This window comes from Bradyrhizobium sp. LA6.1 (assembly GCF_040547805.1).
GTDB classification, from domain to species: Bacteria; Pseudomonadota; Alphaproteobacteria; order Rhizobiales; family Xanthobacteraceae; genus Bradyrhizobium; species Bradyrhizobium barranii.
Genome location: NZ_JBEPQK010000009.1, coordinates 109,477 through 218,886 on the forward strand (window position 1 = coordinate 109,477; position 109,410 = coordinate 218,886).

The following is a 109,410-nucleotide window of genomic DNA, read 5'->3' on the forward strand; positions in this document are numbered from 1 at the left end:
GGCAAGCTGGACGAGACGCTGCGCCTGCCGATGGTTCCGGTCACCGAGCCGACGCGCGTTGCCGTGCGCAGCGCGATGGTTCATGCTGGGCTGATCAACTGATTTAGCCAACCGGGGAGCCGTTCATGAGCGTCGACGAGAAGGGCAGGAAGATGCTCACGGAGTTCCGCGAGTTCGCCATGAAAGGCAACGTCGTCGACCTCGCCGTCGGCGTCATCATCGGTGCGGCCTTCGGCGCCATCGTCACGTCGCTGGTCGGTGACGTCATCATGCCGATCATCGGCGCCGCGACCGGCGGCCTCGACTTCTCGAACTACTTCGCCCCCTTGTCGAAGGCGGTGACCGCCACCAACTTAGCGGATGCGAAAAAGCAAGGTGCAGTACTTGCTTACGGCAGCTTCCTGACGCTGACGATCAACTTCATCATCGTTGCCTTCGTGTTGTTCCTGGTGATCCGCGCCATGAACACGCTGAAGCGCAAGGAAGAGGCCGCACCCGCCGCTCCGCTGAAGCCGTCGGCCGAGGTCGAACTGCTGACCGAGATCCGCGATCTCCTCAAGAAGTCTTGACGCGCGCGCTTCATCCAAACTGTTAGCGTCCTCGCGCATCTCGATCAGGTTTGTCTCCCATGGCCGATAAGAACGAACGTCCTATCAAGGTCATGGCGGAAAATCGCAAGGCCCGCTTCAACTATGCGATCGAAGATACGATCGAGGCGGGCATTGCGCTCACCGGCACCGAGGTCAAGTCGATCCGCAACGGCAAGAGCACGATCGCGGAGTCCTACGCCGATTCCAAGGACGGCGAGATTTGGCTGATCAACGCCACCATTCCCGAATATCTCCAGGGCAACCGCTTCAATCACGAGCCCAAGCGGCCGCGAAAGCTGCTTCTGCATCGCAAGCAGATCAACAAGCTGATGGGCGCGGTCGACCGCGAAGGCATGACGCTGATCCCGCTCAAGCTCTATTTCAACGAGCGCGGGCGGGCCAAGCTGCAGCTTGCGGTTGCAAAGGGTAAGAAGCTGCACGACAAGCGCGAGTCCGAGAAGAAGCGCGACTGGAGCCGGGAGAAGGGCCGGCTGTTGCGGGCGAGGGGATAGCGGCAAGAGGTTGGCGGATGACTCAGAAGAACCTGCTCGATGTCGATTGGAGCCAGATTCCCGCACCCGCCGACGACGGCGGCGCCGCGCATCTCAAGGGCCTGACCTTGCCTCCGGTCAGCCTGCTCGCGACCGACGATACGTCGGTGAATCTGTCAGCGCTCTCCGGCCGGACCGTGGTGTTCGCCTATCCGCGCACCGGCGAGCCCGGCAAGATCGGGCTGGTCGACGATTGGGACATGATCCCGGGCGCGCGCGGTTGCACGCCGCAGACTTGCGCGTTTCGTGATCTGTTTGCCGAGCTGAAAGCCGCCGGCGCCGCCCAGGTGTACGGCCTCTCGACCCAAAGCAACGCGTACCAGACCGAGATGGCATCGCGGCTGCACCTGCCGTTCCCCGTGCTGTCGGACGAGAAGCTGGCGCTGACGCGCGCCCTCAATCTGCCGACCATGGAGGTCGCTGGCCTGACCTTGATCAAGCGGCTTGCGCTGATCATCGACGACGCCAAAATCACGCATGTGTTCTATCCGGTGTTTCCGCCCGACCGGAACGCCGGCGATGTCCTGGACTGGCTGAAGGCCAATCCAGCCGAGCCCTAGTCCAGGTCGGCCTTCACCTTCGCGAACACGCTGCGGAACATGTCCGTCGTCAGCACGCCGGTGTTCGTGTTGTAGCGCGAGCAATGATAGCTGTCGTAGAGCCTGAATGCGCCGGCCTGGTGCACGGCGCCGTGGCCGAAGGGAGCTTGCGAGGCCTTCAGGTTCAGCGGTTTGAGCACCGTGTCGTGCGCAATGCGTCCGAGCGCGACGATGGCGCGCAGCTTCGGCATCGACGCGAGGGTAGCCCCGAGGAACTGGCGGCAGGTGTTGATCTCGACCGGCAGCGGCTTGTTCTGCGGCGGAACGCAATGCACGGCATTGGCGATCCGGCAGTCGACCAGCTTCAGGCCGTCGTCGGGCCGCGCCTGATAGGTGCCCTTGGCGAAGCCGTATTCGAGCAGCGTGGCGTAGAGCAGGTCGCCGGCATAGTCGCCGGTGAAGGGGCGGCCGGTGCGGTTGGCGCCCTGCATGCCTGGTGCAAGGCCAACGATCAGCAGGCGCGCCTTGATGTCGCCGAAGGGGGGGACCGGCGCGTTGTGCCACAACGGCTCGCGCGCGCGGTTCGCCTCGCGAAAGGCGACCAGGCGCGGACAAAGCGGACAGTCACGGTCGGGAACGAGGGTGAGAGGCTGGCGGCTTGACCGGGCCGCCTCACTCCTCGAAGTCGTCATCGCCCCTCGGCGCCATCGTGGTCGCGCGCTGGAGGAACTGGGGGGCGTGATGGCGTCCCTCGCCACGCTCGCCGCGGTCACGCGGGGCGGGGCGTTCGGACGGGTCGCGGCCGAGCTTGGATTGCAGCTCGACGAGGTCGGTGAAGACGTCGGCCTGGCGGCGCAGCTCGTCGGCGATCATCGGCGGCTGGCTCGCGATGGTGGAGATCACGGTGACCCGGACGCCGCGGCGCTGGACGGCTTCGACCAGGGAGCGGAAGTCGCCGTCACCCGAGAACAGCACCATCTGGTCGATGTGCTCGGCGAGCTCCATGGCGTCCACGGCGAGCTCGATGTCCATGTTGCCCTTGACCTTGCGGCGGCCGGAGGCGTCGATGAACTCCTTGGTCGCCTTGGTGACGACCGTGTAGCCGTTGTAGTCGAGCCAGTCGATCAGCGGGCGGATCGAGGAGTACTCCTGATCCTCGATGATCGCGGTGTAGTAGAACGCCCGCAACAGCGTCCCGCGGCTCTGAAACTCCTTCAGCAGGCGCTTGTAGTCGATGTCGAAGCCGAGAGTTTTCGCCGTCGCGTAGAGATTGGCCCCATCGATGAAGAGCGCGATCTTGTTAGTGGCAGAAGGTGACATTCAGTTTGCTCGCGTAGCGTTCGTGATTGATCGTTTATTGTTGGCGCGGCGACAGCAAGCCGCGCAGGTCTATGGTGCCGCCGAAGCCCGTCGAAACCGCAAATCCGGAGAAGTCGTGGCAATCAAGGTATAGTTATGGCGGACCTGCATACGCCCGGTGCCACCCTCAATAGCAGCCCGGCAAACCACCCATCCCAGCCCCAATGTGGGGGTAGCAGAGCCGTTTGGCGAGGCCAAATCACAAATTGGCCTTGCGAAATCGCCCTGTCCCCTATAACTAGCCCCAATCATCCACATATTTCGTCCCACCCACAACGGAGCGACAGTCCATGGCTCGCGTCACCGTAGAAGATTGTATCGACAAGGTCGACAACCGGTTTGACCTGGTCCTGCTGGCCGCCCACCGGGCCCGCATGATTTCGTCCGGTTCACAACTAACGGTTGACCGCGATAACGACAAGAACCCCGTTGTGTCTTTACGCGAAATTGCGGACGAAACCATCTCGCCGGAGGACCTCCGCGAGGAGCTGGTCCACTCGCTCCAGAAATTCGTCGAGGTCGACGAGCCCGAGCCCGATACGGTCCCGCTGATCGGTTCCGCCGGTGCCAGTGTCGATGCCGACGATACCGAAGTTGCCGTTGAGCGCATGACCGAAGAGGAGCTCCTGAAGGGCCTCGAGGGCCTCGCGCCGCCGGAAGAACAGCCCGAGGAGGACGAGTAATCGTCCCGTCGCAGTCGTCGATTTCTTGTGATCTTATCAGAGGCCCGAACCCGTGTTCGGGCCTTTGCTTTTGTTGGCGTTTTCGTGGTTACCATAGCGTTGCCGCATCGCGTTGCTTGCCTGTCACCGAATTGATCGGACGCACGCGCGATCGGGGCTAAGATGTATGCAACGGGCGGCTCATGGTCCGTTTGAAGGCAGGATGGCATGGTGTATCGGCGCCGGAGACAAACGCAGATGCTGGCCGCAACCGAATCGGTTGCCGTGGCCCCGACTGCGCCGGTGGGGCGCCCGGCCAAGCCTCGCGCGCGCATGATGCGTCAATATGACCTCGTCGAGCGCGTCAGGTCCTACAATCCCAATACCAACGAAGACCTGCTGAACCGCGCCTATGTCTACGCCATGAAGGCACACGGCTCGCAGACCCGTGCCTCGGGCGATCCGTATTTCTCGCACCCGCTCGAAGTGGCGGCGATTCTCACCGATCTGAAGCTCGACGATGCCACCATCGTGGCTGCCCTGCTGCACGACACGATCGAGGACACCGAGGCGACGCGTGCCGAGATCGACCAGATCTTCGGGCCCGAGATCGGCGCGCTGGTCGAGGGGCTGACCAAGCTGAAGCGGCTGGAGCTGGTGTCGCGCGAGGCCAAGCAGGCCGAGAACCTGCGCAAATTGTTGCTGGCCATTGCCGACGATGTCCGCGTTCTGCTGGTCAAGCTCGCCGACCGCCTGCACAACATGCGTACGCTGGACTTCGTGCCGCCGGAGTCGCGACGGCGCATCGCCGAGGAGACGCTCGACATCTATGCGCCGCTGGCTGGGCGCATGGGCATGCAGGAAATGCGCGAGGAGCTGGAGGATTTGTCCTTCCGCACCCTCGATCCGGAAGCCTATTCGGTGGTGATGCAGCGGCTCGACGCGCTCGCCGAGCGCAACCGCAACCTGATCGGCGAAATCGAGGACCAGCTCTCCAACAATCTGCGCCACCGGGGGCTGGGCGCGCGGGTCTATGGCCGCCGCAAGAAGCCGTTCTCGATCTGGACCAAGATGGAACGCAAGTCGGTCGGCTTCGAGCAATTGTCCGACATCTTCGGCTTCCGCCTCGTCGTCAACGACATCGAGGCCTGCTATCGCGCGCTCGGCATCGTCCACACCAACTGGCCGGTCGTGCCCGGGCGTTTCAAGGACTACATCTCGACGCCGAAGCAGAACGACTACCGCTCGATCCACACCACCGTGATCGGCCCCGGCAACCAGCGCGTCGAGCTGCAGATCCGTACCGAGGCGATGGACCAGATCGCCGAGCGCGGCATCGCCGCACACGTGTTCTACAAGGAAGACGTGGGCTCGCCGACCGAGTTTCTCAAGCGCGAGTCCAATGCGTTCGCCTGGTTGCGCCACACCATCGGCATCCTCTCGGAGAGCGCCAACCCCGAGGAATTCCTCGAGCACACCAAGCTCGAGCTGTTCCACGACCAGGTGTTCTGCTTCACCCCGAAGGGCAAGCTGATCGCGCTGCCGCGCCATGCCAATGTGATCGACTTCGCCTATGCCGTGCACACCGACGTCGGCAACAGCGCCGTCGGCTGCAAGATCAACGGCCAGTTCGCGCCGCTGTCCTCGGAGCTCCAGAACGGCGACGAGGTCGAGGTGCTGACCTCGGAGGCGCAGGCGGCGCCGCCCTCGGCCTGGGAAACGCTCGCGGTCACCGGCAAGGCGCGCGCCGCGATCCGCCGCGCCACCAGGACCGCGGTGCGCGACCAATATGTCGGTCTCGGTCGGCGCATCGTCGAGCGCCTGTTCGAGCGCGCCAAGATCGAATACGCCGACGACAAGCTCAAGGGCGCGCTGCCGCGGCTGGCGCGCACCTCGATCGAGGACGTCATGGCGGCGGTCGGCCGCGGCGAGATCAAGGCCTCCCACGTCGCGCGTGCGATGTATCCCGACTACAAGGAGGAGCGCATCGCGCGCTACGGCGTCAAGAAGGGGCTCGCCGCCAAGCTCAGGGAGAAGTCGTCGGAGCCGCCGCGCAGCCCGGTCGCGATCCCGATCCGCGGCATCAATTCCGACCTGCCGGTGAAGTTCGCGCCGAACGGCGGCGCCGTGCCCGGGGACCGCATCGTCGGCATCGTCACGCCGGGCGAGGGGATCACGATCTACCCGATCCAGGCGCCGGCCCTGAAGGATTTCGAGGAGGAGCCGGAGCGCTGGCTCGACGTGCGCTGGGACATCGAGGATTCCGCGCCGCAGCGCTTCCCGGCCCGCATCAAGGTCGAGAACGTCAACGAGCCCGGCGCGCTGGCACAGATCGCGACCGTGATCGCCGAGCACGACGGCAACATCGACAACATCAGCATGCAGCGCCGCTCGCCCGATTTCACGGAGACGACGATCGACCTCGAGGTCTACGATCTCAAGCATCTGAGCGCGATCCTCGCCCAGCTGCGCGCCAAGGCGGTCGTGGCCCGTGTCGAACGTGTTAATGGATAGACGCCTCTCGCATGCGTCCATCTCCCTGATTTCGTGAGTCCTGAAATGTCCGCTTCTCCGCTCCGCCTCGGCGTCAATATCGACCACGTCGCAACCGTGCGTAACGCGCGCGGCGGCCGCCATCCCGATCCGATGCGTGCCGCGCTGCTGGCGATCGAGGCCGGCGCCGACGGCATCACCGCTCACTTGCGCGAGGATCGCCGCCACATCCGCGACGAGGACATGGCGCGGCTGAAGGCCGGGATCTCCAAGCCGCTCAATTTCGAGATGGCGGCGACCGACGACATGATGCGGATCTCGCTTGCGACCAAGCCGCACGCGGTGTGCCTCGTGCCGGAGCGCCGCCAGGAGGTGACGACCGAAGGCGGCCTCGACGTGGTCGGCCAGCACAACGCGCTCGCGCCCTACATCGCGCGCCTGAACGATGCGGGCATCCGGGTCTCGCTGTTCATCGCCGCGGACTCTGCGCAGATCGAGATGGCGGCGCGGCTGAAGGCGCCCGTGATCGAGATCCACACCGGCGCCTGGTGCGACGCCGTCGTCGACGGTCATACCGACAAGGCCGAGGCGGAGTGGAAGCGGATCGTGGCGGGGGTGAAGCTGGCGAAGCAAGCCGGGCTCGAAATCCATGCCGGCCACGGGCTCGACTACGCGACGGCGGAGACGATTGCGGCGCTACCGGAGATCATGGAGCTGAACATCGGCTACTACATGATCGGCGAAGCGCTGTTCGTCGGCCTCGCCGAGACGGTGCGCAACATGCGCTCGGCGATGGACCGCGGCCGGAGCCGGGCATGATCATCGGCATCGGCTCCGACCTGATCGACATCACCCGTGTCGGCAAGGTGATCGAGCGCCATGGCGAACGTTTCCTCGACCGCATCTTCACCGCGGCCGAGCGGGCCAAGGCGGAGCGGCGCGCCAAGAGCGAGAAGATGGTGGTCGCAACCTACGCCAAGCGCTTCGCCGCCAAGGAGGCCTGCTCGAAGGCGCTAGGTACCGGCATCCGGAACGGTGTCTGGTGGCGCGACATGGGGGTGGTCAACCTGCCGGGAGGGCGGCCGACCATGCAGTTGACGGGCGGGGCGCTGGCCCGGCTCCAGGCCCTGACGCCCGAGGGGTTCGAGGCGAAAATCGACCTGTCGATCACCGACGACTGGCCGCTGGCGCAGGCCTTCGTCATCATTTCCGCCGTGCCGCTGGCCAAGCCCTGACCGTCGGCGGGCTGTTTTTATAATTCTCATTAAGAATCAATGTCTTATTCAGTTTTGATGCGATCCTTGATTGCGTGGCCCCTGACAACCGTCTAAAAGTCCGCGGACGCAAATCAGCCTGGGCGAATTCGGCTTTACGCCGGAATTGGCCCTCATTATCAGAATCAGGACAATCTCCTTGGGCCGCGAAGCGATGGGCTGTTCGCGGAAGGAGGGCGCTCTGTGACCGCCGGCCGGAATTGAGAGAGCAATGAGCGTGACTTCGGGAACGAAAACTGAAAGCGGCGTCGGCGAAACGATCCGCGTCGTGATCCATGCTCTCCTGATCGCGCTCGTGATCCGCACGTTCCTGTTCCAGCCGTTCAACATCCCGTCCGGTTCGATGAAGGCGACGCTGCTGGTCGGCGACTATCTGTTCGTCTCGAAATATTCCTACGGTTATAGCCACTACTCGATCCCGTTCTCGCCGCCGCTGTTCTCGGGGCGGATCTGGGGCTCGGACCCGAACCGCGGCGACATCGTCGTGTTCCGCCTGCCGAAGGACGACTCCACCGATTACATCAAGCGCGTCATCGGCCTTCCCGGCGACCGCATCCAGATGAAGGATGGGCTGCTCTACATCAACGACACTCCGGTCGAGCGGCAGCGCATGAGCGAATTTGTCGGCGAGGATCCCTGCGGCTCCGAAGGCGGGGGCATCTCGCGGGTGAAGCGCTGGAAGGAAACGCTGCCGAACGGCGTATCCTACGAGACGTTGGACTGCGCCGACAACGGCTACATGGACAACACCAACGTCTACAACGTGCCGCCGGGCCATTTCTTCATGATGGGCGACAACCGTGACAACTCCACCGACAGCCGTTTCCTCGGCCAGGTCGGCTACGTGCCGCAGGAGAATTTGATCGGCCGCGCCCAGATGATCTTCTTCTCCATCGCCGAAGGCGAGCATGCCTGGATGTTCTGGCGCTGGCCTTGGGCGGTGCGCTGGAACCGTTTCTTCAAAATCGTCCGATGAAAGACGAAGCCAAGGACATCCCGATCCAATCGACCGAGCCCGCGGCGGGCGCCGACGGCGAAGCGGCGACCAAGACGCTTGCGACCAAGACACCTGAAACCAAGACATCTGAAACCAAGACGCCTGTAAAGAAGAAGCGGGTGCGCAGCAGCAAGGCCAAGGCCTCGGATGCGAACGCGGCGCTCGAGGCGCGCATCGGCCACAGCTTTGCCGATCCGAATCTGCTGATGCAGGCGATCACGCATGTCTCGGCGCTGAAGTCGGGGCGCAAGCGCGGCGACAGCTATCAGCGGCTGGAATTCCTGGGCGACCATGTGCTGGGGCTCGTCGTCTCCGACATGCTCTATCACGCCTTCCCGAATGCTGACGAGGGCGAGCTGTCCAAGCGACTTGCCGAACTGGTGCGCAAGGAGAGCTGCGCCGACGTTGCCAAGTCGCTCGGTCTGCTCGACGACGTCAAGCTCGGTTCGGTCGGGCCGAGCGCCGATGCCCGCCTGCGCAAGAGCGTGCTCGGCGACATCTGCGAGGCCGTGATCGGCGCCGTCTTCCTCGACGGTGGCTACGCGGCGGCGGCGGAATTCGTCAGGCGCAACTGGACCGAACGCATGCACAAGCCGCGGCGTCCCCTGCGCGATCCCAAGACCGTGCTGCAGGAATGGGCGCAGGGGAAGGGGCTGCCGACGCCTGTCTACCGCGAGGTCGAGCGCACCGGCCCGCATCACGATCCGCAGTTCCGCGTCGCGGTGGATCTGCCGGGATTGGCGTCGGCCGAAGGCATCGGTGGCAGCAAGCGTGCAGCGGAGAAGGTGGCGGCCTCAGTGATGATCGAACGTGAAGGTGTTGGCGGCGGCAATGACGGCTGAAGCAAGCGGCGAGGCGCCCACTGCTACGCGCTGCGGATTCGTTGCGCTGATCGGCGCGCCGAATGTCGGAAAATCCACTCTGGTCAACGCGCTGGTCGGGGCCAAGGTCACGATCGTCTCGCGCAAGGTGCAGACCACGCGTGCGCTGATCCGCGGCATCGTCATCGAGAACAACGCGCAGATCATCCTGGTCGACACGCCCGGCATCTTCCTGCCCAAGCGCAGGCTCGACCGCGCCATGGTCTCGACGGCCTGGAGCGGGGCGCATGACGCCGACCTCGTCTGCGTGCTGCTCGACGCCAAGACCGGCATTGATGAAGAGGCCGAGGCGATCCTCACCAAGGCCGCGAGCGTCAATCACGACAAGATCCTGGTCATCAACAAGGTCGATCTGGTCCAGCGCGAGAAGCTGCTGGCGCTGGCGCAGGCCGCCAACGAGCGCATGGCCTTTGCAAAGACCTTCATGATCGCGGCGATCTCGGGCGACGGCGTCGACGACCTCAGGCATACGCTGGCCGAAATCGTGCCGCCGGGCCCGTTCCTCTACCCCGAAGACCAGATGTCGGACGCGCCGATGCGGCAGCTTGCGGCCGAGATCACGCGCGAGAAGATCTATCGCAAGCTGCACCAGGAATTGCCCTACCAATCCACGGTCGAGACCGACAAGTGGGAGGAGCGCAAGGACAAGTCGGTGCGCATCGAGCAGACGATCTTCGTCGAGCGCGAGAGCCAGCGCAAGATCGTGCTGGGCGCAGGCGGCGCCACCATCAAGTCGATCGGCGCGGACTCGCGCAAGGAGATCGGCGAGATCCTGGGCGTGCCGGTGCACCTGTTCCTGTTCGTCAAGGTGCGCGAAAACTGGGGCGACGATCCCGATCGCTATCGCGAGATGGGCCTGGAATTTCCCAAAGAATAACCAAGAAAAGATCGGTCACCGATGAGCGTACCCAGCAACGTCCGGCGCTTCGAAGCGCTGCTCTATGCGTCATTGATGCTGGATGCCCTGTCGGTCGCGGTGCAGGACCGCACGCCCAATGCCGAGATGACCGAGCAGATGATCATGATGGCGACCATGCTCGCCGGCGGCATGATCCTGCTGCTGGTCTATTTCGTCTGGTTGGCTGCGCGTTGGCGCAAGAACTGGCCGCGCTGGGTGCTGGCGGCGGCCCTCGTGCTGTCCGTGATCTCGCTCGGCCAGATCATCGGCGAGAAGGGCCTGGAGCTCGACAGCGTCATCGAGATCGTCTCCTGCGTGCTGACCGCGATGGGGCTGTATTTCTCGTTCAGCGGCGACGCCCAGGGCTGGTTCAACGCCTAACGTCTTGCGCGATGCCGTAGGGTGGGCAAAGGCGCGCCCTTGCGCGCCGTGCCCACCATAATCGCGCTGCGGATCAAATTGGTGGGCACGCTTCGCTTTGCCCGTCCTACACTCACCTGAAATGCGATAAGCTCCGTTCCATGGAATGGACCGACGAAGGCATCGTGCTGGGCGTGCGGCGGCATGGCGAGAGCAGCGCCATCGTCGAGCTGCTGACGCGTGCGCACGGCCGGCATCTCGGCCTCGTGCGCGGTGGCGCCGGTTCGCGGATGCGGCCGCTCTTGCAGCCCGGCAACAGCGTCGGTGTGGTGTGGCGGGCGCGGCTCGACGAGCATCTCGGCACCTATGCGATTGAGGGCCTCAAGCTGCGCGCGGCGACGCTGCTGGGATCCTCCCACGGCGTCTATGGCGTCACCCATCTCGCCTCGATTGCGCGGCTGCTGCCGGAGCGCGATCCGCACGAAGACATCTTTGCGATGCTCGAACACTCGCTCGATGATTTCGACGATATCGGCAGTGCCGCTGTGCACCTCATCCATTTCGAGCTGGCGATGCTCGCCGAGCTCGGCTTCGGGCTCGCGCTGGAAAACTGCGCGGTGACCGGCGAGACCACGGACCTGATCTATGTTTCGCCGAAATCCGGCGGCGCGGTGTCGCGCGGGGCCGGCGAACCGTGGCGCGACCGGCTGTTGCGCCTGCCGCCGTTCCTGCGTCGTGGCGAGGCCGCGAGCGACCTCACCGACCAGGATCTCCAGGACGGCTTCCGGCTCACCGGCCTGTTCCTGCTGCGCCATGTGCTGGAGCCCCGCGGCCAGGGCCATTCCGACGCGCGCGCCGGCTTCATCAATGCGCTGACGCGGCAGCAGGCGAAGGCGGCTATTCCGGCGCCATGACCTGAGGGCGCCTCTGCCTTGCCCGCGGGCATGATGTTTCCCGGGAACGAAATCCCCCTGGCTGAATTGGCCCTCGCAGGGTTCCACAACGGGGACAGCCAAAAATGTTGATCAAGGGATTCGCCGTGTCGGCGGCGTTGCTTGCGTTCGCGCCTGACGCCGTGGCTGGCGAGCCGCAACCGGGTGTCTTTCGCCGGGCATCCTGCACCGTGATCCGGTATTACGTGGCGAAATATTCCGCTGCGGCCGCAGAGAGTTGGGCGCGGTCCAAGGGGGCAACGGAGGCCGAAATCGAGGTCGCCCGGCGTTGCCTGACGAATGCGCCGGTCACCGCGCAAGCCAAGACCCAGCAGCCAGTGACCGCCGGCTGGGCAGGGCAATAGCCGCCCACAGGGAACCAATCGATCCTTGCCCGATTCGCTTCCACGGTTTAACCGGGCGGCATGGGAAAACGATTGATTCCGCCGGAGGAACCGGCCGAAATTCACGAGGTGCCGCTGCGTGAGGCGCTGGAAGAGCGCTATCTCGCCTATGCGCTCTCCACCATAATGCACCGTGCGCTGCCGGATGCGCGCGACGGTCTGAAGCCGGTGCACCGGCGCATCCTCTACGGCATGCGCCTGCTCCGGCTCGACCCCGGCACGGCGTTCAAGAAATCCGCCAAGATCGTCGGCGACGTGATGGGCTCGTTCCATCCGCATGGCGACCAGGCGATCTACGACGCCATGGTGCGCCTCGCGCAGGATTTCTCCTCGCGCTATCCGCTGGTCGACGGCCAGGGCAATTTCGGCAATATCGACGGCGATAACCCGGCCGCCTACCGTTACACCGAAGCGCGCATGACCGACGTGGCGCGGCTTCTGCTCGAGGGCATCGACGAGGACGGCGTCGAGTTCCGGCCCAACTACGACGGCCAGTCGAAAGAGCCGGTCGTGCTGCCCGGCGGCTTTCCGAACCTGCTTGCCAACGGCGCGCAAGGCATCGCGGTCGGCATGGCGACCTCGATCCCGCCGCACAACGCGGCCGAGCTCTGCGACGCCGCGCTGCACCTGATCGAGAAGCCCGACGCGAAATCCAAGGCGTTGCTGAAGTGGGTGAAGGGCCCGGATTTCCCGACCGGCGGCATCTGCGTCGATTCCAAGCAGGCGATCGCTGAGGCCTATGCGACCGGTCGCGGCTCGTTCCGTGTTCGCGCTCGATGGGAGCAGGAAGAGGGTACGCGCGGCACCTGGGTCGTCGTCGTCACCGAGATCCCCTTCCTGGTGCAGAAGTCGCGCCTGATCGAGAAGGTCGCCGAGCTGCTGGACCAGAAGAAGCTGCCGCTGGTCGGCGACATCAGGGACGAGTCGGCCGAAGACGTCCGCATCGTGATCGAGCCGAAGTCGAAGAACGTCGATCCCGCCCTGATGATGGAATCGTTGTTCCGGCTGACCGAGCTCGAAAACAAGATTCCGCTGAACCTCAACGTGCTGATCAAGGGCCGCATCCCCAAGGTCGTGGGGCTCGCGGAGTGCTTGCGCGAATGGCTCGACCATCTGCGCGACGTCCTGATCCGCCGGACCAACTTCCGCAAGACGCAGATCGAGCACCGGCTCGAAGTTCTGGGCGGTTTGTTGATCGCGTACTTGAACCTCGATGAGGTGATCAGGATCATCCGCACCGTGGACGAGCCGAAGCCGGCGCTGATCAAGGCGTTCAAGCTTACCGAGGTGCAGGCCGAGGCCATCCTCAACATGCGCCTGCGCAGCTTGCGCAAGCTCGAGGAAATGGAGATCCGCACCGAGGACAAGAACCTCCGCGCCGAGCTCAAGGGCATCAACGCGGTGCTCGCCTCGGAGCCGGAGCAGTGGAAGAAGGTCGGCGAGCAGGTCGGCAAGGTCCGCGACATGTTTGGACCGAAGACGCCGCTCGGCAAGCGCCGCACCACCTTTGCGGATGCGCCCGAGCACGACCTCGCCGCAATGGAAGAAGCCCTCGTCGAGCGCGAGCCGGTGACGGTCGTGGTCTCCGACAAGGGCTGGATCCGCACCATGAAGGGCCATGTCGAGGATCTCTCGGGGCTGGCCTTCAAGCAGGACGACAAGCTCGGCTTTGCCTTCTTCGCGGAGACGACCTCGAAGCTGCTGCTGTTCGCCACCAACGGCAAATTCTACTCGCTCGATGTCGCAAAGCTTCCGGGCGGTCGCGGCCACGGCGAGCCGATCCGTCTGTTCATCGACCTCGAGCAGGAGGCGGCCCCCGTCGCGCTGTTCGTCAACAAGGGCGGACGCAAATTCCTGATCGCGAGCCACGAGGGCCAGGGCTTCGTCGTCAACGAGGACGATTGCGTCGGCACGACCAAGAAGGGCAAGCAAGTCCTCAACGTCGACATGCCGAACGAGGCGCGCACGGTCACCGAGGTGATCGGCGACACAGTCGCGGTCATCGGCGAGAACCGCAAGATGCTAATCTTCCCGCTCGACCAGGTGCCGGAGATGGCCCGCGGTCGCGGCGTGCGGCTGCAGAAGTACAAGGACGGCGGCCTCTCGGACATCGCCGTGTTCGAGGCCAAGGCGGGCCTGACCTGGAAGGACTCCGCTGGCCGCGAATTCTCCGCGACCATGAAGGAGCTCGCGGAGTGGCAAGGCACCCGCGCGGATGCCGGCCGCCTGCCGCCGAAGGGTTTCCCGAAGTCGAACAAGTTCGGCAAGGTGATCGGGTAAGCAGGCTCGTGTCCCGGACGCGCTGCAGCGTGAAACGCTGCTGCGCAGAGCCGGGACCCACAACACGAGTGTCATGCCCCGGCTTGACATCCAGTACGCCGCGGCTTCTCGGTTTCATCACGCCCGTCTCTGGAATACTGGATCGCCCGCCCCTGTGCGCAATTGCGCACTAGGCGGGCGATGACAGCGAGTGTGGCGCAAACGCGTGGCAGATAGGCGTGAGCGCATAAGTGCCTGCGTCGATCGGGCACGAACATTGCTTTTTCTTTGCCTGCAAATGAACTCTCAAGAAGAAGCAAAAGGCACAATGTTCAAACTGAAGGCTTTCATCCCCGCGCTGTTCGGCCTCGCGCTGGTCGCGGCGCCTGCGCATGCGGCGGGCAATCTCGTTGCGGTGCTCGAGGCGGAGATCGTCACGCTCGATCCGCATTTTTCCACGGCCTACATTTCGCGCACGTTTGGCTACATGGTGTTCGACACGCTCTTTGCGAAAGACTCGAAGGGCGACATCAAGCCGCAGATGGTGCAGGACTGGAAAGTCTCATCCGACGGATTGACCTATACGTTTGCGCTGCGCGACGGCCTGAAATGGCATGACGGCCAGCCGGTCACGGCGGCCGATTGCGTGGCGTCGCTGCGCCGCTGGGGCACCCGCAGCGCGCTCGGCCGTCGCATCTTCGCGATCACGGCCTCGCTCGAGCCGACGGATGCGAAAACCTTCGTGCTGACGCTGAAGGAGCCGTCCGGCCTCGTCATCGATGCGCTCGGCAATCCCGTCAGCCCCGTCGCCTTCATGATGCCCGAGCGCATCGCGAAAACACCCGGCGACCAGCGCATCACCGAGATCATCGGCTCCGGCCCGTTCGTCTACAGCAAGGGCGATCACCGCACCGGCGATCGCATGATCCTGAAGAAATTCGCCGACTATGTGCCGCGCCCCGAGCCCGCCGATTTCCTCGCCGGCGGCAAGCGCGTCGGCATCGACACGCTCGAGATCCGCGTCATCCCTGATGGTGCGACCGCCGCGTCCGCGCTGCAGGCGGGGGAGGTCGACTTCATGCAATATGCGCCGTTCGATCTGTTGCCGCAGCTGGAAAAGAATTCCCGCGTCAAGCTGGTCAATTTCACCGGCGGCAACATGTTCGCCGGCGCCTATCGTCTCAACGCCGCATCGAAGCCGTTTGATGATCCGGAAATTCGCCGCGTGCTGTGGAAGCTGGTCGACCAGCGCGAGGTGCTGGATGCGCTCGGGCTCGATGCCAAATACGCGGCTCCTTGCGCAACGTTCTTCACCTGCGGCACCACCTATGAGAGCAAGGCGGGCACGGAAGCGGCCGCGAAGACGTCGATTGAAGCCGCGAAAGCCGCGTTGAAGGCGACCAAATATGCCGGCGAGCCCGTGGTCGTCATGGAAGCCAACGACCTCGAAGCCCCGCGCGTTTCGGCGCAGGTGCTGGCCGAGCGGCTGAAGCAGGCCGGGTTCAACGTCGATCTCCAGGTGATGGACTGGGCGAGCGTGCTGGCGCGCCGCGCCAAGAAGGAGGGCTGGAGCGTCTATGGCGTCCACGCCGGCGGTTTTGACCTGGGCTCGCCGCTGACCAACGTCATGGTCGCCTTCAATTGCGCCGACTTTACCGGCTGGCAATGCGATGCGCGCATCACGCCGCTGATGGAAGCGTTCGCCAAGGCGCCCGCCGAGGAGGACCGCAAGAAGATCGCCGGCGAGATTCAGAGCGTCATGTACGATCAGGCGCCCGCGATCCCGTGGGGCCAGTTCGCGCAGCCGGCGGCCTATCGCGCCACGCTGCGTGGTCTGATACCGTCCGCCATCCCGGTGTTCTGGAACGTTGAGAAGTAACGCGATGTACGATGTCATTGTTGTCGGCGGCGGCTCCGCCGGCGCCGCTGTTGCGGCACGGCTTTCCGAGGATCCCGCACGGCGTGTCCTGCTGCTCGAGGCGGGGCTGGACTGGCGCGCCGACGAGGCGCCCTGGGAGGTGATGACGCCAAATCCGATCCCGATCATCCACAAGCGCGAGTACCAGGAGAAATGGCAATGGCCTGATCTGCTGACGCGCCGGGTGGCCGGGCAGGAGGCGCGCTTCTACTGGCGCGGCAAGGGGCTTGGCGGCTCATCGATGATGAACGGCCAGATCGCCATCCGCGGCGTCGCTGACGCGTTCGACGAATGGGCAGCCAATGGCTGCACCGGCTGGTCGGCCAAGGACGTGATGCCGCTGTTCTCGATGATCGAGGATGATTTGGAATTTGGTGACGCCCCGGGCCATGGAAGCGGCGGACCGCTGCCGGTCTATCGCGCTCCGCCCGAGAAGTGGGGCCCGATCGACCGCGGCCTCCGCGATGCGGCGCTGGCGAGCGGCTATCCCTGGTGCGCCGACCTCAACGGTCCTGATGGCGAGGGCGTCGCCTGCTATCCCATCAACAGCCGCGACAGCCGCCGCATCACGACCAACGAGGGCTATCTCGAGCCGGCGCGCGGCCGTGCCAATCTCGAGATTCGCGGGCACGCGCTGGTCGATCGCGTGCTGATCAGCGACGGCCGGGCGACCGGCCTTCGTGTTCACTTCGAAGGGCAGGGCACCCACGAGATCAGCGCGCGCCAGATCGTGCTCTGCGCCGGCGCCATCCACAGTCCGGCGATCCTGCTGCGTTCGGGCATCGGACCGGCGGATGAGCTGAAGGCGATGGGGATTGCGGTCGAGCGCGATCTGCCGGTCGGCCGCCACTTCTTCGACCACCCGCTGTTTCGCGCCACGATCCAGCTCCACGAAAACCTGCGGCCGACCGATCCGGACACCCGCCACACCAATTGCTGCGTGACCTATTCCTCCGGCCTCGCCGATGGCGGCAAGCGCGACATGATCCTGATCGCGTTCAATCACCGCGGCATCGGCGTGCCCGGGGCGATCGGCGCCGGCCTGTTCAACGCCTATTCGCGCGGCACGCTCAAGCTGGCTTCGACCGACCCCGCGATCGATCCCATCGTCGAAGAGAACATGCTCGCCGATCCCCGCGACATGCTGCGGATGAAGGATGCGGTGAAGCGCCTCGCCGTGATCACCTCCCAGCCGGCGCTTTCAGGTATTGCCGACTGGATCAGGCTGACCGACACCGATCTGACGCTGCCGCAAGCTGCGGCCTTGCCGGATCACGAGCTCGATGCGCTGCTGCGCCGTGAGACCGGAGACATCCAGCATGCCGCCGGCAGTTGCCGCATGAGCGGCGTTAACGACGCTGACGGTGTGGTCAACCCTGATGGCACGGTGAAAGGCATAAGCGGCCTGCGCGTGGCCGACGCCTCGATCATGCCGTCCGACTGCCGCGCCAACACCCACTTCACGACGGTGGTGATCGGCGAGGCGATTGCGCGGATGATGATGCGTTAGCGCTAGAAGTGATAGTTCACGCCTGCCGTCACGGCGTGAATGCGATCCTTCAGGCTGAAGATGTTGACGGTCGTGCCGGCCCCATTGCTCAGCAACGCGCTGTGGTCGCCGAAGTCGTAATAGTCGTACTCGAAAACCGCGGACCAATGCGGCGCGAACGCCCAGTCGACGCCGGTGCCGGCGGTCCAGCCGGTTCGGGTGCTGGCTCCGCTGGGATTGACGGGGACGCCACCAGCGGGCGTGAAGGCATCGTCAAGCTTTTCACGCGTCCAGGCGCCGCCGCCCCGGACGAACACCAGCCAGCGATCAGCGAACGCGTAGCCGAGCCGCGCGGTGGCCGAGGCCAGGAAGTCGTTGCTCATCGTGAACTGGCTGGGGACGACGACGCCGGTCACGAGGTTTCTGACGGTGCCGGCGTGCGAGTTGCGGAGGCTGCTCCAGGCCGCACGGCCTTCGGCACCCACGACCCATCTGGTCGCAAATTGATAGTCGCAGCCGACCTGTCCGCCCCCAACGAAGCCTGTTGAACTGAAGGAGACAGAGTTTCCAAGCGAGTTGGTGGTCCGGTCGTCGCTGACGACACCGCCGACGTGTGCGCCGACATAGCAACCGGTCCAGGTGAAGGGGATAGGCGCGAGGGAAGGTGCCTTCACCGCCAGATCAGCCGCCAAGGCCGCGCTGGAAAATCCCACTGCCAAAAGCCCGCCCACCCAAGCGACCGCGAAACGCCCCATGTCAGTCCCCATTCCCGCCTGCGACAACTTGGCACATGTCTGCCAGAAATGCCGCTGCTCGGGAAAGTGCAATTCGCATGATGTGCACAATTTGGGGTAGAGCCGTGGCGCAAATGTCACGCTCGGATCCGATGCACGCGGCGAGCATGACGGCTCGTTGACGTCGATGCTGATTTTACCTGGTGCCATCGAAGGTGAACCACTTCACAGCGGTCACAGCGGGGTCGTGCTAGCATTCGACAGTGCTGGCTGACCCAGCACCATGGCCGGAGTTCGGCTCAAATTACGCCATGCCCGATAAGCGCTGGCGGTTCGCATTTTCAGACGCTGTTCCCGCAATGAAGGGAGGTCTGGCAATGAGCGACACTCCAAAACCCGTGCCCGCCGACGAGTCGGCTCAGGCGGACCTTGCAGATTCTGAAGCTCCGGCGCCCGCATCCGGATTCGCCAAACGGCTGGAATCGTTCTTCGAGGTGATTCCATTTCTTGGCGGCGTTTTCATCGTGGTCCTCAGCGTGGAGCCGCTCCGCAATTTCATCTGGGACTCACGCCAGGTGATCATCCCGATCGTGGTGTTCGCCGCTGTCGTCATCCCTACGATCTTGCTGATGCCGATCGGGCAGCGATGGCTGAGAGAGAGCAAGGCGTCCACACGTGCGGGGCTCTTCATATTCTTCATGCTGGTGCTGGTGTCGATCGTGGCCATTGTTGCCTCGCTCGGCAAATTCTACCAGTACACGGTGCTGCGCGGCGTGTTCCTGGCCGTGGTGTGCCTGCTGCCCGGCGCAATGTGGTATCTCTTCGTCGGAACGCGCAAGGCGAGCCTGCTGAACGAATACCTGGTCAATCTCGATCGTCTGGGGCTGTTGCGCCAGGTGCGGAACGAGGATGCGGCGATCCGGGGACGTCGCGTTCAGGGGTATCTTCAGAAGTTCGAAGCCATCTATGGCGAGCTTGCGCCGAACGTCTATGCGGATGTGCTGAGCGGCCGTCTCGGCAAATATTCAAGGGCGGATACCGGCGGCGTGACGACACTCTCGACTGCGACGGTCCCGGTCTTGCTCGCCACGGTGCTGATTTCGCTCGGCTGGTTTGTCACGCTGCCGCCGTATCAGGCCGACGTTGTCTTCACCGTGAGTCCGGGCGTGCAGGCGCTGACGCCGTCGGGCACGCCGGTCCAGCTCGCGTTCCTCGGCGCCTATTTCTTCTCGCTCCAGATGCTGTTTCGCCGCTACGTCCTGGAGGATCTCGGTGGCAGCGCCTATGTCGCGGTGTCGCTGCGCATCATTCTGGCCGTCATCGGGATCTGGACCTTCACGGCTGTGTCTAGCGCGAACGACCATCTGCTTCTGCTCGCCGGCTTCGTCTTCGGCGTATTCCCGCGCGTGCTCTGGCAAGTCGTGGAGCAGATGTTCAAGAAGGCGGCGGGCCTCATCTTGCCGAGCATGGTCTCGCAATTGCCGATCAGCGATCTCGATGGTCTCACCGTCTGGCACGAGGTCAGGCTCGAGGAGGAGGACATCGAGAACGTCCCGAATATGGCGACTGCCGACATCGTCGAGCTCCTGCTCAACACGCGCCTTCCGCCGGAGCGGATCATCGACTGGACCGACCAGGCCATCCTCTACACGCAGCTTGGGCCGCAGCCCAAGCCGAAGGAAGGAGGCAGCGCGCGCGAAAAGCTACGCACGCACGGTATCCGCACGGCGAGCTCGCTGCTGTGGGCTTCGTGGCAGGCGCGACTCCAGGGAAGGTCCGAGGAGTTCGATCGGATTTTGCAGGGGGCCGATGGCGCCAGCGCGATGCCGGCGCTGGAGGACTCGCTCCGCACCAATTCGAATCTCGATCTGATCGAGCAGTGGCGCGGCACCTGCGATGCCGCGCAGCGTCCCTCGGCGCAGCCGGGCGCGGAGCAACCGTCGCGCCTGCTCGAGCCGCGCGACGGAGAGTTCGACCTCGGTCGTGCGGCTGCCGCGGCCTAGATCAGGCCCACCAGCCTTAGCACCACGCCCGCGGCGCAGCTGCCGGCGAGCACGGTGAGCATGCCGAGCTTGAAGCGGAAGATCGCGGTCGCGGCCGCGATCGACAGCAGCAGCGCCGGGACGTCAACGCTCGTCAGCCCCGGCCTGTCGAAGGCGAACGGGAACGCGTGCACCGGTACGGTCTCGCGGAACAGCGTGTGCAGCGCGAACCAGATCGAGAGGTTAAGGATCACGCCGACGACGGCGGCGGTGATCGCGCTGAGTGCACCGGCGAGGCCCGTGTTGCCGCGCAGGCGCTCGATGTAGGGGGCGCCGACGAAGATCCAGAGGAAGCAGGGCGTGAACGTGACCCAGGTCGCAAGCAATCCGCCGAGCGTCGCTGCAAGCATCGGCGACAGGCCGCTTGGATCGCGATAGGCGGCCATGAAGCCGACGAACTGAAGCACCATGATCAGCGGACCCGGCGTGGTCTCGGCCATGCCGAGACCGTCGAGCATCTCGTGCGGCTTCAGCCAGTGATAATGCTCGACCGCCTGCTGAGCCACATACGCCAGGACCGCATAAGCGCCGCCGAACGTGACCAGCGCCATCTTCGAGAAGAACAGCGCGATCTGGCTGAACACGCTGGCTTGACCAAGGATCAAAAGCAGCGCGATCACCGGCACCAGCCAGAGCGCGAGCCATAGCGCACCGACGCGGATCGCGCGCGCGGTGTTGGGGCGCACATGCTCGGGAACGGCTTCGCCGAGCATGCTGTCGATCACGGCGGTGCTGCCGCCGGGGCCGTGAGCCGCCGGGGCAAACTCCGGACGGCCGGCCCGCGCGCCGGCATATCCGATCACGCCGGCGGCGATGATGATGATCGGGAAGGGGACCGCGAAGAAGAAGATCGCGACGAAGGCGATTGCGGCGAGCGCAATCATGATGCGGTTCTTCAGCGCGCGCTTGCCGACGCGCACCACGGCTTCGAGGACGATGGTCAGCACGGCCGCCTTCAGCCCGAAGAACAGCGCCTCGACGAAGCTGACATTGCCGAAAGCCGCGTAGATGTAGCTGAGGCCCATGATGGCGATGATGCCGGGAAGGATGAAGAGCCCGCCCGCCATCAGCCCGCCGGCGGTGCGATGCATCAGCCAGCCGACATAGGTGGCAAGCTGCTGCGCCTCCGGTCCCGGCAAGAGCATGCAGTAGTTCAGCGCATGCAGGAATCGGCCTTCGGAGATCCAGTTCTTCTCCTCGACCAGGATGCGATGCATGACCGCGATCTGGCCCGCGGGGCCGCCAAAGCTCAGGCAGGCGACGCGGAGCCAGACTCGGAAGGCTTCACTGAAGCTGATGCCGTGACCGGCATCAGCTCCCGTTGGATTGGCGCGGGTGTCCATCACGCCTTCACCTTGTTGGTCGGCCAGTTGTGGGTCTCGGCCGTCGCGTCGCGGCACCAGCGGTAGAAGGCGTCGTAGAGCGTCATGCCGGCTTCGAGCTGTTCAAGATCGTCGTCGTACATCCGCGACAGCCCGAGCGAGGCCGCGAGCAGGCCGGGGGCTTCCGGCGCGAGGTCGGGCCGCGCAGTGTCGGCGCCACGGACCAGCGTGGCGAGCCGCAGCAGGGGCGGTGTTGCGATCCCGAACTCCTCGATCATCACGTCGAAGGTGCAGAGCTCGCCGCGGTGACTCCAGAACACGTTCTCGATGTCGAACGGCGCCGCGTTGAAACGCTCGCCCACGGCGACCACTTCAGAGGGCGCGACGAACAGGAACACCGCGTTGGGATCGACGAAGCGGCGGATCAACCAGGGGCAGGCGATGCGATCGACCTTCGGCCGGGCCCGCGTCACCCAGACGGTGCGTCCCTTCGCGTCGCGTGGCGGCAGCTTGCGGGTGTCGAGCAGCGGCAGCTTTGCCGCCTTCCAGCCCTCGAACCCCCCCTCCAACGTCTCGGCCGCCACGCCGAGCTGGCGAAGCCAGGCCGCCGTGCCCTGCGCGAGCTTTTCGCCCCGGAAGCACGAGACGATCGCGGAACGGCCCGCGAAGTCGCCGCCCCAGTCCGGAACATTCTCGTGGCTGAGCCTGATCGAACCGGGAATCAGCCGCCGGTCGGCGGCGAAATCCTCGTCCGTGCGCACGTCGATCAGGACAGGGGCGTTCGCCGTGCCGATCAGCCGTGCCAATTTGTCAGATGATATCGTTGTGTAGGAAGACATGATGCGCCCTCGTAGAAACAAACGGGACGCGATACTTGGGCTTGTCGCCTCGTGGGGAGATCGCTCAGTCCCCATGAGCGTCATTACAACGAAACCGCCCCGGGCTGTCAATCGGCTCGTTGACTTGATTTTGCCCGGACATTCCGCAGGTCTATATTGCGGGTCAACGGACCGGACCTTTCGGAGACTTTTCGATGCATTCCCATTCGATCGAACAATGGACCCATGACCACGCCTTCCTCGGCGAGAAGCACGACGAGAACGAGCGGCGCACCTGGCTCGTGGTCGTCCTGACCCTGGTCATGATGGTCGGCGAGATCGTTGCCGGCTCGCTGTTCGGCTCGATGGCGCTTTTGGCCGACGGCTGGCACATGGGCACGCATGCGGCCGCGCTTGGCATTGCAGCCTTTGCCTACCGCTTCGCGCGCCGGCACCTGGGGAATGCGCATTTCACCTTCGGCACGGGCAAGTTCGGCGATCTCGCCGCCTTCTCCAGCGCGATCATCCTGGGCCTGATCGCGGTCGAGATCGCCTATGAGAGCGTGCTGCGGCTGTTCACGCCGGTGCCGATCGTCTATGGCGAGGCCATCGCGGTCGCCGCCCTCGGCCTCTGCGTCAACCTCGCCAGCGCGTGGCTGCTGCGCGACAGCCATGATCACCATCATCACGGCCATGACCACGGCCATGGGCATGCGCATGATGATCACGACGATCACGGTCATCACCACCATCATCACGACAACAATCTTCGTGCGGCCTATGTCCACGTCATGGCCGATGCCGCGACCTCGGTGCTGGCGATCGCAGCGCTGGTGGTCGCGATGTATTCGGGATGGGTCTGGGCCGATCCGGCCGTCGGCCTGATCGGCAGCGCCGTGATCGCGAGCTGGGCGTTCGGCCTGGTCAAGTCATCAGGCGCGGTGCTGCTCGACGTGCGCGCCGACGAGAAGCTCGAACGCACCATCCGCGCGCGGATGGAAGTCGGCGAGGACCGCGTCACCGACTTGCATCTCTGGCAGGTCGGCCCCGGCCATTGCGCCGTGCTGGTCTCGGTGGTGTCGGACAAGCCGAAGCAGCCGGCCGTCTATAAGAAGCGGCTCGCCGGGCTGAAGGGCCTGAGCCACGTCACGGTCGAGGTCGAGACCTGCCCGCATTGATGTGATCTGCCGAAACGGAATTCGGCGGCGCGGCCGGGGTTGATCCTCGGTCGCAGCCGTAAGCGGCTCTGCAAGAGGGACCAAGGATGATGCCTAGGATGAAGTTTGCTCTCGCCGTCGCCGCGCTGGCTCTGTCCGGCCACGCGGCCGTTGCGCAGTCCGAGAAATCGGGCGTCGAAAAGCTCTACGTCCTCAATTGCGGGGAGGGCACCGCCGGGGACATCTCGCGCTGGACGCCCGGCCTGAACGAGGGCAAGTCGATGGACTTCGTCGACAGCTGCTATCTCATCAAGCACAGCAGCAAGGGCTGGTTCCTGTGGGACACCGGCATCGCCGATGCCGTCGCCGCCATGCCGAATGGCCTTGTCCCCGCCGATCCCAAGGCCGTCACCTGGCGCCGGCCGAAGACGTTGGCCGCCCAGCTCGAACAGCTCGGCCTCAAGCCGGATGACGTCAAGGCGATGGCGGTGTCGCATACGCATCCTGATCACACCGGCAATGTCGAGCTGTTCCCGCAGGCCACGCTCTACGTGCAGAAGGCCGAATATGACTGGCCCGGCGCCAACAACGAACCGCGCTTCAAGCCCTCGCATCCGGTCGAGTTGCTCGCAGGTGACAAGGACGTGTTCGGCGACGGCAGCGTGACCATCCTGTCGACGCCCGGCCACACGCCGGGACACCAGTCGCTGCTGGTGAAACTGCCGAAAACCGGCGCGGTGGTGCTGTCGGGCGACGCCGTCCACTTCAGGGACAATTGGGACAACCGCCGCGTCCCCAGCATGAACGCCAACAAGGACCAGAGCGCAGCGTCGATGCAGAAGATCGCCGACACGCTGACCAAGGAGAAGGCGCAGCTCTGGATCAACCACGACAAGGCCCAGCGCGACAGTCAGAAGATGGCGCCTGAGTTTTACGACTAGCGTTTGCGCCGAGGCTGCTGCCATGACGCTGGCAGCAGCAGCGTGCTACGGCCCGAGAAAGCTCCGCGACAGGAGATGATCGTGGGAGAGTGGGCCGGGGTTGCGATCGCGCTGGCGTCCAGCAGCCTCGGCGGCACCGCCGCGGCGATCACCCGCTATCTCGTCGTCGGCGCCGATCCGGTTCTGCTGGCGATCCTGCGCTGGGGGATCGGCTTTCTCTGCCTGTTGCCTTGCGCGCTGCTGCTTGGTGTGCGCTGGCCGCAGCGGCCCGACTGGCCGGCGGTGGCGCTGCTCGGCATCTGCTTCTTCGGCCTGTTCTTCATTCTCTACAATATCGCGGTGTCCTACACGACCGCCGCGCGCGCCAGTCTCGCGCTGGCGACGCTGCCGCTCCACACCATGGTGGTCGGTGCGATCCTCGGCGTCGAGCGTCTGACGGCGCGCAAGATTATCGGCGTCGGCATCGCCGTGCTCGGTGTGGCAGCCGCGCTGGCAGCGGGGCTCGCCCAGAGCCCGCCCGGCGCCTGGCGCGGCGAGTTGATCATGACCGGTGCCGTGTTCTGCATGGCGTTCTACAACGTGCTGTCGCGCCCGCTGATGCAGCGCTCCAGCGCATTGGGTTTTCTCACCGTCGGCATGGGCGCGGGTGCTGCTGTGCTGGTGCTGGCGGGGTTCGTGAAGGGCAGCTTTGCGGCGCTCGATCACTTCACGACGGGGCAGTGGATTGCCGGCATCTATCTCGGCATCGGCGGCGGCGCGCTCGCCTTCATCCTCTGGGTGATGGCGCTGGCGCGGGCGACGCCGACCCGCGTTGCCAATACCATGACGGTCAATCCGATTGCCGCGACCTTGCTTGCGGCGCTGCTCGTGGGCGAGCCGATTACGGCAAACCTTCTGATCGGGCTAGTTGCTGTGTTCGCCGGCATCTGGATCGCGACCAGCCAGGCGAAGCCGGCCTAGTTGCGCGGTGCCGTGACCGGCGGCGGGCTGGCGTCCGGTGTCTTCTTCGGCTTGAGCGTGCCGGCGTAGAACGAGAGCAGCCAGACCAGGATGATGGCGAGGAGATAGACGCCCCAGGCCTGTGGCGGCGTGGTTGCCCAGCGCAGCAGGCCTTTGAAGGTGCGGGGCGGGCTGTTGTCTTCGCTCATGGCCCGCTTGTGCGCGAAAGGGGCTGCGCGGTCAATCCGGGCGCCGTTCGGCGCGGATCAGGAACAGCGCGGCCAGCGCCGAGAGGCTGAGCGCGGAGGAGACGATCAGCACCTTGGCGCCCATGACGTCGATGAGCAGGCCGAAGGCCAGCGGCGCCACCGCCTGCGCCATCCGTGCCGGCGCGCCGATGATGCCGAGGCGGTAGCCGAAATCTTTCGGCCCGAAGATCGACAGCGGCAGCGTGCCGCGCGCGATCGTGAGAATGCCGTTGCCCGAGCCGTGGAGCAGTGCAAACGCGCTTGCGGCGGGGGCGCCGAAGATGGCGAGGATTGCGGCGCCGAGCGGGTGGGTGACGCAGGCAAGGCGCGTCGACCACAGCGGATGGAAGCGGCTCAGGAAGCCCGCTTCGAGAATGCGCGCGGCCACCTGTGCCGGGCCGATCAGCGCGCCGGCCGCGATGGCCTCGACATGTGTCGCACCTGTGGCCTCCAGCAGGCGCGGGAAATGGACGGCCATTGCGCCGGTGACGGTCCAGACCGCCGCGAACACGAAGGCGAGCAGCACCATGGTGCGGTCGAGCGGCAAATGCGGCTTCTCGGCCGTCGCCGCGGCCTGCCTGGCGCCCTTGATCGCCGGCAGCATGAAGAAGTTCAGGGGCAGGCCGATCAGGATGTTGGCGGCCGCCCAGGCGAAACAGGTCTCGCGCCAGCCGATATGGGACAGGCCCCAGGCGGTGAGGGGCCAGCCGACGGTGGAGGCGAAGCCTGCCATCAGCGTGATGCCGGTGATAGGCCTGCGCGCCTCGGTGCCGTAGATGCGGCTGAGCGCGGCGAAGGCGGCATCGTACAGCCCCATCGCCATGCCGATGCCGAGCACGAGCCAGGCGAACGCCATCACCGCCAATGAGTGCGAGAGGCCGAGCAGGACGAGACCGGCGGCCATCGTCAGGTTCGAGACCGACAGCACCTGCCGGCCTCCGAACAGATCGATCTGCCGCCCGATGCGCGGGCCGAGCATCGCCGAGATCACCAGTGAGGCCGAGAACGCGCCAAAGATCCAGTTGGAGGAGACGCCGAGGTCGCGCGCCATGGGATCGGCGAGCAGCGCCGGCAGGTAGTAGCTGGAAGCCCAAGCCAGGGTCTGCGTGGTGCCGAGCGCCAGGATGATCGGAAGCTGGCGCTGGCTCATCTCGGTGCGATTCTGGTCTCGGTGTGCGGCGGTGTCATCGGTTGCATTTGCGGCCCGCGGCGAGAGTGCGTCAACAGCGTCCGCGACATATTCGATCTGCTGCGGACGGGAGCCTTGGTTGCGCACGGTTCGGTTCGCGCGTGGCCTTTCGCTCGTCACGAATGCACGCCATAATGGCGCATGCAATTGACCTCGCGCCTCGCGCTGATGAACTGGCTGACCGGCCAAGGGCTGACGGGCCTGCCCGAGAACGAGCTGCTCCGCGGCTTCTGCGAGCGCTGCCGCGCCGAAGGGCTGGAACTCTCGCGCGGGCTCGTCGTGATCGACACGCTGCATCCGATCTATGAGGGCCGCGGCTTCCGCTGGAGCGACCGTCCCAGCAACGAGAGCGACGCGTTCGAATACGGCTCGACCGCCGAAGGCGACGCGGCCAGGAGCTGGCGCCGCTCGGTGTTCTTCCACATGCTCGAGCACGGCAACGACGAGATGGTGATTGATCTCGCCGATGCGCCCTCAATGGATTTCTCGCAGATCGGCGAGCTCGCGGAAAAAGGCCACAAGCACTATCTCGCCTTCGTGCATCGCTTCGGCGAGAACGGCGCGCTCGGCCTGATGGATTGCCTCTATTCCTGCTGGACCACGCGCCGCGATAGCGGCTTCTCCGAACCCGAGCTCGAAGCTCTGCGCGATCTCGTGCCGGTGCTGGGGCTCGCGATCAAGTCGGCGCAGCAGGTCGACATTGCGCGAACCCTCGGCCGCGTCTATCTCGGCCGCGATGCCTCCGCGCAGGTGCTGGGCGGGCGCATCACGCGCGGCGTCACCGAGCGCATCAATGCCGTGCTGTGGTATTCGGATTTGCGCGGCTCGACCGGAATCAGCGAGAGCATCGGCCCCGACGAGATCATCCCGTTCCTCAACGACTATGCCCAGGCCGTGATCGACGCGATCCACGATGCCGGCGGCGACGTGCTGAAGCTGATCGGCGATGGCGTGCTCGCGATGTTCTGGGGGGAGGACATGTCGGACGCGCGGCGCGCTGCGCTGCGCGCCGAGCATCTGTTCCGCAAGAACGTCGCTGCGCTGAACAAGCGGCGGGAGGCCGATGGCCGTCCCACAACGTCGGCCTATATCGGCCTGCATGTCGGCGAGGTCTTTTACGGCAATATCGGCAGCGCGGATCGGCTCGACTTCACCGTCGTCGGCCCCACCGTCAACGAGGTCAGCCGCATCGCCTCGATGAGCCGTTCGGTCGACCGCGAGCTGCTGGCCTCGGCCGAGTTCTACAAGGGCCTGGACGCCACCGGCCGCCGCTACCTCGTCTCCACCGGCCGCTACGCGCTGCGCGGCATCGGACGCGCGCAGGACCTCTACACGCTCGATCCCGAGGTCGATACGAGCGAGCCGGTGACCGGGAGCTACGAGCGGTATCTGGCGAACTAGCGGCGGATCGCAGGGGCCGAGACATTGGGCGTCTTCGTTCGATCCTTGGCGGGCCATTGTTCGGAAAGCGGCGGCATCGAAGTCTCCTTGCCGGTCATGCGCTCAACGGCGACGGCGTAGACGGTGATGATGTCGAGCCGCGGGAAGAACCCCTTCGGTCGCGTCGTATCCGGCTTGCCGTATTTGGCCATCAACGTTTCGCAGAACCGCTGCTTGATGCCCGTGTCGCCCACGACCCTGATGCGGCCGAACAGGCATATGCTTCGATAGGCGAGACCGGAATCGCATTCGAACCGGCCATAGTCGAAGACACCTTCGTGCTCATCGATCTCGATGCAGACGCGGGGATCTCGCTCGATGTTTGAGCGCAGATGTCCTCGGGCGGCTGTCGTGTGGAGATACACCTCACCGTCGAGCCAGAGATAGAGGAGCGGGATACAGTAGGGAAAGCCGTCCTCGCTGACTGTCGCAAGATGGCCGGCATATCCGCGTGCCAGCATCTCCAGGATCCGCTCCTGCGACATGGCGCGGTCCTCGCGACGGATTTGCGGTGAACTCATGGTGCAAGGCGCTCCGCGCCGCGATCCGAATGAGCGGACATTTCAGGTTTCCTTGTTATCCGAAACAGGATAGAAAAATAGTGGTCTTGAGCAAAGGTCCACTTGGACCTATTGCGGCATACCACTTCTCGACGTGCGGCTCACCCTGTCGGACGAGGACCCGTGAAGAGCAGGCAGAGCTGGGCAGAACTCTATTCCTTCAGCGTCGACCGTACGGCGGAGGCGCCGGTATTCCGCCAAATCTACCTCGAGCTACGATCGGCAATTCTGTCCGGAGCGCTTCGTCCGGCGGCCAAGTTGCCCTCGACGCGCGACCTTGCGGCGCAGCTCGGCGTCTCGCGTACCGCAGTTGTTTCGGCTTTCGAGCAGCTGCTGGCCGAAGGTTATGCCTTCGGCAGGAAGGGGGCGGGGACTTACGTTGCGTCCGATCTGCCTGAACCGTTTGCCGCGGCTCACGGCCGCAAGACGCGGGCGGCACCGGCCGCGGCAGGCGCGGCCTCCTTTCACGGCCTCGGCGATTTCGTCGATGTGACGACGCAGAATGACGAGCGTCCCTTCAACCTGGGTCGCACGCTGTTGGATGCACGTAGCGCCGAATTGTGGCGCAAACTCACGGCGCGCACGCTGCGATCGTTTGAGCGACATCATCTCGGCTATGGCGATCCGCGTGGCTTGCTGGAACTGCGCAAGTCGGTTTGCGACTATCTTCGGGCCGCACGCGGCGTGCGCTGCGAGGTCGACCAGATCGTGATCACCGCCGGCACGCAGCAAGCCGTGGACATCGTCGCACGTGTCATGCCCGGGCCGGACAAGGAGGTCTGGATCGAAGACCCCGGCTATACCCTGACCCGTCTTACGCTCGCTGCGTCGGGCGCGAAGGTTTGCGCCATCCCGGTTGACCAGCACGGCGTCAACGTCACGGAAGGGATCCGCCGCGCCCCGAAGGCGCGCGCAGTTTTCATAACGGCCTCCCATCAGTTTCCGACAGGCGTTCCCCTGTCGATGGCGCGCCGCCTCGAACTTCTCGCCTGGGCCCGCGAGTCCGGCGCCTGGATCATCGAGGACGATTACGCCAGCGAATTCCGCTACGGCGGCCGTCCCCTCGCTTCGCTTCAGGGCCTGGATGAGGCCGGCCGTGTCATTTACGTCGGAACTCTCAACAAGGCGCTCTTCCCCGGACTGCGGCTTGGCTACGCCGTGCTACCACACCCGCTGGTGCGGAATTTCGTTGCCGCGCGCTATCTGATCGACCGTCAACCGTCGAGCCTCTGCCAGTCCGTTGCTGCGGCCTTCATGGAAGAGGGGCATTTCGCAGCCCACATCCGCAGAATGCGGGAAGTGTACCGCCGCCAGCGCGATACCCTCGTTGCGGCACTGAGGCGGCGCCTGGGCGACCATTTGTCGGTCGAGCCGCCGGACCAGGGCATGCACCTGGTTGCCTACACGCGACGGGGACTTTCCGACGTGAAGATCGAGCGGGCCGCTCGCGACCACGGCGTCACCGTTCGCGCGATGAGCCGCCACTATATCGAGGCGCCGGCGCAGTCGGCGCTGATGCTTGGCTTTAGCGGCTACCCGCAGCAGACCATTGCGCCGGCGGTTGCCCGACTGGCGCGGGCCATCGCCGCTGGTTGCGTACCGGACTAGCACCGCGCCGGCACTTCGTCCCCTACCATGGCCGGCTGCCGGTCCAGCGTCACTGCAGGCGACAGCCAGATCACCAGCGCCTGCACGCCGAACACGGCGGCTGCGAGATAGAGGCAGGTCTCCGCGCTCCAGAGGCCGCCGACGATCGCGCCCAGCGCCGAGCCGAGCGGGCGGGCGCCGTAGCTCATGATGTTGATGGCGGAGACGCGTCCGAGCAGGCGCGGCGGCGTCACGGACTGGCGCAGGGTCGTGGTCGAAATCACCCACAGGATCGGCCCGACGCCGAGCAGGAAGAAGCTCAAGGCCGCGAGCCAGGGCGAGGGGACCAGCACCGTCAGCGCCATCACCACCGCGGCGACGAAACCCGTGACCGGGCCAAGGCCGACCACCGTGCCGAAGGCGATGCGCTTCATCACGCGCGTGGCGAACAGTGCGCCGATCACCATGCCGACGCCGTACATCGTCAGCACGGTGCCGACGCCTGCGGCGGTCAGGCCGAGATGGCGTACCGCATAGGGCACGAACACGGCGATCTGGAGGAACCAGCCGGTGTTGAAGATGAACTGAGTGATGAACACCGGCCGCAGCAGCGGATGGTGGAACACGAAGGCCGCGCCCTCGCGGATGTCCTGGAACGGATGGCGCCGCGGCGAGGGCGTCCGGGTGGGCTCGTAGATCCCGGAGAGCAGCACGACGGCGATGGCCGAGAGCGCCGCGGCGAAGCCGAAGGCCGGGCTCGCGCCCCACCAGCCAACCAGCGCGCCGCCGAGCGCAGGCCCGCTTGCAAAGGCGATGGTGCGGGCGAGCTCGATGCGGGCATTTGCCGACGGCAACAGCTCCGCGCTCACCAGCGAGGGCACCAGGGCCGGCGCCGCCACGCTGTAGACGACCGTGCCGCATACGGCGGCAAAGCCGAGCAGAGCGAGCAGCGGCAAATTGAGGGCGCCAAGTGTGAGCAGCAGCACGATGGCCGCCAGCGCGACCGCGCGCAGCGCTTCGGCACCCGCCATCAGCGAGCGGCGGGAGATGCGGTCGGCGAGCAGGCCGGCCGGAATGGCGAACAGGACAAAGGGCAGGGTGAGGGCGGTCTGGAGCAGGCCGGTCTGGCCTTCCGCAACACCCAGCGTGAGCACGGCGACGATGGGGGCCGCGGCCAGTGCGATCTGCTCGGCCGATTGCGCCGCCAAGTTGGACCAGGCGAGGCGGTTGAAGGTGTCGGGGAGGCGAAGCGGGTTTGACATGGCGCATTTCCTGCAAAGTCGCGTTGCCGCCAGTATCCGCCCCCGAGGACGGCCAAACCCACCCGCTTCCCGACAGGGCGGCGAATAACCGCCGCGCCGGGAACTCATGCGGCTAGATGCAGTTGCAAATGAGTTGCAATAAGCTTCGACTTCGGTATTCTTCTGCTATGGATGCCCGCTCACCCGATTTGACCCAAGATGCCGCCGGCTGGCGCACTGATGCGCCTGCTACCAAGAGCCTCGCCGAGGTGAACGCCACGATCGCCGTCCCCACGGCGGGGGTGTGGTGGCGGCGGTTGCTTGCCTTTGTCGGGCCCGGCTACCTAGTCTCGGTCGGCTACATGGACCCCGGCAACTGGGCGACCGACCTCGCCGGAGGGTCGAAGTTCGGCTACACGCTACTTTCGGTCATCCTGCTCTCGAATTTGATGGCGATCCTGCTCCAGTCGCTGGCGGCTCGGCTCGGCATCGTCACCGACCGCGACCTCGCGCAGGCCTGCCGCGCGACCTATTCGCCGGCGGTGAACTTCCTGCTCTGGCTCGCCTGCGAGGCGGCGATCATCGCCTGCGATCTCGCCGAGGTCATCGGCACAGCGATCGCGCTCAAACTGCTGTTCGGCATTCCGCTGATCGGCGGCGCGCTGCTGGCTGCGCTCGATGCGTTCCTGCTGCTGCTCCTGATGAACCGCGGCTTTCGCTTCCTCGAAGCGTTCGTCATCGCGATGCTTGTCGTGATCGCGGTCTGCTTCCTGGTCCAGATCGTGGCCGCGGCGCCGCCGGTGGCGGAAGTCCTGCACGGCTTCATGCCGAAGACCGAGATCTTCACAAATCCGGAAATGCTCTACATCGCGATCGGCATCATCGGCGCGACCGTGATGCCGCATAATCTCTATCTGCACTCCTCGATCGTGCAGACGCGCGCCTATGAGCGCAACGACACCGGCCGGCGCGAGGCGATCAAATGGGCGACGACGGATTCGACCATCGCCCTGATGCTGGCACTGTTCATCAATGCAGCGATCCTTGTCGTGGCAGCCGCGACCTTCCACAAGAGCGGCCATTCCGACGTCGCCGAGATCGGCCAGGCCTTCGAGTTGTTGTCGCCGCTGCTCGGCCTCGGTATCGCCTCGACGCTGTTTGCGATTGCGCTGCTCGCCTCGGGCCTGAACTCGACGGTGACGGCGACGCTTGCCGGCCAGATCGTGATGGAGGGGTTTCTCGACCTGCGTTTGCCGAGCTGGGCGCGGCGCTTGCTGACGCGCGGCATCGCCATCGTGCCGGTGATCGTCGTCACCGCGATCTATGGCGAGCGCGGCACGGCCGATCTGCTGGTGTTCAGCCAGGTCGTGCTGTCGATGCAGCTGCCCTTTGCGGTGATCCCGCTGGTCCGTTTCGTCTCCGACCGCCGCAAGATGGGGAAGTTCGCGATACCCACGTCAGTCGCCGCGCTCGCGTGGATCGTCGCGGGCGTGATCGTGGTTCTGAACGTGAAGCTGCTGGTGGATACGCTGTTCGGGTGAGTGTTCGCCCAACACACCGCCGTCGTCGCCCGGCTTGACCGGGCGACCCAGTATTCCAGAGACGGTTGTGATTGAGCCGAGAAGCCGCGGCGTACTGGATGCCCCGGTCAAGCCGGGGCATGACAGCGAGCTAATCCTGCGGCTCTGACGTCGCGTCACCTTGCGCATCGATGCGCAGCCAGCCTGACGGCGCGAGGCGCTGCTGCGGCAGGAAGCGGGCCTTGTAGTCCATCTTCTTGGAGCCTTCGATCCAGTAGCCGAGGTAGACGTAGGGCAGGCCCTGACGTCGCGCCCGTGCGATATGGTCGAGGATCATGAAGGTCCCCATCGACCGGCTGACCTGGCTCGGCTCGAAGAACGAATAGACCATCGACAGGCCGTCGCTGAGCACATCGGTCAGCGCCACCGCGATCAGCTCCTCACCGCGGCCGGTGATGCCGCTGTCGGGGCCGCGCTTGCGGTACTCGATGATGCGGGTCTCGACATGGCTGTCCTCGACCATCATGGCGTAGTCGAGCACGGTCATGTCGGCCATGCCGCCATGGCGGTGGCGGGAGTCGAGATAGGCGCGGAACACCGAATATTGCTCGGAGGTCGGCACCGCACTGCGCTGCTCGCCGATGATGTCGGCGTTGCGCGCGATGACTTTCCGGAAGTTGCGGGAGGGGCGGAACTCGTTGGCGACCACCCGGACCGAGACGCAGGCGCGGCACTGGTCACAGGCCGGCCGGTAGGCGATCGACTGGCTGCGGCGGAACCCGCCATGGGTCAGGAGGTCGTTGAGGTCACCTGCGCGCTCCCCCACGAGGTGCGTAAACACCTTGCGCTCATGCCGGCCCGGCAGATACGGGCAGGGAGAGGGCGCCGTGAGGTAAAATTGGGGGGTGTCGCGCGAGTGCTGGGTCAAGGGACGTCGTGGGCCTCCAAAGTGGGCATTAACATCGCGCTACGAAGGCCCCCGGTCAATCGGTCTACTCGGCAGATCAGATCAGTCAGTTTAGTCGGTCCTGGTTGATAGGTTCTTGATCATCAGGCTCTCAGTAGGTCCTTGCGGCCTGCGGGACGGGCGCGCGGACGGAATTGTTGATCACGACCGTTCCCAGCACGACATCATGCAGCAGGCGCCGGCGGCCGTTGAATAGCCCAACCAGCACCACGAAAGGTGTCAGGAACGAGACCGTCACCCAGAACAGCACGGCATGGGTGGCGCCGAGCACGAAATAGCCGGGCGCGCCGTACCAGGTGCGCAACTCCAGATCCATCAAGCGCATGCCGATCGTCGCGGACGACGGACCGCCGATGCAGGCACCATAATAGACGATGGCCCAAACAACGGAGGCCGGCCAGGCCAGCCAGAACAGCGCCCAGCCGATGCCGAGCGTGACGATGCCAAACAGCGCGATGAAGATGTAGCCGAGGATCACGGGAACGGAGATCACGACCATGTCGATCAGGAACGCGAACGCCCGCCGCGTTGCCACGCCACGGAACAATTCCGGGTGCAGATAGGGATCGAAGGCGTGCGGTTGCATGGCGCCGTCATTGCGCCAGGCATTGCCCGAGTCCGAATACGACATAGTCCGTTCTCCCAAGGGAAACTCCCGTGGCAGGACATGGGAACAAGTCATCCCCGTGCCAAGGGCGTGCGGGCGTCAACAAGCCGAAATATTCCGGCAATTCGGGGGCGGGGCTGTTACCGCTGTCGTTCAGGGAGGGCGTCGTAGGGTAGGCAAAGGCGCGTTGGCGCCGTGCCCACCATCGTTCCGCGATCGCTAGCTGGCATGGTGGGCACGCTTCGCCTTCGCTCTTCGAGCTACGGCGGACAAGCCGCTTGGCCCATCCCGCGATACCTTACGTTTGGCTCCGCAGCTTCTCCGCCACCTTCGGCGCAAAATAGCTGAGCACGCCGTCGGCGCCGGCGCGCTTGAACGCCAACAGGCTCTCCATCATCGCGCGCTCGCCGTCGAGCCAGCCATTGTTGGCGGCCGCTGCGATCATCGCGTATTCGCCGGAGACCTGGTAGGCGAAGGTCGGCATCGCAAAGGTGTCCTTCACGCGCCGGACCACGTCGAGATAGGGCATGCCGGGCTTCACCATCACCATGTCGGCGCCCTCGGAGATGTCGAGATCGACCTCGCGCAGCGCCTCGTCGGTGTTGGCGCTGTCCATCTGGTAGGTGCGCTTGTCGCCGGTCAGCGTCTTGGCCGAACCGATGGCGTCGCGGAACGGGCCGTAGAAGGCGGAGGCGTACTTTGCCGCATAGGCCATGATCTGCACGTCGAGCAGGCCAGAGCGGTCCAGCCCCTCGCGGATCGCGGCGACGCGGCCGTCCATCATGTCGGACGGCGCGATGATGTCGCAGCCGGCTTCGGCCTGAACCAGCGCCTGACGCACGAGCACCGCGACCGTCTCGTCGTTCAAAATCTTGCCGTCGGAGATCAGGCCGTCATGGCCGTGGCTGGTGAAGGGATCGAGCGCGACGTCGCAGAGGATGCCGATGTCGGGAAACTCCTTCTTGATCGCGCGCACCGCCTGGCAGACCAGGTTGTTCGGATTGGTCGCCTCGGAGCCTTCCTCGTCGCGCAGGGACGGGTCGGTGTAGGGAAACAGCGCGAGGCAGGGGATGGTGAGCTTCATGGCGCGCTCGGCCTCGCGCACGGCCTGGTCGACGCTGAGGCGGTCGACGCCCGGCATCGAGGCGATCTGCTCGCGCTTGTTGTCGCCGTCGATCAGGAACAGCGGCCAGATCAAGTCGTCGGTGGTGAGCACGTTCTCGCGCACCATGCGCCGGGCCCATTCGGCTTTGCGGTTGCGGCGCGGGCGGACGGTCAGATCGAGGGCAGGGGAGGCACTGGCGCCATCCCGGCGCGAAACCTCGCGCAATTCGATCGGACGTCCGTATTTGATCGCCATCATTCTTCCTCCGGCTGGAATTATTCTTATACCAGCTCGCATGGTTCCCGCCACCGCGGCTTGACCTGCCGCAAGGCAAAATTGAAGTCACTCGGGCAGCCGATTGATTTTGCGGGGCGAAGCAGCCAGAAGGGGACCATGTCCGAAATCTCCACCCGCGATGCGGCCCGCGACGGCGCCAGTGCCAGGGACGCCGCCAGAGACAACGCCAGAGACAACGCGATGTCGGTGGCGGCGATCTCGTCGGAGCGCCCCGAGTCCGACGACAATGTCTGGACGCGCCGGCTCGTGCTGTTCCTGCGCGTGATGGCGCTGCTGTCGATTCTGAAGGGCCTCTATCACTGGGCCCAGGTCACCGGCTTCGTCGGCGGCGAGGACGAGGCGTTCGAGAACCAGTCGATGGCCTGGCAGGCCGCCACTGTCTATTTCGCTGTGATCGAGCTCGTTGCCGCGGTCGGCCTCTGGCTTGCGACGCCCTGGGGCGCGGTGGTCTGGCTGACGACCGTGGTGTCGATGGCGGTGATCGAACTGATGTTCCCGGGCATCTACGGCGGCAGCCTGATCGTCGTCGGTGTCGAAGCCTTCATGCTCGCCGCCTATCTCGCGCTCGCCTGGATGGCCGCGCGCGAGCGGCCGCCGTAGCGCGCTTACGATTTCAACGCACACTCACACTCTCTCGTGCCCCGGACGCAGCGCAGCACGCAGTGTTGCGCTGCTGAGCCGGGGCCCAGCTCTCCACGATCTCGGTTGCGGCTTCTGGGTCCCGGCTCTTCGCTCCGCTTCGCTGCGCTTGTCCGGGACACGAGAGCGGCATTTCCGAAGTCGTGGCTTGGTTGACCGATGGTTGCCTAAAATTCGAGGTAACTTTTCATTGACTCCGTGCATTCCGCCACAGCTCTTACGCGCCCGTTTCGAAACGGGGCGGCCCTGTACTGGAATGCGACAGAGGTGGCGGACGGAGGGTGAACAGGACCTTGCGAGGGTCAACAGACGGTTGCGAAAAGCCCTTGTGACACAGGCTTAATCCGCAATTCACTGTCTTAAATTCATGATCTCTTTATTCTCTTATTTAAGCCGATCTTCAAACGCCCCCCTTAAGTTGCACCTATCAGACGGAGCACAAGTTTCGTCGAATGAGTGTCGATAAAAACGACAACAGGGGAAGTGTCATGATGAAAGCCGTCGCAACTGCGGCAGATACCGCAGAGCGCGTCTCCGGCCAGCAGGGTTCGGTGCAGTCGCTCTATCTGGAAGCTTTGACTCTGGTGGAGCGGCTGCATCGCCGGCTCCTCGACGTCATCAAGGATGAATTCGATCGCCGCGGCCGTGCGGACATCAACTCGGTCCAGGCGCTCCTGCTCTACAACATCGGCGACAAGGAGCTGACCGCGGGCGAGCTGCGCACGCGCGGTTACTATCTCGGCTCCAACGTCTCCTACAATCTGAAGAAGCTCGTCGAGCTCGGCTTCCTCGATCATCAGCGCTCGCGCGTCGATCGCCGCTCGGTGCGCATCCGCCTGACCCCGCAGGGCCAGGAAGTCCGCCGCATCGTCGACTCCCTCTACCAGAAGCACGTCAAGACGGTGGAGCAGGTCGGCGGTATCTCGGGCGAGGAGTTCTCGACCCTCAACAAGTCGCTGCACCGCCTCGAGCGGTTCTGGACCGACCAGATCCTGTATCGTCTCTGAGTTCTTTGCGACGGGACTTGGCCAAGCCGGCCCATAACAAGACCGGCAAGCCTCCCGAACGTGCCTGACCTCCCCAAGCGCGCCGGCCCGGCTTTGCCCGGACCGGTGCGTTTTGTCGTTTCGCGACTGCGAAATAATGACCCGGCCGGGCGGAACCAGTTCCCCGCACCGCAGTTGTTACTGCGGATCGGAGGATGCGATGCTGGTCGAGCGCGGGCTTCAGGCAATGAACGTCGAACTCGTGAGCGACGCCTATGCCATCGCAGCGAATTACCTCCGCCGCTCCGGCGCGATTCCCGACACGCTGGTCACCAACGAAAGCCTGCTCGAGATCATCATCAAGCTGCTCCAGCACGGCGAGCTCAACAAGATCAGGCTCGCCAACAAGGCGATCGCCCGCTTCGAGACGCAATCCGGGGCCCGCGCGGTTGCCTGATCAAAACTCCCAAAATTCGACAGAACCAGAGGGTGACATGGAAGCTGCCATCGACCGCATCATGCAGACCTATGACCTGCTCGCGAACCGCACGTCCGCGGCGAGCGCGGAGGCGCGGGCCAAGGTCACGAACTATCTCAATACGTTGATGGAAGCCGGCGAGAAGGACACCCACAGGTTGACGGTGTGCGGACTGACCTATCTGCGCCAGCTCGACGGCAGCGTCGATCCCGTGAAGGCGGGGTATACCGGGCTGTAGGGGGGCAGGTCCGGCCCGCACGGATTTTAAGGTCCAAATCGGACCCTTTAGGACTGATCGGGGCGGACGGTTCAAGCAGCCGTCCTCTTGCCCGGATCCTTCAATCCCCACCATATCTTGCATAAATATCAGGCCTGACCCGCAAATACTTGGCCGGGGGCGGGTGATGTGGTAGATCGCGCTCGCCGCTTCCGATCGCCACACCAGACCGCCCGTAGCCCGCCAAAAGGCTGCGGCGGTGGAGATATTCGCAAGATGACCTCAGCCAGAACCGCCTCCGCGCCCGACTCGTTTTTCACCGCCTCGCTCGACCAGGCCGACCCGGAAATCGCCGCCGCCATCAAGGGCGAGCTCGGCCGGCAGCGCCATGAGGTCGAGCTGATCGCCTCCGAGAACATCGTCAGCCGTGCTGTGCTGGAAGCGCAGGGTTCGGTGATGACCAACAAGTACGCGGAGGGTTATCCGGGCGCGCGCTACTATGGCGGTTGTGAGTGGGTCGACGTCGCCGAGAACCTCGCGATCGATCGCGCCAAGAAGCTGTTCGGCGCCAACTTCGCCAACGTGCAGCCGAACTCCGGCAGCCAGATGAACCAGGCGGTGTTCCTGGCGCTGCTGCAGCCCGGCGACACCTTCATGGGCCTCGACCTCGCGGCCGGCGGCCATCTCACCCACGGCTCGCCCGTCAACATGAGCGGCAAGTGGTTCAAGGCTGCGCACTACACCGTGCGCCGCGAGGACCAGATCATCGACATGGACGCGGTCGCCAAGCAGGCCGAAGAGGTCAAGCCCAAGCTGATCGTCGCCGGCGGCTCGGCCTATTCGCGTGCCTGGGACTTCAAGCGTTTCCGCGAGATCGCGGACAGCGTCGGCGCGTACCTCCTGGTCGACATGGCGCACTTCGCCGGTCTGGTCGCCGGCGGCGTGCATGCCTCGCCCGTGCCGTATGCCCACGTCACCACCACCACTACGCACAAGTCGCTGCGCGGTCCGCGCGGCGGCCTGATTCTCTCGAACGACGAGGCGCTCGCCAAGAAGCTCAACTCGGCGATCTTCCCGGGCCTGCAGGGTGGGCCCCTGATGCATGTGATCGCGGCGAAGGCGGTCGCCTTCTGCGAGGCGCTGCGTCCGGACTTCAAGATCTATGCAAGGAACGTCGTCGAGAACGCCAAGGCACTGGCCGAGGCGATGAAGAGCCACGGGTTCGATATTGTCTCCGGCGGCACCGATAACCATCTGATGCTGGTCGACCTCAGGCCGAAGGGCCTGAAGGGCAACGTCTCGGAGAAGGCGCTGGTCCGCGCCGCCATCACCTGCAACAAGAACGGCATTCCGTTCGACCCCGAAAAGCCCTTCGTCACCTCGGGCCTGCGTCTCGGCACCCCGGCGGCGACGACCCGCGGCTTCGGCGTCGCCGAATTCCAGCAGGTCGGCGGCATGATCGCCGAGGTCCTGAACGCGATCGCGCAGTCCGACGACGGCAAGGCGCCGCTGGTCGAAGCCGCGATCAAGGAGCGGGTCAAGGCGCTCACCGATCGGTTCCCTATCTATCAGTAAGGTCTAGGGTAAACGGATGCGCTGCCCGAACTGCAACAGTCTCGATACGCAGGTAAAGGACTCGCGTCCGACTGAGGATTCTTCTGTGATCCGCAGGCGGCGCGTGTGTGTCGCCTGCAATTTCCGCTTCACCACTTTCGAGCGCGTGCAGCTGCGCGAGCTCACGGTGATCAAGCGCAACGGCCGCCGCGTGCCGTTCGACCGCGACAAGCTGATGCGCTCGGTGTCGATCTCCTTGCGCAAGCGGCAGGTCGAGCCGGAGCGGGTCGAGAAGATGGTCTCCACCATCGTCCGCGAGCTCGAGACCGGCGGCGAGGCCGAAATCTCCTCCGAGGTGATCGGCGAGACCGTGATGGAGCATCTGCGCACGCTCGACGACGTCGCCTATGTCCGCTTCGCCTCCGTCTACCGCAATTTCCGCGAGGCCAAGGATTTCGCCGACGTGCTCGGCGAGCTCTCCGGTGAGGAGGAAGCGCGGCTCGCCGCGATCCGCAAATGATCTTCCGGATCCTGGAGGATCAGTTCGCGCAGAAGGCCCGCGAGTCCAAGGACGCCGATCGCCGCTTCATGCAGCTGGCGCTGGCGCTGGGCAAGCGCGGGCAGGGGCGCACCTGGCCCAATCCTGCCGTGGGCGCTGTCATCGTCAAAGACGGGGTCATCATCGGCCGCGGCTGGACGCAGCCAGGCGGGCGACCGCATGGCGAGCCCGAAGCGCTGCGCCGGGCCGGCGAGGCCGCGCGAGGCGCCGCGCTCTATGTCACGCTGGAGCCGTGCTCGCATTTCGGCAAGTCGCCGCCTTGCGCAGACGCGGTGATTGCCGCCGGCATCACGCGGGTGGTCGCGGCGATCGAGGATCCCAATCCGGAAGTCGCGGGCCAGGGTCATGCGCGCTTGCGCGCCGCCGGCATCACGGTGGATGTGGGTCTGTGTGCGGCAGAGGCCGCGTTCGACCACGCCGGGCATTTCCGCCGCATCCGTAACAAGCGCCCTCATGTGATCCTGAAGCTCGCGGTCTCGCCTGACGGCAAGATCGGTGGGGCTGGCGGCAAGCCCCTTGCGATCACGGGCGAGGCCGTGCGTAATCGCGTACATCTGCTCCGCGCACAGAGCGACGCCATCCTGGTCGGCATCGGCACGGTGCTGGCGGATGATCCGCAGCTCAACTGTCGCCTGCCGGGCATGGAAGCGCGTTCTCCCATACGCGTCGTGCTCGACCAGAATCTGCGCATTTCGGCCGCGAGCCAGCTTGGTCGTTCCGCGCGGGAGACGCCACTCTGGGTGATCGGCTCCGAGCTTGCGGAAGCCGCCGCTGCCACGCGGCTCGGAGCGGCCGGCGCTCAGATCATCCGCGTACCGCCGGGAAACGCTTCCGGGCTTGATCTTTCGGCCGTGTTGCATGTGCTGGCGGAGAAAGGCATCACGCGGCTGATGGTCGAGGGCGGCAGCCGCGTTGCGGCGTCCTTCGTCGCGGCTGACCTCGCCGACGAGATCTGGCTGTTCCGCGGAGCGGAAGAGGTCGGCCCAGGCGGCGTCGATGCGCTCGATGCATTGCCCCTGTCGAAAATCACGCAGTCGCAGGCCTATAAGGTTCATGCTAGCGAGACATTCGGCAAGGATACTCTCACCATCTACGAGCGCTCGTAATGTTCACTGGCATTGTCACCGATATCGGCGAGATCGTCGGCTTCACGCCAACAGCGCAGGGCCAGTTGCACAGGCTGCGCATCGCTTGCCGCTACGATCAGACCACCATCGCCGACGGCGCCTCGATCGCCTGCAACGGCGTCTGCCTGACGGTGGTTGCTTCCGGCGTCGAAGGCGGCAGAACCTGGTTCGACGTCGATGCCGCCGCCGAGACGCTGGCGCTGACAACTGCAAAGCACTGGAAGGTCGGCACGAGGCTCAATCTCGAGCGCGCGCTCAAGATCGGCGACGAGCTCGGCGGCCATATCGTCGCCGGCCATGCCGACGGTGTCGCTACCCTCGTCAGTCGCGAGGACCTGCCCGACATGGCGCGGTTCGAGCTCTCGACCACGCGGGAGCTCGCGCGCTTCATCGCCACCAAGGGCTCGATCACGCTCGACGGCGTGTCCCTGACGGTCAATACGGTGAGAGACGTGACCTTTTCGGTGCTGATCATCCCGCATACGCTGACGGTCACGACGATCGGCGGCTGGAAAGCGGGCGCCGAGGTCAATATCGAGGTCGATCTGATGGCCCGCTATGCAGCGCGGCTGACAGAAATGAAGTGACGGCGGAGCCGTTATTCCGGGATGGTCCGAAGGACCAGACCACAGGTGCGCAATTGCGCACCGGGGAATCTCGAGATTCCGGGCTCGATGCTTCGCATCGCCCCGGAATGACAGTGTCTTTGAACTTGGCTTACATGCGTCCGGCGACTACATAGCGCCGACCTCTGTAGAACGGATTTAGACGATGGCAGACGCGCGACGCGCACCCCTGAAGGACCAGACCGACATTTCCGGCGCACGCGCGCTGATTGTCGAGGCGCGGTTCTATGACGATCTCCAGGATGCGCTTCTGGACGGCGCGGTGACCGAGCTGAAGGCAGCCGGTCTGACGCATGACGTCATCACGGTTCCCGGCGCACTGGAAATCCCGGCGGCGGTCGCCATCGCGATCGATGCCGCGGCGGCGAACGGCAAGCCCTATGACGCGGTGATCGCGCTCGGCTGCGTGATCCGTGGCGACACCATCCATTTCGAGATCGTCTCGCAGGAATCCTCGCGCGCGCTGATGGATCTTGCGGTTTCGCGAAAGCTGCCGCTGGGCAACGGCATCCTCACTGTCAACACCGAGGCGCAGGCCTGGGCGCGGGCGCGCGCCAGCGAGCTCAACAAGGGCGGCGATGCCGCGCGCGCCGCGCTTGCGATGCTGCGCATCAAGCGCCGGCTGGCGCGGGCTTGATCATGGCCGATCACAGCAAAAAGCCGCCGGCTGGCACCGAGAAGAAAGCGAACCGGCGCGGTGCGGCGCGGCTCGCGGCCGTGCAGGCGCTGTATCAGATGGACATCGCCGGCGCCGGCATCAACGACATCTTTGCCGAATTCGAGAGCCACTGGCTCGGCAACGAGGTCGAGGGCGATACTTACCTGCCGGCGGAAGCGGCCTTCTTTCGCGACGTGGTCTCCGGCGTCGTGCGCGACCAGAAGATGCTCGATCCCCTGATCGACGAGGCGCTGTCGAAGGGCTGGCCGCTGAAGCGGATCGAGGCCATCCTGCGCGCGGTGCTGCGGGCAGGGGCCTATGAGCTCCAGCATCGCAAGGACGTGCCGGGCCGCGTCGTCGTGTCAGAATATGTCGACGTTGCGAATGCATTCGTCGACCGCGAGGAGACCGGCATGGTCAACGCCGTGCTCGACCAGATCGGCCGCCAGTTCCGCGGCGACGAGTTCGGGCGGGGGTAGTTATCCACGAGGGCGGTGAAGAGATGCGATGCGGCTGCCCCATACTCCGCCGTCATCACCCGCGAAGGCGGGTGATCCAGTACACCGCGGCGGTCGTAATTCGTCGCTGCCGTCTCGGCGTACTGGATCGCCCAGTCAAGCCGGGCGATGACAGCATTGGGTGTGGCTAAGGCCGATGGCAGACTCTCAAAACCCCTCCGCCGAAGACTCCCTGATCGCGCGTTATTTCAAGCCGCTGGCGACTGACCCCGGTGCGTTCGGGCTGGTCGATGATGCCGCGGTGTTGTCCCCGTCCGGCGACGACATCGTGGTCACCACCGATGCCGTCGTCGAAGGCGTGCATTATCTTGCAACCGATCCGCCCGACACCATCGCGCGCAAGGCGCTGCGGGTGAACCTGTCCGATCTCGCCGCCAAGGGCGCGGCGCCCGCCGGCTTCGTGTTGACGCTGGCGCTGCGCAGCAAGGAGGATGGCTGGCTCAGGCCGTTCGCGGACGCGCTCGGCGAGGACGCCAAGACCTTTGCGTGCCCACTGCTTGGCGGCGACACGGTGTCGACGCCGGGGCCGCAGATGATCTCGATCACCGCCTTCGGCCGCGTGCCGAAGGGACGGATGGTCGGCCGTACCGGCGCGCGGCCGGGCGACCGCATCCTGGTGACGGGAACGATCGGCGACGCCGCGCTCGGCCTCGATGTGCTCACAGGCGGCGCCGCGGCCGGGGCGCTCGCGTCCGAACCGCAAGCGAAGGAGATGCTGGTCTCACGCTATCGCGTGCCGCAGCCGCGCAATGTGCTGGCGCAGGCCGTGCGCGACCACGCGACGGCCGCGATGGATGTCTCCGACGGACTCGCCGGCGATCTGGCGAAACTCTGTGCAGCGTCGGGCGTCTCGGCCACGGTTGACGTCGCGAACGTGCCGCTCTCGGCTGCTGCGGCCGGCCTGATCGCGCGCAACGCTATTTGCGTTGAGACGCTGCTTGCCGGCGGCGACGATTACGAGGTGCTGTGCACGGTGCCGCCGACGCAAAGTGAGGCGCTGATTGCCGCAGGGCAGGCGGCGGGCGTGGCCGTCACGGCGATCGGCACGATCGTCGCGGGCCGCGAACGGCCGCGCTTTTTGGACGGGCAAGGCCAGGAACTGACCTTGAGGCGCCTGTCTTACAGCCACTTCTGAATTCAAGTCCGCCCCGAACCCTGATCTGTCCTGGCTTTTCCCGGTCGCGGGTTGGCGCAATCCTGGCGACAGCAAGCGGCTGTATCAGCGCCATAGCTACCAAAGCAGCCAATGGACATGATTCGATGACGGCGGCCGTTTCGAGTTTAAGCGAGGCGCGGACTGTTTCCGGGAAGGAGTGCGGAAGCTGCACGCTCTGCTGCAAGGTTTACAACGTGGTCGAGCTCGGCAAGGCCGCCGGCAAGTGGTGCTCGCATTGCAAGCCCGGCCGAGGCTGCACGATCCACGACAAACTGCCGAGCGAGTGCGCGGCGTTCAATTGTCTCTGGAAAACCGAGCCGACGATGTCCATGCAATGGAAGCCCGATCAGTCGAAGATGGTGCTCACTTTGCACCCCGAGACCAACAACATCCAGGTCGTGGTCGATCCCGGCCTGCCATCGGCCTGGACGCGGCAGCCTTATCACGGCCAGTTGCGCTTGTTGTCGAAGAGCAACATGCCGAAAGGCCATCTCGTGGTAGTGTTCGTCAATGAGCTGGCGACGCTCATCCTGCCCGACCAGGATGTGCAGCTCGGCAGCCTCACACGCGAGCAGGTCGTTTCGGTGACGCACGAGGTCGGCCCGAATGGCGGCGTCTACGAGGTCAAGATCTTCAACCGGCGTACAACAGCCGACGGGCAGACCCTGGAAATGGCGTCAGCCTCTCGCCATCCCGTGAGGGCGATGGCCTAGGCGTGGCCCAGGCCAAGCCTCGCCCGGTTCTGAGGTCGCCTCCCGGTGCTGCGCCAGGCCGGCGGCCAAGCGCTCGGGATTAGGTCTAAATACTTGCCGAGATCGGCTTTTTCGGCCTCATCCGGCGTTGCACCCTCAATTTGATTTTGGCAAGCTTGTGACCGACCAGGGCCACACCTTCGTGCAAGGGGCGGCCCTGTTCAAATAAGGGCGCCCACCGCATGACGGAAAAACAAAAGGCGCCGGGGGTACGTACATCAAGGATCTGAGGCAAAAATCACATGACAGCATTATGGTTGATAGTGCTCTGCGGAGTGCTTTCCATCGTCTACGCGATCTGGGCGACGTCTTCGGTGTTGAGTGCGGATGCGGGGTCACCGCGCATGCAGGAAATTGCAGGCGCAGTCGCTGAAGGCGCACAGGCGTATCTGCGGCGCCAGTATACGACGATCGGTATTGTCGGCGTCGTCATCTTCGTCCTGCTTGTCTATTTCCTTGGTCTCTACGTCGGCATCGGCTTCTTGATCGGCGCCGTCCTGTCGGGGGCGGCCGGCTTCATCGGCATGAACGTCTCGGTTCGCGCCAATGTGCGCACCGCCCAGGCAGCGACCACGTCGCTTGCCGGCGGCCTCGAGCTCGCCTTCAAGGCAGGCGCCATCACGGGCATGCTGGTGGCGGGTCTCGCGCTGCTCGGCGTGACCCTCTATTTCGGCTTCCTGGTGCACTCGCTGAAACTCGCGCCCGATAGCCGTCTCGTGGTCGACGCCCTGGTGGCGCTCGGCTTCGGTGCCTCGCTGATCTCGATCTTCGCCCGTCTCGGCGGCGGCATCTTCACCAAGGGTGCGGACGTCGGCGGCGACCTCGTCGGCAAGGTCGAGGCCGGCATCCCCGAGGACGATCCGCGCAACCCGGCCACCATTGCCGACAATGTCGGTGACAACGTGGGCGACTGCGCCGGCATGGCTGCCGACCTGTTCGAGACCTATGCGGTGACTGCGGTCGCCACCATGGTGCTCGCGGCGATCTTCTTCGCCAAGACGCCGATCCTCATGAACATGATGACGCTGCCGCTCGCCATCGGCGGCATCTGCATCATCACCTCGATCATCGGCACCTTCTTCGTGAAGCTCGGGCCGAGCCAGTCGATCATGGGCGCGCTCTACAAGGGCCTGATCGCAACCGGCATCCTGTCGCTGATCGGCATCGCCGGCGTGATCTACTATCTGATCGGCTTCGGCAAGCTCGACGGCGTCGACTACACCGGCATGTCGCTGTTCCAATGCGGCATCGTCGGCCTCGTCGTCACCGCGCTGATCATCTGGATCACCGAATACTACACCGGCACCGACTATCGGCCGGTGAAGTCGATCGCCCAGGCGTCGGTGACCGGTCACGGCACCAACGTGATCCAGGGTCTCGCCGTCTCGATGGAAGCGACCGCGCTGCCCGCGATCGTCATCATCGCCGGCATCCTGGTCACCTACAGCCTGGCGGGCCTGTTCGGCATCGCGATCGCGACGGCCACCATGCTGGCGCTGGCCGGCATGGTCGTCGCCCTCGACGCCTTCGGCCCGGTCACCGACAACGCCGGCGGCATCGCCGAGATGGCGGGCCTGCCGAAGGAGGTGCGCAAGTCGACCGACGCGCTCGATGCGGTCGGCAACACCACCAAGGCGGTGACGAAGGGCTACGCGATCGGTTCCGCCGGTCTCGGTGCCCTCGTGCTGTTCGCGGCCTACAACCAGGACCTCAAGTTCTTCGTTGCGGACTCCGCGCACCATCCGTACTTCGCCGGCGTCAATCCGGACTTCTCGCTCAACAACCCCTACGTGGTTGTGGGCCTGCTGTTCGGCGGCCTCTTGCCATATCTGTTCGGCGCGATGGGCATGACTGCGGTCGGTCGCGCGGCAAGCGCGATCGTCGAGGAGGTGCGCCGGCAGTTCCGCGAAAAGCCGGGCATCATGCAGGGCACCGACAAGCCGGATTACGGCAAGGCGGTCGACCTGCTGACCAAGGCGGCGATCAAGGAGATGATCATCCCCTCGCTGCTGCCGGTGCTGTCGCCGATCTTCGTCTACTTCGTGATCTATGCGATCGCGGGTGGCGGCCCGGCCGGCAAGTCGGCTGCGTTCTCCGCGGTGGGCGCGATGTTGCTCGGCGTGATCGTGACGGGCCTGTTCGTCGCGATCTCCATGACCTCGGGCGGCGGCGCCTGGGACAACGCCAAGAAGTACATCGAGGACGGTCACTTCGGCGGCAAGGGCTCTGATGCCCACAAGTCCGCAGTGACCGGCGACACCGTCGGCGATCCCTACAAGGACACGGCCGGCCCCGCGGTGAACCCGATGATCAAGATCACCAACATCGTGGCCTTGCTGCTGCTGGCGATCCTCGCGCACTGAGCGGCGCAACGACACAAGACAAAACCCCGCGGCGCGAGCCGCGGGGTTTTTGTTTTGGTGGGCCGGAGCCTCTCAACGCGTCATTCCGATAGCGGCCTCACCCTCGCTGTCATCGCCCGCGAAGGCGGGCGATCCAGTATTCCAGAGACAGCGGCGTAATGCGGAGAAGCCGCGGCGTACTGGATTCCCCGCCTTCGCGGGGAATGACAGCAGTAGGTGCGGCCGTTATCCCCCCGCGCCAACGGCTCGTGTGAACGCCTACTGCACGTCCATCTGCAGGCCTTCCTTCTGGATGATGCCGGCGAACTTCTTCGTCTCGGCGTCCACGAAGTCGGCGAACTGCTGCGGCGTGCCGTAGTCGGCGCGGGCGCCCATGGCGGAGATGTTCTTCTTGATGTCGTCGCGCTCCAGCATCGCCTTGACCTGAAGATTGAGCGCTTCCAGCACGGCGGGCTGCACACCCTTCGGCAGGAACACCGAGAACCACGACGACACGTCGAAATTGGCCAGCTCCGGCGCGCTCTCGCGCATGGTCGGCAGGTTCGGCGCGAGGTCGCTGCGGTCGGTCGTGGTGACGCAGAGGCCGGTGAGGGTGCCGTTCTGCACCTGCGGCAGGCTCGGATAGAGATTGTCGAACAGGATCTGGATGTCGCCGGCCAGCGCGGCCTGGAGCGCGGGGCCCGCGCCGCGGAACGGGATGTGCGTCATCTTCAGTCCGGTGAGCTGGAGGAACCAGGCGCCGGTGAGGTGAGGGCTCTGTCCGACGCCGGACGAGGCGTAGCTGAGCTTGTCCGGGTTGGTCTTCAGATATGCGATCAGCTCGGCGACCGACTTGATGCCGGTCTTCGGATGCGCCGAGACGATGTTCGGGATCCGGATCATGTTGGAGACCGGCTGGAGCTGGTCCGGCTTGTAGGTGAGGTTCTTGAAGATGCTGTAGGCGATCGCGTTCGGCCCGGGGTTGCCGATCAGGATGGTGTGGCCGTCAGGCTTGGCGCGGACGGCCTCGGCCGTGCCGATCGTACCGCCGCCGCCTGAGCGGTTCTCCACGACCGCCGACTGGCCCCAAGCGGTCTGCAGATGCGCGGCCAGCAGCCGGCCCATGACGTCGGTCGAGCCGCCGGCCGCAGCCGGCACGATGATGCGGACGTTTTCGGTGGGCTTCCAGTCCGCCAGGCTCGATCGCGGCAGGATCGCTGCGGCCGAGAGGCCGGCAGCACCGGCGAGCACGCGACGGCGGGACAACAAAGTCTTGGGCACGAATCCACTCCCTGCTTCTTGTTTTGCAGGGAGCGTATGGAACCGGGCGCGCAACGGCAAGCCGCACGCGACGGCAAGTGCCGCGCGGAGGGCGGCACGACGCCGCAGGCTGAAGACTCAGTTAAAGCTGAGCAGCTTGAACAGCGGCGTGAGGTAGTTCATCTCCTGACCCGACGTCGCCGTGGTCCGGCTGATGAAGTCGAAGATCTTGCCGTCCTGAAGGCCGTAATTCGCCAGCCGGCGCACGCGCCGATTCTTGTCGAAATAGACCGCGATGACGCGCTGGTCGACCACCTTCTGGTTCATGAAGGCGACCATCCGCTCCGAGCGCTGCGAGATGTAGTAAAACACCTCGCCGTCGAGGGTTGCGACCGTGGAGGGGGTGCCCATCACGATCAGCACCTGGTCCTGGCTCGCGCCGATCGGAATCTGCTCCAGCGCGCCGGGCGGCAGGATGTAACCCTTCTGGAACTGCTCGCCGGTGCAGCCGGCAAGGGCGGCGCCGACCAGGGCGACGGCCGCGAGCATGCGCAAACCGCGCCAGCGTGCATGAAGGCCGCGCGGCTTGTTGGCGCGCAGGCTGGTCTGGTTCGTTATCGTCATCGTGGAACTGATTCCGTCCCCTTGCGTCGCGCGAGGCGCTGAAGTACCGGGCGGAGACTGCAATTGCAACACGCGCACGCCCGCTTGCGGAACCCACAATGGTTTGGCCGTTCAATCACTTCAGGAAACCCCGGCAAGCCCCGCGCGGCACCATTGAAGCCATCTATGGCATGATCGTGACGCAGGCGCGAGAACCCATATTTTACCGCGACTTGGGCGTGCCCGATACGGTTAATGGGCGTTTCGACCTGTTGCTGCTGCATCTCTGGCTGCTGCTGCGACGCCTGCGCACGGTCCAGAGCGTCAACCAAGGCGCCAACCAGGGCCAAGGCGCCACGGAGCTGTCGCAGGCGCTGTTCGACCGTTTCTGCGAGGACATGGACGACAATCTGCGCGAGATGGGGATCGGCGACCAGACCGTGCCGAAGCGGATGCGGGCCTTTGGCGAGGCGTTTTACGGCCGCGTCCAGGCCTATGACCAGGCCATCGAAGGCGGCGGCGAGGCGCTGGCAGCTGCCATCTGCAAGAATATCCTGAATGGGACCGGCATGGACCAGGCCCGGCGGCTCGCGGCCTACGCCCGGGCCGCCGAGGCCGATCTCAGCCGGACAGACGAGGCCACGCTGCTGTGCGCATCCTTCAAGTATCCCCCAGCGCTCACTGAGGACATCACGCGATGAGCCGACCGAACGCCGAATCCCGACCCGATCCCTGGCGGTCCCCCGTCATCGTCGCGCAGATCCCCGACACCGGCCTGCACCGCAAGCTCGAGGCTTCTGTCGCCGAGCTGCAGGCCATCGCCGAGGTCGGCGGCTTGCGGGAGGTGCTCTCCGCCCAGGCTGCTTTCGAGGTCGTCCCCAAGAGCGGCGGCCGGATCCAGGTTACGGGGCACGTCCGCGCCCGGATCGGCCAGACCTGCGTCGTCACCCTCGATCCGATCGAGAGCGAGATCGAGGAAGACGTCGACCTGGTGTTTGCCCCGGAAGCCGAGGTTCGGAAGATGGCCGACCTGATCGAGGAGGGGCAGGACGATGCGGAGCCGCCGGAGGTGATCGATCCGCCGGAGGCAATCGTGAACGGCATCATCGATCTCGGCCGGATTGCCACCGATGCCCTGTTCCTGGCGGTCGATCCCTATCCGCGCAAGCCGGGCGTCAAGTTCGAGGCCGAGGTCACCGCGCTGGACCCTGAGGACCATCCGTTCGCGGCGCTGAAGGCGCTCCAGGACAAGAAGAAGGGCAAATAGCTGGGCATTCCCTGTGAGGATCGCTTTGCGGGGCGCGTGAGCCGCCTGTCCGGATGCTTTGAAAGGAGCTTATATCTGTTTGATTTCAATGCGCTTATTCTGAATTTTCGCCGCCGCCCGCGGGTCGCCCCGAATGCAAAAGGCTGGGGGCAAGAGGTTGTTTCGGGATAACAAAACGCTATTGTCGCGCCCCGGTCCGGGCGCCGCGTGGCGCCTGACCGGTCGCCATGTCCATGGCGGACCCATTTTGCGGCACCGCTCGTTCAAGACCGCACCAGACCAGGTTTCCAGGACTTTTATGCCAAGCAAGGTTCGCATCGCGCTTGACGCCATGGGGGGCGACGTCGGCGCCGCCGTGGTCATTCCAGGCGCCGCCATCTCGCTTCACAGGCATCGCGAGATCGAATTCCTGCTGGTCGGGGACCGCGCCAAGATCGAGCCCGAGCTCGAGAAGCATCCCGCCCTCAAGGCCGCTTCGAAGATCATCCATACCGACGTCGCCGTCGCCATGCACGATAAGCCGAGCCAGGCGCTGCGGCGCGGCCGCAAGACCTCCTCGATGTGGCTCGCCATCGACGCGGTGAAGAAGGGCGAGGCGGATGTCGTGATCTCCGCCGGGAATACCGGCGCGCTGATGGCGATGTCGCGCTTCCACCTGCGCACGCTGCCGGGCATCGACCGCCCGGCGATTGCCGGGGTATGGCCGACCAAGCGCGGCGAATCGGTCGTGCTCGACCTCGGTGCCGCCATCGGTGGCGACGCACACCATCTGGTGTCGCTCGCCGTCATGGGCGCCGCGATGGCGAGCGTCCTGTTCGACAAGCCCCGGCCCACGGTCGGCCTGCTCAATATCGGGACCGAGGAGATCAAGGGGCACGAGGAGATCCGCGAGGCCGGGGACAGGCTGCGTGCGGTGAACCTGCCGGAGCTCGATTATCTCGGCTTCGTCGAGGGGGATGGTATCGGCAAAGGGCTGGCCGACGTCATCGTCACCGAAGGCTTCAGCGGCAATATCGCGCTCAAGGCCGCCGAGGGAACCGCACGGCAGATGGCGGAATTACTCCGCAACGAGATGCAGCGGAGCTGGCTGTCCAAGCTCGGCTACCTCTTGGCGCGCAGCGCCTTCAAGGCCCTGCGGGACAAGATGGACCCGAACAAGTCCAACGGTGGCGTGTTCCTTGGATTGAACGGGATCGTGGTCAAGAGCCATGGTGGAATCAGCTCCGAAGGCTTTGCCTATGCGATCGATGTTGGCTATGAGATGGCTCACTACGATCTCCTGAACAAGATCAATCAGATGCTCAACCGCGAGGGTGGTGCACTTAGTTCCGTGCAGACCGCGCCGGAGGATGTTTCGTGACTCAAATTCGTTCGGTCGTGCTGGGCTGCGGCTCTTATTTGCCGGAGCAGGTGGTGACCAACGCCCAGCTGGCGGCGCGCATCGACACGTCCGACGAATGGATCGTGCAGCGCACCGGCATTCGCGAGCGGCATATCGCGGCCGAGGGCGAGTTCACCTCGCATCTGGCGATCAAGGCGGCGCAGGCTGCGCTGAGCGACGCCGGCGTGGACGCGCAGTCGATCGAGCTGATCGTGCTGGCGACCTCGACGCCTGACAACACCTTCCCCGCCACCGCGGTCGCGGTGCAGCACGCGCTCGGCATCAACCATGGCGCGGCGTTCGATCTCCAGGCGGTATGCTCGGGCTTCGTGTTCGCGCTCGCCACCGCCGACAATTTCCTGCGCACCGGCGCCTTCAAGCGCGCGCTGGTGATCGGCGCCGAGACCTTCTCGCGCATCCTCGACTGGAACGATCGCGGCACCTGCGTGCTGTTCGGCGACGGTGCCGGCGCGGTGGTGCTGGAGGCACAGGAGCAGCCGGGCAATGCCGCGACCGACCGCGGAATCGTGACCACTCACCTGCGCTCCGACGGCCGCCACAAGGCAAAGCTGTTCGTCGACGGCGGTCCGTCCTCGACCCAGACCGTCGGCCATCTGCGCATGGAGGGCCGCGAGGTCTTCAAGCACGCGGTCGGCATGATCACCGACGTGATCGTCGACGCCTTCCAGACTACCGGGCTCAATGCCGACAGCATCGACTGGTTCGTGCCGCACCAGGCCAACAAGCGAATCATCGACGCCTCCGCCCACAAGCTCCACATCGCGCCGGAGAAGGTGGTGCTGACGGTGGACCGCCACGGCAACACCTCGGCGGCCTCGATCCCGCTGGCGCTGTCGGTGGCGCGCAAGGACGGCCGCATCAAGCGCGGCGACATGGTTCTGCTGGAGGCGATGGGCGGCGGGTTCACCTGGGGCTCCGCGCTGGTGCGCTGGTAGCGCCACATTCGATAAAATTTTGCCGGAATTAGCCGCGATTATCGATGCGCCTGCATTGATGAGCGCTGTTGACCGGCGTATCGTAACCTCATAATTTCAGACAACAATTGTTCGCCGTGATGTGGGGCAGGGCGATGACCGACCAAAGCAAAACCGTAACGCGTGTTGATCTCTGCGAGGCCGTCTACCAGAAGGTGGGCCTGTCGCGCACGGAATCGTCCGCCTTCGTGGAACTCGTCCTGAAGGAGATCACCGACTGCTTGGAGAAGGGCGAGACGGTGAAATTGTCCTCTTTCGGCTCCTTCATGGTCCGCAAGAAGGGTCAGCGTATCGGCCGTAATCCGAAGACCGGCACCGAGGTGCCGATCTCGCCGCGCCGCGTAATGGTGTTCAAGCCGTCGGCGATCCTGAAGCAGCGGATCAACACCCAGCATCGCGGCAATGGCGACGCCAGCAAGGCTCAACCCGAGGCGTAACCGCCTGCGCGAAGGATTAGGCATTTGGACAAGGCGCCGGATGCGTTCCGAACCATCAGCGAAGTAGCGCAGGAACTCGACATTCCGCAGCACGTGCTGCGGTTCTGGGAGACCCGATTCTCCCAGATCAAGCCGATGAAGCGCAGCGGCGGCCGCCGCTACTACCGCCCCGACGACGTCGATCTGCTCAAGGGCATCCGCCGCCTGCTCTACGGGGAGGGTTACACCATCCGCGGGGTGCAGCGGATCCTCAAGGAGCACGGCGTCAAGTCGGTGCAGGGCCTCGCCGACGGCGCGGCCGCGGTCTCGTTCGGGGCCATCGAGGATGCCATCGGCGCCAGTCTGATGGAGCCCGACGACGACGACGAGGCGCCCATCAAGGGCGTCACGGATGCCGATGAAGACGACTACCAGGGCGACGAGGAGGAAGGCATCGACTTCCGCTTCACGGAGGTCGACGACGAGGATATCCTCACCACCTTCCGCAAGGGCGGCACTCCCGCCGCACCTGCCGGCCCCAGCGCGCTGGACCGGGAGCGGCTCGGACGGGTGCTCGCTGACCTCGTCGCGTGCCGGGAGATGCTGGATCAGGCGCTGAAGGACGGCTAGGGCGCTTTTCGCGAGCTTTGCCGGCAGTTCCGGGGCTGTGGGCACGGACGCCAAAATGCTGCGACCTCGCCTTGCGCAAAGCGGCGATCCTAGCTAATGGAACGACGTTCGGAGCGTGGCGCAGCCCGGTTAGCGCACTAGTCTGGGAGACTAGGGGTCGGAGGTTCAAATCCTCTCGCTCCGACCATTTTTTCAAACACTTTCAATGTCGCTTGGGGGCGGTCGGTTTACAGCGGACCGCCCGTTTACAACTCTGTTCTTGTGACGTTCGTATCTTCAATCGGTGGTGGGTCGGTTTGATTGTGCCGCGATTTTCGCCCTTGATAGTCGGGACGCGAGGAGCATATTCCCCTGATGACGCAGAACATCGTTGAAGGCCTAATCAAGATAGTTACCAATCTTCAGATTCAGACGATCGCGCAAAAGGAGATTTTGCGTCATCTGATCATAAAGATGGCAAAACAGTCAGATGACGCGAAAGCTTGGGCTTTCGATCTCCATGAGGAGATCAGCACAGCGCGCGGTGTAGCGCTGTTAGCGGCCCCGGCGTCTAAAGATCACAATGATATGGCAAGGGCCGTAAGTGCCGAGGTTGAGAAGCTGTTTAACGAGATTGATCTCGACTCATAATGAGCATCGGCCCCACGCCCTAGGGACCCGAATCAGCCTGCCAAGCACATCATCGGTATCGCCACCGAGGCCCGTCAACTGGCGGCCAAGCGGCAATCGATCGGCGCAACAATCAAAACTAACCCACCACCCTTCAGTCTTCGACCGTCCACGCCCAATTTGCTGCCGTAGGCCTTCCTATCTCCCATGGTCGTCCAATTGAATTCTTTCCACATCAGTTCGTTTTCTGATCCGCCGTACTTCGAACTATTGCTCAAACGGGCGTAAGCCTCCGCAGTCAGCCACGTGGGGTAGTCTTTTCGACATTCGGTGAGCTTGGCCGCGTGGTTTGCTGCTCGTCCGATCCACACTAGGTCGTTCCCTCCGCGCACTCCTATTCGGGCCTTTCGCACCTCGCTGGTGTCGATTCCGACGACCTGACCTACAGTGTAGGAACTATTGGGGTACTGCGCCTTCATGGCGGGATTGACGATATTTTTGACCGCCCAGTTTATCTGCAAGCCGCACTTGGCAGCGTCCGTTCTTTGATTGTCACCGATGAATACGGCCATGATCCTGTCGCCATCGTACGATGTGATTTCGCCCCCACGCTTGCGGACGATCCGCGCCGCGCAAGCTAGGTAGGATTTGTAGATTTCTCCCGCGAATGACCAAGGGTAATTTTGTACAAGGTCGGTTGATCCAGTAAGGTCAGCGTAGAGAATGGTCGCGCGTTCGAAGTGCCTGGCTTCGTTCGAGAGCAACAAATCCTCAGGGTCCGGCACTACATGTCCGTTGGATTCTTCCCACGAGTCGGCGAAGGTTTCCTTCACCTCAGCTTCCAAATCAGAGCGTAGCCCCATTGTTCACCGGCTGTTTGCAGCCTGATTCAGCCACGACTTTGGCAATCTCAAGCGCCGCTCGTTCAAACGAGTCGTCGTGATACTTGATAGGCACTACGCCCAGCAGATCTGTTGGTAGCTTCAATTTTGTCCTCGCTGGTTGGACCATAAGTGCGCGCCTGCGGCCCAGTGAGACCCAGCTCCAAAATGAGGTTATCGCGCGGAGCGGCGGAAACGGTGCCGCGGCTCGTTACTTCATCATCCGGCGAAAGCAAAAGGATCGCGAAATCTGCGCGAAGCAGCTCGAGCTCGAGCGCTTCAATGTTAGTGAGGCCTGGAACGAAAATGCCTTCAGCCCAGATGTTGACGTCGTCGGAGATGTCAAAAAGCGCTGCCTTGAGCGTCTCCGCCAGAGCGAGACTTTCGCTTGTTGATGCGACGAATATGCGCGGCATCATAGTGCGTTGGGTGACTTTTTCCACTCTCTGACGCAGCCGGTCGGAAAGCTCTCTCGCCAATGCGCGCCAAACGGCAGATAGGCATCGGCGATGGCGGAGAAATCGGACTCGGAGACTTTAGCGACGAGTGTCAGCTCGTTTGCTTTGACGGTGCTGGATCGCCGAGCAGCGGGATCGATCGCTGACATCTCGCCGACGTGCGAACCGGCCTTCCGCACGGTGTCGCTTCGACCATTGGGACTGATCGTCACCGATCCGGACAGGATGAAAAAGACGTCAGTGTCGACTTGATTTTGCTCGATGATGATCTCATCGGCCATGTAGCCTTTGACCTCCGCGACCAGTGCCAGCTTCTCCGCGAGATCGGGCTTCCCGTCGGCAATAGATTGCCGGCGGAGTAGGTCGGCAAGACGTCGCAAGCCCTCCCTGCCAGCAAATCGTTCAGCCAACTGTTGCAGTGCGGTGCTTGTAGCCATCTGGTCCGATCGATGAGATAGGCGGTCAATATAGCATTTCAACCTTCCGTTGCCTCCTGATCGATCTAGGTGTCCACCGGTTTGGAGGGCCGCGTACCGCCGGCCATTCGGTCCCTGTGGTCCTCCAGCTTCGCGATCGCTTTAGCGGCCAACACGCCGCGGCGCGCAAGGTAAAGGTCGATCACCTTTTGCGCCTTGTCGACCGTCCAGGTCAGCGCCTCCGCAATCTCCGGCGCCGTTGCGCCGGCCTCGGCGAGCAGAGTCGCGGCTGTCCCGCGGTTGTCGTGAAAATTTAGGTTGCCGGTCTTGACGAAGTCGGTGTTCGCGCCGATTGCGTCAGCATTGATCGCGTCGACCTTGTCGCAATCCTCGCGCCAATGCTCGTTGAAGTAACGCTTGGTGTAAGCCTTGCCGGTCGGCGTCAACATCACCAACGCGCCGGCCTTGGTTTCCTTGGCCGGGCAGGATTGGACGCCCCTGACGGCAAAGCTGCCCGGCTGGGCGTTGCCGGTGCTGCTGGTGTCGGTGAATGTCATCTTCGAGTGGTTGCGCAAGGTCACCGACAATCCGCCGCAAGTGATCGTGCAGAAGGACGAGCAGGGTGCGCCGATGGTGGTTGCGATCGAGCCGGCGGCGAAGGCCTGACCGATGGGCATCTTCTCCTGGATCGCAGGTCCGGGCGGGTGGATCGGCGATGCCATCAAGACGGCTCTGACCGGCCCGCTGGTCGACGGCGTTGTCAACGGTTACAAGGCCAAGCTCGCCGGCGGCAACACGTCGGAGAAGCTCGCCGCCGATCTTGCCGCGCGCGAGCTCAACGTCGAGATCCGCGAGCGCGAACTCGCGGTGCAGCAGAACATCGCTGACGAGGGCCGGTGGTGGACCGCGGCTCCGCGCGCGATCGCGTGCTGGTCGTTCGCGATCTTCATCGCGAAATGCGTCGTCTGGGACAAGGTGCTTGGCCTCGGCACCACGGACCCGCTCGCCGGCGACCTGTCGATTTGGGCCGGGTGGCTGATGGCGCTCTGGTTTGGCGGGCGCTCGGCCGAGAAGATTGCCCGCATCCTGAAGCGGTGAGGGCCATGCGCCTGCTCAACTACTACCTGGAAGGCCGCCGCTTCGAGTGGCTCATCACCATCGCCATGTTGTGGCTGGCGGTAGCGGCTTTCGTCTCGCCGCAGATCCTGCGGGCCTCGGCCTTCCAGTGGGTCACGCTGGTGATGACGCCCTGGTTCACGGCATCGTGCCTGTTCGCGATCGGCTGGGCGCGCCTGGTTGGGCTGCTGCTTAACGGTCACTAGGTGAGGGGGCGTCGCGTCGGGCCGATGATCCGCGCCGTGACGGCCGCGGCGTGCGCGGTGATGTGGGTGCAGTTCGACCTGGCGCTGATCCAGATGTCCTTTAGCCAGGGGTTCATGTCGCCCGGAGTGCCCTTCTGGTCGATGTTCGTATTGGGCGAGCTCGACGTGGCTTACCGGGTGGTGGCGAATGGAAGAAATCGTTAAGGCGCTCCTTGTCGCGCTGGGTCCGTCGCCTTTGGCCCTCGGCATCTTCATTGGGCTTGCCGTCGCGGGCCTCGGCTTCTGGGCGATCCGCAAGGGATTGCAGGATCAGAAGCGCAGCGGCGAGGGCGAAGGCTCTCGCGCGGTGCGCATCGAGCACACCGACGAGGAGAAGCGGTGGCAGTGGGAGGCCTACAAGCAGCTCGGCCATCTCGAAAAAAACAGCTTCCAGATGGTGAAGCACAACGAGGACTCCGTGGAGCTTCTTCGCGAGATCCTGAAGAGCATCAATCGGTTCGCCGACGGCCGCTGGAACAGCCGGCAATAGGAGAGTTTCCAAAATGCTGAAAGGACTGATGCTGCTCGCCATTGTGGCGAGCGGGCTTGCGATCGGCTGCCTCGACGGACGTCTCGACCGGCGAGCCGGCGTCGAGGACTCGAGCTGCATCAGCGGCAAGCCGTCGGTGGCGCTGGGAATGTGGTGCGCGTGCCCATTCGCTGTGGCGCTGCTGTTTCTGGTGCTCGGTTGAAGCGGCTCATGATCGCGGCCGCCGCCGGGGTCGCATTGTCGGCCGCGCCGGCGCATGCCGCCGATCCCTACGCCTGTTTCGGCGGCGCGCGTTACGTCGCCATGGGCGCTGGCTTCCAGTGCGCGGATCTGCCGGCGTTCTGCGCCGGCGCGCGGGCTCTGCTGGCCGAGGCCGCCGGCGATGAGGCCGCGGCCGAGAAGCTTGCGCGAACCCGCGGCCATGGCCGGCTGTCGATCGCGCTCGCGCATCGCTTCTGTCGGGAGAGGGGCTGATGACGTGTGGTGAGTCGCTCCGTGGCGCTTTCGCAGCGCGGGTTCCCGCTGGTGGGTTCTTCATGCCAACGAGTCCGCGGCCGGTAACCCGGCGCAATCTGCAGTCCAAACTCCAGCCGGCTCACAAGGTCGGCGCGATTTTTTGAGCGGGCGTCGGGCTTGAGTTTTCAGGCGACGATATCAGCAGCGTGTGTGGTCCTTCTCGGATCGCTGACTTCGGCTTGTCTGAGCACTGATCAGGCCACGTCCAAGCCGGCGGCCAATTCGGCTGCCCCTTGGGCTCGTGATCTGAATGACCCCCCACCATGTCGACCGGCCGTGAGGGACGCAAATCCTCGATAGGGGTACATATTTGACAGGCGCTCTGCTTCATCCGCGGTTCGACCAAACCCATTCCCGTGATGTCACGAGATTTCGACTGGCTCCAACAACGCCAGCGGCGGGGTTTTTTATGCCCACTGGTCCACATCGGCGATTGTTCCGAACCGTGACGTCGGGCAGAAGTAGTATTTTACACTCGTGCTGTCGTTGGTAGCAGTCAATGTCCGTGGGCAAAGAATTTTCCCGTGCGTCGCAGGTGCGGCGCGCAGCAATTTATTCGATTGGGATGGCGGGCGGTGTGGGGCTCGCGCTACTCGTTATTTTCGGGCTGCTTGACGATCCGATCGAGATGCGTTTGTACAAAAATTGCCTAAGGGGCCACCGGGACCTCTGCCTAACTGAAGAGCAAGCGTTACGGCTGGGATATACGCGCCGTAGTGTTCCAGTGACCAACAACGACTGACGCTCATTGGTCCCTCTTCAGCTTATGACGGCCCCAATGGGGCTCTTTGCCCTTCGGGATAAGCTCCGGGACATAGTGGCGGTTCAATGCTCGCATGACTCCGATGCGGGCAAACATCGTCGGGCCGCCACCTTCCGCCACCAGGATCAGCGCCTGTATTGCGGCTTGCCATTCCGGCGCGGCGTGCTCTTTCTTCGGCAGCGCTTCGATATAGTTGCCGGCGTCGAGCAGCGTCACCAGCCTGCGGCCGTCCGGCAGCGCGATCGGTTCATTGAAACTGCGGCTCCATCCTGTCGGCCTCATCTGCGCTTGTGCCACGGCCGGCTGCGGTCGCCACCGATCGCACGCGCCTCCTTGATCTGGTCGTAGCTGAGCTGCGATTCCAGGTCCGTCCAGGCAGCCCGGAAAGCCGCCTTGGCCGCCTCGAGGCTGCCGGCACGCCCGCGGTACGGACCAGCACCCTTCATGACACAGGAACGTGTCGTGAACAAATGTCATTCAAAACTGGGTATCAGAGTAGAAGCGCATTTTTTGCCGCGAAATTCCTGAGATTTTATTTTTTTTGGGCCGTCATCCCGACAATCCGCTCGATCAGGCTGGCGGAGCGGCCTGCTGGTGCGCGGAGAGCGGCGCAGGCTCTTGCTGTCGAACGCGGCGATCGATGCGTACCGGCTGCGGCCCTTGCTTGTCACGTTGAATGGGTGAACGAACCGGCTGGGTGAAACGCGGCATTAAGAAATGCGCATCCGCTCAGCCGATATTTTTAGTCTACACAAAGGGTCTGCGGGAAAATGGGCTCGGGGTAGTTGCGATCCCGGGCCGAAGCGCTCTAGGTTGCCGCGGCTGGAGATGTTCATGGAACGCAAGAATAATTTTGATCTGCTGCGTCTTTTCGCTGCCTGTCAGGTCGTATTCATGCACAGTTCGGGGCATCTGCTTCTTCCAAAAGACGGACTATTTGAGGTGTTGCTCCAATTTCCGGGAGTCGCGGTGTTTCTTTGTGATCAGTGGCTTTCTGATCTCGGATTCCTATCTGCGCAGCACGAGCCTGGCTTCCTTTGCTTGGAAACGCGCCCTGCGAATTTACCCTGCGCTGATCGCAAACCTCCTCGTTCTCGAACTGGTTTTTGGTGCGACTGGCGGCATCAGCACGACCGCCTGGGCTTACGCGAAGTATCTAAGCGCCTATCTCCCATCCGCCTCGAACTATTTTGCTCAGTGGGTGTTTCCCGACGCGGTCTACGCCAAATCTTGGCTCTTCCAAGGCTACCCGAGCGGAGTGCTTTGGACGCTAACGGTGGAGTTATCATTCTACGCAGCTCTTCCGTTTGTTCTCTCCCTTGCAGCTGTTTCAAAAAGAGCGGGATCGCTTTTCATTTTGGCGTTGATGGCTGGATCGTATTCGATCGCGCGCGTGACCGACGATGCATTCTCGCAAGCGCACCCCGCCTTGAACGAACTCGTAACTCCATACTTTTGGATATTCGGCATCGGCGTTCTCATTCGCCTGTGGTGGGAGCATATCAGCCGGTGGTTTGAAGAGCGCGCTCTGTTCTGGCTGGCGGGATATGTTTTCCTAATCGTCGTTTCTGTCGCGTTTCTTGGAGAGCCCATAAAACTTGAATACAAGATGGCGCCGAACATCTTCACCCTGGTGCGAGTCGCAGTCATGGGGGCAACTGTCATTTCTCTGGCATATACTGCGAAGAGCTGTGCCACCGTGCTCCACGGGAATGATCTCTCATACGGACTTTACTTGTGGCACATGCTCGGCGTCTCGGTGTTCATTGGCCTCGGTATTAAGGGACATTGGTGGCTCTACCCGGCCTGTTACGGAATCGGCTTCTTCTTTGCGGCAGCATCTTGGTTCCTCATCGAGAAGCCTACTCTTGCTCTCAAGCGACGCAGGATTCACCGTTCGAATTTGGCGGTAAGACGGGATGGAGTTGCTCAGGCTTAACTGGGACCAGCCCGAGTCCAGGCCCTAGAATTCCCGCGTCCTTGCCGGATGTTGCCGGTTCTTGACCTGATCCAGTCGCATCTGCGCGGCGCGGAAACGCCGCTCCTAGCGGGTTTCGGGCTAGTCGTCGGTCATTCGGTTGGCGAACGACTTCGCCACTCCATGGAAAATCCACGCGAAAAAGAAGCCCACCGCTATCGGCAGGAGCGTGGTGTATGCGAGTTTCGAAAAGTGAGGGAATACCTGGGCGCTCCAGACTTGATCGCTCGAGTAGGCCTGCAGCACCGGAAGGATGATGCCGCCGGCGCCGGCTGCGATCGCTAGGCCGTTCCAAAAGCTCGCCTGGATTTTCAGGCGCTCGTTTTCCCTGCTCATTCGATCAACCCTCCGCCCCTCATTCCTTAGCTCTCTTCGTCGTCGGGTGCGCGTGGCGACGTCGCCGGAATAGATGTGCCAAGTCTCCTCATGCGGATTGTCGGAGTGGCGGCGGGTGAGGGCGGTCATGGCGGAATTATGCACGTGAACGTAGCGAGAACAAATGTCATTCAAAACTGTGTATCAGAGTGTGTATCAGCCTTTTAGGCCGTTCCGTAACAGTCTGATTTTATGAGTGAGTTTTTGCGCGCTTGGCGCGGTGGCGCTCCCTAGCGGCGCCGTCTCGCCACCAGACCCCAGAGTTGTGCGATGAGAGAGATTCACGTCATAGTGGGCGGGGGGTACCCGGGACACGTTCCGGGGAAAGATATTCGAGGGAGGGGACGTGATTAAGAACATTCTATTTTGGGCATTTGTTGCAGCCGGATTGATCTTATCAGATTTTATGTTCGGTCCGCTCTTTCCAGACGAGGTCTATTGTCTCGCGCAGGCTGGCACCGAGATTCATGTTCCGCAGACTACAAAGGCGAGCTCTTGGTCGGCGAACGATGGCTGCACGGCCTACAATCCCCGCTGCGCCACCGAATACACGACCACCCCGGCTCGCAATGGCTGCCTACACAAGACAATCTGGGATGCTTGGAGTGTTAAGCTCGGTCTCGGAGATCCCCGCAAAAGCTGAATCCGGCTCTAAAATCTGGTTTGCAGTCGAAATCGCATTCCTAGCAAATTCAATGGCTGGAAAATCGGCGGGTTTGCCAAAATAGTGAGCAAATTCAATCATTCGCGCCCGTCTGGGAGGGGTCGGAGGTTCAAATCCTCTCGCTCCGACCAATATTTAGCCGAAACCGTAAGCAATAGTGGGGCTGGAGCTGCGGGTTTCAGCCCGGTTGCGACCCCGGGCAGGCCAGCAGCGGCACCGTCGAAACGCTCAACGAGGCGAGGGCCGACTTCGAGGCGGCCGGGAACAAGCTGCTCCCCACGCGCTCGGAGGCGCACTTCGAGATCTGGCGCCAGTCGCGGGACTTCCACGCCTGGAAGGACCGGATGCTCCCCGAGCGGCTGCCGTTGCCGACGCAGCGCTCCAGCGGTCAGTCGCACTGCTTCTGCGGCGAGGTCATCACCAACGCCGGCATCGAGCGGCATATCTGGGCGACGCACCGAGGTATCGGTGATCCGACACAGGCAAGATGACGAGATGCCTTGGTCCCGCGAGTTCGAGCAGCCCATTTCTCTGCCCGGCCGGAAGCCCATCGCGACCTTCGAAGAGGCCGCAACGTTCATCCAGCGTCTTCCCAAGGCCGAACAGTCCAAGCCTCACTGGCAGGCCGCCGTTGAGGCCCTGATCATGGCCGCGGAGAGCAAGGAAGGCCCAACAATGCTGGCGCGCATCCGCGTCATGCGCGCCTTGAACCAAGGCGTCGATCCGCTCGCAAGGGTGAGGCTGGCGAATGCCTACGGCCTGATTCGCTGGCGAAGGTTGGAGGGCCTAACCTACATCTGCCAGACGGTCGCCTCCTCGTGAGTCCACGCGGCGTACAGCGCTCGGATCGCCTTCAGGCGGTCGTGGTAGCCGGGCGGTTGACCGGCCTTGACGTAGCGGGCCTGAATTCGGAGAGGCCAGCCGGCGATGAAGGCGTCCAGCCGCTGCGCCACCACCCACGCGACCCCGGCGACGCCAATAATGACGATGGCGTAGACGATTATCCCATGCAACATTCCAAACTCTTCAATCAAAAGAATGCAACTAATGAGAGTAGGGCGGCGCTGTCTATCGGTATTTGTACGGACCACATTCAGCCGCGTGGCTGATCAGATGTGATTCAGAACGTCGGCTCTCGGTTCTTCAGGTCGCGGTACGCTTTGCGGGCCGCCTCCTGCACCTCCCGCATTTGCTTGCGCAGGTCAGCGATGATCTCGGACCGGCTCTTGGCGTCCTGGGTCTTATCTTGACGGGCGGCCTGTTCGAGCGCGCGAAGCCCCTTGATCTGCTTGTCGGCGTTCCGGAAGATGGTCTCGGCGTCAGAGCCGACTGTGCCCTTTCGCTTGCCCTGATGGACGCCGTAGCGGTTGACGCCATCCTCGATGGTCGCAGCTGCATCGTCGCTGGCGGCCGGGGCCTTCATCGCCTTGCGAACTTGTCCCATGCCGACCGCGCGGCATTCGCGTGGCTTCACGTGCGGTTGGCGCCATCGCTGACCTATCCTGCCCATCGGGTCATCGCAAATACCCCACCACCATCCGTGTCGTCTCATCCACCAGCGTCCTCACCATCTTCTCCGAGAGCATCTCGGCCTGGTTCAGCACCGTGTTGTGCGCGACCGCCTCGATCGCACTGACGCAGATGAAGGTCGCCAGTCCCGGGTCGATCTTGCGCATCTCGTTGCGGCGGCTTTCGAGATAGGCGCGCACGAGGGTGTGGACCTCGCGGTTGAAGGCTTCGACGTCTTTGAGCTGGTCGGGGCCGCTCCACCAGCTCGGCGGCGAGCCAGCGAGAGTCTCGATCGGCGTGTTGGGCCATTGGTTCCAGAAGTTCAACGACGCCTGGCGCTGGCGTGAATTGTCTTTGGGACCAATGGACACAATCCGCTCTCGGAGCCATCGCGCGCGTCGCATGCTCGGTAGGTGTGCTTAACGACGTCAATGGCTTCGCAGGCATGATCCAACTGGACGACCACCTGTGGACGCGAGATCGGGGTTGCTAGGGTGGTGGTAGCCCGCTGCCCTTGGCGAGGTCGCGGTCCAGTTTAAACGGTTTGGTAAGAATGGAGTCTTGATATTGGGACGGGCTTGGGGACTCACGGGGTCCCTTAGATGGAGCGTTCAGCGCGATCCAAACGAAAAGTAAGTCGAAAGCGCTGGGTTGTTTGTTACGGTAATTTTTCTATTGAATGTCGAGACGAAGATGGCGCGAAGAATTTGGCAGCCAAGCTCCGTAAGCGCCGATACCGTGTCACAGCCCGGACAGCCGATGGCGTCTCACCTTCGTGGCGAGTAGAGCCAGACGAAATCGACGAGTGGATATCTTCACCCACGCGCCCTAGTCGCTCGCCGCGGGTTCGGCCTACGAAGAATCGATGATTTGCGAAACACTCGAGTTGGATCGCGGCTTCAGCACGTTGGTTTCGCCCGCGTCTAGTTCAACTTCGGACACACTCTAGCCCCGATTTGGCTGCTGGAATGCTGGCTCTCGCGACTCATCTGGAGTTGCAGCCAACTTGGGTCGAGATTGGTTCCGCAGGAGGAACGAGCGCTCCTGCAGCTATCCAGCGATCGGTCTTGCGTGTGATCCATCGCAAGGCCTGTGAAGGCCCCGGTCTTCCCCATTGGCTGGGGCCTTCCTTTTGCGCCAGATCACAAAGATATTGGCATCGCGGCGTCTGAGGAACGACTCTCCAAGGGAGAGATTGAAAAATCGGTCTGTGGCGAATCTGGACTCAAGGTCTCGCCATCCACCCGGAACGGCCCCACCGTCCGACGCGCGTTTGGCGATGGGCCGGTTTTCGTAGGTATTCACTCAACTCCCGCCGGCTCACAAAGTCGGCGGGGTTTTTAGCTAGCCGTCTTGGCATCGGACTCCGAAGTTGTCGCAGGTGCGAGCGAAGGCATCTGTAGCATTTGCGTCTTCAAAGCAAAAAAGTGTGCCGACGTCGGCACGATCGATCCACCAGTCGACCTTGTTCGCCTTCGCAATGCGGGAAGCCTCTCCGCGCAGTAGGTCGAGCTGTCTTCCGGCGGCATGGACTATCAGGCAATTTTTCTTGGGCATATGTTTTGTCCTCAATAGGAAAGCTGAATTGATCGCCATCAAAAATGGAAAACTCATGGCCATGGGCTCGGCTCAATGCAGCCCGCAGATAAATCAACTGCTTAGCAGGATGCCCGCTCTCCCGCGTAGAGCGGGCATGAGGCGACGTTTTCGCAAACTACCTCAAATACCCCACCACCATCCGTGTCGTCTCATCCACCAGCGTCCTCACCATCTTCTCCGAGAGCATCTCGGCCTGGTTCAGCACCGTGTTGTGCGCGACCGCCTCGATCGCACTGACGCAGATGAAGGTCGCCAGTCCCGGGTCGATCTTGCGCATCTCGTTGCGGCGGCTTTCGAGATAGGCGCGCACGAGGGTGTGGACCTCGCGGTTGAAGGCTTCGACGTCCTTGAGCTGGCCGGTGCGCGGGATCTGCTCGGCAAGCACCCGATGTAGTTTGGGATCGATGCGGTGGGCTTCGATCGCGACGGTGACGAGGCGGCGCACGGCTTTGTCGATCGGCAGGTCGGCGACCTCGGTGAGGGCGGCACGGACGATGCCCATGATCTCCTCGTTGTGACGGTCGATCACGGCGGCGACGAGCGCCTCCTTGCTGGGAAAATACTGGTAGAGCGAGCCGACGCTAACGCCGGCGATTTCGGCGATCCGGTTGGTGCTGGCTTTCTCAAAGCCTTCGCGGACCAGAATGCGAGCGGTTGCCTCGACCAGCGCGTCGACGGTGGCGCGCGATCGCGCTTGCAAGGCATTTTTCCGGGGTTTTGTCGGCGGTTTGCGCGCCATGGGCCTGTGATCCGAATGCGAGTAGGAAAAGCGAGCGAATGCTCGCATTATATCCGCATGTGGCGGCGGTCGACACAAGCCTTTTCGTGCCCATACGAAGAGCCCGGTCTGGAGGAGACCTGACATGAGCGTTGCAAAGATCGCATCGGCCTTCCAGTTTTGTCCAGGCGGCCGGCTGTTGGGGATGCGGCCACCCGGCGATCCCGCGCCGAGCCTGCAGAGCCGTTGCTTCAACGCGCTGTTGCGGCAGCTTCCGTTCAAGAAGCACCTTGCCTCGGCCGAGGCCGTGCAGGCGCATGTGCAGAAACTCGCATTGCAGCCGGCCTCCTACGAGCCGACGGGTTTGGGCCGCGGCGTCGAGGTGACGTTGACCAAGATGGGCGGATGGCCGGTCTATTACACGGCGCCATCATCTGGCCATGAGGGCTGCAACCACGTCATGTTCTTGCACGGCGGTGGCTTCATCAACGAGATCGTGCCGGCACATTGGCGCTTCGTCGGCCAGATGACGCGCAGGGCGCGCGTCGTCTGCGTGGTGCCGATCTATCCGCTTGCGCCGCATGCCACCGCCAAGGATCTCGTGCCGGCGACGGCCGAACTGTTGCGGATGCTGCTGGAGGATGTCGGGCCCGCAAAGGTCACGGTGGTCGGCAATTCCGCCGGCGCGGGACTGGCGCTCGCTGCCTGCCAGTGGCTGCGCGACCGCGGGCATCGGCAGCCGGGCCGGCTGATGCTGATCTCGCCGGCGGCCGATGCATCGGTCAGCCGTCCGGAGCAGGTCGAGATCGCAGGCCGCGATCCGATCCAGGACATTCCGGGGATCATTGAGGCGGGGCGGCTCTATGCCGGCGAGCTCGATGTCGGCCATCCCTTCGTCAGCCCGCTCAACGGCGCCTTCCGTTCGCTCGCGCCGATGACAATCTTCTCGGGCACGCGCGATCTGCTCTATCCCGATAGCGTCGATCTCGCGGAGCGCGCGAGGGCGGCGGGCGTGCCGGTCGAGCTGCATCTGCTCCGTGACCAGCCGCACAATTTCGCGCTGATGCCGACGCCGGAAGGGCGACAGGCGCGTGCGATCATTCTGCGTGCAGTGGCTTAAAGGGAAGGCGTGATCGTCGTCACAGGGGCGCGCCGCCGCAATGGGGTCTGGCGCTAGCGGTGCCCGCGCGGAGAGACCAGGCTACCTCCGGGGCGTTTCCTCATCCGTAGTCTTGCGGGGCCTTAGGCGTGGCCCTTGATCTCGTAGTGACCCGGCACGCATTTGTAGCGCTCGAGGCGCCAATTGGCGTGATAGATCGGATGCTCGCCCATCCATTTGGCAAGCGGGGCCTGTGCGCCGATCGCGCACTGCATCATCGACATCTCGGGCGTCATGTTGCTGTCGGTCACGATTTCCTCGATGCAACTGCCTGAGCTGGCTGCGCTCAGCCGGCAGAGCACGGCAACCACGGTCACGAACATTCCTGTCACCTCATCGGTAGTTTCAGACCACGAAGAGGATGCAAGCGGAGTGCCAGAGCCTGTGACACAAACAACACGCTGACCTAGCCGACTCGACCCAGCGTCCACCTCCATTTGGTGATTCGGATTGTAAAAAAATTGCCCCTAAACCGAAGCCGGGCAAATACGGGGAATCCCCAAGGAAAAGGGCGAGGAAGGATCGCAGGAATGAGCGATTGTGGGGGCAGCGCCGCGCGAAGCGCCCCTTCACAAGGCCTGCGCAGCCGATAGGCTCGAAAGCGGGCGGATACTCGTCAAGAGAGCGGGACCGCCGCAGGACCAAAGGAAACGCGAGGGTAGACCATGAAGGCACGACCGACCGGCGTGATCCCGCCGATGACGACGCCGTTCCGGAAGGACGGCGAGATCGACCTTGGGCTCGTGGCGCCCCAGGTCGACTGGATGATCGGCGCCGGCGCGCATGGCGTCGCGGCCGGCGGCTCGACCGGCGAGGGCCACACGCTCGATCACGAGGAATATCGCGACCTGATGGCCGCGACGGTCGAGGCGGTGAAGGGACGCATTCCCGTGATCGCCGGGATCATCGTGGACTCCACGCGCGATGCGATCCGTCGCGGCAAGCTCGTGCGCGACATGAATGTCGCAGCGCTCCAGGTCACGCCGGTGCATTATCTGTTCAAGCCCGATGACGAGGCGATGGTCGCGCACTTCCGCGCCATGGCGGACGAGACCGGCATGCCCATCATCATCTACAACGTGGTGCCGTGGTCCTATCTGTCACCGGCGCTGCTGGTGCGGATCATGACCGAGGTGCCGCTGGTGGTCGGCGTCAAGCAGAGCGCGGGCGATCTCAAGCTGTTCGCGGATCTCATGATGATGGCGCCGGACAAGCTGATCTACAGCGCGGTCGATGCCCTCATGTATCCGTCCTACACGCTCGGCGCCCATGGCTCGATCGCCGCGATCCTGACCGCGGCGCCGCATGCCTCCGTCGCGCTGTGGGATGCGGTGAAGGCGGGCGACCATCCGCGCGCGCTCGACCTGCACAAGAAGCTGTTGACGCTGTGGAACGCCGTGATCGCCGACAATCTGCCGGCCTGCACGCGTTACGCCCAGACGCTCCAGGGCTTGCCCAGGACCTATCCGCGCGCACCGATGCCGGAGGCCTCGCCGGCGCAGCAGGCCGCCACCCGCAAGGCGCTGGAGGCACTCGGCGCGTTGAACGGGGTGCGTGTCGAAGCGGCCGAATAGTCCGCCGGCCGAAATTATCGATGTCCAATTGCAGCGCCGATCCGCTTTTACCTGCGGATGCGGCGCTGCTACATTTTGCGCGCGCCGCGATGCGCGGCGCTAGCTGTGAAGAAACATACCGACAAGGGGAGGGACCGAAGTCCCATGAAGGATTTTGCAGGAAAGATCGCCGTCATCACCGGCGGCGGCACGGGGATGGGACGCGAGCTCGCACGGCAGCTCGTCGCGGAGGGCTGCAATGTCGCGATGTGCGACGTCTCCGAAGCCGCGATGGCCGAGACCAAACGGCTTTGCGAGGTCGAGAAGCTGCCGCAGGGCCTGCGGGTCACGACCCACGTCGCCGACGTCTCGATCGAGGACCATCTCAAGCGGTTTCGCGATGAGCTCGCCGAGCAGCAGAAGACCGACCGGATCCATCTCCTGTTCAACAATGCCGGCATCGGTGGCGGCGGCAGCCTGTTCACCAACACGCGCGAGCAGTGGGAGCGTACCTTCAACATCTGCTGGGGCGGCGTCTATCTCGGCGTGCGCACCTTCCTGCCGATGCTGGTGGCGGCGGACGAGGCCCACATCGTCAACACGGCGAGCGTCAACGGCTTCTGGGCCTCGATTGGCATGGGGCAGGCGCACACCGCCTACAGCTCGGCGAAGTTCGCGGTGAAAGGATTTACCGAAGCGCTGATCAACGACCTCCGTCTGCACGCGCCGCATGTCAAATGCTCGGTGGTGATGCCCGGCCATATCGGCACCTCGATCGTCTCCAATTCGCGCAAGGTGCAGAGCGCCGACGGGTCGGAGCGGCTCAATGCCGACGAGGTCGCGCTGACCCGCAAGCGCATGGTCGCGGCTGGCGTGCCGGATGCTGACAAGATGTCGGACGAGGACATCCAGGCTGCGTTCGCCGAACGCGCCCGCAGCTTCCTCGAGGACGCGCCGACGACTGCTGCGCAGGCCGCGAAGATCATCCTCAACGGGGTCAAGGCGGACCGGTGGCGCATTCTTGTGGGCGAAGACGCAAAGCGCCTTGACGAACGCGTGCGCGCAACGCCGGAGCAGGCCTACGACCGCGCCTTCTATGAAAGCTTTACGCAGGAAGTTGGCTGGCGGCTCGGTTGATTCGGTTTGGCTGAGACTGTCAACGAACGTCCGCGTATGTAGGTATGACGACCATCATGGCAAGAGGTGCGGACGTATTATTACACAGGTAATTTACATGTTACGCAGGTAACTTTACGTGCCACCTCTTGCCACTTTCCGACGCCTTATGACGATTTAGAATGTCACGCATGCGACATGCTCCGTCGTTCAAGCAATGTTCAAGCGATGGTGATGTGAAACGGGTCTCATTCGGCGCACGGCAGCTTGGTTGGTGAACCAAAATAGTTTAGTCGATCAGGGGTAACGCCATCATAAAGCGTAGCGCCGATGATACCCGCATGCCTCTCCGACGACTGGATCCTCTGCCCGGAGAGAGAGGATATTTCCGCTGAATTCACGCGGCTCCTCACCGCGGCGCAGGAGGGTGGCGCCACCATCGCAGAATGCCTGATGATCGCGCGGCAGCTCAAGCAGGGCGGTGAGCAGTCCTGGCACCGCGAATGGAAGCGGCTGGCGCAAGCCAACCGGCAGCGTGCCGAGGCGGCGTTCGCGGAAGGCCACATGGCGACCGCGCAGCGCAACTGGCTGCGGGCGATGAACTACTACGGCGCGGCCGCGATGCCGCTGGACCAGGCCGACGAGCGCCGCTGGGTCGCGGTGCTCGCCATGCAGGAATGCGCGCGCCGCTTCCTCACCGCGCGCGGTCCGGCTGGCGAGGTCGTCACGATTCCCTGGGCCGATGACGGACACGTTTTGCAAGGCTATTTCCTGCCTGCGTCCCCGGCCGGCAAGCGGGCTCCGACCGTGATCTGCATCGGCGAGCCCGGACACCGCAAGGAAGAATTCCTGTTCAAGCTCGCGCCGCATGCGCGCGAACGCGGACTGTCGATGCTCGCGCTGGACCTGCTCGGCGACCAGCGTGACGACTATACCGACACGCTCCTGCAGCGCCGCGACCTCGAGAGCTCGATTGCCAGCGTCATGGATTATCTGGAGACACGCGGCGACGTCGATTTCGATCGCGTCGCCATCGTGGCCGACGGGTGGGGCTCTTCCTTCGTCGCGCGCGCGGTGTTGCAGGAGCCGAGGCTCGCCGCGGCCGTCTGCGACGGCGGTCTGTGGGACCTGCACGAACGATCCTTCTTCGCCAGCCGCTTTGCGATGAGCGACCTCAGCATCGTCCCGGTGCCGTCGGCGCCGTTGATGGCCTCGAGCGTCGACTGTCCGGTGCTGATCACGCTCGGCGAGGACGGCTGGCTCAAGGCCGACCGGGCGCGCCAGATCGTGCAGAAGTCGCGACTCGGCAGCTCCGACATCGTGCTGAAGGTGTTCACCGCGCAGGAGACCGGCGCGGCGCAGGCCCATGCGGACAATCCCAGCCTTGCCAACGAATACATCTTCGACTGGCTGGAATCGCAACTGGGCGCCACGGGGCGGCGGATCTGAACGCCGCCTGCTGTCTTAAAGCGCGATGAGATTGGGATGAATCGTCATCGCGATTTAGGTTGTTGCTTGGGCATGATCTTTTCGGAAAACCGCTTCGCACTTTTCCGGATCATGTTTTAGTAGTCGAGGGATATCCTGACGCAGGCCTTTTCGAGCCGGGTCTTCAGCGTCGCCAGCTTGCCGGTGAATTCGGTCAGTTCGTTCTCGTCGAATTCCTGGAAGACGAATTCGCGGATCGTTTTGTACTGCTCGTTGAGGCTTGCGATGTGCTTCTGCGTCTTCTCGACCAGCGACAGCCGCACCACGCGGGCGTCGGTCGGCGAGGGCCGCCGCCGCAGCAGGCCCTTCTTCTCCAGCAGCTTGGACTGGGTGGTGACGAAGGACGGATCGACGTGGAGCAGCTTGGAGACCACGTTGACGGGCACGCCGTCGTCCTTGTCGAGGTCGGAGATCGCCATCAGGATCAGCCATTGCGGACCGCTGATGCCCAGCGTTCTCGCCCAGAACTGACGCAACTCCTCCAGATACATGTTGATCGACGAAATTTCCCAGGTGAAACGCCTGATGATATCGAGATTGCCGATGGAGCGGAGGCGCGCCCCTTCCTTCCTGGTCGCTGACACAGCGTCACTCCCGTGATCTGATTCTTTTCCGGCCGGTGTCTTGCACGGCCATAGTCCACGCAAGTCTGCCCTGACGCAAGTGCAGAGCAGGGTAATTTTGTCACTAAAACTACAAAGATGATCAGCTCAGCATATTCCCTCACTCGCGGTGTTGCGCGCGGGGCACAGGTTTAGTGAAACAACAAAGCTGACTAAATAAACTATTTTGATTAGCGGAACGGCGCAGGCATATTGGCCCGTGACGGTGGGGGGTACTCAATCGTCCCGTTGCAGGTGGTTCGCTCACGTCCCTCGCGTCGATGCGGGTGTGTCCAAAAGCGCGAAGCGGCCGAGCGGATTTGAAAAGACGGGGATCTGGGGGGCCTCACGGTCCGGTCTCCGTAAAATGAGCAACTTGGAGGTTTTATATGAAAGTGGTGAAGAGCCTTTTGCTCGGCACTGCGGCGGGTCTGATCGCCGTCGGCGGAGCACAAGCGGCCGATCTTCCGGTCAAGGCCAAGGCGGTCGAGTACGTCAAGATCTGCTCGCTCTACGGCGCGGGCTTCTACTACATCCCGGGCACCGACACCTGCATCAAGCTCGGCGGCTATCTGCGTGCTGAAGTCGCGCTCAATGCCGGCGGCAACTACAGCGCCGCCTACAACGGTGTTTCCGGCGCGAACAACCGCCTGTCGAACTACTATTTGGCGCGCGCTCGCGAGGACCTCAACATCGATACCCGTACCGCGACTGAGTACGGGGTGGTTCGCACTTACTTTGACGCGGTGTTCACCTGGACGACCGATAACTATACGGGAAGCGGCTCGGCAACAGGCGCGACCGTTTACTCGCAACTCGGAAGCACGGGCGTGTCTGCGCCGAACAACGCAAGCTCGGGCACGATCTCGGGTGGTACGCTCGGCGTCTACTATGCGTTCATCCAGTTCGCCGGCTTCACCATGGGTAAGTCCGTGTCGCAGTTCGACGCGCCCTGGACCAACTATCCCGGCAACAACTTCGACCAGCTCGTCGGTGGCAGCGGCTCCGTGAACGGCGTCGCCCAGTTCACCTACACGGCCGATTTCGGCCAGGGCGTGACCGCGACCGTTTCGGCGCAGGACCAGACCCAGTTCTTCACGACCAACATCTGGAACACCGCCGGCATGTCCACCAGCGGCGTCCTCGGCGGTGCTTACGGCTCGAACGATATCGGCGGCACTAGGTCGCCCGACATCGTCGGCATGGTTCGTGTCGACCAGGCCTGGGGCCTGTTCCAGGCGTCGGTGGCTGCGCACGACAACCACGTCGCCTACTACGGCGCGTCCGAAGTCACCGGTCATCCGGAAGACAAGTGGGGCTGGGCCGTTCAGCTAGCTCTGCAGATCAAGAACATCCCGACCGGTGCTGGCGACGTGATCAACATCTCGGGCGTCTATACCGACGGCGCGAGCCGCTACAACTTCCAGTCGCTGGCGGCGACCAGCTACTCGATGTTCGGCGGTTCGGGCAGCGCGTATCAGAGCATCGGCTTTGCCGGCGTGTCTGACGCGGTGTTCGGTCCCAACGGCCAGCTCGAGCTGACCAAGACCTACGGTTTCCGTGGTGCCTACACCCACAACTGGAACCCGTACTGGAATACGGCGCTCTACGGCGCGTGGGCTGCGGTCAACTACAGCGGCACGGCGAAGGGCCTGATCTGCGGCAGCGCTGCGTTCGCCTCGCTGACCGGCACCTGCAACCCGGACTTCAACATCGGCCAGATCGGCGTCATCACCCGCTGGACGCCGGTCAAGAACCTGACCTTCTCGGCTGACTTCGTCTACAGCCACCTCGACCAGAAGTACTCGGGCGTGATCACCACCCCGGCGCTGGCGTCGGTTGCCAAGCCTGCGGCAACCTACGAGCTGAAGGACCAGGACACCTACAGCCTGCTGCTGCGCGCCCAGCGCAACTGGTAAGCTGAAGACCGTTCCGATCTGATAGAGCCCCGGCGGGAAACCGCCGGGGCTTTTTCATGAAAGCGGCCTTCGGAAAATCCGGCAACACGTTGCAAACGACGAAGACGAGCTATGCGAATCGATCGCCCTCAAACTTATTTACTTACCTGAGTTGATCAGCTATCTTGTTTTCAGCCGATTACGAAAGTCACGGCTCTTAGCTTCATGCTAAGCCTCCAGAAACCTCCGGTGATGCCCCGCCGGAGGTTTTTCGTTTTGGGATTTTCCTTCAGCCGCGCATCACACGGGCGCGCGAGTTCGGCCGGTAGGCGAGGCGGCTGTGGCCGACGCAGTAGGACTGGCCGTCGGGCGCGGTATTGCCGCAGAAGCAGAAGTCGTCTGCGCCCGGCGTCGAGATCGGCCAGCGGCAGCGATTCTCGGCGAGCTCCAGCAGCGAGCAGCGGTTGGCATCGTCGATCGGACCCGCGACCACAGGTGTGTCGGTGTCGCCGTAGATCGTGGCGAGCATCTCATATTGCAGCCGCGGTACGGCTCTCGTCCCGCGCCGCGGCGCGAGGCTCCGCTCGAGCTTGCGCTCGTCGCTCGTCCTGCCGCGCGTGAGATTGAGCCGGGACAGCTTGCCGATCACCGCGTTGCGGCTGACGCCGATGTCGGCAGCGATCTCGCTGCAGGTGAGGCCGGCCTCGAAGTGCTGCTTCAGAAGCTCAATTCGTTCGTTGGTCCAAGTCGGTGAAGAAGCAGTCGGTGAAGAAGTTGGTGAGAGAACAGGCATTGTAACGGTCCCAGGTTGCAGATGTCGGCCATCCGCCTCTCGAGATCCGTCCGCCTCACGTCCGGCGCGCCCTCACGTTCTGCCGTTGTCGCGAATCGACAAAAGGCCGTCCTTGATGGCGAGACGGATGCCTTCCTCGATCAGAGTGCGTGCGACGCCGGGAACGCTGGTGCCGTGGGTGCCCTGTCTCACCAGTTTTTCCAGATAGGTGATGGTCGAGAGCGCCAAGGTTACGGGAATGCGGTCAGTCTCGGCTTTTTCGGTGGCCATGGCCCGAACGCTAGCCTCTTACTCGGGTACATAAAAGTAACGATTAAGACTCTATTTAGGTTCAGGGGTGGGAGTCAAATCCGGGCAAGACCGGTGTTTCAGCTCATTGGAATCGCTCGGGAAATCAGGCGCAGCGCCGCGCGCCGCGCGGGATGCCGAGCGGAGGCGGAGTGGAGACGGGTCCGGGCAGGCGGGTGTGGCTAGCCGTGCACGATCGCCTTTTCGATCATGCAATGGATGCCCTTGCAGCCGTTGACGGTCTGCGTCACCCGCAGGTCGGCGGCCAGGCTGCACAGCGTGTAGGCGTCCTCGCGCGACAGGTTTCGCGTCTCGCCGAGCAGCACGATCATGTCGCGCAGCGCGCGCACCGTACACTGGTCGAGGTCGGGGTCCATGGCCATGGTCATGTAATGCGTTGCCGTCTCAGCGCGCGGATAGTCGAACCTGAGGTCCTTGCGCAGCGTCAGGCGGAAGCGGCCCTGGAGCGCGGTCTCGATCGCGGTGACGCAGACCTCGCCGTCGCCCTGCACGCCATGGCCGTCGCCGCAGGAGAACATCGCGCCCGGGACGAACACCGGCAAATAGAGCGTCGCACCGGCTCCGAGCTCCTTGTTGTCGAGATTGCCGCCCATCGCGCGCGGCACGAGCGAGGAGATGCGGCCCCAGGCCGGTGGCGGCGAGACGCCCATCACGCCGAAGAACGGCTTGAGCGGCAGATCGAGGCCCCAGGGCATGCGGCCGACCATCCGCGACCGGTCGAGCGGGATGTTCAGGATGCGCGTTTCGTGGAAATCGTCGGGCAGGGTACCGGACAGCGGCTTGATCATGTTCCAGCCCCAATCCTGCCGGAGCTGGACGTCGAGGATCTCGACCGCGAGCACGTCGCCGGGCTCGGCGCCCTCGACTGCGATGGGGCCGGTGAGGATGTGGCCGGGCAGCATGCGCTCGTTTTTGGCGTGAACCTCGAACATCTCCGGCGGAATGTGAAATTTGGTGCGGTCGGGCAGCATGTCGGGCCCACCGCTGATGGTGTCGACCGTCACCTCATCGCCGCTTTTGACGGTGAGGACGGGTTTGAGCGCGGCTTCGAAGAAGCCCCAATGGCAGGTCTCGGGGCTTGAATGCAGGTGGTGATGGGTCATTGGCCGCGTCCAATCGGTTTCATCAGAACTCGTCATGAGAACCTGTTATGCCCGGGCTTGACCCGGCGATCGATCCTCTTTCAAGAAGATTTCTGAAGATGGACGGGCCGGTCAAGCCCGGCACGATCATTCCAGCGAGGCTCCCCTGTATTTCGTTCTTTCCAAGACCCTCGGCACCGCTCTGCTGCCGATCAATCTCCTGATCGAGCTAGGAATCCTGTCGCTGCTGCTGATGGCGACGCGGTTTGCTGCGGTCGGCCGCAAGCTCGCCGTGACCACGCTGGTGCTGCTGGCGCTGGTCGCGTTCTCGCCGATCGGCAATCTTCTGCTCTATCCGCTGGAGTCGCGTTTCCCGGCGTGGGACCCGTCGCGGGGCGCCCCCGACGGCATCATCGTGCTCGGCGGCTCGATCGACACCGATCTGTCGGCGGCGCATCGCACGCCCGTGGTTGCGCACGCGGCCGATCGCATGCTGGCGCCGGCCGACCTCGCGCGGCGCTATCCGAACGCGCGTATCGTCTTCACCGGCGGCTCGGCGAACCTGGTCGCGACGGAGGCGAGGGAGGCCGACTACACCGCGCCGATCCTGGAAAGCCTGGGCATACCGAAGGAGCGTCTGATCCTCGAGCGCGACTCCCGCAACACCTGGGAGAACGCGATCTTCACAAAGCAGCTGGTGACGCCGAAGCCGGGCGAACGCTGGCTTCTGGTCACGTCGGCTTTCCACATGCCGCGCGCGATGGGGATTTTCCGCAAGGCCGGGTTTGACGTCGAAGCCTATCCGGTGGATTGGCGGATGGGCGGGCGCGACGGGCTCTTCGCCTTCACCCGCAATGGGGCCGATGGTCTCGGCAAGACCGACGTCGCCGTGCGCGAATGGATCGGCCTTTTGGCGTATCGCATCATGGGGCGGACCGGCGAGTTGCTTCCGGGGCCGGGCAAGGACTAAAACGAGGGCCGCAAAACAAGAACAGAGTACCGGCGCGCGATCGCCGGTCGGGAGGACGCCATGCAGCAGCAGAGCGAAGACAGGATCGATCTTGCCGGGCTCGTCGCCGACCTCAACAGCCTGCTGCGGCTGAAGACGACGGTGATCGGCATGAAGCTGTTCGCGCGCACTGCCGACATGGAGGCGATCCCGAAAATCCGGCGGCCGAACGCGGTCCACACCACCGACCAGATCGTCAGCATGGCTGCACGTCTGGGCTGGACGGTCGGCATCACCGCCGACGATCTTGTCGGTGCGCAGTGTCGCGCCGTGATCGGGCTTGCGCCGCAGGACGAAAAATGGCTCGCCGGCGAAAACTATGTCGGGGTCTGGCACGGCACCGCTGAGGACGCGCGCAAGCGCCAGGAGGCGCTGGACGTGGTTCCGTTCGGGCAGTATCAGGCGCTTGCGGTCAGTCCGCTCGCGAGCGGGCGGCTCGATCCGCCCGACATCTGCCTGGTCTATGCGACGCCGGGGCAGATGATCATCCTGATCAACGGGCTGCAATATACCGGCTACAAGAAGTTCGAATGGGGGGTGGTCGGTGAGACCGCCTGCGCGGATTCTTGGGGGCGGGCGCTGAAAACCGGCGAGCCCAGCCTGTCCTTGCCATGCTATGCCGAACGGCGCTATGGCGGCGTGCCGGACGAGGAGATGCTGATGGCCTTGAAGCCCTCGCATCTCGCCAAGGCGATCGAGGGCATGAAGGCGCTGGCCAAGAACGGCCTGCGCTATCCGATTCCGCCCTATGGGATTCAAAGCGACGTCCGCGCCGGCATGGGCGTGAGTTACGCGAAGAAATAAAGGTCGACCATGAGCTCAGCGAAATTCGACATCGTCGTCTACGGTGCGACCGGTTTCACCGGCCAGCTCGTCGCCGAATATCTGACTCAGCATTACAAGGGTGACCACGCGCTCAAATGGGCGATGGCAGGCCGTAGCCTCGGCAAGCTCAAGTCGGTACGCGATGCGATCGGCGCGCCCGGGAATACGCCGCTGATTGTCGCGGATGCATCGGACGCGGCCTCGCTGAAGGCGATGGCGGAGCAGACGATGTCGGTGATCACCACCGTCGGCCCGTATCAGCTCTATGGCGAGGAACTGCTCGCGGCCTGCGTTGCCACCGGCACCGATTATTTCGATCTCTGCGGCGAACCGATCTGGATGCGACAGATGATCGACAAGTACGAGGCGGCCGCCAAAGAGAGCGGCGCGCGTATCGTGTTCTCATGCGGTTTCGATTCCGTGCCGTTCGAGCTCGGCGCGTTTGTCGTGCAGGAAGAGGCCAAGCGCGTGTTCGGCGCTCCGGCCTCGCGTGTGAAAGGCCGCGTGCGCGACATGCGCGGCACGCTCTCGGGCGGCACCGCGGCGAGCGCGAAGGCGACCTTCGATGCGGTCGCAAAGGACATCAGCCTGATCGCGATCCTGAACGATCCGTTCGCGTTGACGCCGGGCTTCACCGGCCCGAAGCAGCCAAAGGGCAACAGGTCGCTGCTCGAGGATGACCTGCAATCCTGGGCCGCGCCGTTCATGATGGCACTGATCAACACGCGCAACGTCCATCGCTCCAACATGCTGATGGGCTTTCCCTACGGCCAGGACTTCGTCTACGACGAGATGGTTCTGACGGGTCCCGGCGAGAAGGGCGAAGCCAACGCGCAGCGCGTGGTGGCAGCCAACGCCGAGAAGACCGGTCCGAACGCGCCGAAGCCGGGCGAGGGGCCCTCGAAGGAAGAGCGGGAGAACGGCCGCTTCGACCTGCTCTATGTCGCGATCGCGCCCGACGGCCGCATGGTTCGCGCCGGCGTCACCGGCGACCGTGATCCCGGTTACGGCTCGACCTCGAAGATGATCTCCGAATGCGCGATGTGCCTGTTGCGCGATGTGACAGACGTCCCGGCCGGATTCTGGACGCCGGGCGCGGCGATGCAGCACAAGCTGATCAAGCGCCTGCGGGACAATGCTGGGCTGACGTTCGAGGTGGAAGCGTAAGGTCCGTGTCCGCGAAGTTCGACATCGTCGTCTACGGCGCGACGGGATACACCGGCCAGCTCGTCGCCGAATATCTCGCTGCAAGCTATGCCGGTGACGGCGCGCCGACATGGGCGATGGCCGGGCGCAGCAGGGACAAGCTCGCCTCCGTTCGCGATGCGATCAGCGCACCCGCTGACACGCCGCTGATCGTGGCGGACGCAGCCGATCCGGCTTCGTTGCGGGCGATGGTCGATCAGGCGAAGCTGGTCATAACCACTGTCGGTCCCTACCAGCTCTACGGCTCCGATCTGCTTGCCGCCTGCGTCGCGTCGGGCACCGACTATATGGATCTCTGCGGCGAGCCGATCTGGCTGAAGCAGATGATCGACAGGTATGACGCGGCGGCGAAGGCGAGCGGCGCGCGCATCATGTTCTCCTGCGGCTTCGATTCCATCCCGTTCGAGCTCGGTGCGTTCTTCGTGCAGGAGGAAGCCCGTCGCGTGTTCGGAGCGCCGGCGCCGCGCGTCAAGGGGCGCGTCCGCGACCTCAGCTGGAAGTTCTCCGGCGGCACCTCGGCGAGCGCGAGGGTCACCTTCGAAGCAGTCGCGCAGGATCTCAGCCTGGTGTCGATCCTCAAGGACCCCTTCGCATTCACGCCCGGCTTCGAGGGGCCGAAACAGCCGCGCGGCAACAAGCCCGTTTTCGAGGAAGACCTGCAATCCTGGTCCGCCCCGTTTGCTATGGCGACGCTGAACACGCGCAACGTCCATCGCTCCAACATGCTGATGGGATTCCCGTATGGCCGCGATTTCGTCTACGACGAGATGGTGCTGACGGGGACGGGGGACGAAGGGCAGGCCAACGCGAAGCTCGTCATGGCCGCCAATAGCGAAAAGACCGGCCCCAAAGCGCTCAAGCCCGGCGACGGGCCATCGAAGGAAGAGCGCGACAACGGTCATTACGACGTGCTCTATGTCGCGATCGCGCCCGACGGCCGTCAGGTGCGCGCGGCGGTGAAGGGCGATCTCGATCCCGGCTATGCCTCAACGGCGAAGATGGTTTCCGAATGCGCGATCTGCCTGCTGCGCGACACGCCTGATGTCCCGGCCGGTCTCTGGACGCCGGGCGCAGCGATGCAGCACAAGCTGATCAAGCGGCTGGTCGATCACGCCGGGCTGAGGGTTGAGGTGGAGAGATAGGCGCTTTTGCGTGCCTAAATGACGGTGTCGTCGCCCGGCTTGACCGGGCGACCCAGTATTCCAGAGACAGTGTTGTTGAATCGAGAGGCCGCGGCGTACTGGATCGCCCGCCTTCGCGGGCGATGACAGTGAGATTGCCGCTACGCCGCCCGCGCATCATACGCGTACATGAACTCCATGCTCTTCGAGCCCAGCGGCAACAGCCATTTCATCATCTGATTGCGGACCCATGCGCCGGTGGCGCTGAACTCGCGCTTGCTGTTGCCGTTGCGGCGCGCCATCGCGACGATCTTTTCCGTGCGCGGGCGCCGCTCGGCCTCGAAAGCCTGGAAGGTGGCGCCGAGCTCCTGGCCCTCCTGCATCAGCCGCGCGAGCCGCATCGCATCCTCGAGTGCGAGCGAAGCGCCCTGGCCCGCGTGGGGGCTGGTCGCATGCGCGGCATCGCCGATCAGCAGGGAGCGCTTGCGCGACCAGGTCGGCAAGGTCGCGACGTCGAGCGTGTCGGTGACCACGATATTCTCGGCCGCGTCGATGATATCGGGGATCGGATCGTGCCAGCCGTGATGGAAGCCGCGCAGATGCTGCTTCAGCGTCGCGTGGTCGAGCGCGCGGAACATCGCCGCGTCCATGCCGTGCGCGGGCTGCGTGCTCCACCACATCACGCCGTCGTTCGGATCCGGGCTGCAATAGCCGTAACCGAAGAAGCCGCTCTTGCCGAACGTGGTCTCGACGTGCCGGCCGATCGGCCTGCCATCGAGGACGGCGTGCGGCACGAAGCCGCCGAACCCGATCAGCCCGGTGTCGAACGGTTGCGGACCGTCCGGCACGACCTGGCGGCGCACGACCGAGTGCACGCCATCGGCGCCGATCAGAAAGTCGCCTTCGGCCGTGGTGCCGTCGGAGAAGTAGGCGATGATCGGCTGGTCGCCGCGGTCCTCGATCTTGATCAGGCGCTTCTCGAAATAGAGCGAGACGCAGGCGCACCAGGCCTTGTCGATCAGGATTTCGTTCAACGTTGCGCGGCAGACATTGACGGCCGGCTGGCCGAAGCGCCGCGCCATGTCGCGGTTGATCGAGCCGAGCCGTTCGCCGCTCTGCGAATAGAAGTCGAAGGATTCAGCGATCGAGCCGCGGCTGATCAGCTCGTTCGCGAGCCCGATCTCGTCCAGCACATGCATGCCGTTCGGTGCGATCTGGAGGCCGCCGCCGATACCTTTCGAATAAGGCCAGGCCTCGTAGATCGCGGATTCGATGCCAGCGCGGCGCAGCAGGATCGCGGTGACGGGCCCGGCGATACCGGCGCCGATGATCAGGGCCTTGCGGGGACGGTTGGACATGGCTTGCTCCCGACGTTTCCGTGGTGCTAGGAGAAATTACGGTTGCTAAATCTCTTAGTAGCTAAGATATATATCGACTAAGATATGAGGTCGGCCTTGTCAAGGACGAAGGCGCGCGCGGCGCTGTTGCAGGAGCTCGAGGAGGCGATGCGGCGGTCGTCCGCGCAGGGCGTGCTCTATGGCCAAACGGTTGCAAACGTTGCCGGAATTGCCAATTCCGACCTCGAATGCATGGACATCCTCTATCTCGAAGGACGCGTCACCGCGGGCCGGCTTGCCGAGGTCACGGGGCTGACGACGGGCGCCATCACCGGCGTGGTGGACCGACTCGAGAAGGCCGGGCTGGTGCGCCGCGAGCGGGACGAGCAAGACCGCCGCAAGGTCTTCATTTCCGTCGTGCCCGAGACGGCGATGAAGATCGGCCAGCTCTACGTGCCGATGCAGCAGGCGATGGAGAAGGTGTTTGGCGCCTATTCCGACGAGGAGCTGCGCCTGCTGCTGCGCTTCGCGACCGAGGGCTACAAGGGCGTGCTCGCTGCAACCGAGGCGCTGAAGGGCCTGCTCGATACGCCGCCGGAAAAGCGGCCCGATCTCAAGCTGAAGAAGCTTCGTCGCTAGAGCGTTTTCGAGCGAAGTGGATACCGGTTCGCGTCAAGAAAACGCGTCAAAACAGAAAGCCAGACATTACCGTTCCGATTCCATCGGAACGGTATTGTCCTTGATCTTGTAAGCCTGCGCAGCCGCGATCATGCCCCACATCGCGCCCAGCATCATCCAGAAGTGCCGCCAGTGGTCGGTGTCGATCACGAAGCTCTCGCCGACGGTGCCGACGAAGGCGGAGAAGATCGCCAGATAAGCGCGCTGCCAGGGCACACGGACGAAGATGTGCCTGATACCCATGATCACGGTGGTGAAGACCAGCGCGGGGTAGCACACGCCGGAGAGCCAGCCGCCGGACATGAAGGCGTTGAGGTAGGAGTTGTGGGTGTCCTCGGGGAAGTAGCGGTGGAATTGCAGGGGGCCGATGCCGAACGGCAGGTCGAGCGCCATCTCCGCGCCGAGGATGTGCCGGCCGAACCGGCCGAAGCGGCCTTCGTCATAGCTCTGGTCGAAGCTCGCGCGTTGCTTGAACATCTCGGCGGTGGAATCGAATGACAGCAGCACCGCGATCAGCGCGAGGCCCAGCACCGCGGCGACGATCGCCATGACGACGATGCGCGAGCGTTGCGCGTTGGTGCGGCTGGTCAGCACCATCAGCACCAGCATGAAGGCGGAGGTCAGCACCAGTCCGCCCCAGGCGGCGCGGGAGAACGCGAGCAGGATCGCCAGCGACATGATGCCGAAGGCGATGACGTTGCGGAACGCCTTGGCAAACTTGTCGGAGACCACGCTCTGGAGCGCGAACAGCGCCGGTAGGATCAGGAAGGCGCCGAGCACGTTCGGGTCCTTGAACGTGCCGCGCGCGCGCCCGTAGAGTGTGAGGAGATCGTCTCCGCCGGGAACCAGATGGAAGTAGCCGGCGACCGCAGACAGCGAGGCGACCATCGCGCCGACCACGAGGCCGCGGCGGAGCATGTCCAGCCGGGCCGCGGTGTCTTCCGAGGTGACCATCGCGAAGAACACGACGGTGACTGCCATGTACCACGAGGTCGCAATCCAGCTCGCCACCTCGGACTGTTCGTACAGCGGGACCGCGCTGATCGTGTAGCCGACATTGAGCAGGACCAGCATCAGGATCAGCGGCATCAGCACGAGCCGCAGGCGCAGACCGGTCGCGAAGAAGGTGACGGCGGCCAGCAGCGTCACGATCTCGTAGGGGCTCGGCTCGATGAAGACGATGGCGCCGGAGGCGCCGGCCAGCCACACCAGCGCGCGCTGGATAGCCAGCACGCCGGGCGCAGCCGGTGCGGCTAATTTCACTCCACCGGCTGTCGCCGCATACGCCATCACATGCTCATACGCTTACGCAACTTGTACGCCACAACTTCCGCCGTCATGCCCCGCGCAGGCGGGGTATCCAGTACGCCGAGCCGTTCGTGGCAGTTTCCACTGCCGGCGATTACTGGATCGCCCGGTCAAGCCGGGCGATGACAGTGTGGCTCGGGGGTAGCAAACTCAATACGCGTTCTCGTTCTTGGTCAGCAGCGAGACCGGCGTCTTCAGGAGAATGACGAGGTCGAACAGCACCGACCAGTTCTCGATGTAGTAGAGGTCGAATTCGACGCGCTTCTGGATCTTCTCTTCATTGTCGATCTCGCCGCGCCAGCCGTTGATCTGGGCCCAGCCGGTGATGCCGGGCTTGACGCGGTGACGAGCGAAATAGCCGTCGACGGCTTCGTCGAAAAGGCGGCTCTGGAGCTTGCCCTGCACCGCATGCGGACGCGGGCCGACCAGGGACAAATTGCCTGAGAACACCACGTTGAAGAGCTGCGGCAGCTCGTCGAGGCTGGTCTTGCGGATGAAGCGGCCGACGCGGGTGACGCGCGGATCGTTCTTGGTCACGACCTTGGAGGCGGTCGGGTCGGCCTGATGGTGGTACATCGAGCGGAATTTGTAGACGTCGATGCGCTCGTTGTTGAAGCCGAAGCGCTTCTGGCGGAACAGCGCCGGGCCGGGGCTGTCGAGCTTCACCGCCAGCGCCACCAGTCCCATCACCGGCAGGGCTGCGAGCAGCGCGAGGCCGCCGACGATGCGGTCGAACAGCCACTTCATCACCAGGTCCCAGTCGGTGATCGGCGCCTCGAACACGTCGAGCGTCGGCACCTCGCCGAGATAGGAATAGGAGCGGGGACGGAAACGCAGCTTGTTGGTGTGCGCGGAGAGCCGGATGTCGACCGGCAGCACCCAGAGCTTCTTCAGCATCTCCAGGATGCGGGTCTCCGCCGAGATCGGCAGCGCGAACAGCACGAGATCGACGCGGGTGCGGCGGGCGAATTCGACGATGTCGTCGACCTTGCCGAGCTTGCGCGCGCCGGCGCAGGTGTCGAGCGCGCGACTGTCGTTGCGGTCGTCGAACACGCCGAGCACGTGGATGTCGGAATCCTCCTGGGCATTCAGCGCCTCGACCAGTTGCTCGCCGTTGCTGTCGGAGCCAACGACGATGGTGCGGCGGTCGAGCCGGCCCTGGCGTGCCCAGGCGCGCACCAGCGAGCGCAGCACCAGACGTTGGGAGATGAGCGCGGCGAGCCCGAGGAAGTAGAAGGCGGCAAGCCACAGCCGCGACATTTCGCTGCCGAACTTGGCGAAGAAGGATACGCCGATGAACAGCAGGAAGACGAACGACCAGGAGGAGATCATCCGCGTCATCTGCCGGAGCTGACCGCGGAACAGCTGCACCTGATAGATGTCGGCGGCCTGGAAGCAGACCACGGCGGCGACCGCGACGGCGATGATCTGCGCGGGATAAACCCAGCTGAAGGAGCCGGCGAGCGGCATGACATAGCCGACATAGAGCGCGATGCCGACGAGGCTCAGCAGGGCGAAATCGGCCAAACGGACGAAGCCGGTGATCACGATCGGAGAATAGGCGCGGGCGACCTTCTGGTTGACGACGTCGAGCGCGGCGGGCGAGAGCCGGCGGCGGCGCTCCACAAACGGTTGGTCAGCTGGCTTCGCCGCGGCGCCTGTCGCGGCGTCGAGCATCGAGCGTGCGTTGAGCGGTTCCACGGGCGTCCACGTCCATTCCAAAAAACCCGCGGGTCGCAGCGTTGCGCCCCGGGCGAGCATCCCCTGGCACGTCGATTATCGGACAAATCGGAAGATTCTCTAAAGCGGTCTTAAGGATGGTTAATGATTGGCAAATGCGTCGCGATAACCCGCGAGCACGCCGTCAACCATCGCCTGCTGGGAGAAATGCGCGGAGATGCGCTCGCGCAGGGCGGATGCGCGCTGCGCGGTCGCCTGCGGATCGTCGAGCGCGGCCGCGATCGCCTCCGCCATCGCTTCGGCATTGCTCGCCGCGAACAGGGCCGGGCTCTCGGGCCCAAAAATCTCGGGGATGCCGCCGACGCGGGCCGCGATCATGGGAATGCCGGCAGCTCCAGCCTCGATCACGACGTACGGCATGGAATCGCCGCGCGAGGGCACGACCAGCAGCCGCCCCTTGGAGAAGCCGTAGCGCGCCTTGACGTGACCGATGAAGCGGATGGCGCTCGAGAGGCCGAGCCTGTCGACCTGCGCCTTCAGCGCCGCCGTCTCCTCGCCGTCGCCGCCTAGCGTGAGCGTGACCTTCTTGCCGCCCTCGTGCAGGCGCGCCACCGCATCGACCAGCAAATCCGCGCCCTTGATGTGCCTGAACTCGCCGACATAGGAGAGGTCGGTGGCATCGTCGGCGATGCTAACAGGCTCGAATTCTTCCGGCGTCACGCCATTGAAGACGCAATGCACCACGCCCTTGGGTGTGCCGACGATGCGCTGATAGGTGTCGCGCGCAAACGCGCTCTCGAACAGAAACAAGTCCGTCGCGTCCATCAGCGTGCGTTCGAGCCGCGCGTAAAACTCGCCCTTGAAGGTGTTGAGGGGATAGTGCAGCGAGCCGCCATGCGGGGTGTAGATGCGGATGGTGTCGTTGGATCGCCGCCGCATGCGGACGAAGGCGCCGGCCTTGGCTCCGTGGCCGTGCGTGACGTCGGGTTTGAGCGCGGCGATCAGGCGCCGCATCCGCAGCCACACCAGAAAATCGTCAGGCGACGGTTCGCGACGGATCGCCAGCCGGTGCACGCCGAGCTTCAGCCGCGGCGCGAGCTCGGCCAGCGCCTTGTCCGCGCGCTCACCACCGGTGAGGCTGTCGGCGAGAATCCCGACGTGATGACCGCGATCGACCTGACCGTTGGCGAGATCGAGGATGTGGCGGAAGATGCCGCCCACGGGAGCGCGCACGGCGTGCAGGATGCGGAGCGGCCGGTCGGGAGAGGGGGGCATGATCAGAACCAGCGCTCGACGGCGAATGCTCGAACAATTCTCGAAATATCGAGATGGATTAAGAGCCCTCGTGGTTAACAAACGGTGTCGGCGCGGTGCGCGCCGGTCGCGGCAGGGCGCGATTAACCCAGCAGCAACCTTAATGGAGTGTAATCGCCCCGGTTGAGGTAGAGTCGCAGCGTTGCCCTGCGGGAGTGTTCGATGCGTTTAGCGTTCTGGCGTGCCGGCAAGGACAAGGCGGTGGTCGAGCGGGCTATTTCGAAGCCCAAGGCCGAAGCCAAATCGACCGAAGCCGCGCCCAAGATTGAAGCAGAGCTTGCGCCCGTTGCTGCGAAGCAGGCACAAGCCGAATCCGGCGACATCGATTTGCACGCGCTCGGCGCGGTGCTCGCCCGCAAGCGCGGCTGGATCATCGTGCCGACGGTGCTCGCGCTCGTCGCGTCGATCGCCGCCGTCAATCTCATCACTCCGCGTTACAAGTCGGAATCCCGCATCCTGATCGACGGCCGCGAGAACGTGTTCTTGCGGCCGAGCAGCGACCGCAGCACCGAAGAGCGGCAGTCGCTCGATCCCGAGGCGGTGACCAGCCAGGTGCAACTCGTGCTGTCGCGCGATCTCGCGCGTGAGATCATCAGGAAGAACAAGCTCGCGGAGCGCCCCGAATTCGATCCAGTGCTGCAAGGCATTTCGCCGCTGAAGTCGCTCGCGGCGCTGATCGGCATCGGCCGCGATCCGTTTTCGATGACGCCGGAAGAGCGGGTGCTGGATGCTTATTACGAGCGGCTCCAGGCCTACGCCGTCGACAAGTCGCGCGTGATCGTGGTCGAATTCCAGTCCGCCGATCCCGACCTTGCCGCGCGCGTCGCCAATTCGATCGCCGACGGCTATCTCGTGCTCCAGCAGAATGCGCGCCAGGATCAGGCCCGCAGCGCCAGCCAGTGGCTTTCGGGCGAAATCGAAAATCTGCGCAAGAAAGTCTCCGACGCCGAAGCCAAGGTCGAGGACTTCCGTTCCAAGTCGTCGCTGTTCGTCGGCACCAACAACACCACGCTCTCGAACCAGCAGATGGGCGAGGTCAATACCCAGCTCAACAACGCACGCTCGATGAAGGCGGATGCTGAATCCAGGGCGCGGCTGATCAAAGAGATGCTCCAGAGCGGCAAGCCGATCGAGGCGTCCGAGGTGGTGAACTCCGAACTGATGCGGCGGCTGTCGGAGCAGCGGGTGACGTTGCGGGCGCAGCTTGCCGAACAGTCATCGACGCTGCTCGGCAATCACCCGCGGATCAAGGAGCTGAAGGCGCAGCTTGGCGACCTCGACAACCAGATTCGCGACGAAGCGGCCAAGATCTCGCGCTCGTTCGAAAGCGATGCGCGGATCGCCAGTGGCCGGGTCGACGGCCTGACGGCGAGCCTCGATCAGCTCAAGAAGCAGGCGACCTCGACCAACGGTCAGGACGTCCAGCTCCGCGCGCTCGAGCGCGAAGCCAAGGCGCAGCGCGACCTGCTCGAGACGTATCTTGGGAAGTATCGCGAGGCCAGCACCCGCGAAAGCATCGATACCGCGCCGGCGGAAGGCCGCATCATCTCGCGCGCCATCGTCTCGAATACGCCGGCCTATCCGAAGAAGCTGCCGATCGTGCTGATCGCGACGATCGCGACGCTGCTGCTCTCGTCCGGCGTCGTCGTCACCGGCGAGCTGTTGCGCCAGACCGCGCCGCGCGCGGCGGCCGTGTTCACGCCGGCGCAGACGCAGGCACCGGTGCGCCAAGAGCCGGTAGTCCACCAGCCGCTGGTCCAGCCGGTCGTCCAGCCGGTGGCTGAACCGATGCTCGATCCGGTTGTGGAGGACCTTACGCCGCTTCAGCCCGAGATGACGGCCGATGCCGACGTCACTGAATTCACCGAGATCGAGCATCTGGCCGACAGCCTGCGCGCTGCGGGGCCGGCGGCGAAGAAGGTCACGGTGCTCGGCACCGCGGCCGGCGAAGCTATCACGCTGTCGACGCTGACACTGGCCCGGCACCTGGCGCGCGATGCGCGCGTCGTTGTGGTCGATCTCGCCGCATCCTCGCCGACCATCGCCGCGGTGTCCGTCGATGCTTCGGCTCCCGGCCTCGCCGAGCTGATGCAGGGCGAGGCCTCGTTCGCGCAAATCATCACCCGGGACAAGCTCTCGCGGCTGCATCTGGTCATGGCCGGCCGTCCCGGCTTCGACCGCAGCCTGCTGCAATCGCCGCGGGTGACGCTCGCGATCGATGCGCTGCTCCGCGCCTACGACCACGTGCTGGTGGACGCCGGCAGCGCCTCGGACCTCCCGGCCGAACTGCTGACGGCGCATGCCCGCGCCGTCGTGGTGCCCGATGCCTCGATGGCGCCGGATGCCCGCACGCTGATGTGCGAGCAGCTGCGGGCCGTCGGCTTCAGCGAGGTAACGATGCTGAGCAGGCCGGTGCAGCCGTCGGACGCGGCCGAAGCACCGCGCGGCGTGGCGGCGTGATCTCTCTTACCCTCTCCCCTTGCGGGAGAGGGTGGCTCGCCGCGTAGCGGCGGGACGGGTGAGGGGTATCTCTCCGCGAGTCTCATGGCCGTTTAAATTTGCGGAGACATACCCCTCATCCGGCGCCATAGCCGAAGCTTCGCTTCGGCGTTCCTAAGAACGGCGGCCGAAGGCCGCCTATGCAACCTTCTCCCGCAAGGGGAGAAGGGAAGGGCAGCTCGCAAGTGGCTAGAGATTGAGAGGCTGTGACGCCTACCCGAACGTCTGCCGCAGCCGCCGCGCCAGATCGAACAACATCTGGTTCTGCTTCACCAGCCGTTTGCCGTGGCTCAGCGAGGACATCGCCATCGCCGCGAGTTTTCCGCGCGCGGTCAGGGGCACGAAGCTGTCGAAAATGTCGTCGTCGTCCTTGCAGAACATGCGTTTGTAATCGTCCGAGCCGATGCCGAGATCGAGCGAGCGGTAGCCGCGTTCGGCGTAGCGGTCGATGATGTAGCGCATCAGGATCAGCCCGGGGCTGTAGCGGGCGTGCTCGGACATCGTGTAGGTGTTGAACATCATCGAGAAGCGCTGGCCGTCGGCGACGCCGGCGAAGATCGCGATCACCTCGTCGTCGCATTCGAGCGCATGGATGTCGATGACGCGGCCTTCGCCGCGCGGCGACAGGCATGCGCTGCGGATGAACGCTTCGACGCCGGGCTCGGCAAAGACGTTGGGCAGTTTCTGTTCGGCCATCCGCGCCGGCTTGACCCGGAAGAACCAGTCGAGCAGGCGGGTGACGTCCGCATCCGTGGTGGCGAGGTGATAACGATAGCCGGCAAGCGCCTGGAGCTTCTTTTCCTTGCTCTTGAGGCGGCGGCGAAAGGAGTTGCTGATCCGCGATGTGGGCGGCCCGCCCGGCTCCATCGCCAGGAGAGGGCAGCCGTTGATCGCACTCTGCCGCGGCAGCTGCGCGAACGGGTTGTGCTGGTCGTGCCAGCGCAGCGGCTGCTGCGTCAGCGCGAGCACGTCGGCATGCTCGCGCAGCGGCGCAAGCAGCGCGTCGAGATCGGCGCTGGCGACCTCGGCGGCGAACGCGGCGTTCCACAGGCCCATGTTGAAGGTGGTGTGCTTGCCGCCCATGAAGCAGGCCGTGCGCACGCCGTGGCCTTGCCGCAGCGAGAGCGGCAGCAGCAGGAGCGGCTGGCGCTCGGTGTCGCGGGCAATGACGATGAAGGGACTGGCGCCGTCGTGGCTGCCGACCAGCCGTTGCCATGGGCTGAGCAGGTCGAAGCGCTGGTAGGGCGTGAAGAGGTGACCGCTCTCCTCGAACGCGCGCCAGACCGTCTCGGCCTCGGCCAGATCGGTGACGATATCGACATGCGCGATACGGCTCGCTTTCGACCGCGCTGGCGATTCTGCCGTCCGGCTTTGCATCGCCGCAGCCATGGTCATTCACGAAACCTGTCGAGAAACGAAAAATTTGCGTATTTCGGCCTGTGGCCGACCTTTGCAAAGAAATGTCAACAAAGGGTAATGACAATCAGGCGAACGCGAAGGTGGGACATTGGCATCCGACGACAGATGGCTGGAGCGGTTGCGGCTCGAGCTGGCCTGGTTCACCGGTCAGGCTGTGCTGCGCAGCCGCGGCGCCGGCGCGATCCTGCGGTTTCAGCACGTGCGGCCGCGGCGGCGCGGCGCGTTTCAGCCGCTGCGTGAAAGCGAGATCAGTCCGCAATTTCTCGATCGCGCCATTGGTGCGCTGAAGCAGTGGGGATATGACTTCCTCGGCATGGACGATGTCTGCCGCCGCGCGGTGACGCTGCCGGAGAAGCGGCGCTTCGTGGCGCTAACCTTCGACGGCGCCAACAAGGACCTCATCAGCTTCGCCTATCCAGTGCTGGCGCGCCACGCCGTGCCGTTCACGATCTATGTGCCCACCGCGTTTCCCGATGGAGTCGGAGAGGCCTGGTGGCTCGGGCTCGAGCGGATGATCGCGCGCGAGAGCCGCATCAACCTGATGATGGGCGAGAAAGAGCAGCGCTTCACCGTCACAGGCAACGCCGAGAAGCAGGCGCTGTTTTCGTTCGTCGAGAGCTGGCTGCGCTCGTTGCCGCCGGCGGATTTGTCGGCTGCGATCGCCGATCTCTGCACGCGCTACCGGGTCGACCTCGCCGAGCTCTCGCGCGAAGCGTCGATGGATTGGGAGGATCTGGCAAAGCTTGCGGCGGATCCGCTGGTCACGGTCGGCAGCGCGACGGTGAACTATCCCGTTCTCGCCAACATGAAGGACGCCGCCGCGTTGCGCGAGATGACGATGGGCAAGGCGGTGGCGGAAGCGGCCTTCGACCGCGAGATCAGGCACTTGGCCTTTCCGTTCGGCGATCGCTCGTCTTTCCGGCGCAGCCATGTCGTCATGGCGGAGGAGGCCGGCTTTGCCAGCGCCGTCTCGACCATCCCCGGCATCGTGGACGCGGAGGGGCGCACCAATCTGCGCGCATTGCCGCGGATTTCCTGGGACGGCCGGATACAATCACTGCGCATGCTGCGTGTGCTGGTGTCCGGTGCTGCCTTCGCGCCGGTGAAACCGACCCGCAGCGTTACGAATTAAGATTTGACGCGATCCGGCCGCTGCATCCAACTCACGATCGGCATCGCCGGCAGCACCCAGCCCATGCCGACCACCACGTAGTAGATCGCCTGCCACCAGCCGGACTCGGCGATCCACGGCATCTGCGCCAGCGCCATGCCGAGCAGGGCCCAGACGGTGGCCAGCACCAGGAGCAGGATGGCGCCGAGGAACTTGCGGGTGCGGATCGTCATGGCGGAATGCTGCGGCCTTCGCGTAACTTGCGCTGCGGGAGCGGGGGACTATAAGGGGCACGCAGTCCGGTTCAAGTCTCTTTGCAACAAGGCTTGGTTTTGCCCCTGAAATGACGACGATTTTCGCTCCGACCAATCCGCATCGCGCCGTGCGCTGGTGGCTGATTTCCGTGGCCGCCCTCATCGCGCTGATGGTGCTGGTCGGCGGCGCGACGCGGCTGACGGAATCCGGCCTCTCGATCGTCGAATGGAAGCCGGTTACGGGCAGCGTGCCGCCGCTGTCGGAGGCGCAGTGGACCGAGGCCTTCGAGGCCTACAAGAAAATTCCGCAATATCGCGAGCTCAATGCGGGCATGAGCCTGTCCGAGTTCAAGGAGATTTTCTGGTGGGAATGGAGCCACCGGCTGCTCGGCCGTTTCATCGGCGTGGCCTATCTGCTGCCGTTCCTGTTCTTCCTGTGGCGCGGCGGCCTGTCGGGTGAGTTGAAACGGCGGCTGTGGCTGCTGTTCGCGCTTGGCGGACTCCAGGGCGCCGTCGGCTGGTGGATGGTGGCCTCGGGCCTCACGGAACGTGTCGAGGTCTCGCAATATCGACTGGCGACGCATCTGGTGCTCGCGCTCCTGATCTTTGCCGGCATCGTCTGGACGGTGCGGCGGCTCGCCGAGCGGCCGCAGATCATTGCGCCCGCGCGGCTGAGATTCACGAGCGTGCTGCTGCTCATCGTGACCTTCGTCCAGATCTATTTCGGCGCGCTGGTCGCGGGTCTGCGCGCCGGGCGTGCCTACAACACCTGGCCGCAGATCGACGGCGCGTTCATTCCCGCAGGCGACCGGCTCTGGTTCGAGACGCCGTGGTGGCGCAATATGTTCGACAACGTGCTGACGGTGCAGTTCGAGCACCGTATGACGGCCTATGCGCTGTTCGTGCTGGCGGCGCTGCACGCGTTCGATGCGGTACGCTCGCGCACGGCGGCCGGCGGTGCGCTCTGGCTGTTCGCCGCGGTCAGCCTGCAGGCTGTGCTCGGGATCCTCACGCTGCTCAACCAGGTGCCGATCGATCTCGCGCTCTCGCATCAGGCGGTCGCGATCGTGGTGCTCACGCTTGCGGTGATGCAGGTGGAGCGGCTGGCCTCGCGACAATCTGCGCAGGCGCAGCCGCGCGCTGTTCCGGTCGGTCAGGCCGGCTGATCAGGTCAGCAATAGCCGTAGACGCCGCAGGCGTAGGGCAGGCGCCAGAAATAGCCGACCTGCGGTCCGCCGTAGTACGGGCCCTGATAATCGTAGCTCCAGGGCCGGCCATAATAGCCCGGCAAGGTGCTGGAGCCGGGCAGGAGCGGCGTGCCGGGCAGGTTGCGGATGTAGCTGCCGATGCCATAGGCCGGCGAGATCAGCGCATCCGGATCGGTCTCGACATAGACCTGTGGCGGGTCCTGCGGCGGCACGGCAGCGCGCCGTCTCGCTGTGGCCGGCAGATCGGCGGCAACGGCAGCTGAGACCGTCAGCATGGCGGCAAGGGCAGGTACCATCCAGCGCAGCATCGTCGGCTCCGAATCAAAGGGGCGATCCAAGGACGATGTATGCGGCAGATATGGTTAATGACTGTTAACTGACTGCGGCCAAAACGGCCGCCGTCATTCCGGGGCGGTCCGGCAGGACCGAACTCAGGTGCGCAATTGCGCACCTGAGAATCTCGAGATTCCGGGTCTGGTCCTTCGGACCATCCCGGAATGACGATGGCAATTACGCCCCCAGCGCCTGCTCCAGATCTGCGATCAGATCTTCCTTGTCTTCGATGCCGATCGAGAGCCGCACCACGTCGGGGCCGGCGCCGGACTTCACCTTGGCGGCGTCGTCGAGCTGGCTGTGCGTCGTCGAGGCGGGGTGGATGACCAGCGAGCGGGTGTCGCCGACATTGGCCAGGTGCGAGAACAGCTGCAGCTTCGACACCAGGCTGACGCCGGCGTCATAGCCGCCCTTCAGGCTGAAGGTGAACACGGCGCCTGCGCCCTTCGGCGCGTATTTCCGCGCGAGCTGATTGTACTTGTCGCTTGCCAAGCCCGCATAGCTCACCGAGGCCACCGCCGGATGGCCGGCGAGGAATTCGGCGACGGCCTTGGCGTTGTCGCAGTGCTTCTGCATGCGCAGCGGCAGCGTCTCGATGCCGGTCAGGATCATGAAGGCGTTGAACGGCGACAGCGCGGGTCCGAGATCGCGCAGGCCCAGCACGCGGCAGGCGATCGCGAAAGCGAAATTGCCAAAGGTCTCCTGGAGGCGGATGCCGTGATATTCGGGCCGCGGCTCCGACAGCATCGGATATTTGCCGCCCGTGGACCAGTCGAACGTGCCGGCGTCGACGATGATGCCGCCGAGCGAATTGCCGTGGCCGCCCAGGAATTTCGTCAGCGAGTGCACGACGATGTCGGCGCCATGGTCGATCGGGCGGATCAGGTAGGGCGAGGCCAGCGTGTTGTCGACGATCAGCGGCACGCCCGCCTTGCGCGCCACCGTCGAGATCGCCTCGATGTCGGTGATGCTGCCGCCGGGATTGGCAATGGACTCGATGAAGATGGCCTTCGTGCGCGGCGTCACCGCGCGCTCGAAGCTTGCGATGTCATCGGAATCGGCCCACACCACGTTCCAGCCGAAGCTCTTGAACGCATGCGAGAACTGGTTGATCGAGCCGCCATAGAGCTTGCGCGCGGCGATGAATTCGTCGCCGGGCTGGAGCAATTGCTGCAGCACCACGACCTGTGCGGCGTGGCCCGAGGCGACCGCAAGCGCGGCGGTGCCGCCTTCGAGTGCAGCAACACGCTCTTCCAGCACCGCGTTGGTGGGATTGCCGATGCGGGTATAGATGTTGCCGAATGCCTGCAGGCCGAACAGCGAGGCGGCGTGGTCGGCGTCGTTGAAGACGAAAGAGGTGGTTTGATAAATCGGGGTCGCGCGCGCACCGGTGGTGGGATCGGGTTGTGCACCGGCATGCACGGCGAGGGTCGAAAATCCCGGAAGGCGATCGCTCATTGAGGGCGTCCTGTTCTTGTGATCTGAAATCGCGCGGCATGCTGATCGGCGACGCGCCCGCCGTCAAGGCGCCGCGTCACATCGGAAACGATCGTGCTACGCGCTGTCGCGTGAGCGAAATGAATCCTTCGCGATTGCGTCAGCTTTGTTCGCTCTTGTTTTTGGCGGCGCGATCCGATGCCGCAGTGTCGCCGCCGCCGACACTCATCCGATTGAGGGATAGCCGCATGCCTTGCGTCGGCGCCGGCGGCCGCTTGGAGCTCAGGGTGCGCGAATTGACGCCCATCCAGGAAATCTCGGACGACAAGCGGCCGTATTCGATCTTGGGGCAGCGGTTCATCACGACCTTGATCCCGGCCGCCTCGGCCTTCGCCGCGGCCGCGTCATCGCGCGCGCCAAGCTGCATCCAGATCACCTTCGGCAGCGGATCGAGCGTGAGCGCTTCTTCGACCACCGGCATGATGTGGCTGGAGTTGCGAAAGATGTCGATCATGTCGACGGGGCGGGCGATGTCGGAGAGCGAGGCGACAAACGGCTTTCCGAGCAGATCCTTGCCGACATGGCCGGGATTGACCGGGATCATGTCATAGCCGCGCTGCGCCAGATATTTGAACGCAAAATAGCTCGGCCGCACATTGACGGGCGAGGCGCCGACCATCGCGATCGACTTCACGCTGTTGAGGATGCCGCGGATGTAATTGTCGGGATAGGCGTCGTGGTTCATCTTTTTCTTTCTCTGACCCTCATGGTGAGGAGCGCGGCCCGCGCGTCTCGAACCATGAGGCCACAGTCGGGCCTCCATCCTTCGAGACGCCGCGTTCCGCGGCTCCTCAGGATGAGGAGTTGACTATTCATCCCGCCATGTCGGCGTGCGCTTCTCGATGAAGGCGCCGATGCCTTCCTCGGCGTCGCGCGCCATCATGTTCTCGGTCATCACCTCTGCCGCATAGCGATAGGCGTCCGCAAGGCTCATCTCGGCCTGGCGGTAGAACGCCTCCTTGCCGAGCTTGACGGTGTAGGCCGACTTCAGCGCGACCTGTTCGGCGAGGGCAATTGCGGCCTCGCGCTCGGTGCCGGCCGCGACCACGCGGTTGATGAGCCCGATCTCGCGGGCGCGCGTGGCCGGGATCGGCTCGCCGGTCAGCAGCATTTCCATCGCCTGCTTGCGCGGCACGTTCCGCGACAACGCCACCATCGGCGTCGAGCAGAACAGCCCGATATCGACTCCCGGCGTGGCGAAGCTCGCCGCTTCCGAGGCGATCGCGAGATCGCAGCTTGCCACGAGCTGGCAGCCGGCCGCGGTCGCGATGCCCTGGACGGCAGCGACCACGGGCTTCGGCAAGTGCACAACCGCCTGCATCATCGCGCTGCAGGCGGTCATCATCTCGGCAAAGAAGGCGCGGCCGCGATCCGGGTCAGTGCGGCGCGCGGTCAGTTCCTTCATATCGTGGCCGGCGGAGAAGGCGGGGCCGTTGGCTGCGATCACCACGCCGCGGATCGACTTGTCGTCGCGGATCTCGTTGAGCTCGGCATGGAGGCTTGCGATCATCGCCTGCGACAGACTGTTCCGCGCGGCCGGACGGTTCAGCGTCAGGACCGCGATGGGCCCTACGGTCTCGCGCAGCAGGATCGACGGTTGCGGGGAGGGGGCGCGGGCGGCCTGGGCGGACATCGAAGCGTTTCCGGTTGGATTCTTGCAATTGGATGACGCAGATAACTTAATGTAACAGGGGATGCGAAGCGAGGGTGAGGCGAAGCATGGCGTTAGCGAAAATGAGCGTGGCGGAGGTCGAGCAGTTTCTCCGTGACGAGTTTCCCCAGGCCTTCAGCGGCGATGACATCACGATCGAGAGCGCCGACGGCCAGACCTGCCTTTTGCGCCAGCGCTACAGCGAAAGGATGCTGCGGCCGGGTGGAACCGTGTCCGGCCCGACGCTGATGGCACTGGCCGATTTCGCAATGTACGTGGTGCTGCTGTCCGCGATCGGGCCGATCGGGCTCGCGGTCACCACCAATCTCAACATCAACTTCCTGCGCAAGGGCCAGCCCGGCCAGGACGTGCTGGCGGAGGCGCGGCTGCTCAAGCTTGGCAAACGCCTGGCGGTCGGCGAGGTGAAGCTGCTGTCCGGCACGTCGCCCGATCCGATCGCTCATGTCACCTCGACCTATTCCATTCCAAATGTTTGAGGTTTTCGCAGGTAATATAGCACCATAATTTTAAGATATTGATTTTGCTATTGTAATTCCCGCTCTGGGGCATTGACCGTTGCGCGTCTCTTCTCTAGAAAACCGCCCAGTCCGGCGCGGTGTTCGCGCCGATATCTCCCGTCCACGGAAACTCCGATATGAAAACCTTTTCGGCAAAGCCGGCTGAGGTGACGAAGAAGTGGGTACTGATCGACGCCAAGGGTCTGGTCGTCGGCCGTCTCGCCACCATCGTTGCCATGCGCCTGCGCGGCAAGCACCTCCCGACCTACACCCCGCACGTTGATTGCGGCGACAACGTCATCATCATCAACGCGCAGCATGCGGTCCTCACCGGTCGCAAGCGCGAGCAGAAGACCTACTACAAGCACACCGGTTACGTCGGCCACGTCAAGGAGCGCACCGCGCGCCAGATCCTTGAAGGCAAGCATCCCGAGCGCGTGCTCGAGAAGGCCGTCGAGCGCATGATCCCGCGTGGTCCGCTCGGTCGCGTCCAGATGGGCAACCTCCGCGTCTATGGCGGCGCCGATCATCCGCACGAGGCCCAGACGCCCGAGAAGATCGACATCGCCAAGTTGAACCGCAAGAACACGAGGGCCGCATAACATGGCCGAATCCATCCAGTCGCTCGACCAGCTCTCGCAGCTCAAGACGGCGGCGGCGCCCGACGCGCCCAAGCACGAGAAGAAGGTCGACAAGTTCAACCGCGCCTACGCCACCGGCAAGCGCAAGGACGCGGTCGCCCGTGTCTGGATCAAGCCGGGCGCCGGCAAGGTCACGGTCAATTCGCGCGAGGTCGAGGTCTATTTCGCCCGTCCCGTGCTGCGCATGATGATCGAGCAGCCGTTCTCGGTGGCCGCGCGTTCCGGCCAGTACGACGTGATCTGCACGGTTGCCGGCGGTGGTCTGTCCGGCCAGGCCGGTGCCGTCCGTCACGGCATCTCCAAGGCGCTCACCTATTTCGAGCCGGAGCTGCGTACCGTGCTCAAGAAGGGCGGCTTCCTCACCCGCGACTCCCGCGTGGTCGAGCGCAAGAAGTACGGCAAGGCCAAGGCCCGCCGGTCCTTCCAGTTCTCGAAGCGTTAATCGCTTCGGTCAGATTCGCCGCGAAAGCGGCTTCAATGAGATGCAAAAGGGCGCTGATTTCAGCGCCCTTTTTGTTGTTCGTTTGTATGCAAATTGATGGCGTGTTTCCGGAAAACTTGGCCTCGCGTGAAAACCTGAATGGAACTCGCGGGACATAGCGTCGCATCTGGAAGGGCGCGCAAGTCGGCTGGGCCGATCGCGTAACTTGCTATGTCTAGAAGGGGGCCGACATGATGTCGCTCGATAGCATCACGCTCTATTTGGTCGCCACCATGGTTGCCGCACTGCTCGGCGCCATGATGGTGTTTTTCGGCACGCAGGAGAACAGCCCCGCGCTGAAATGGTGGGGCACCGCGTATCTCCTCGGCGCAGCGTCCGTCGCGCTATGGACCGCGGCCGGCGACAAGCTCGGCCCGCATCTTTACCTTGCGCTGAACGCGGTCGGCTTCGTCGCCTGCGGCATGGTGTGGAATGCAGCGCGCGTCTTCCACGGCCGCAAGCCGAACTGGCCGGGTCTCCTCGTCGGCGCGCTGGCCTGGGCCGCCGCCGTGACGCTGCTTGATCCCGCCGCGTCCATGCTGCGCATGATCGTCGGCGCCGGCATCGTCTCGGTCTATGCGGCACTGACCGCGAGCGAGCTCTGGGTCGAGCGGCGCAAGAGCCTGCAACGGCGCTGGCCGGCCTTCGTGGTGCCGGTGATGCACGGCTGCGTGCTGATGCTGCCGATCGTGCTCGGCAGCTTCCTGCGTCCGAACGATGCCGGCTTCTCCGGCAGCATCTGGGTCACGGTGTTTGCGGTCGAGCTCATCCTCTATGCCGTCGGCACCGTGTTCGTGATCTTCATGCTGGTGTCGGAACGCACGGTGACGGCGCACCGGACCGCCGCGTCCACCGATCCCCTGACCGGCATGCTCAACCGCCGCGGCTTCTCGGAAGCCTGCGGGCGCGTGATCGAGCGCGAGGCCAAGGCCGGACGCCCCGTGACCGTGATGATCTTCGACATCGACCACTTCAAGTCGATCAACGACCGTTTCGGCCATCCCGCCGGCGACGAGATGCTGAAACTGTTCTCGACCGTCGTCGTCAGCAACCTGCGCATGACCGACATGTCGGGTCGCATTGGCGGCGAGGAGTTCGCAGCGCTGCTGCCGTGTTCGCTGGAGGAGGGTGTCCTGGTTGCCGAGCGCGTGCGCGAGGCGTTCGAGACCTCCGGCGTCGTGGTCGATGAGGGCCCGGTCGACACCACCGTCAGCATCGGCGTCGCCGGCGGTCCGGCCGGCACCGAGCTCGAGGTGCTGCTGGCCTCGGCCGACACCGCGCTCTACCAGGCCAAGCGCGGCGGCCGTAACCGCGTCGAGGCGGCGGAGGAGCTGCCGCTGTCGCTGGAGAACTGGCGTCGCCAGAGCGCGGCGCGGGTCGGTGCGCCGCAGGCGCGTCCGGCCACCGCCTGAAGCCAAGAGACGCCTCAAGAGGCGCCTCCGGTAATCCGCTGTTTACCATTCGATCCCTACCATTGCGGTCATGGAATCGATCCGTCGACAGAACCCGCAGGCTGCCCTGATGTCGCTTGAAGCCGCTGCGGCCTCGGCACGCGGCGGCTTCGCTTGCGTGTTCTCCACTGCGGATGAATACGAGCGCGCGCTGATCACCGAGCGCCGCGCGCAGGGGCGCTACACGCAAAGCCGTAGCTACTGGCCGCTCGCGCTGTTCATCGGTTGCGCGCTCATCGTGGCAGGCACCGCTCTGCTGTTCGCCTGAGAGCACGCATTTTTGACCGGTCAGGGCGCCGATTCGGTGCCTTTTTCTTCGTTGCGGTCTACGGTAGACACACCCATCAAACAAACAGGGTGGAAACCGATGATCACCGAGATTGCGCAAATCGACGTCAAGCCGGGCAGCGAGAAGGATTTTGAGGCGGCCGTCGCCAAGGCCAAGGCCGCCTTCGGCGGTTCGAAGGGCTTTCACGGCTTCGAGCTGCACAAGTCGATCGAGAAGCCGCAGCGCTACCGGCTGATGGTGAAGTGGGCGACGCTGGAGAACCACACCGTCGATTTCCGCGGCTCGGAGAATTTCACCGAATGGCGCGGCCTCGTCGGTCAGTATTTTGCTTCACCCCCGGAGGTCGAGCACACCGAGACCGTGCTGACGACCTGAGCGACTTCACGACGCCTTACGCGTCGCCTGAGCATGATCTTTCCGGAAAACCGCTGCGCACTTTTCCGGATCATGCTGCCAGGGGCGGCGCCTCATACGTCTTGAAGTGGTCGATCATGACCTTGGCGATGGCGACCAGTGGCAGCGCCAGCGCCAGGCCCCAGATGCCGAACACGACGCCGAGCAGGATCTGGAACGCGAACAGCGTGGCCGGCGGGATGTCGAGTGCCTGCCGCTGCAGGATCGGCGTCAGCACATAGCTCTCCATCGCGTGCACGCCCATGAAGAGGACGAAGGCCGACAGCGCCGGAATCCAGCCCGAGGCGAGGCTCGCGAGCACCACGACGACGCCGGCAATGATGGCGCCGACGGTCGGAATGAAGGCGAGCAGGCCCGCCTGAATCCCCAGGATGAACGAGCCCGGGATGCCGATGATGGCAAGCCCGATCCAGGTCACGATGCCAACCGCAATCATCACGACGATCTGCGCGATCAGCCAGCGTTCCAGCGTCTCGCTGATGCCGTCGATGATCAGGGTGACGCGGGTGCGAGGCCTCGCCGGCGCCAGGAACAACAGGCCGTCGTGATAGACGCCGGGCTGGGCGGCGAAGGACAGCCCCAGGAACAGAACGATGAAGATGTTTCCCACGCCGTGGATGGTGCCGAGCAGGAGCTTGAAGGTCTGGCTCACGATCGCGCCACCGCTGGAGGCCAGCGCGCCGGCGCCGGGCAAGGAACCGCGCGGGGGTGCTGCTGGCGAGGGTGTCGAGTCCGATGGTGGATTGGCCGAAGTGTCGGACGCAGCGTTGCCGAGATCGAAGAAGCTGGTGTCGATCCCGTGGCTGTCCAGGAAGGTCTTCACGTTGCCGATCTGCGACTTGATGGTCTTGCTCAGCAGCGAGGCCTGCTCGGCGATGGTGGCGCCGCCGAGATAGGCGACGCCTGCGAGCAGCGCCGCAAGCACGACGCAGACGATCGCGAGCCGGACCGGATGCGGCAGGTGCACGCGGCGGCCGAGCGCGTTGGTCAGCGCGTTGAGGCCGACGCCGAGCAGCATGCCGGTGAAGATCAGCAGCAGCGTGGTCGCAAAATACCAGGTGAAGACCAGCATCGCCGTGAACAGCACGACACCGATGCCGCCGACCGAAATTGCCCAAGCCAGATCGGTGCGGGTCGTGGGGCGTTGGTCTGCGAGGATGGTCACATCATGTCCTTTTCGGCGGCTGCGGGCGGGGCACTCTTTCGACAAACGCGCTTCCGATCAAGACCGCGTCAACGCGCTGGTTTGACGCTGTCGCGCGAACGGTGCAGAGCGATGAGGAGAAAACAGGTGGGGGGCGCTTGAGTTTCATCAGCAAGTGGGCCGGTCTGCTCGGGCTTCTGGCCGTGATCGTGATCGGCGACCAGATCCGGATCAACCGGCCCGGCCACAAATACCGCCTCACGGTCGAGGTGATGACGCCTGACGGGATCAAGACGGGGTCCGGCGTTCTCGCCGTCGTGCCCGACCGCAACTATAACCGTGGCGGCCGCACCACGATGCGCGGGGAGGCCGTGTTCGTCGATCTCGGCCAAGACGGCGGCAAAGGCAAGAACCTGGTCGCATTGCTGGCGCATCAGCAGGGCGGCAAGCTCGACCTCGACGACATCAACTATGTCGCGCTCCGTGCCTATGGCGCCGCGCGCGGTAACCGCGTCTCGTTCAACGATATCAGCCGGCAGGCCGGCATTGTCCCGGTGCAGGGGGAGCTGATCCCCGTGCTCGTGAGCTTTGGCGATCCCCGAGATCCCCAGACCGCGCGCCTTGTCGCCCGCGACCATGCGGATGCGGTTCTGGGCGATGGCTACGCCGTCCGTGCCCTCACCGCCGAGGTGGTGCCCAACGGCTTTTGGCCGATCGATTTCGGCGGGGTGCTTGGGGAGCCCGTGACGCGCGGAATCGAGGCGAAATTGCCCTGGCTGGCCACGCCGGACGATCCGGCGGCAACCGCGCTGAAGGCCGCCGGCCTGCCCATCGTGGGGACAACCGCGGCCCAGGAGGCATTTGCGCGAAAATAGCATTGCCGTCCCGCGTACCCTTCTGTTGAATTTGTTCCATCCCAAGGGCATGTTTAGAGAATCTTCTTACGCGGGAGGTCGGAACGGGAGATGACAAAGCCGGTCGTCGGCGTGATCGGGAACGCCCATCGCGTCGAAAATCGATTTCAGGTCCAGATGGTCGGCGAGCGCAATTTGCGCGCTGTGGCCGAGGTTTCCGGCGGCCTGCCGATGATGTTTGCGGGAGCGCCCGACATCACCGATATCGGCGCGCTGCTCGATGTGGTCGACGGGATCGTGCTCACCGGCGCCCGCGCCAACGTCCATCCGACCCGTTTCAATGTCGATCCGTGCGAGCGGCACGAGCCCTACGACATCCACCGCGACGAGGTGGCGCTGGCGCTCTCGGTCGCTTGCGTGTCCCGCGGCATTCCGCTGTTCGGCATCTGCCGGGGCCTGCAGGAGATGAACGTCGCCTTCGGCGGCTCGCTGCATCCGGAGATCCGCGAAATCCCCGGCCGCATGAACCACCGCATGCCCAGGCTCGAGAACGGCGAGATTCATCCCGATCCGACCGTGGTGTTCGCCGACCGTCACGACGTCGACCTCACGCCCGGAGGCGCCTTCGCGCGGCTGCTCGGCTGCGAGAAGATCAGGGTCAATTCGCTGCATGGCCAGGGCATTCTCGATCCCGGCAAGCGCGTGCTGATCGAGGGCGTCGCCGAGGACGGCACCATCGAGGCGATCCGCATCGCGGAAGCCCCGACCTTCGCGCTCGGCGTACAATGGCACGCCGAATACGACCCGCAGCGCAATCCGATCAACCGCAAGCTGTTCGAGGCGTTCGGCGAGGCGATGGTCGTACGCCAGCGTGCGGCGGCGTAACAAGAAGCTCGCTCGCAGCTCTCCACTGAGCGACGCTTGGTTTCGCAGCTTACGCCGTCTGCACCATCCGTCTCGCGCGATAGGCCTGGGGCGACATCAGGGTCAGCTTGCGGAACGCCTTGCGAAAGCTGCTCTCGTCCTCATAGCCGGCCGTGCGTGCGATGGTCTTGATCGGCTGCGCCGTCGTCTCCAGCAGCGTGCGCGCGTGCTCGACGCGGCGACGCATGATGAAGGCTTGCGGCGGCTCGCGCGTGAGCTCCTGGAACTTCCGGTTCAGCGTGCGCTCGCTGAGGCCGAGCGCATCGGCGAGGCGCTTGACCGTCATCGGGCTCTTGCCGGTGCGGCGAACCAGGAGGTCGGCCCGGGTCAGCAGCGGGTCCTGCGACAGCAAATAGCCGACGGGCATGAAGATCGACTGGGTGCGTTGCGCGGTGTCGATGACGACGTAATCCGCACAGAGCTTCGCAATCGCCTTGCCGTCGACCATCTCGATCAACCTGAGCAGGAGGTCGACCCACGACATCGGTCCGGCCGCGCAGACGATGCGGTCCGCGACCGTGATGACGGCGTCGGCGGCGAGGTCGATGGTGGGGTGGCGCTGCCGCAGCTCGCCTTGCAGCCACCAGGTGATGGTGGCGCGGCGGTGGTCGAGCAGGCCGCTGCCTGCAAGCAGGAACACGCCGCTGCAGAACGCGCCGATCAGCCGGCCGCTCGCATGCTGCTGCCGAAGCCAGGCGCCGGCGCGGGCATATTGCGGTTGCAGGCGTTCCGCCGTGACGTGATCGACGAGGTTGCCGGGGACGAGGATCGCGTCGAAGCGACCGCGTTTGCCGACCGCGCCATCGACGGCGACCATCTGGCCGCCGCCGGCACGCACCGGCTTGCCGTCGAGCGAAAGCACCTCCCAGGCGAAGCGCGTTTTCGCACCGCTCTGCTGCATCACGTGATTGGCAAGCGACAGGATGTCGGCGATCCCGGCGATCGCCGAATGCATGCAGCCTTCCAGCGCCAGAATTGCGAGCTTCATGAGACCTCCAGGACAGGCGCGGCGATCCTAGCCGATCGGCGCAGGGCTGCGTGGCGGAAATTGCCCGATCTCTGTCTTATCCGCCACTGCCTTGCCGGCGCTGTCAGGTCCAGTCTCGTGCCGTCGTCACACGACATCATTGGAGAGAGACATGCCTTACGTCACCATTTCCACCGTCCGCGGCATCCTGGATGCCGGGCAAAAGAAGACCTTGCTCGAACGCGTCACCGATCTCCTGGTCGAGGTCGAAGGGCAGGGCAATCCGGACTTCCGCCACAACGTCTGGGTCAGGATCGAGGAGCAGGAGCCGGCGCACTGGTCGCTGGGTGGCATGCAACCGACGCCTGAGATCATCGCCGGGATGTTCGGCACGATCGGCGCGGATGGCGTGCGGGTCCCACGGCCGTAGCAGCGCAGCGTGCACGGGCGGACCAGCCCAAGGCATGGTTCGCCACCGCCCGTGCTCAATCGATCTGCGGGGCGATCTCCATTGCATCGCACAATCACGATCATGGCCTGCACGCGGCCGCATTGAGGTTCGCAAGACGCGCACCATATGTTCTGCAAGGGAGCCCTGCCGTGCAGACCATGAAGGCGGCCCTCGTTGCGGCGATTGGCGTCGTGGCTTTGATCTGCTGCCTCCTTCCCAGCTCAGCGGAGGAGAACGGCCGTCTTGCATTGGTCGTTTCGATCGACGGAGCCATCGGCCCTGCGTCGGCCAGCTACGTCAAGGAGGCTTTGGCCAAGGCAAGCGAACGGCGTGCCGAGGTCGTGATTCTAAGACTGAACACGCCCGGCGGCCTCAATTCCAGCATGCGTGAGATCATCGCGGATGTGCTGGCCTCGCCGATCCCTGTGGTCGGTTACGTCGCGCCCTCCGGCGCCCACGCGGCGAGCGCGGGGACCTATATCCTTTATGCGACCCACATCGCGGCGATGGCGCCGGGCACCAATATTGGCGCCGCGACGCCGGTGCAGATCGGCGGGCCGCTGCCGGGTCTTCCGAGCGGACCGGCGGACAAGGGCGGCAAGGACAAGAAGGACGGTGACCAGCAGAGCGAGTCCAAGGATCAGCCCAAGGATGCGATGACGGCAAAGGCGACCAATGATGCGGTTGCCTTCATCCGCAGCCTTGCGGAGCTGCGCAACCGCAATGTGGACTGGGCGGAGAAGGCGGTCCGTGAGGCTGCCACGCTCTCTGCCAACGCCGCGCTGGAGGCTCATGCCATCGATCTCGTCGCGCGCGATCAGGCTGAATTGCTGAGGCAGATCGATGGTCGCGTGGTCGAGGTCGCAGGCGGCAAGACGCAACGCCTGGTGACAAAGGATGCCGTCGTCGAAGCCATCGATCCCGGACCGATATCCCGCTTCCTGGCGGTGATCACCGATCCGAACGTGGCGTTCATTCTCCTGATGGTCGGCATCTACGGCTTGATCTTCGAGTTCATGTCTCCCGGAGCCGTCGCCCCCGGAGTCGTCGGCGCGATCTGCCTGCTGATCGGCCTCTATGCGCTCAATCTGCTGCCGATCAATTATGCCGGCCTCGCCCTGATGTTGGTTGGACTCGTGCTTCTCACCATCGAAGCCTTCAACCCGACCGTGGTAATCGGGCTCGGAGGGATCATCGCGTTCGTGCTGGGAGCGCTGATGCTTTTCAGGGGCGAGGCGCCGGGCTACCACCTGTCGTGGTGGGTGATCGGCATCACCGCAGCAGTGTTCGCCGGCTTTGCGCTCGTCGTGCTCGGTTCGCTTCGGCGCGTCGGCAGGGCTCCTGCACTGGTCGGCGCGCAGGCCATGCGAGGCTTGCCCGCCGAGGTTCTCGACTGGAATGGGAACGAAGGTCATGTCTTCGCCCATGGTGAGCGCTGGCAGGCGCGCGGCGCCGAAACGTTCAGGCCCGGAGAGACGGTCGAAGTCGCCAACATCGTCGACCTGACGCTGCTGATACGGCGCGCACCAACAGGCGAGGGAGGTACATCATGATGCTGGAATATCTGACCTATGCGGCGCTCGCGTTGCTTGTCATCATGTTCCTGTCCCAGGCTATTCGAATCCTGCGCGAATACGAGCGTGGCGTCATCTTTACGCTCGGCCGCTTTACCGGCGTGAAGGGCCCGGGCCTCATCATCCTCATTCCGATCGTGCAGCAACTGGTGAAGGTGGATCTGCGGGTGATGGTGCAGGTCGTGCCGCCGCAGGACGTGATTTCGCGGGACAACGTCTCCGTCAAGGTCAACGCCGTTCTGTACTTCCGCATCGTCGACCCCGAACGGGCCATCATCAAGGTTGGCGATTACATGGCCGCCACCAGCCAGCTCGCCCAGACCACCTTGCGCTCGGTGCTCGGCAAGCACGAGCTCGACGAGATGCTGGCCGAGCGCGACAGGTTGAACGCGGACATCCAGGAGATCCTCGACAAGCAGACCGACGTCTGGGGCATCAAGGTCACCGGCATCGAGATCAAGGACGTCGATCTCAATGAAACCATGGTGCGTGCGATTGCCAAACAGGCCGAGGCGGAGCGGTTGCGGCGGGCCAAGGTGATCAATGCGATGGGCGAGCAGCAGGCTGCCGAAAAGCTCGTCGAGGCCGGCCGGATTCTCGCGCAGGAGCCTCAGGCGATGCAACTACGTTATTTCGCGGCCCTGCACGACATCGCGGGCGAACGGTCGTCGACCATCGTCTTTCCGCTGCCGACGGGCCTGCTCGACCATTTTGTGCCGCGGCGCGACAACCCGTAGCCATCAACGGCAGGATGACCCATCTTCGGCCCAAATGGAGGTGTCGAATATTGCTCCCAACTTAAACGGGAGGAAAATTCGATGACGAAGCATGCCGCCAGACCAGCAAGCCGCCGCCGAAATCGGACATTGATGCTCACCGTCCCGCTGGTCGCCCTCGCACTTTGGTCGTGGGGGATCGATGCGGCGCAGGCCGCAGAGCCGGGCAAGGACGCGACGGCGGCGAGCCTGCCGCGCATTCTCGTGCTTGCGACGGGAGGCACCATCGCAGGCCAGGCCGACGCGCGCGCGACCGGCGCGTACAAGTCCGGCCAGATTACCGGGGAGCAGTTGATGCAGTCGGTGCCGGGCCTGGACAAGCTCGCGAAGCTGAACGCCGAGCAGATTTCGTCGATCGGATCCCAGGACATGAACGACAAGGTCTGGTTTGCCCTGGCCCGCCGCATCCAGGACGCCTTCGACAAGAATGAAGCCGATGGAATCCTCATCACCCACGGCACGGATACGCTCGAGGAGACCGCGTTCTTTCTCGACAATGTCGTGCGCAGCGACAAGCCGGTGGTGATCGTCGGTTCGATGCGTCCGGCCACGGCGGTGAGTGCGGACGGCCCCGGCAATCTGTACGAAGCGGTGCAGGTGGCAGCGGATCCGCGCTCTCGCGGCCGCGGCGTGATGGCCGTGCTGAACGACAAGATCCAAAGCGCCCGCTCGATCACCAAGACCAACACCACGAGCATCGAGACGTTCAGCTCTCCCAATGACGGCCCGATCGGCTATGTCGACACCGCCGGCGGCATCCGTTTCATGACCCAGGCCGCCGGCTTCAAGCGCACGACCTATCCGCTCCCGGCAGGCGAGCAATTGCCGCGCGTCGAGATCGTCTACTCGCACGCCAACATGGACGCCGTTCCGATCGAGGACGCCATTTCCCACGGCGCCAAGGGCATCGTGCTGGCCGGCGTCGGCGACGGCAACGCGTCGAAGCAGGCCCTCGATGCGCTCGAAGCGGCGGCGAAGAAGGGCGTCATCGTCGTCCGCTCGACGCGGGTCCGATCCGGCTTCGTCACCCGGAATGTCGAGGTTGACGACGACAAGAACGGGTTCGTCGTGTCCGAGGACCTCAATCCGCAGAAGGCCCGTGTTCTCACTCAATTGCTGATCGCGGGCGGGGTTACGGCTCCGGCCGAGCTCCAGCGCGCCTTCACTGCAACGTGGTGATTGGGCGCGTCGTGTCCTGCAGGGTGGGTTAGCGTAATCCACCCTGCGACTCCCCAAAACGAAAAGGCGCTCCTCGCGGAGCGCCTTTTGCTTGTCGCAGAGAGTTTGGGCCGCTTAGCCCGAATAGTACATGTCGAACTCGACCGGGTGCGGGGTCATTTCGAAGCGCTCGACCTCGGTCATCTTCAGCTCGATGTAGCTGTCGATGAAGTCGTCGTCGAACACGCCGCCGTTCTTGAGGAAGCCGCGGTCCTTGTCGAGGTTTTCGAGCGCCTCGCGGAGCGAGCCGCACACCGTCGGGATCTGCTTCAGCTCTTCCTTCGGCAGGTCGTAGAGGTCCTTGTCCATCGCCGGACCCGGATCGATCTTGTTCTTGATGCCGTCGAGGCCGGCCATCAGCATCGCGGCGAAGCCGAGATAGGGATTGGCGAGCGGATCGGGGAAGCGCACCTCGACACGCTTGGCCTTCGGCGAAG

At 64.3% G+C, this 109,410-nt stretch carries 122 protein-coding genes and 1 tRNA gene (2 of these 123 cut by a window edge); 79 read left to right on the plus strand and 44 right to left on the minus strand.

Annotated elements, in window-relative coordinates; translation table 11 throughout:
* The 4 genes in view from dapA to ABIB99_RS22885 are tightly spaced (at most 59 nt apart) and all read left to right on the plus strand, a layout consistent with a single transcriptional unit that may run on beyond the window.
* Positions 1 to 102: the end of a 4-hydroxy-tetrahydrodipicolinate synthase gene (dapA, locus tag ABIB99_RS22870; protein WP_354177621.1), read on the plus strand. Its footprint begins 789 nt before the window's first position; only the last 102 of its 891 coding nucleotides appear in the window; its start codon lies off the left edge, out of view; the stop codon is at positions 100 to 102.
* A gap of 50 nt (positions 103 to 152) precedes the next feature.
* The gene (gene mscL, locus ABIB99_RS22875) at positions 153 to 569 is read left to right on the plus strand and encodes a large conductance mechanosensitive channel protein MscL (protein ID WP_476077830.1); all 417 of its coding nucleotides are present in this window, start codon (positions 153 to 155) and stop codon (positions 567 to 569) included.
* Between the two features lie 59 nt (positions 570 to 628).
* Complete coding sequence (gene smpB / locus ABIB99_RS22880) at positions 629 to 1,102, plus strand: SsrA-binding protein SmpB (protein ID WP_008133025.1); 474 nt, start codon at positions 629 to 631, stop codon at positions 1,100 to 1,102.
* A gap of 17 nt (positions 1,103 to 1,119) precedes the next feature.
* Positions 1,120 to 1,701: a peroxiredoxin gene (locus ABIB99_RS22885; protein ID WP_354177622.1), complete on the plus strand. Its 582-nt coding sequence runs from the start codon at positions 1,120 to 1,122 to the stop codon at positions 1,699 to 1,701.
* On the opposite strand, the gene ABIB99_RS22890 is transcribed toward ABIB99_RS22885, so the two are convergent.
* Both ABIB99_RS22890 and ABIB99_RS22895 read right to left on the minus strand, forming a co-directional pair.
* Complete coding sequence (locus tag ABIB99_RS22890; protein WP_063982832.1) at positions 1,698 to 2,372, minus strand: uracil-DNA glycosylase; 675 nt, start codon at positions 2,370 to 2,372, stop codon at positions 1,698 to 1,700. The two genes, ABIB99_RS22885 and ABIB99_RS22890, sit on opposite strands and share 4 nt — an antisense overlap.
* On the minus strand, positions 2,353 to 3,000 hold the full coding sequence (locus tag ABIB99_RS22895) for a LabA-like NYN domain-containing protein (RefSeq protein WP_014494741.1): 648 nt from the start codon (positions 2,998 to 3,000) through the stop codon (positions 2,353 to 2,355). Before ABIB99_RS22895 ends, ABIB99_RS22890 begins: the two co-directional genes overlap by 20 nt.
* A gap of 329 nt (positions 3,001 to 3,329) precedes the next feature.
* On the opposite strand from ABIB99_RS22895, the gene rpoZ reads away from it, so the two are divergent.
* From rpoZ to ABIB99_RS22960, 13 genes are all read left to right on the plus strand, one after another.
* Complete coding sequence (gene rpoZ, locus ABIB99_RS22900; protein WP_014494742.1) at positions 3,330 to 3,722, plus strand: DNA-directed RNA polymerase subunit omega; 393 nt, start codon at positions 3,330 to 3,332, stop codon at positions 3,720 to 3,722.
* A gap of 207 nt (positions 3,723 to 3,929) precedes the next feature.
* Positions 3,930 to 6,215: a RelA/SpoT family protein gene (locus ABIB99_RS22905; RefSeq protein ID WP_071913178.1), complete on the plus strand. Its 2,286-nt coding sequence runs from the start codon at positions 3,930 to 3,932 to the stop codon at positions 6,213 to 6,215.
* Positions 6,216 to 6,260: 45 nt separating this feature from the next.
* Positions 6,261 to 7,013, plus strand: coding sequence for a pyridoxine 5'-phosphate synthase (locus tag ABIB99_RS22910; protein WP_354177623.1), 753 nt, complete (start codon positions 6,261 to 6,263; stop codon positions 7,011 to 7,013).
* The gene (gene acpS / locus ABIB99_RS22915) at positions 7,010 to 7,429 is read left to right on the plus strand and encodes a holo-ACP synthase (protein ID WP_014494745.1); all 420 of its coding nucleotides are present in this window, start codon (positions 7,010 to 7,012) and stop codon (positions 7,427 to 7,429) included. Before ABIB99_RS22910 ends, acpS begins: the two co-directional genes overlap by 4 nt.
* Before the next feature lie 250 nt (positions 7,430 to 7,679).
* On the plus strand, positions 7,680 to 8,444 hold the full coding sequence (gene lepB, locus ABIB99_RS22920; protein WP_014494746.1) for a signal peptidase I: 765 nt from the start codon (positions 7,680 to 7,682) through the stop codon (positions 8,442 to 8,444).
* Positions 8,441 to 9,307, plus strand: a complete 867-nt coding sequence (gene rnc, locus ABIB99_RS22925; protein ID WP_354177624.1) for a ribonuclease III — start codon at positions 8,441 to 8,443, stop codon at positions 9,305 to 9,307. The genes lepB and rnc overlap by 4 nt, the downstream gene beginning before the upstream one ends.
* Positions 9,297 to 10,223 carry a GTPase Era gene (gene era / locus ABIB99_RS22930; RefSeq protein ID WP_354177625.1) on the plus strand — a complete coding sequence of 309 codons (927 nt, stop codon included), beginning with the start codon at positions 9,297 to 9,299 and terminating at the stop codon, positions 10,221 to 10,223. Before rnc ends, era begins: the two co-directional genes overlap by 11 nt.
* Before the next feature lie 21 nt (positions 10,224 to 10,244).
* The gene (locus ABIB99_RS22935; RefSeq protein ID WP_028150631.1) at positions 10,245 to 10,625 is read left to right on the plus strand and encodes a hypothetical protein; all 381 of its coding nucleotides are present in this window, start codon (positions 10,245 to 10,247) and stop codon (positions 10,623 to 10,625) included.
* A 140-nt stretch (positions 10,626 to 10,765) separates the two neighbouring features.
* Complete coding sequence (recO, locus tag ABIB99_RS22940) at positions 10,766 to 11,518, plus strand: DNA repair protein RecO (protein ID WP_063982836.1); 753 nt, start codon at positions 10,766 to 10,768, stop codon at positions 11,516 to 11,518.
* A gap of 104 nt (positions 11,519 to 11,622) precedes the next feature.
* Positions 11,623 to 11,901, plus strand: coding sequence for a hypothetical protein (locus ABIB99_RS22945; protein ID WP_071913189.1), 279 nt, complete (start codon positions 11,623 to 11,625; stop codon positions 11,899 to 11,901).
* A gap of 60 nt (positions 11,902 to 11,961) precedes the next feature.
* Entirely contained in the window at positions 11,962 to 14,220 is a 2,259-nt protein-coding gene (gene parC / locus ABIB99_RS22950; protein WP_354177626.1) for a DNA topoisomerase IV subunit A, read from the plus strand.
* Between the two features lie 307 nt (positions 14,221 to 14,527).
* Positions 14,528 to 16,078, plus strand: a complete 1,551-nt coding sequence (locus ABIB99_RS22955; protein WP_354177627.1) for an ABC transporter substrate-binding protein — start codon at positions 14,528 to 14,530, stop codon at positions 16,076 to 16,078.
* Between the two features lie 4 nt (positions 16,079 to 16,082).
* Positions 16,083 to 17,627, plus strand: a complete 1,545-nt coding sequence (locus ABIB99_RS22960; RefSeq protein ID WP_354177628.1) for a GMC family oxidoreductase — start codon at positions 16,083 to 16,085, stop codon at positions 17,625 to 17,627.
* 2 nt (positions 17,628 to 17,629) lie between these two features.
* Here ABIB99_RS22960 and ABIB99_RS22965 read toward each other — a convergent pair whose 3' ends face one another.
* A complete protein-coding gene (locus tag ABIB99_RS22965; RefSeq protein ID WP_354177678.1) occupies positions 17,630 to 18,373 on the minus strand; it encodes an outer membrane protein in 744 nt (247 codons plus the stop codon).
* 344 nt (positions 18,374 to 18,717) lie between these two features.
* Here ABIB99_RS22965 and ABIB99_RS22970 point away from each other — a divergent pair, with 344 nt between their 5' ends.
* Entirely contained in the window at positions 18,718 to 20,343 is a 1,626-nt protein-coding gene (locus tag ABIB99_RS22970; protein ID WP_354177630.1) for a hypothetical protein, read from the plus strand.
* Here ABIB99_RS22970 and chrA read toward each other — a convergent pair.
* Positions 20,340 to 21,725 carry a chromate efflux transporter gene (gene chrA / locus ABIB99_RS22975; protein WP_354177631.1) on the minus strand — a complete coding sequence of 462 codons (1,386 nt, stop codon included), beginning with the start codon at positions 21,723 to 21,725 and terminating at the stop codon, positions 20,340 to 20,342. The two genes, ABIB99_RS22970 and chrA, sit on opposite strands and share 4 nt — an antisense overlap.
* Positions 21,725 to 22,543, minus strand: coding sequence for a chromate resistance protein ChrB domain-containing protein (locus tag ABIB99_RS22980; RefSeq protein ID WP_354177632.1), 819 nt, complete (start codon positions 22,541 to 22,543; stop codon positions 21,725 to 21,727). The genes chrA and ABIB99_RS22980 overlap by 1 nt, the downstream gene beginning before the upstream one ends.
* Positions 22,544 to 22,737: 194 nt before the next feature.
* Between ABIB99_RS22980 and dmeF the strand changes: the two genes are divergently transcribed.
* The 3 genes from dmeF (at position 22,738) to ABIB99_RS22995 (ending at position 25,580) form a co-directional block, all read left to right on the plus strand.
* The gene (gene dmeF, locus ABIB99_RS22985) at positions 22,738 to 23,700 is read left to right on the plus strand and encodes a CDF family Co(II)/Ni(II) efflux transporter DmeF (protein WP_354177633.1); all 963 of its coding nucleotides are present in this window, start codon (positions 22,738 to 22,740) and stop codon (positions 23,698 to 23,700) included.
* A gap of 86 nt (positions 23,701 to 23,786) precedes the next feature.
* Complete coding sequence (locus tag ABIB99_RS22990) at positions 23,787 to 24,620, plus strand: N-acyl homoserine lactonase family protein (protein WP_354177634.1); 834 nt, start codon at positions 23,787 to 23,789, stop codon at positions 24,618 to 24,620.
* 81 nt (positions 24,621 to 24,701) lie between these two features.
* Positions 24,702 to 25,580: a DMT family transporter gene (locus ABIB99_RS22995; protein WP_354177635.1), complete on the plus strand. Its 879-nt coding sequence runs from the start codon at positions 24,702 to 24,704 to the stop codon at positions 25,578 to 25,580.
* Here the strand turns inward: ABIB99_RS22995 and ABIB99_RS23000 are convergent.
* Together ABIB99_RS23000 and ABIB99_RS23005 are read right to left on the minus strand one after the other, a co-directional pair.
* Positions 25,577 to 25,768, minus strand: a complete 192-nt coding sequence (locus ABIB99_RS23000; RefSeq protein WP_071913207.1) for a hypothetical protein — start codon at positions 25,766 to 25,768, stop codon at positions 25,577 to 25,579. The two genes, ABIB99_RS22995 and ABIB99_RS23000, sit on opposite strands and share 4 nt — an antisense overlap.
* 31 nt (positions 25,769 to 25,799) lie before the next feature.
* Positions 25,800 to 26,957, minus strand: a complete 1,158-nt coding sequence (locus ABIB99_RS23005) for an MFS transporter (protein WP_085399886.1) — start codon at positions 26,955 to 26,957, stop codon at positions 25,800 to 25,802.
* 180 nt (positions 26,958 to 27,137) lie between these two features.
* Here ABIB99_RS23005 and ABIB99_RS23010 point away from each other — a divergent pair, with 180 nt between their 5' ends.
* Positions 27,138 to 28,397: an adenylate/guanylate cyclase domain-containing protein gene (locus tag ABIB99_RS23010; protein WP_063982846.1), complete on the plus strand. Its 1,260-nt coding sequence runs from the start codon at positions 27,138 to 27,140 to the stop codon at positions 28,395 to 28,397.
* Here the strand turns inward: ABIB99_RS23010 and ABIB99_RS23015 are convergent.
* The gene (locus ABIB99_RS23015; RefSeq protein WP_354177636.1) at positions 28,394 to 28,957 is read right to left on the minus strand and encodes a pyridoxamine 5'-phosphate oxidase family protein; all 564 of its coding nucleotides are present in this window, start codon (positions 28,955 to 28,957) and stop codon (positions 28,394 to 28,396) included. The genes ABIB99_RS23010 and ABIB99_RS23015 overlap by 4 nt on opposite strands.
* Before the next feature lie 162 nt (positions 28,958 to 29,119).
* Between ABIB99_RS23015 and pdxR the strand changes: the two genes are divergently transcribed.
* Positions 29,120 to 30,604, plus strand: coding sequence for a MocR-like pyridoxine biosynthesis transcription factor PdxR (gene pdxR / locus ABIB99_RS23020; protein ID WP_354177637.1), 1,485 nt, complete (start codon positions 29,120 to 29,122; stop codon positions 30,602 to 30,604).
* Here the strand turns inward: pdxR and ABIB99_RS23025 are convergent.
* Positions 30,601 to 31,845: an MFS transporter gene (locus ABIB99_RS23025; RefSeq protein WP_354177638.1), complete on the minus strand. Its 1,245-nt coding sequence runs from the start codon at positions 31,843 to 31,845 to the stop codon at positions 30,601 to 30,603. The two genes, pdxR and ABIB99_RS23025, sit on opposite strands and share 4 nt — an antisense overlap.
* 167 nt (positions 31,846 to 32,012) lie before the next feature.
* Here ABIB99_RS23025 and ABIB99_RS23030 point away from each other — a divergent pair, with 167 nt between their 5' ends.
* A complete protein-coding gene (locus ABIB99_RS23030) occupies positions 32,013 to 33,365 on the plus strand; it encodes an Nramp family divalent metal transporter (protein ID WP_283016753.1) in 1,353 nt (450 codons plus the stop codon).
* Between the two features lie 130 nt (positions 33,366 to 33,495).
* Here the strand turns inward: ABIB99_RS23030 and ABIB99_RS23035 are convergent, their stop codons facing one another.
* The 3 genes from ABIB99_RS23035 to hemB all read right to left on the minus strand — a co-directional run bounded on the left by ABIB99_RS23035 (position 33,496) and on the right by hemB (position 36,278).
* Complete coding sequence (locus tag ABIB99_RS23035; RefSeq protein WP_014494765.1) at positions 33,496 to 34,272, minus strand: arginyltransferase; 777 nt, start codon at positions 34,270 to 34,272, stop codon at positions 33,496 to 33,498.
* A 130-nt stretch (positions 34,273 to 34,402) separates the two neighbouring features.
* The gene (locus ABIB99_RS23040; protein ID WP_063982851.1) at positions 34,403 to 34,942 is read right to left on the minus strand and encodes an RDD family protein; all 540 of its coding nucleotides are present in this window, start codon (positions 34,940 to 34,942) and stop codon (positions 34,403 to 34,405) included.
* A gap of 274 nt (positions 34,943 to 35,216) precedes the next feature.
* On the minus strand, positions 35,217 to 36,278 hold the full coding sequence (gene hemB, locus ABIB99_RS23045) for a porphobilinogen synthase (RefSeq protein ID WP_247302108.1): 1,062 nt from the start codon (positions 36,276 to 36,278) through the stop codon (positions 35,217 to 35,219).
* 138 nt (positions 36,279 to 36,416) lie between these two features.
* Here hemB and ABIB99_RS23050 point away from each other — a divergent pair, with 138 nt between their 5' ends.
* The 13 genes from ABIB99_RS23050 (at position 36,417) to ABIB99_RS23110 (ending at position 47,953) form a co-directional block, all read left to right on the plus strand.
* Entirely contained in the window at positions 36,417 to 36,920 is a 504-nt protein-coding gene (locus ABIB99_RS23050; protein WP_028155097.1) for a DUF6163 family protein, read from the plus strand.
* 527 nt (positions 36,921 to 37,447) lie between these two features.
* Entirely contained in the window at positions 37,448 to 37,966 is a 519-nt protein-coding gene (ldtR, locus tag ABIB99_RS23055) for a transcriptional regulator LdtR (protein ID WP_011087797.1), read from the plus strand.
* 199 nt (positions 37,967 to 38,165) lie between these two features.
* Complete coding sequence (locus tag ABIB99_RS23060) at positions 38,166 to 38,402, plus strand: hypothetical protein (protein WP_354177639.1); 237 nt, start codon at positions 38,166 to 38,168, stop codon at positions 38,400 to 38,402.
* 37 nt (positions 38,403 to 38,439) lie between these two features.
* Complete coding sequence (locus ABIB99_RS23065) at positions 38,440 to 38,661, plus strand: hypothetical protein (RefSeq protein ID WP_008131709.1); 222 nt, start codon at positions 38,440 to 38,442, stop codon at positions 38,659 to 38,661.
* Positions 38,662 to 38,916: 255 nt separating this feature from the next.
* Positions 38,917 to 40,215 (plus strand): serine hydroxymethyltransferase, encoded by a 1,299-nt coding sequence (gene glyA / locus ABIB99_RS23070; RefSeq protein WP_354177640.1) that lies wholly within the window; start codon positions 38,917 to 38,919, stop codon positions 40,213 to 40,215.
* A 16-nt stretch (positions 40,216 to 40,231) separates the two neighbouring features.
* Entirely contained in the window at positions 40,232 to 40,714 is a 483-nt protein-coding gene (nrdR, locus tag ABIB99_RS23075) for a transcriptional regulator NrdR (RefSeq protein WP_007603426.1), read from the plus strand.
* Positions 40,711 to 41,859 carry a bifunctional diaminohydroxyphosphoribosylaminopyrimidine deaminase/5-amino-6-(5-phosphoribosylamino)uracil reductase RibD gene (ribD, locus tag ABIB99_RS23080; RefSeq protein ID WP_354177641.1) on the plus strand — a complete coding sequence of 383 codons (1,149 nt, stop codon included), beginning with the start codon at positions 40,711 to 40,713 and terminating at the stop codon, positions 41,857 to 41,859. Before nrdR ends, ribD begins: the two co-directional genes overlap by 4 nt.
* Positions 41,859 to 42,467 (plus strand): riboflavin synthase, encoded by a 609-nt coding sequence (locus ABIB99_RS23085; RefSeq protein WP_085399860.1) that lies wholly within the window; start codon positions 41,859 to 41,861, stop codon positions 42,465 to 42,467. Before ribD ends, ABIB99_RS23085 begins: the two co-directional genes overlap by 1 nt.
* A 184-nt stretch (positions 42,468 to 42,651) precedes the next feature.
* Positions 42,652 to 43,143, plus strand: a complete 492-nt coding sequence (gene ribH / locus ABIB99_RS23090; RefSeq protein ID WP_166342075.1) for a 6,7-dimethyl-8-ribityllumazine synthase — start codon at positions 42,652 to 42,654, stop codon at positions 43,141 to 43,143.
* 2 nt (positions 43,144 to 43,145) lie between these two features.
* Positions 43,146 to 43,643, plus strand: a complete 498-nt coding sequence (gene nusB / locus ABIB99_RS23095) for a transcription antitermination factor NusB (RefSeq protein WP_063982855.1) — start codon at positions 43,146 to 43,148, stop codon at positions 43,641 to 43,643.
* A 175-nt stretch (positions 43,644 to 43,818) separates the two neighbouring features.
* On the plus strand, positions 43,819 to 44,817 hold the full coding sequence (gene thiL, locus ABIB99_RS23100) for a thiamine-phosphate kinase (protein WP_354177642.1): 999 nt from the start codon (positions 43,819 to 43,821) through the stop codon (positions 44,815 to 44,817).
* Between the two features lie 125 nt (positions 44,818 to 44,942).
* Entirely contained in the window at positions 44,943 to 45,551 is a 609-nt protein-coding gene (locus tag ABIB99_RS23105) for a hypothetical protein (RefSeq protein ID WP_166097064.1), read from the plus strand.
* A 281-nt stretch (positions 45,552 to 45,832) separates the two neighbouring features.
* Positions 45,833 to 47,953 (plus strand): sodium-translocating pyrophosphatase, encoded by a 2,121-nt coding sequence (locus ABIB99_RS23110; RefSeq protein WP_071913231.1) that lies wholly within the window; start codon positions 45,833 to 45,835, stop codon positions 47,951 to 47,953.
* Between the two features lie 258 nt (positions 47,954 to 48,211).
* Here the strand turns inward: ABIB99_RS23110 and ABIB99_RS23115 are convergent, their stop codons facing one another.
* Positions 48,212 to 49,213 (minus strand): Bug family tripartite tricarboxylate transporter substrate binding protein, encoded by a 1,002-nt coding sequence (locus ABIB99_RS23115; protein WP_071913233.1) that lies wholly within the window; start codon positions 49,211 to 49,213, stop codon positions 48,212 to 48,214.
* Positions 49,214 to 49,330: 117 nt separating this feature from the next.
* Positions 49,331 to 49,816 (minus strand): outer membrane protein assembly factor BamE, encoded by a 486-nt coding sequence (locus ABIB99_RS23120; protein WP_028152489.1) that lies wholly within the window; start codon positions 49,814 to 49,816, stop codon positions 49,331 to 49,333.
* A 98-nt stretch (positions 49,817 to 49,914) separates the two neighbouring features.
* On the opposite strand from ABIB99_RS23120, the gene ABIB99_RS23125 reads away from it, so the two are divergent.
* From ABIB99_RS23125 to ABIB99_RS23160, 8 genes are all read left to right on the plus strand, one after another.
* Complete coding sequence (locus tag ABIB99_RS23125) at positions 49,915 to 50,496, plus strand: ubiquinol-cytochrome C chaperone family protein (protein ID WP_354177643.1); 582 nt, start codon at positions 49,915 to 49,917, stop codon at positions 50,494 to 50,496.
* Positions 50,493 to 51,062, plus strand: a complete 570-nt coding sequence (locus ABIB99_RS23130) for a YceD family protein (RefSeq protein ID WP_135215689.1) — start codon at positions 50,493 to 50,495, stop codon at positions 51,060 to 51,062. The genes ABIB99_RS23125 and ABIB99_RS23130 overlap by 4 nt, the downstream gene beginning before the upstream one ends.
* Positions 51,063 to 51,360: 298 nt before the next feature.
* A complete protein-coding gene (gene plsX, locus ABIB99_RS23135) occupies positions 51,361 to 52,422 on the plus strand; it encodes a phosphate acyltransferase PlsX (protein WP_354177644.1) in 1,062 nt (353 codons plus the stop codon).
* Positions 52,419 to 53,399: a beta-ketoacyl-ACP synthase III gene (locus ABIB99_RS23140; RefSeq protein ID WP_014494784.1), complete on the plus strand. Its 981-nt coding sequence runs from the start codon at positions 52,419 to 52,421 to the stop codon at positions 53,397 to 53,399. The genes plsX and ABIB99_RS23140 overlap by 4 nt, the downstream gene beginning before the upstream one ends.
* 134 nt (positions 53,400 to 53,533) lie before the next feature.
* Entirely contained in the window at positions 53,534 to 53,875 is a 342-nt protein-coding gene (locus tag ABIB99_RS23145; protein WP_028152484.1) for an integration host factor subunit alpha, read from the plus strand.
* Between the two features lie 24 nt (positions 53,876 to 53,899).
* Positions 53,900 to 54,484, plus strand: coding sequence for a MerR family transcriptional regulator (locus tag ABIB99_RS23150; RefSeq protein WP_282525136.1), 585 nt, complete (start codon positions 53,900 to 53,902; stop codon positions 54,482 to 54,484).
* A gap of 109 nt (positions 54,485 to 54,593) precedes the next feature.
* Positions 54,594 to 54,671 (plus strand) — tRNA-Pro (locus tag ABIB99_RS23155).
* A 167-nt stretch (positions 54,672 to 54,838) separates the two neighbouring features.
* Complete coding sequence (locus ABIB99_RS23160) at positions 54,839 to 55,114, plus strand: hypothetical protein (RefSeq protein WP_354177646.1); 276 nt, start codon at positions 54,839 to 54,841, stop codon at positions 55,112 to 55,114.
* 74 nt (positions 55,115 to 55,188) lie between these two features.
* Here ABIB99_RS23160 and ABIB99_RS23165 read toward each other — a convergent pair whose 3' ends face one another.
* The 4 genes from ABIB99_RS23165 to ABIB99_RS23180 form a co-directional block, all read right to left on the minus strand.
* On the minus strand, positions 55,189 to 55,926 hold the full coding sequence (locus ABIB99_RS23165) for an adenylate/guanylate cyclase domain-containing protein (RefSeq protein WP_354177647.1): 738 nt from the start codon (positions 55,924 to 55,926) through the stop codon (positions 55,189 to 55,191).
* A gap of 92 nt (positions 55,927 to 56,018) precedes the next feature.
* A complete protein-coding gene (locus tag ABIB99_RS23170; RefSeq protein ID WP_354177648.1) occupies positions 56,019 to 56,417 on the minus strand; it encodes a TIR domain-containing protein in 399 nt (132 codons plus the stop codon).
* Positions 56,390 to 56,869 (minus strand): cyclic nucleotide-binding domain-containing protein, encoded by a 480-nt coding sequence (locus ABIB99_RS23175; RefSeq protein WP_354177649.1) that lies wholly within the window; start codon positions 56,867 to 56,869, stop codon positions 56,390 to 56,392. Before ABIB99_RS23175 ends, ABIB99_RS23170 begins: the two co-directional genes overlap by 28 nt.
* Positions 56,870 to 56,934: 65 nt before the next feature.
* A complete protein-coding gene (locus ABIB99_RS23180) occupies positions 56,935 to 57,294 on the minus strand; it encodes a site-specific integrase (protein ID WP_354177650.1) in 360 nt (119 codons plus the stop codon).
* Here ABIB99_RS23180 and ABIB99_RS23185 point away from each other — a divergent pair.
* From ABIB99_RS23185 to ABIB99_RS23215, 7 genes are read left to right on the plus strand one after another with little or no spacing between them, the layout of a single operon-like run.
* Positions 57,278 to 57,514: a hypothetical protein gene (locus ABIB99_RS23185; RefSeq protein WP_354177651.1), complete on the plus strand. Its 237-nt coding sequence runs from the start codon at positions 57,278 to 57,280 to the stop codon at positions 57,512 to 57,514. The two genes, ABIB99_RS23180 and ABIB99_RS23185, sit on opposite strands and share 17 nt — an antisense overlap.
* A 3-nt stretch (positions 57,515 to 57,517) precedes the next feature.
* A complete protein-coding gene (locus tag ABIB99_RS23190; protein ID WP_354177652.1) occupies positions 57,518 to 57,946 on the plus strand; it encodes a hypothetical protein in 429 nt (142 codons plus the stop codon).
* A gap of 5 nt (positions 57,947 to 57,951) precedes the next feature.
* A complete protein-coding gene (locus ABIB99_RS23195; protein WP_354177653.1) occupies positions 57,952 to 58,170 on the plus strand; it encodes a hypothetical protein in 219 nt (72 codons plus the stop codon).
* A gap of 24 nt (positions 58,171 to 58,194) precedes the next feature.
* Positions 58,195 to 58,374: a hypothetical protein gene (locus tag ABIB99_RS23200; protein WP_354177654.1), complete on the plus strand. Its 180-nt coding sequence runs from the start codon at positions 58,195 to 58,197 to the stop codon at positions 58,372 to 58,374.
* Positions 58,358 to 58,699: a hypothetical protein gene (locus ABIB99_RS23205; RefSeq protein ID WP_354177655.1), complete on the plus strand. Its 342-nt coding sequence runs from the start codon at positions 58,358 to 58,360 to the stop codon at positions 58,697 to 58,699. Before ABIB99_RS23200 ends, ABIB99_RS23205 begins: the two co-directional genes overlap by 17 nt.
* A 13-nt stretch (positions 58,700 to 58,712) precedes the next feature.
* Entirely contained in the window at positions 58,713 to 58,901 is a 189-nt protein-coding gene (locus ABIB99_RS23210; RefSeq protein ID WP_354177656.1) for a hypothetical protein, read from the plus strand.
* Entirely contained in the window at positions 58,898 to 59,173 is a 276-nt protein-coding gene (locus ABIB99_RS23215; protein WP_354177657.1) for a hypothetical protein, read from the plus strand. The genes ABIB99_RS23210 and ABIB99_RS23215 overlap by 4 nt, the downstream gene beginning before the upstream one ends.
* A gap of 787 nt (positions 59,174 to 59,960) precedes the next feature.
* On the opposite strand, the gene ABIB99_RS23220 is transcribed toward ABIB99_RS23215, so the two are convergent.
* Together ABIB99_RS23220 and ABIB99_RS23225 are read right to left on the minus strand one after the other, a co-directional pair.
* Entirely contained in the window at positions 59,961 to 60,260 is a 300-nt protein-coding gene (locus ABIB99_RS23220; protein WP_354177679.1) for a hypothetical protein, read from the minus strand.
* Complete coding sequence (locus tag ABIB99_RS23225) at positions 60,257 to 60,424, minus strand: hypothetical protein (RefSeq protein WP_354177658.1); 168 nt, start codon at positions 60,422 to 60,424, stop codon at positions 60,257 to 60,259. The genes ABIB99_RS23220 and ABIB99_RS23225 overlap by 4 nt, the downstream gene beginning before the upstream one ends.
* A 533-nt stretch (positions 60,425 to 60,957) precedes the next feature.
* On the opposite strand from ABIB99_RS23225, the gene ABIB99_RS23230 reads away from it, so the two are divergent.
* On the plus strand, positions 60,958 to 61,917 hold the full coding sequence (locus tag ABIB99_RS23230; RefSeq protein WP_354177659.1) for an acyltransferase family protein: 960 nt from the start codon (positions 60,958 to 60,960) through the stop codon (positions 61,915 to 61,917).
* 120 nt (positions 61,918 to 62,037) lie between these two features.
* Here the strand turns inward: ABIB99_RS23230 and ABIB99_RS23235 are convergent, their stop codons facing one another.
* A complete protein-coding gene (locus tag ABIB99_RS23235; RefSeq protein ID WP_354177660.1) occupies positions 62,038 to 62,421 on the minus strand; it encodes a hypothetical protein in 384 nt (127 codons plus the stop codon).
* A gap of 1,069 nt (positions 62,422 to 63,490) precedes the next feature.
* On the opposite strand from ABIB99_RS23235, the gene ABIB99_RS23240 reads away from it, so the two are divergent.
* Positions 63,491 to 63,817, plus strand: coding sequence for a hypothetical protein (locus ABIB99_RS23240; RefSeq protein ID WP_354177661.1), 327 nt, complete (start codon positions 63,491 to 63,493; stop codon positions 63,815 to 63,817).
* Here ABIB99_RS23240 and ABIB99_RS23245 read toward each other — a convergent pair.
* The 5 genes from ABIB99_RS23245 to ABIB99_RS23265 all read right to left on the minus strand — a co-directional run bounded on the left by ABIB99_RS23245 (position 63,787) and on the right by ABIB99_RS23265 (position 66,803).
* A complete protein-coding gene (locus ABIB99_RS23245) occupies positions 63,787 to 64,011 on the minus strand; it encodes a hypothetical protein (RefSeq protein WP_354177662.1) in 225 nt (74 codons plus the stop codon). The genes ABIB99_RS23240 and ABIB99_RS23245 overlap by 31 nt on opposite strands.
* A 104-nt stretch (positions 64,012 to 64,115) precedes the next feature.
* Positions 64,116 to 64,418 carry a hypothetical protein gene (locus tag ABIB99_RS23250; protein WP_354177663.1) on the minus strand — a complete coding sequence of 101 codons (303 nt, stop codon included), beginning with the start codon at positions 64,416 to 64,418 and terminating at the stop codon, positions 64,116 to 64,118.
* Positions 64,419 to 64,509: 91 nt separating this feature from the next.
* Entirely contained in the window at positions 64,510 to 64,875 is a 366-nt protein-coding gene (locus tag ABIB99_RS23255) for a hypothetical protein (RefSeq protein ID WP_354177664.1), read from the minus strand.
* A 973-nt stretch (positions 64,876 to 65,848) separates the two neighbouring features.
* Positions 65,849 to 66,124: a hypothetical protein gene (locus ABIB99_RS23260; protein WP_223154006.1), complete on the minus strand. Its 276-nt coding sequence runs from the start codon at positions 66,122 to 66,124 to the stop codon at positions 65,849 to 65,851.
* 94 nt (positions 66,125 to 66,218) lie between these two features.
* Entirely contained in the window at positions 66,219 to 66,803 is a 585-nt protein-coding gene (locus tag ABIB99_RS23265; protein ID WP_231142100.1) for a TetR/AcrR family transcriptional regulator, read from the minus strand.
* A 163-nt stretch (positions 66,804 to 66,966) separates the two neighbouring features.
* Here ABIB99_RS23265 and ABIB99_RS23270 point away from each other — a divergent pair, with 163 nt between their 5' ends.
* A complete protein-coding gene (locus ABIB99_RS23270) occupies positions 66,967 to 67,941 on the plus strand; it encodes an alpha/beta fold hydrolase (RefSeq protein ID WP_084795115.1) in 975 nt (324 codons plus the stop codon).
* Between the two features lie 122 nt (positions 67,942 to 68,063).
* Here ABIB99_RS23270 and ABIB99_RS23275 read toward each other — a convergent pair whose 3' ends face one another.
* Positions 68,064 to 68,303, minus strand: a complete 240-nt coding sequence (locus ABIB99_RS23275) for a hypothetical protein (protein ID WP_028152628.1) — start codon at positions 68,301 to 68,303, stop codon at positions 68,064 to 68,066.
* 342 nt (positions 68,304 to 68,645) lie between these two features.
* Here ABIB99_RS23275 and ABIB99_RS23280 point away from each other — a divergent pair, with 342 nt between their 5' ends.
* The 3 genes from ABIB99_RS23280 (at position 68,646) to ABIB99_RS23290 (ending at position 72,098) form a co-directional block, all read left to right on the plus strand.
* The gene (locus ABIB99_RS23280) at positions 68,646 to 69,554 is read left to right on the plus strand and encodes a dihydrodipicolinate synthase family protein (protein WP_028152627.1); all 909 of its coding nucleotides are present in this window, start codon (positions 68,646 to 68,648) and stop codon (positions 69,552 to 69,554) included.
* Between the two features lie 144 nt (positions 69,555 to 69,698).
* A complete protein-coding gene (locus tag ABIB99_RS23285) occupies positions 69,699 to 70,670 on the plus strand; it encodes an SDR family NAD(P)-dependent oxidoreductase (protein WP_071913278.1) in 972 nt (323 codons plus the stop codon).
* A gap of 309 nt (positions 70,671 to 70,979) precedes the next feature.
* On the plus strand, positions 70,980 to 72,098 hold the full coding sequence (locus tag ABIB99_RS23290) for an alpha/beta hydrolase family protein (protein ID WP_028152625.1): 1,119 nt from the start codon (positions 70,980 to 70,982) through the stop codon (positions 72,096 to 72,098).
* A gap of 116 nt (positions 72,099 to 72,214) precedes the next feature.
* Here the strand turns inward: ABIB99_RS23290 and ABIB99_RS23295 are convergent, their stop codons facing one another.
* The gene (locus tag ABIB99_RS23295; protein WP_028152624.1) at positions 72,215 to 72,721 is read right to left on the minus strand and encodes a MarR family winged helix-turn-helix transcriptional regulator; all 507 of its coding nucleotides are present in this window, start codon (positions 72,719 to 72,721) and stop codon (positions 72,215 to 72,217) included.
* 407 nt (positions 72,722 to 73,128) lie between these two features.
* Here ABIB99_RS23295 and ABIB99_RS23300 point away from each other — a divergent pair, with 407 nt between their 5' ends.
* The gene (locus ABIB99_RS23300) at positions 73,129 to 74,658 is read left to right on the plus strand and encodes a porin (protein ID WP_063982925.1); all 1,530 of its coding nucleotides are present in this window, start codon (positions 73,129 to 73,131) and stop codon (positions 74,656 to 74,658) included.
* A gap of 268 nt (positions 74,659 to 74,926) precedes the next feature.
* On the opposite strand, the gene ABIB99_RS23305 is transcribed toward ABIB99_RS23300, so the two are convergent.
* From ABIB99_RS23305 to ABIB99_RS23315, 3 genes are all read right to left on the minus strand, one after another.
* Complete coding sequence (locus tag ABIB99_RS23305) at positions 74,927 to 75,430, minus strand: GcrA family cell cycle regulator (protein WP_063982926.1); 504 nt, start codon at positions 75,428 to 75,430, stop codon at positions 74,927 to 74,929.
* A gap of 72 nt (positions 75,431 to 75,502) precedes the next feature.
* Positions 75,503 to 75,700 carry a hypothetical protein gene (locus tag ABIB99_RS23310; protein WP_007603456.1) on the minus strand — a complete coding sequence of 66 codons (198 nt, stop codon included), beginning with the start codon at positions 75,698 to 75,700 and terminating at the stop codon, positions 75,503 to 75,505.
* Positions 75,701 to 75,900: 200 nt separating this feature from the next.
* Positions 75,901 to 76,842: an acetamidase/formamidase family protein gene (locus tag ABIB99_RS23315; RefSeq protein ID WP_063982927.1), complete on the minus strand. Its 942-nt coding sequence runs from the start codon at positions 76,840 to 76,842 to the stop codon at positions 75,901 to 75,903.
* Positions 76,843 to 77,074: 232 nt separating this feature from the next.
* On the opposite strand from ABIB99_RS23315, the gene ABIB99_RS23320 reads away from it, so the two are divergent.
* The 4 genes from ABIB99_RS23320 to ABIB99_RS23335 are packed head-to-tail and all read left to right on the plus strand — an operon-like array spanning position 77,075 to position 81,003.
* Positions 77,075 to 77,791: a YdcF family protein gene (locus tag ABIB99_RS23320; RefSeq protein ID WP_223154008.1), complete on the plus strand. Its 717-nt coding sequence runs from the start codon at positions 77,075 to 77,077 to the stop codon at positions 77,789 to 77,791.
* 60 nt (positions 77,792 to 77,851) lie between these two features.
* On the plus strand, positions 77,852 to 78,634 hold the full coding sequence (locus tag ABIB99_RS23325; RefSeq protein WP_354112944.1) for a DUF169 domain-containing protein: 783 nt from the start codon (positions 77,852 to 77,854) through the stop codon (positions 78,632 to 78,634).
* Positions 78,635 to 78,643: 9 nt separating this feature from the next.
* Entirely contained in the window at positions 78,644 to 79,822 is a 1,179-nt protein-coding gene (locus tag ABIB99_RS23330; protein WP_166097032.1) for a saccharopine dehydrogenase family protein, read from the plus strand.
* A gap of 5 nt (positions 79,823 to 79,827) precedes the next feature.
* Positions 79,828 to 81,003 carry a saccharopine dehydrogenase family protein gene (locus ABIB99_RS23335; RefSeq protein WP_354112943.1) on the plus strand — a complete coding sequence of 392 codons (1,176 nt, stop codon included), beginning with the start codon at positions 79,828 to 79,830 and terminating at the stop codon, positions 81,001 to 81,003.
* A gap of 140 nt (positions 81,004 to 81,143) precedes the next feature.
* On the opposite strand, the gene ABIB99_RS23340 is transcribed toward ABIB99_RS23335, so the two are convergent.
* Positions 81,144 to 82,340: an FAD-dependent monooxygenase gene (locus ABIB99_RS23340; protein WP_063982932.1), complete on the minus strand. Its 1,197-nt coding sequence runs from the start codon at positions 82,338 to 82,340 to the stop codon at positions 81,144 to 81,146.
* Positions 82,341 to 82,487: 147 nt separating this feature from the next.
* Here ABIB99_RS23340 and ABIB99_RS23345 point away from each other — a divergent pair, with 147 nt between their 5' ends.
* A complete protein-coding gene (locus ABIB99_RS23345; protein WP_063986329.1) occupies positions 82,488 to 82,958 on the plus strand; it encodes a MarR family transcriptional regulator in 471 nt (156 codons plus the stop codon).
* Between the two features lie 66 nt (positions 82,959 to 83,024).
* Here ABIB99_RS23345 and ABIB99_RS23350 read toward each other — a convergent pair whose 3' ends face one another.
* The 3 genes from ABIB99_RS23350 to ABIB99_RS23360 all read right to left on the minus strand — a co-directional run bounded on the left by ABIB99_RS23350 (position 83,025) and on the right by ABIB99_RS23360 (position 87,260).
* Positions 83,025 to 84,287, minus strand: a complete 1,263-nt coding sequence (locus ABIB99_RS23350; protein ID WP_063982933.1) for an O-antigen ligase family protein — start codon at positions 84,285 to 84,287, stop codon at positions 83,025 to 83,027.
* A 168-nt stretch (positions 84,288 to 84,455) separates the two neighbouring features.
* Entirely contained in the window at positions 84,456 to 86,006 is a 1,551-nt protein-coding gene (locus tag ABIB99_RS23355) for an undecaprenyl-phosphate glucose phosphotransferase (protein ID WP_063982934.1), read from the minus strand.
* A 120-nt stretch (positions 86,007 to 86,126) separates the two neighbouring features.
* On the minus strand, positions 86,127 to 87,260 hold the full coding sequence (locus tag ABIB99_RS23360; protein WP_063982935.1) for a glycosyltransferase family 4 protein: 1,134 nt from the start codon (positions 87,258 to 87,260) through the stop codon (positions 86,127 to 86,129).
* Positions 87,261 to 87,461: 201 nt separating this feature from the next.
* Here ABIB99_RS23360 and ABIB99_RS23365 point away from each other — a divergent pair, with 201 nt between their 5' ends.
* Positions 87,462 to 89,759, plus strand: coding sequence for a GumC family protein (locus ABIB99_RS23365; RefSeq protein ID WP_354177665.1), 2,298 nt, complete (start codon positions 87,462 to 87,464; stop codon positions 89,757 to 89,759).
* 252 nt (positions 89,760 to 90,011) lie between these two features.
* Here the strand turns inward: ABIB99_RS23365 and ABIB99_RS23370 are convergent, their stop codons facing one another.
* Entirely contained in the window at positions 90,012 to 91,193 is a 1,182-nt protein-coding gene (locus tag ABIB99_RS23370; protein ID WP_063982937.1) for a GNAT family N-acetyltransferase, read from the minus strand.
* Between the two features lie 112 nt (positions 91,194 to 91,305).
* On the opposite strand from ABIB99_RS23370, the gene ABIB99_RS23375 reads away from it, so the two are divergent.
* Complete coding sequence (locus ABIB99_RS23375; RefSeq protein WP_354177666.1) at positions 91,306 to 92,349, plus strand: polysaccharide deacetylase family protein; 1,044 nt, start codon at positions 91,306 to 91,308, stop codon at positions 92,347 to 92,349.
* On the opposite strand, the gene ABIB99_RS23380 is transcribed toward ABIB99_RS23375, so the two are convergent.
* Positions 92,346 to 92,561 carry a DUF2842 domain-containing protein gene (locus ABIB99_RS23380; RefSeq protein WP_063982939.1) on the minus strand — a complete coding sequence of 72 codons (216 nt, stop codon included), beginning with the start codon at positions 92,559 to 92,561 and terminating at the stop codon, positions 92,346 to 92,348. The genes ABIB99_RS23375 and ABIB99_RS23380 overlap by 4 nt on opposite strands.
* Positions 92,562 to 92,671: 110 nt before the next feature.
* Here ABIB99_RS23380 and ABIB99_RS23385 point away from each other — a divergent pair, with 110 nt between their 5' ends.
* Positions 92,672 to 93,748 (plus strand): COX15/CtaA family protein, encoded by a 1,077-nt coding sequence (locus tag ABIB99_RS23385; protein WP_063982940.1) that lies wholly within the window; start codon positions 92,672 to 92,674, stop codon positions 93,746 to 93,748.
* Between the two features lie 5 nt (positions 93,749 to 93,753).
* Here ABIB99_RS23385 and ABIB99_RS23390 read toward each other — a convergent pair whose 3' ends face one another.
* The 4 genes from ABIB99_RS23390 to ABIB99_RS23405 form a co-directional block, all read right to left on the minus strand.
* The gene (locus ABIB99_RS23390; RefSeq protein WP_063982941.1) at positions 93,754 to 94,098 is read right to left on the minus strand and encodes a hypothetical protein; all 345 of its coding nucleotides are present in this window, start codon (positions 94,096 to 94,098) and stop codon (positions 93,754 to 93,756) included.
* 202 nt (positions 94,099 to 94,300) lie between these two features.
* Positions 94,301 to 95,581, minus strand: a complete 1,281-nt coding sequence (locus ABIB99_RS23395) for an O-acetylhomoserine aminocarboxypropyltransferase (protein WP_028149015.1) — start codon at positions 95,579 to 95,581, stop codon at positions 94,301 to 94,303.
* A gap of 139 nt (positions 95,582 to 95,720) precedes the next feature.
* On the minus strand, positions 95,721 to 96,305 hold the full coding sequence (locus ABIB99_RS23400) for a CoA-binding protein (RefSeq protein WP_208087157.1): 585 nt from the start codon (positions 96,303 to 96,305) through the stop codon (positions 95,721 to 95,723).
* A gap of 123 nt (positions 96,306 to 96,428) precedes the next feature.
* Complete coding sequence (locus ABIB99_RS23405) at positions 96,429 to 97,253, minus strand: enoyl-CoA hydratase (protein WP_354177667.1); 825 nt, start codon at positions 97,251 to 97,253, stop codon at positions 96,429 to 96,431.
* A gap of 86 nt (positions 97,254 to 97,339) precedes the next feature.
* Here ABIB99_RS23405 and ABIB99_RS23410 point away from each other — a divergent pair, with 86 nt between their 5' ends.
* From ABIB99_RS23410 to ABIB99_RS23435, 6 genes are all read left to right on the plus strand, one after another.
* Positions 97,340 to 97,768, plus strand: a complete 429-nt coding sequence (locus tag ABIB99_RS23410) for a PaaI family thioesterase (protein ID WP_039147848.1) — start codon at positions 97,340 to 97,342, stop codon at positions 97,766 to 97,768.
* 158 nt (positions 97,769 to 97,926) lie between these two features.
* Entirely contained in the window at positions 97,927 to 98,391 is a 465-nt protein-coding gene (gene rplM / locus ABIB99_RS23415) for a 50S ribosomal protein L13 (RefSeq protein WP_008137961.1), read from the plus strand.
* Position 98,392: 1 nt separating this feature from the next.
* Positions 98,393 to 98,872 carry a 30S ribosomal protein S9 gene (gene rpsI, locus ABIB99_RS23420; protein ID WP_007611021.1) on the plus strand — a complete coding sequence of 160 codons (480 nt, stop codon included), beginning with the start codon at positions 98,393 to 98,395 and terminating at the stop codon, positions 98,870 to 98,872.
* Positions 98,873 to 99,102: 230 nt separating this feature from the next.
* Positions 99,103 to 100,323, plus strand: coding sequence for a GGDEF domain-containing protein (locus ABIB99_RS23425; RefSeq protein ID WP_071913313.1), 1,221 nt, complete (start codon positions 99,103 to 99,105; stop codon positions 100,321 to 100,323).
* Between the two features lie 70 nt (positions 100,324 to 100,393).
* Positions 100,394 to 100,630: a hypothetical protein gene (locus ABIB99_RS23430; RefSeq protein ID WP_014494818.1), complete on the plus strand. Its 237-nt coding sequence runs from the start codon at positions 100,394 to 100,396 to the stop codon at positions 100,628 to 100,630.
* Between the two features lie 99 nt (positions 100,631 to 100,729).
* A complete protein-coding gene (locus ABIB99_RS23435) occupies positions 100,730 to 101,026 on the plus strand; it encodes an antibiotic biosynthesis monooxygenase family protein (RefSeq protein ID WP_028155908.1) in 297 nt (98 codons plus the stop codon).
* 70 nt (positions 101,027 to 101,096) lie between these two features.
* Here the strand turns inward: ABIB99_RS23435 and ABIB99_RS23440 are convergent, their stop codons facing one another.
* Entirely contained in the window at positions 101,097 to 102,230 is a 1,134-nt protein-coding gene (locus tag ABIB99_RS23440; RefSeq protein WP_354177668.1) for an AI-2E family transporter, read from the minus strand.
* A gap of 137 nt (positions 102,231 to 102,367) precedes the next feature.
* Between ABIB99_RS23440 and ABIB99_RS23445 the strand changes: the two genes are divergently transcribed.
* Both ABIB99_RS23445 and ABIB99_RS23450 read left to right on the plus strand, forming a co-directional pair.
* Complete coding sequence (locus ABIB99_RS23445) at positions 102,368 to 103,084, plus strand: hypothetical protein (protein WP_354112934.1); 717 nt, start codon at positions 102,368 to 102,370, stop codon at positions 103,082 to 103,084.
* Between the two features lie 90 nt (positions 103,085 to 103,174).
* The gene (locus ABIB99_RS23450) at positions 103,175 to 103,948 is read left to right on the plus strand and encodes a gamma-glutamyl-gamma-aminobutyrate hydrolase family protein (RefSeq protein ID WP_354112933.1); all 774 of its coding nucleotides are present in this window, start codon (positions 103,175 to 103,177) and stop codon (positions 103,946 to 103,948) included.
* A 49-nt stretch (positions 103,949 to 103,997) separates the two neighbouring features.
* Here the strand turns inward: ABIB99_RS23450 and ABIB99_RS23455 are convergent, their stop codons facing one another.
* Positions 103,998 to 104,975 (minus strand): GlxA family transcriptional regulator, encoded by a 978-nt coding sequence (locus tag ABIB99_RS23455; RefSeq protein WP_354112932.1) that lies wholly within the window; start codon positions 104,973 to 104,975, stop codon positions 103,998 to 104,000.
* 151 nt (positions 104,976 to 105,126) lie between these two features.
* Here ABIB99_RS23455 and ABIB99_RS23460 point away from each other — a divergent pair, with 151 nt between their 5' ends.
* From ABIB99_RS23460 to ABIB99_RS23475, 4 genes are all read left to right on the plus strand, one after another.
* Positions 105,127 to 105,384 (plus strand): tautomerase family protein, encoded by a 258-nt coding sequence (locus tag ABIB99_RS23460; protein WP_354112931.1) that lies wholly within the window; start codon positions 105,127 to 105,129, stop codon positions 105,382 to 105,384.
* A gap of 170 nt (positions 105,385 to 105,554) precedes the next feature.
* A complete protein-coding gene (locus tag ABIB99_RS23465; RefSeq protein WP_354112930.1) occupies positions 105,555 to 106,958 on the plus strand; it encodes an NfeD family protein in 1,404 nt (467 codons plus the stop codon).
* Positions 106,955 to 107,716 (plus strand): slipin family protein, encoded by a 762-nt coding sequence (locus tag ABIB99_RS23470; protein WP_063982951.1) that lies wholly within the window; start codon positions 106,955 to 106,957, stop codon positions 107,714 to 107,716. The genes ABIB99_RS23465 and ABIB99_RS23470 overlap by 4 nt, the downstream gene beginning before the upstream one ends.
* A gap of 81 nt (positions 107,717 to 107,797) precedes the next feature.
* Positions 107,798 to 108,934, plus strand: a complete 1,137-nt coding sequence (locus ABIB99_RS23475) for an asparaginase (protein WP_354177669.1) — start codon at positions 107,798 to 107,800, stop codon at positions 108,932 to 108,934.
* 114 nt (positions 108,935 to 109,048) lie between these two features.
* Here ABIB99_RS23475 and glnA read toward each other — a convergent pair whose 3' ends face one another.
* A protein-coding gene (gene glnA / locus ABIB99_RS23480) for a type I glutamate--ammonia ligase (protein ID WP_063982953.1) crosses the window boundary here: on the minus strand, positions 109,049 to 109,410 show its 3' portion. The gene runs 1,048 nt beyond the window's last position; 362 of the gene's 1,410 nt are visible here — the last part of the coding sequence; the start codon falls outside the window, past its right edge; its stop codon occupies positions 109,049 to 109,051.

Coding starts and splice junctions, on each gene's coding strand:
- ABIB99_RS23360 (WP_063982935.1), bottom strand. CDS start 87,260: ATGCCCCCCTCTCCCGACCGGCCGCTCCGCATCCTGCACGCCGTGCGC.
- ABIB99_RS23220 (WP_354177679.1), bottom strand. CDS start 60,260: ATGAGGCCGACAGGATGGAGCCGCAGTTTCAATGAACCGATCGCGCTG.
- ABIB99_RS23405 (WP_354177667.1), bottom strand. CDS start 97,253: ATGTCCGCCCAGGCCGCCCGCGCCCCCTCCCCGCAACCGTCGATCCTG.
- ribD (WP_354177641.1), top strand. CDS start 40,711: ATGATCTTCCGGATCCTGGAGGATCAGTTCGCGCAGAAGGCCCGCGAG.
- ABIB99_RS23280 (WP_028152627.1), top strand. CDS start 68,646: ATGAAGGCACGACCGACCGGCGTGATCCCGCCGATGACGACGCCGTTC.
- ABIB99_RS23030 (WP_283016753.1), top strand. CDS start 32,013: ATGGATGCCCGCTCACCCGATTTGACCCAAGATGCCGCCGGCTGGCGC.
- ABIB99_RS23350 (WP_063982933.1), bottom strand. CDS start 84,287: ATGGCGTATGCGGCGACAGCCGGTGGAGTGAAATTAGCCGCACCGGCT.
- lepB (WP_014494746.1), top strand. CDS start 7,680: ATGAGCGTGACTTCGGGAACGAAAACTGAAAGCGGCGTCGGCGAAACG.
- ABIB99_RS23430 (WP_014494818.1), top strand. CDS start 100,394: ATGGAATCGATCCGTCGACAGAACCCGCAGGCTGCCCTGATGTCGCTT.
- ABIB99_RS23250 (WP_354177663.1), bottom strand. CDS start 64,418: ATGAAGGCCCCGGCCGCCAGCGACGATGCAGCTGCGACCATCGAGGAT.
- ABIB99_RS23345 (WP_063986329.1), top strand. CDS start 82,488: ATGCGGCGGTCGTCCGCGCAGGGCGTGCTCTATGGCCAAACGGTTGCA.
- ABIB99_RS23370 (WP_063982937.1), bottom strand. CDS start 91,193: ATGACCATGGCTGCGGCGATGCAAAGCCGGACGGCAGAATCGCCAGCG.
- ABIB99_RS22955 (WP_354177627.1), top strand. CDS start 14,528: ATGTTCAAACTGAAGGCTTTCATCCCCGCGCTGTTCGGCCTCGCGCTG.
- ABIB99_RS23005 (WP_085399886.1), bottom strand. CDS start 26,957: ATGAGCCAGCGCCAGCTTCCGATCATCCTGGCGCTCGGCACCACGCAG.
- ABIB99_RS23450 (WP_354112933.1), top strand. CDS start 103,175: ATGACAAAGCCGGTCGTCGGCGTGATCGGGAACGCCCATCGCGTCGAA.
- ABIB99_RS23310 (WP_007603456.1), bottom strand. CDS start 75,700: ATGGCCACCGAAAAAGCCGAGACTGACCGCATTCCCGTAACCTTGGCG.
- ABIB99_RS22970 (WP_354177630.1), top strand. CDS start 18,718: ATGAGCGACACTCCAAAACCCGTGCCCGCCGACGAGTCGGCTCAGGCG.
- ABIB99_RS23275 (WP_028152628.1), bottom strand. CDS start 68,303: ATGTTCGTGACCGTGGTTGCCGTGCTCTGCCGGCTGAGCGCAGCCAGC.
- ABIB99_RS22910 (WP_354177623.1), top strand. CDS start 6,261: ATGTCCGCTTCTCCGCTCCGCCTCGGCGTCAATATCGACCACGTCGCA.
- ABIB99_RS23425 (WP_071913313.1), top strand. CDS start 99,103: ATGATGTCGCTCGATAGCATCACGCTCTATTTGGTCGCCACCATGGTT.
- ABIB99_RS23065 (WP_008131709.1), top strand. CDS start 38,440: ATGGAAGCTGCCATCGACCGCATCATGCAGACCTATGACCTGCTCGCG.
- ABIB99_RS23105 (WP_166097064.1), top strand. CDS start 44,943: ATGACGGCGGCCGTTTCGAGTTTAAGCGAGGCGCGGACTGTTTCCGGG.
- ABIB99_RS23315 (WP_063982927.1), bottom strand. CDS start 76,842: ATGACCCATCACCACCTGCATTCAAGCCCCGAGACCTGCCATTGGGGC.
- ABIB99_RS23435 (WP_028155908.1), top strand. CDS start 100,730: ATGATCACCGAGATTGCGCAAATCGACGTCAAGCCGGGCAGCGAGAAG.
- ABIB99_RS23325 (WP_354112944.1), top strand. CDS start 77,852: ATGCAGCAGCAGAGCGAAGACAGGATCGATCTTGCCGGGCTCGTCGCC.
- ABIB99_RS23010 (WP_063982846.1), top strand. CDS start 27,138: ATGCAATTGACCTCGCGCCTCGCGCTGATGAACTGGCTGACCGGCCAA.
- ABIB99_RS23240 (WP_354177661.1), top strand. CDS start 63,491: ATGCCTTGGTCCCGCGAGTTCGAGCAGCCCATTTCTCTGCCCGGCCGG.
- ABIB99_RS23025 (WP_354177638.1), bottom strand. CDS start 31,845: ATGTCAAACCCGCTTCGCCTCCCCGACACCTTCAACCGCCTCGCCTGG.
- nrdR (WP_007603426.1), top strand. CDS start 40,232: ATGCGCTGCCCGAACTGCAACAGTCTCGATACGCAGGTAAAGGACTCG.
- ABIB99_RS23085 (WP_085399860.1), top strand. CDS start 41,859: ATGTTCACTGGCATTGTCACCGATATCGGCGAGATCGTCGGCTTCACG.
- ABIB99_RS22960 (WP_354177628.1), top strand. CDS start 16,083: ATGTACGATGTCATTGTTGTCGGCGGCGGCTCCGCCGGCGCCGCTGTT.
- ribH (WP_166342075.1), top strand. CDS start 42,652: ATGGCAGACGCGCGACGCGCACCCCTGAAGGACCAGACCGACATTTCC.
- ABIB99_RS23145 (WP_028152484.1), top strand. CDS start 53,534: ATGACCGACCAAAGCAAAACCGTAACGCGTGTTGATCTCTGCGAGGCC.
- ABIB99_RS23205 (WP_354177655.1), top strand. CDS start 58,358: ATGGAAGAAATCGTTAAGGCGCTCCTTGTCGCGCTGGGTCCGTCGCCT.
- ABIB99_RS23235 (WP_354177660.1), bottom strand. CDS start 62,421: ATGACCGCCCTCACCCGCCGCCACTCCGACAATCCGCATGAGGAGACT.
- ABIB99_RS22890 (WP_063982832.1), bottom strand. CDS start 2,372: ATGACGACTTCGAGGAGTGAGGCGGCCCGGTCAAGCCGCCAGCCTCTC.
- ABIB99_RS23060 (WP_354177639.1), top strand. CDS start 38,166: ATGCTGGTCGAGCGCGGGCTTCAGGCAATGAACGTCGAACTCGTGAGC.
- ldtR (WP_011087797.1), top strand. CDS start 37,448: ATGATGAAAGCCGTCGCAACTGCGGCAGATACCGCAGAGCGCGTCTCC.
- ABIB99_RS23330 (WP_166097032.1), top strand. CDS start 78,644: ATGAGCTCAGCGAAATTCGACATCGTCGTCTACGGTGCGACCGGTTTC.
- ABIB99_RS23040 (WP_063982851.1), bottom strand. CDS start 34,942: ATGTCGTATTCGGACTCGGGCAATGCCTGGCGCAATGACGGCGCCATG.
- ABIB99_RS23050 (WP_028155097.1), top strand. CDS start 36,417: ATGTCCGAAATCTCCACCCGCGATGCGGCCCGCGACGGCGCCAGTGCC.
- rplM (WP_008137961.1), top strand. CDS start 97,927: ATGAAAACCTTTTCGGCAAAGCCGGCTGAGGTGACGAAGAAGTGGGTA.
- ABIB99_RS23130 (WP_135215689.1), top strand. CDS start 50,493: ATGAGCCGACCGAACGCCGAATCCCGACCCGATCCCTGGCGGTCCCCC.
- plsX (WP_354177644.1), top strand. CDS start 51,361: ATGCCAAGCAAGGTTCGCATCGCGCTTGACGCCATGGGGGGCGACGTC.
- ABIB99_RS23470 (WP_063982951.1), top strand. CDS start 106,955: ATGATGCTGGAATATCTGACCTATGCGGCGCTCGCGTTGCTTGTCATC.
- ABIB99_RS23210 (WP_354177656.1), top strand. CDS start 58,713: ATGCTGAAAGGACTGATGCTGCTCGCCATTGTGGCGAGCGGGCTTGCG.
- mscL (WP_476077830.1), top strand. CDS start 153: ATGCTCACGGAGTTCCGCGAGTTCGCCATGAAAGGCAACGTCGTCGAC.
- ABIB99_RS23390 (WP_063982941.1), bottom strand. CDS start 94,098: ATGCTGCGCTGGATGGTACCTGCCCTTGCCGCCATGCTGACGGTCTCA.
- acpS (WP_014494745.1), top strand. CDS start 7,010: ATGATCATCGGCATCGGCTCCGACCTGATCGACATCACCCGTGTCGGC.
- ABIB99_RS22965 (WP_354177678.1), bottom strand. CDS start 18,373: ATGGGGACTGACATGGGGCGTTTCGCGGTCGCTTGGGTGGGCGGGCTT.
- ABIB99_RS23400 (WP_208087157.1), bottom strand. CDS start 96,305: ATGAACCACGACGCCTATCCCGACAATTACATCCGCGGCATCCTCAAC.
- thiL (WP_354177642.1), top strand. CDS start 43,819: ATGGCAGACTCTCAAAACCCCTCCGCCGAAGACTCCCTGATCGCGCGT.
- ABIB99_RS22895 (WP_014494741.1), bottom strand. CDS start 3,000: ATGTCACCTTCTGCCACTAACAAGATCGCGCTCTTCATCGATGGGGCC.
- smpB (WP_008133025.1), top strand. CDS start 629: ATGGCCGATAAGAACGAACGTCCTATCAAGGTCATGGCGGAAAATCGC.
- ABIB99_RS23195 (WP_354177653.1), top strand. CDS start 57,952: ATGCGCCTGCTCAACTACTACCTGGAAGGCCGCCGCTTCGAGTGGCTC.
- ABIB99_RS23190 (WP_354177652.1), top strand. CDS start 57,518: ATGGGCATCTTCTCCTGGATCGCAGGTCCGGGCGGGTGGATCGGCGAT.
- ABIB99_RS23120 (WP_028152489.1), bottom strand. CDS start 49,816: ATGACGATAACGAACCAGACCAGCCTGCGCGCCAACAAGCCGCGCGGC.
- ABIB99_RS23270 (WP_084795115.1), top strand. CDS start 66,967: ATGAGCGTTGCAAAGATCGCATCGGCCTTCCAGTTTTGTCCAGGCGGC.
- dmeF (WP_354177633.1), top strand. CDS start 22,738: ATGCATTCCCATTCGATCGAACAATGGACCCATGACCACGCCTTCCTC.
- nusB (WP_063982855.1), top strand. CDS start 43,146: ATGGCCGATCACAGCAAAAAGCCGCCGGCTGGCACCGAGAAGAAAGCG.
- ABIB99_RS23380 (WP_063982939.1), bottom strand. CDS start 92,561: ATGACGATCCGCACCCGCAAGTTCCTCGGCGCCATCCTGCTCCTGGTG.
- ABIB99_RS22945 (WP_071913189.1), top strand. CDS start 11,623: ATGTTGATCAAGGGATTCGCCGTGTCGGCGGCGTTGCTTGCGTTCGCG.
- parC (WP_354177626.1), top strand. CDS start 11,962: ATGGGAAAACGATTGATTCCGCCGGAGGAACCGGCCGAAATTCACGAG.
- ABIB99_RS23260 (WP_223154006.1), bottom strand. CDS start 66,124: ATGGCCATGAGTTTTCCATTTTTGATGGCGATCAATTCAGCTTTCCTA.
- ABIB99_RS23015 (WP_354177636.1), bottom strand. CDS start 28,957: ATGAGTTCACCGCAAATCCGTCGCGAGGACCGCGCCATGTCGCAGGAG.
- ABIB99_RS22905 (WP_071913178.1), top strand. CDS start 3,930: ATGGTGTATCGGCGCCGGAGACAAACGCAGATGCTGGCCGCAACCGAA.
- chrA (WP_354177631.1), bottom strand. CDS start 21,725: ATGGACACCCGCGCCAATCCAACGGGAGCTGATGCCGGTCACGGCATC.
- ABIB99_RS23110 (WP_071913231.1), top strand. CDS start 45,833: ATGACAGCATTATGGTTGATAGTGCTCTGCGGAGTGCTTTCCATCGTC.
- ABIB99_RS23200 (WP_354177654.1), top strand. CDS start 58,195: ATGATCCGCGCCGTGACGGCCGCGGCGTGCGCGGTGATGTGGGTGCAG.
- ABIB99_RS22935 (WP_028150631.1), top strand. CDS start 10,245: ATGAGCGTACCCAGCAACGTCCGGCGCTTCGAAGCGCTGCTCTATGCG.
- ABIB99_RS23340 (WP_063982932.1), bottom strand. CDS start 82,340: ATGTCCAACCGTCCCCGCAAGGCCCTGATCATCGGCGCCGGTATCGCC.
- rpsI (WP_007611021.1), top strand. CDS start 98,393: ATGGCCGAATCCATCCAGTCGCTCGACCAGCTCTCGCAGCTCAAGACG.
- ABIB99_RS23385 (WP_063982940.1), top strand. CDS start 92,672: ATGACGACGATTTTCGCTCCGACCAATCCGCATCGCGCCGTGCGCTGG.
- ABIB99_RS23305 (WP_063982926.1), bottom strand. CDS start 75,430: ATGCCTGTTCTCTCACCAACTTCTTCACCGACTGCTTCTTCACCGACT.
- ABIB99_RS23475 (WP_354177669.1), top strand. CDS start 107,798: ATGACGAAGCATGCCGCCAGACCAGCAAGCCGCCGCCGAAATCGGACA.
- ABIB99_RS22980 (WP_354177632.1), bottom strand. CDS start 22,543: ATGTCTTCCTACACAACGATATCATCTGACAAATTGGCACGGCTGATC.
- ABIB99_RS23320 (WP_223154008.1), top strand. CDS start 77,075: ATGGCGACGCGGTTTGCTGCGGTCGGCCGCAAGCTCGCCGTGACCACG.
- ABIB99_RS23125 (WP_354177643.1), top strand. CDS start 49,915: ATGGTTTGGCCGTTCAATCACTTCAGGAAACCCCGGCAAGCCCCGCGC.
- ABIB99_RS23365 (WP_354177665.1), top strand. CDS start 87,462: ATGCGTTTAGCGTTCTGGCGTGCCGGCAAGGACAAGGCGGTGGTCGAG.
- hemB (WP_247302108.1), bottom strand. CDS start 36,278: ATGGCGATCAAATACGGACGTCCGATCGAATTGCGCGAGGTTTCGCGC.
- ABIB99_RS23225 (WP_354177658.1), bottom strand. CDS start 60,424: ATGAAGGGTGCTGGTCCGTACCGCGGGCGTGCCGGCAGCCTCGAGGCG.
- ABIB99_RS23175 (WP_354177649.1), bottom strand. CDS start 56,869: ATGGCTACAAGCACCGCACTGCAACAGTTGGCTGAACGATTTGCTGGC.
- ABIB99_RS22885 (WP_354177622.1), top strand. CDS start 1,120: ATGACTCAGAAGAACCTGCTCGATGTCGATTGGAGCCAGATTCCCGCA.
- ABIB99_RS23455 (WP_354112932.1), bottom strand. CDS start 104,975: ATGAAGCTCGCAATTCTGGCGCTGGAAGGCTGCATGCATTCGGCGATC.
- ABIB99_RS23410 (WP_039147848.1), top strand. CDS start 97,340: ATGGCGTTAGCGAAAATGAGCGTGGCGGAGGTCGAGCAGTTTCTCCGT.
- ABIB99_RS23460 (WP_354112931.1), top strand. CDS start 105,127: ATGCCTTACGTCACCATTTCCACCGTCCGCGGCATCCTGGATGCCGGG.
- era (WP_354177625.1), top strand. CDS start 9,297: ATGACGGCTGAAGCAAGCGGCGAGGCGCCCACTGCTACGCGCTGCGGA.
- ABIB99_RS22990 (WP_354177634.1), top strand. CDS start 23,787: ATGATGCCTAGGATGAAGTTTGCTCTCGCCGTCGCCGCGCTGGCTCTG.
- ABIB99_RS23285 (WP_071913278.1), top strand. CDS start 69,699: ATGAAGGATTTTGCAGGAAAGATCGCCGTCATCACCGGCGGCGGCACG.
- ABIB99_RS23290 (WP_028152625.1), top strand. CDS start 70,980: ATGATACCCGCATGCCTCTCCGACGACTGGATCCTCTGCCCGGAGAGA.
- ABIB99_RS23000 (WP_071913207.1), bottom strand. CDS start 25,768: ATGAGCGAAGACAACAGCCCGCCCCGCACCTTCAAAGGCCTGCTGCGC.
- ABIB99_RS23160 (WP_354177646.1), top strand. CDS start 54,839: ATGACGCAGAACATCGTTGAAGGCCTAATCAAGATAGTTACCAATCTT.
- rnc (WP_354177624.1), top strand. CDS start 8,441: ATGAAAGACGAAGCCAAGGACATCCCGATCCAATCGACCGAGCCCGCG.
- glyA (WP_354177640.1), top strand. CDS start 38,917: ATGACCTCAGCCAGAACCGCCTCCGCGCCCGACTCGTTTTTCACCGCC.
- ABIB99_RS23300 (WP_063982925.1), top strand. CDS start 73,129: ATGAAAGTGGTGAAGAGCCTTTTGCTCGGCACTGCGGCGGGTCTGATC.
- rpoZ (WP_014494742.1), top strand. CDS start 3,330: ATGGCTCGCGTCACCGTAGAAGATTGTATCGACAAGGTCGACAACCGG.
- ABIB99_RS23395 (WP_028149015.1), bottom strand. CDS start 95,581: ATGAGCGATCGCCTTCCGGGATTTTCGACCCTCGCCGTGCATGCCGGT.
- ABIB99_RS23245 (WP_354177662.1), bottom strand. CDS start 64,011: ATGTTGCATGGGATAATCGTCTACGCCATCGTCATTATTGGCGTCGCC.
- recO (WP_063982836.1), top strand. CDS start 10,766: ATGGAATGGACCGACGAAGGCATCGTGCTGGGCGTGCGGCGGCATGGC.